88 protein-coding genes and 1 pseudogene (1 of these 89 only partly in view) are annotated in these 86,555 nt (G+C 69.1%); 60 read left to right on the top strand and 29 right to left on the bottom strand.

All coding sequences use genetic code 11. The features are described from left to right. Positions 1 to 132 (top strand): annotated as a pseudogene (locus tag BHU06_RS22485) (IS481 family transposase); the annotation flags it as partial. Between the two features lie 10 nt (positions 133 to 142). Here the strand turns inward: BHU06_RS22485 and BHU06_RS08520 are convergent. The 6 genes from BHU06_RS08520 to BHU06_RS08495 all read right to left on the bottom strand — a co-directional run bounded on the left by BHU06_RS08520 (position 143) and on the right by BHU06_RS08495 (position 5,111). Beyond that, positions 143 to 469, bottom strand: a complete 327-nt coding sequence (locus BHU06_RS08520; protein ID WP_070398708.1) for a helix-turn-helix domain-containing protein — start codon at positions 467 to 469, stop codon at positions 143 to 145. Between the two features lie 162 nt (positions 470 to 631). Then, complete coding sequence (locus tag BHU06_RS08515) at positions 632 to 1,186, bottom strand: MarR family winged helix-turn-helix transcriptional regulator (RefSeq protein WP_070398707.1); 555 nt, start codon at positions 1,184 to 1,186, stop codon at positions 632 to 634. A gap of 19 nt (positions 1,187 to 1,205) precedes the next feature. Beyond that, positions 1,206 to 1,625 (bottom strand): thioesterase family protein, encoded by a 420-nt coding sequence (locus BHU06_RS08510; protein WP_070398706.1) that lies wholly within the window; start codon positions 1,623 to 1,625, stop codon positions 1,206 to 1,208. Continuing rightward, positions 1,622 to 2,386: an SDR family NAD(P)-dependent oxidoreductase gene (locus BHU06_RS08505; protein ID WP_070398705.1), complete on the bottom strand. Its 765-nt coding sequence runs from the start codon at positions 2,384 to 2,386 to the stop codon at positions 1,622 to 1,624. The genes BHU06_RS08510 and BHU06_RS08505 overlap by 4 nt, the downstream gene beginning before the upstream one ends. Then, complete coding sequence (locus BHU06_RS08500; RefSeq protein WP_083293118.1) at positions 2,383 to 4,326, bottom strand: feruloyl-CoA synthase; 1,944 nt, start codon at positions 4,324 to 4,326, stop codon at positions 2,383 to 2,385. Before BHU06_RS08500 ends, BHU06_RS08505 begins: the two co-directional genes overlap by 4 nt. Beyond that, positions 4,323 to 5,111 carry a crotonase/enoyl-CoA hydratase family protein gene (locus BHU06_RS08495; RefSeq protein WP_070398704.1) on the bottom strand — a complete coding sequence of 263 codons (789 nt, stop codon included), beginning with the start codon at positions 5,109 to 5,111 and terminating at the stop codon, positions 4,323 to 4,325. Before BHU06_RS08495 ends, BHU06_RS08500 begins: the two co-directional genes overlap by 4 nt. Positions 5,112 to 5,439: 328 nt before the next feature. Here BHU06_RS08495 and BHU06_RS08490 point away from each other — a divergent pair, with 328 nt between their 5' ends. Both BHU06_RS08490 and BHU06_RS08485 read left to right on the top strand, forming a co-directional pair. Beyond that, positions 5,440 to 6,303, top strand: a complete 864-nt coding sequence (locus BHU06_RS08490; protein WP_070398703.1) for an amidohydrolase family protein — start codon at positions 5,440 to 5,442, stop codon at positions 6,301 to 6,303. Beyond that, positions 6,300 to 8,147, top strand: coding sequence for an AMP-binding protein (locus BHU06_RS08485; RefSeq protein ID WP_070398702.1), 1,848 nt, complete (start codon positions 6,300 to 6,302; stop codon positions 8,145 to 8,147). The genes BHU06_RS08490 and BHU06_RS08485 overlap by 4 nt, the downstream gene beginning before the upstream one ends. Positions 8,148 to 8,165: 18 nt before the next feature. Here the strand turns inward: BHU06_RS08485 and BHU06_RS08480 are convergent, their stop codons facing one another. Next, positions 8,166 to 8,756, bottom strand: coding sequence for a 2-hydroxychromene-2-carboxylate isomerase (locus BHU06_RS08480; RefSeq protein WP_070398701.1), 591 nt, complete (start codon positions 8,754 to 8,756; stop codon positions 8,166 to 8,168). Between the two features lie 189 nt (positions 8,757 to 8,945). Here BHU06_RS08480 and BHU06_RS08475 point away from each other — a divergent pair, with 189 nt between their 5' ends. After that, complete coding sequence (locus tag BHU06_RS08475) at positions 8,946 to 9,986, top strand: TRAP transporter substrate-binding protein (protein ID WP_070398700.1); 1,041 nt, start codon at positions 8,946 to 8,948, stop codon at positions 9,984 to 9,986. A gap of 51 nt (positions 9,987 to 10,037) precedes the next feature. Here the strand turns inward: BHU06_RS08475 and BHU06_RS08470 are convergent, their stop codons facing one another. Beyond that, positions 10,038 to 11,159 (bottom strand): 5-methyltetrahydropteroyltriglutamate--homocysteine S-methyltransferase, encoded by a 1,122-nt coding sequence (locus tag BHU06_RS08470; RefSeq protein ID WP_070398699.1) that lies wholly within the window; start codon positions 11,157 to 11,159, stop codon positions 10,038 to 10,040. Between the two features lie 161 nt (positions 11,160 to 11,320). Here BHU06_RS08470 and BHU06_RS08465 point away from each other — a divergent pair, with 161 nt between their 5' ends. The 7 genes from BHU06_RS08465 to BHU06_RS08435 all read left to right on the top strand — a co-directional run bounded on the left by BHU06_RS08465 (position 11,321) and on the right by BHU06_RS08435 (position 18,310). After that, entirely contained in the window at positions 11,321 to 12,412 is a 1,092-nt protein-coding gene (locus tag BHU06_RS08465) for an aromatic ring-hydroxylating dioxygenase subunit alpha (protein WP_070398698.1), read from the top strand. 28 nt (positions 12,413 to 12,440) lie between these two features. Further along, positions 12,441 to 13,181, top strand: coding sequence for a GntR family transcriptional regulator (locus tag BHU06_RS08460; RefSeq protein ID WP_239478333.1), 741 nt, complete (start codon positions 12,441 to 12,443; stop codon positions 13,179 to 13,181). Positions 13,182 to 13,186: 5 nt separating this feature from the next. Further along, positions 13,187 to 14,179, top strand: coding sequence for a PDR/VanB family oxidoreductase (locus BHU06_RS08455; RefSeq protein WP_070398696.1), 993 nt, complete (start codon positions 13,187 to 13,189; stop codon positions 14,177 to 14,179). A 178-nt stretch (positions 14,180 to 14,357) separates the two neighbouring features. Next, the gene (locus BHU06_RS08450) at positions 14,358 to 15,392 is read left to right on the top strand and encodes a TRAP transporter substrate-binding protein (RefSeq protein ID WP_070398695.1); all 1,035 of its coding nucleotides are present in this window, start codon (positions 14,358 to 14,360) and stop codon (positions 15,390 to 15,392) included. A 115-nt stretch (positions 15,393 to 15,507) separates the two neighbouring features. After that, complete coding sequence (locus BHU06_RS08445; RefSeq protein ID WP_070398694.1) at positions 15,508 to 16,026, top strand: TRAP transporter small permease; 519 nt, start codon at positions 15,508 to 15,510, stop codon at positions 16,024 to 16,026. Continuing rightward, positions 16,026 to 17,336 carry a TRAP transporter large permease gene (locus tag BHU06_RS08440; RefSeq protein WP_070398693.1) on the top strand — a complete coding sequence of 437 codons (1,311 nt, stop codon included), beginning with the start codon at positions 16,026 to 16,028 and terminating at the stop codon, positions 17,334 to 17,336. Before BHU06_RS08445 ends, BHU06_RS08440 begins: the two co-directional genes overlap by 1 nt. 11 nt (positions 17,337 to 17,347) lie before the next feature. Beyond that, positions 17,348 to 18,310, top strand: coding sequence for a tripartite tricarboxylate transporter substrate binding protein (locus BHU06_RS08435; RefSeq protein WP_070398758.1), 963 nt, complete (start codon positions 17,348 to 17,350; stop codon positions 18,308 to 18,310). A 3-nt stretch (positions 18,311 to 18,313) separates the two neighbouring features. Here the strand turns inward: BHU06_RS08435 and BHU06_RS08430 are convergent, their stop codons facing one another. The 4 genes from BHU06_RS08430 to BHU06_RS08415 all read right to left on the bottom strand — a co-directional run bounded on the left by BHU06_RS08430 (position 18,314) and on the right by BHU06_RS08415 (position 25,390). Then, the gene (locus BHU06_RS08430) at positions 18,314 to 20,209 is read right to left on the bottom strand and encodes a hypothetical protein (RefSeq protein ID WP_070398692.1); all 1,896 of its coding nucleotides are present in this window, start codon (positions 20,207 to 20,209) and stop codon (positions 18,314 to 18,316) included. Between the two features lie 11 nt (positions 20,210 to 20,220). Further along, a complete protein-coding gene (locus tag BHU06_RS08425) occupies positions 20,221 to 20,694 on the bottom strand; it encodes a CesT family type III secretion system chaperone (protein ID WP_070398691.1) in 474 nt (157 codons plus the stop codon). A 165-nt stretch (positions 20,695 to 20,859) separates the two neighbouring features. Beyond that, positions 20,860 to 23,094 carry an ATP-binding protein gene (locus BHU06_RS08420; protein ID WP_070398690.1) on the bottom strand — a complete coding sequence of 745 codons (2,235 nt, stop codon included), beginning with the start codon at positions 23,092 to 23,094 and terminating at the stop codon, positions 20,860 to 20,862. Positions 23,095 to 23,155: 61 nt separating this feature from the next. Then, positions 23,156 to 25,390: an ATP-binding protein gene (locus BHU06_RS08415; protein WP_083293115.1), complete on the bottom strand. Its 2,235-nt coding sequence runs from the start codon at positions 25,388 to 25,390 to the stop codon at positions 23,156 to 23,158. A 206-nt stretch (positions 25,391 to 25,596) separates the two neighbouring features. Between BHU06_RS08415 and BHU06_RS08410 the strand changes: the two genes are divergently transcribed. From BHU06_RS08410 to BHU06_RS08395, 4 genes are read left to right on the top strand one after another with little or no spacing between them, the layout of a single operon-like run. Continuing rightward, positions 25,597 to 26,229 (top strand): response regulator, encoded by a 633-nt coding sequence (locus BHU06_RS08410; protein ID WP_070398688.1) that lies wholly within the window; start codon positions 25,597 to 25,599, stop codon positions 26,227 to 26,229. A 2-nt stretch (positions 26,230 to 26,231) separates the two neighbouring features. Next, positions 26,232 to 26,852 carry a hypothetical protein gene (locus tag BHU06_RS08405; RefSeq protein WP_070398687.1) on the top strand — a complete coding sequence of 207 codons (621 nt, stop codon included), beginning with the start codon at positions 26,232 to 26,234 and terminating at the stop codon, positions 26,850 to 26,852. After that, positions 26,849 to 27,661, top strand: a complete 813-nt coding sequence (locus BHU06_RS08400) for a hypothetical protein (protein WP_070398686.1) — start codon at positions 26,849 to 26,851, stop codon at positions 27,659 to 27,661. Before BHU06_RS08405 ends, BHU06_RS08400 begins: the two co-directional genes overlap by 4 nt. A gap of 57 nt (positions 27,662 to 27,718) precedes the next feature. Next, positions 27,719 to 28,330 carry a LysE family translocator gene (locus tag BHU06_RS08395; RefSeq protein ID WP_070398685.1) on the top strand — a complete coding sequence of 204 codons (612 nt, stop codon included), beginning with the start codon at positions 27,719 to 27,721 and terminating at the stop codon, positions 28,328 to 28,330. 37 nt (positions 28,331 to 28,367) lie between these two features. Here BHU06_RS08395 and BHU06_RS08390 read toward each other — a convergent pair whose 3' ends face one another. After that, entirely contained in the window at positions 28,368 to 29,126 is a 759-nt protein-coding gene (locus BHU06_RS08390) for a GntR family transcriptional regulator (protein WP_070398684.1), read from the bottom strand. Beyond that, on the bottom strand, positions 29,123 to 30,379 hold the full coding sequence (locus BHU06_RS08385) for an iron-containing alcohol dehydrogenase (protein ID WP_070398683.1): 1,257 nt from the start codon (positions 30,377 to 30,379) through the stop codon (positions 29,123 to 29,125). Before BHU06_RS08385 ends, BHU06_RS08390 begins: the two co-directional genes overlap by 4 nt. Positions 30,380 to 30,449: 70 nt before the next feature. Between BHU06_RS08385 and BHU06_RS08380 the strand changes: the two genes are divergently transcribed. The 8 genes from BHU06_RS08380 (at position 30,450) to BHU06_RS08345 (ending at position 38,977) form a co-directional block, all read left to right on the top strand. Next, complete coding sequence (locus BHU06_RS08380) at positions 30,450 to 31,205, top strand: alpha/beta fold hydrolase (protein WP_070398682.1); 756 nt, start codon at positions 30,450 to 30,452, stop codon at positions 31,203 to 31,205. A 65-nt stretch (positions 31,206 to 31,270) separates the two neighbouring features. Continuing rightward, a complete protein-coding gene (locus BHU06_RS08375) occupies positions 31,271 to 32,083 on the top strand; it encodes a sterol desaturase family protein (RefSeq protein WP_070398681.1) in 813 nt (270 codons plus the stop codon). Between the two features lie 48 nt (positions 32,084 to 32,131). Beyond that, the gene (gene dctP, locus BHU06_RS08370; protein WP_070398680.1) at positions 32,132 to 33,199 is read left to right on the top strand and encodes a TRAP transporter substrate-binding protein DctP; all 1,068 of its coding nucleotides are present in this window, start codon (positions 32,132 to 32,134) and stop codon (positions 33,197 to 33,199) included. An 83-nt stretch (positions 33,200 to 33,282) separates the two neighbouring features. After that, positions 33,283 to 33,789 (top strand): TRAP transporter small permease subunit, encoded by a 507-nt coding sequence (locus tag BHU06_RS08365; RefSeq protein ID WP_083293113.1) that lies wholly within the window; start codon positions 33,283 to 33,285, stop codon positions 33,787 to 33,789. Then, positions 33,786 to 35,108, top strand: a complete 1,323-nt coding sequence (locus BHU06_RS08360; protein ID WP_070398679.1) for a TRAP transporter large permease subunit — start codon at positions 33,786 to 33,788, stop codon at positions 35,106 to 35,108. Before BHU06_RS08365 ends, BHU06_RS08360 begins: the two co-directional genes overlap by 4 nt. A 13-nt stretch (positions 35,109 to 35,121) precedes the next feature. After that, entirely contained in the window at positions 35,122 to 36,444 is a 1,323-nt protein-coding gene (locus tag BHU06_RS08355) for an FAD-dependent oxidoreductase (protein WP_070398678.1), read from the top strand. Positions 36,445 to 36,462: 18 nt separating this feature from the next. Beyond that, positions 36,463 to 38,142, top strand: a complete 1,680-nt coding sequence (locus tag BHU06_RS08350; protein ID WP_070398677.1) for a dihydroxy-acid dehydratase — start codon at positions 36,463 to 36,465, stop codon at positions 38,140 to 38,142. A gap of 16 nt (positions 38,143 to 38,158) precedes the next feature. Further along, complete coding sequence (locus BHU06_RS08345; RefSeq protein ID WP_070398676.1) at positions 38,159 to 38,977, top strand: isocitrate lyase/phosphoenolpyruvate mutase family protein; 819 nt, start codon at positions 38,159 to 38,161, stop codon at positions 38,975 to 38,977. A gap of 36 nt (positions 38,978 to 39,013) precedes the next feature. Here the strand turns inward: BHU06_RS08345 and BHU06_RS08340 are convergent, their stop codons facing one another. Both BHU06_RS08340 and BHU06_RS08335 read right to left on the bottom strand, forming a co-directional pair. Beyond that, a complete protein-coding gene (locus BHU06_RS08340; protein ID WP_070398675.1) occupies positions 39,014 to 39,433 on the bottom strand; it encodes a hypothetical protein in 420 nt (139 codons plus the stop codon). A 99-nt stretch (positions 39,434 to 39,532) separates the two neighbouring features. After that, a complete protein-coding gene (locus tag BHU06_RS08335; RefSeq protein ID WP_070398674.1) occupies positions 39,533 to 40,687 on the bottom strand; it encodes a hypothetical protein in 1,155 nt (384 codons plus the stop codon). Positions 40,688 to 40,810: 123 nt separating this feature from the next. Between BHU06_RS08335 and BHU06_RS08330 the strand changes: the two genes are divergently transcribed. Genes BHU06_RS08330 through BHU06_RS08305 form a run of 6 tightly spaced genes read left to right on the top strand, consistent with a single transcriptional unit; the run spans position 40,811 to position 46,516 of the window. Continuing rightward, positions 40,811 to 42,451, top strand: coding sequence for an acyl-CoA synthetase (locus BHU06_RS08330; protein ID WP_070398673.1), 1,641 nt, complete (start codon positions 40,811 to 40,813; stop codon positions 42,449 to 42,451). 16 nt (positions 42,452 to 42,467) lie between these two features. After that, on the top strand, positions 42,468 to 43,265 hold the full coding sequence (locus BHU06_RS08325; protein WP_070398672.1) for an enoyl-CoA hydratase: 798 nt from the start codon (positions 42,468 to 42,470) through the stop codon (positions 43,263 to 43,265). Between the two features lie 7 nt (positions 43,266 to 43,272). Continuing rightward, complete coding sequence (locus BHU06_RS08320) at positions 43,273 to 44,265, top strand: NADPH:quinone reductase (protein ID WP_070398671.1); 993 nt, start codon at positions 43,273 to 43,275, stop codon at positions 44,263 to 44,265. A gap of 12 nt (positions 44,266 to 44,277) precedes the next feature. Then, a complete protein-coding gene (locus BHU06_RS08315; RefSeq protein WP_070398670.1) occupies positions 44,278 to 44,757 on the top strand; it encodes an SAM-dependent methyltransferase in 480 nt (159 codons plus the stop codon). A 12-nt stretch (positions 44,758 to 44,769) separates the two neighbouring features. Further along, on the top strand, positions 44,770 to 45,231 hold the full coding sequence (locus tag BHU06_RS08310) for a CoA-binding protein (RefSeq protein WP_070398669.1): 462 nt from the start codon (positions 44,770 to 44,772) through the stop codon (positions 45,229 to 45,231). 1 nt (position 45,232) lies between these two features. After that, positions 45,233 to 46,516: an O-acetylhomoserine aminocarboxypropyltransferase/cysteine synthase family protein gene (locus tag BHU06_RS08305; protein ID WP_070398668.1), complete on the top strand. Its 1,284-nt coding sequence runs from the start codon at positions 45,233 to 45,235 to the stop codon at positions 46,514 to 46,516. 183 nt (positions 46,517 to 46,699) lie between these two features. On the opposite strand, the gene BHU06_RS22480 is transcribed toward BHU06_RS08305, so the two are convergent. Both BHU06_RS22480 and BHU06_RS22960 read right to left on the bottom strand, forming a co-directional pair. Then, positions 46,700 to 48,520 (bottom strand): hypothetical protein, encoded by a 1,821-nt coding sequence (locus BHU06_RS22480; protein ID WP_139147007.1) that lies wholly within the window; start codon positions 48,518 to 48,520, stop codon positions 46,700 to 46,702. Positions 48,521 to 49,030: 510 nt separating this feature from the next. Further along, positions 49,031 to 49,861: an ACT domain-containing protein gene (locus BHU06_RS22960; protein ID WP_139147006.1), complete on the bottom strand. Its 831-nt coding sequence runs from the start codon at positions 49,859 to 49,861 to the stop codon at positions 49,031 to 49,033. A 308-nt stretch (positions 49,862 to 50,169) separates the two neighbouring features. Here BHU06_RS22960 and BHU06_RS08290 point away from each other — a divergent pair, with 308 nt between their 5' ends. Further along, positions 50,170 to 50,763 (top strand): hypothetical protein, encoded by a 594-nt coding sequence (locus tag BHU06_RS08290; RefSeq protein ID WP_070398667.1) that lies wholly within the window; start codon positions 50,170 to 50,172, stop codon positions 50,761 to 50,763. Between the two features lie 50 nt (positions 50,764 to 50,813). On the opposite strand, the gene BHU06_RS08285 is transcribed toward BHU06_RS08290, so the two are convergent. Next, entirely contained in the window at positions 50,814 to 51,182 is a 369-nt protein-coding gene (locus BHU06_RS08285) for a VOC family protein (RefSeq protein WP_070398666.1), read from the bottom strand. A gap of 52 nt (positions 51,183 to 51,234) precedes the next feature. Between BHU06_RS08285 and BHU06_RS08280 the strand changes: the two genes are divergently transcribed. Continuing rightward, positions 51,235 to 52,449 (top strand): multidrug effflux MFS transporter, encoded by a 1,215-nt coding sequence (locus tag BHU06_RS08280; RefSeq protein ID WP_070398755.1) that lies wholly within the window; start codon positions 51,235 to 51,237, stop codon positions 52,447 to 52,449. Here the strand turns inward: BHU06_RS08280 and BHU06_RS08275 are convergent. Then, positions 52,439 to 54,649: a TonB-dependent receptor gene (locus BHU06_RS08275; RefSeq protein ID WP_083293112.1), complete on the bottom strand. Its 2,211-nt coding sequence runs from the start codon at positions 54,647 to 54,649 to the stop codon at positions 52,439 to 52,441. The genes BHU06_RS08280 and BHU06_RS08275 overlap by 11 nt on opposite strands. A 265-nt stretch (positions 54,650 to 54,914) precedes the next feature. Here BHU06_RS08275 and BHU06_RS08270 point away from each other — a divergent pair, with 265 nt between their 5' ends. The 6 genes from BHU06_RS08270 to BHU06_RS08245 all read left to right on the top strand — a co-directional run bounded on the left by BHU06_RS08270 (position 54,915) and on the right by BHU06_RS08245 (position 62,402). Further along, complete coding sequence (locus BHU06_RS08270) at positions 54,915 to 55,868, top strand: bifunctional helix-turn-helix transcriptional regulator/GNAT family N-acetyltransferase (RefSeq protein WP_070398665.1); 954 nt, start codon at positions 54,915 to 54,917, stop codon at positions 55,866 to 55,868. A gap of 648 nt (positions 55,869 to 56,516) precedes the next feature. Next, positions 56,517 to 57,548: an MBL fold metallo-hydrolase gene (locus BHU06_RS08265; protein ID WP_083293109.1), complete on the top strand. Its 1,032-nt coding sequence runs from the start codon at positions 56,517 to 56,519 to the stop codon at positions 57,546 to 57,548. A gap of 95 nt (positions 57,549 to 57,643) precedes the next feature. Beyond that, positions 57,644 to 59,092 carry a TolC family protein gene (locus tag BHU06_RS08260; protein ID WP_254668137.1) on the top strand — a complete coding sequence of 483 codons (1,449 nt, stop codon included), beginning with the start codon at positions 57,644 to 57,646 and terminating at the stop codon, positions 59,090 to 59,092. A gap of 1 nt (position 59,093) precedes the next feature. Further along, positions 59,094 to 60,071, top strand: coding sequence for an HlyD family secretion protein (locus BHU06_RS08255; RefSeq protein WP_070398663.1), 978 nt, complete (start codon positions 59,094 to 59,096; stop codon positions 60,069 to 60,071). A 16-nt stretch (positions 60,072 to 60,087) separates the two neighbouring features. Then, positions 60,088 to 61,272: an ABC transporter permease gene (locus BHU06_RS08250; protein WP_070398662.1), complete on the top strand. Its 1,185-nt coding sequence runs from the start codon at positions 60,088 to 60,090 to the stop codon at positions 61,270 to 61,272. Next, positions 61,269 to 62,402 carry an ABC transporter permease gene (locus BHU06_RS08245; RefSeq protein WP_070398661.1) on the top strand — a complete coding sequence of 378 codons (1,134 nt, stop codon included), beginning with the start codon at positions 61,269 to 61,271 and terminating at the stop codon, positions 62,400 to 62,402. The genes BHU06_RS08250 and BHU06_RS08245 overlap by 4 nt, the downstream gene beginning before the upstream one ends. Positions 62,403 to 62,406: 4 nt before the next feature. Here BHU06_RS08245 and BHU06_RS08240 read toward each other — a convergent pair whose 3' ends face one another. From BHU06_RS08240 to BHU06_RS08215, 6 genes are all read right to left on the bottom strand, one after another. Further along, the gene (locus BHU06_RS08240; RefSeq protein WP_070398660.1) at positions 62,407 to 62,928 is read right to left on the bottom strand and encodes a GNAT family N-acetyltransferase; all 522 of its coding nucleotides are present in this window, start codon (positions 62,926 to 62,928) and stop codon (positions 62,407 to 62,409) included. 123 nt (positions 62,929 to 63,051) lie between these two features. Further along, positions 63,052 to 64,644 (bottom strand): amidohydrolase, encoded by a 1,593-nt coding sequence (locus tag BHU06_RS08235; protein WP_070398659.1) that lies wholly within the window; start codon positions 64,642 to 64,644, stop codon positions 63,052 to 63,054. Next, positions 64,637 to 65,362, bottom strand: a complete 726-nt coding sequence (locus tag BHU06_RS08230) for an ABC transporter ATP-binding protein (RefSeq protein WP_070398658.1) — start codon at positions 65,360 to 65,362, stop codon at positions 64,637 to 64,639. The genes BHU06_RS08235 and BHU06_RS08230 overlap by 8 nt, the downstream gene beginning before the upstream one ends. Next, positions 65,356 to 67,116 carry an ATP-binding cassette domain-containing protein gene (locus tag BHU06_RS08225; protein ID WP_070398657.1) on the bottom strand — a complete coding sequence of 587 codons (1,761 nt, stop codon included), beginning with the start codon at positions 67,114 to 67,116 and terminating at the stop codon, positions 65,356 to 65,358. The genes BHU06_RS08230 and BHU06_RS08225 overlap by 7 nt, the downstream gene beginning before the upstream one ends. After that, a complete protein-coding gene (locus BHU06_RS08220) occupies positions 67,106 to 68,149 on the bottom strand; it encodes a branched-chain amino acid ABC transporter permease (protein ID WP_083293104.1) in 1,044 nt (347 codons plus the stop codon). The genes BHU06_RS08225 and BHU06_RS08220 overlap by 11 nt, the downstream gene beginning before the upstream one ends. A gap of 3 nt (positions 68,150 to 68,152) precedes the next feature. Next, positions 68,153 to 69,343: an ABC transporter substrate-binding protein gene (locus BHU06_RS08215; RefSeq protein WP_070398656.1), complete on the bottom strand. Its 1,191-nt coding sequence runs from the start codon at positions 69,341 to 69,343 to the stop codon at positions 68,153 to 68,155. 178 nt (positions 69,344 to 69,521) lie between these two features. Between BHU06_RS08215 and BHU06_RS08210 the strand changes: the two genes are divergently transcribed. From BHU06_RS08210 to BHU06_RS08200, 3 genes are read left to right on the top strand one after another with little or no spacing between them, the layout of a single operon-like run. Beyond that, on the top strand, positions 69,522 to 70,010 hold the full coding sequence (locus BHU06_RS08210; protein ID WP_070398655.1) for a flavin reductase family protein: 489 nt from the start codon (positions 69,522 to 69,524) through the stop codon (positions 70,008 to 70,010). Further along, positions 70,007 to 71,212 (top strand): hypothetical protein, encoded by a 1,206-nt coding sequence (locus BHU06_RS08205; RefSeq protein WP_083293099.1) that lies wholly within the window; start codon positions 70,007 to 70,009, stop codon positions 71,210 to 71,212. Before BHU06_RS08210 ends, BHU06_RS08205 begins: the two co-directional genes overlap by 4 nt. A 24-nt stretch (positions 71,213 to 71,236) precedes the next feature. After that, positions 71,237 to 71,965, top strand: a complete 729-nt coding sequence (locus BHU06_RS08200) for a Crp/Fnr family transcriptional regulator (RefSeq protein ID WP_083293097.1) — start codon at positions 71,237 to 71,239, stop codon at positions 71,963 to 71,965. Between the two features lie 32 nt (positions 71,966 to 71,997). Here the strand turns inward: BHU06_RS08200 and BHU06_RS08195 are convergent, their stop codons facing one another. The 3 genes from BHU06_RS08195 to BHU06_RS08185 all read right to left on the bottom strand — a co-directional run bounded on the left by BHU06_RS08195 (position 71,998) and on the right by BHU06_RS08185 (position 73,530). Beyond that, a complete protein-coding gene (locus BHU06_RS08195) occupies positions 71,998 to 72,402 on the bottom strand; it encodes a DUF4440 domain-containing protein (RefSeq protein ID WP_070398652.1) in 405 nt (134 codons plus the stop codon). 94 nt (positions 72,403 to 72,496) lie between these two features. Then, complete coding sequence (locus BHU06_RS08190) at positions 72,497 to 72,889, bottom strand: nuclear transport factor 2 family protein (RefSeq protein ID WP_070398651.1); 393 nt, start codon at positions 72,887 to 72,889, stop codon at positions 72,497 to 72,499. A 92-nt stretch (positions 72,890 to 72,981) separates the two neighbouring features. Next, the gene (locus BHU06_RS08185) at positions 72,982 to 73,530 is read right to left on the bottom strand and encodes a cytochrome b (RefSeq protein WP_070398650.1); all 549 of its coding nucleotides are present in this window, start codon (positions 73,528 to 73,530) and stop codon (positions 72,982 to 72,984) included. 366 nt (positions 73,531 to 73,896) lie between these two features. On the opposite strand from BHU06_RS08185, the gene BHU06_RS08180 reads away from it, so the two are divergent. The 20 genes from BHU06_RS08180 to BHU06_RS22440 form a co-directional block, all read left to right on the top strand. After that, the gene (locus BHU06_RS08180; protein WP_070398649.1) at positions 73,897 to 75,147 is read left to right on the top strand and encodes a site-specific integrase; all 1,251 of its coding nucleotides are present in this window, start codon (positions 73,897 to 73,899) and stop codon (positions 75,145 to 75,147) included. Positions 75,148 to 75,903: 756 nt separating this feature from the next. Continuing rightward, positions 75,904 to 76,467: an HNH endonuclease gene (locus BHU06_RS22070; protein ID WP_139147003.1), complete on the top strand. Its 564-nt coding sequence runs from the start codon at positions 75,904 to 75,906 to the stop codon at positions 76,465 to 76,467. After that, entirely contained in the window at positions 76,460 to 77,125 is a 666-nt protein-coding gene (locus BHU06_RS22465; RefSeq protein WP_139147002.1) for a hypothetical protein, read from the top strand. Before BHU06_RS22070 ends, BHU06_RS22465 begins: the two co-directional genes overlap by 8 nt. 2 nt (positions 77,126 to 77,127) lie before the next feature. Beyond that, the gene (locus BHU06_RS08175) at positions 77,128 to 77,409 is read left to right on the top strand and encodes a hypothetical protein (RefSeq protein ID WP_070398648.1); all 282 of its coding nucleotides are present in this window, start codon (positions 77,128 to 77,130) and stop codon (positions 77,407 to 77,409) included. Between the two features lie 158 nt (positions 77,410 to 77,567). Then, positions 77,568 to 77,870, top strand: a complete 303-nt coding sequence (locus tag BHU06_RS22460) for a hypothetical protein (RefSeq protein WP_139147001.1) — start codon at positions 77,568 to 77,570, stop codon at positions 77,868 to 77,870. Positions 77,871 to 77,975: 105 nt separating this feature from the next. Further along, positions 77,976 to 78,551: a hypothetical protein gene (locus tag BHU06_RS22455; protein ID WP_139147000.1), complete on the top strand. Its 576-nt coding sequence runs from the start codon at positions 77,976 to 77,978 to the stop codon at positions 78,549 to 78,551. 145 nt (positions 78,552 to 78,696) lie between these two features. Further along, positions 78,697 to 78,897, top strand: a complete 201-nt coding sequence (locus tag BHU06_RS22065; protein ID WP_083293091.1) for an AlpA family transcriptional regulator — start codon at positions 78,697 to 78,699, stop codon at positions 78,895 to 78,897. Positions 78,898 to 78,949: 52 nt separating this feature from the next. Continuing rightward, entirely contained in the window at positions 78,950 to 79,267 is a 318-nt protein-coding gene (locus BHU06_RS08165; protein ID WP_070398751.1) for a helix-turn-helix domain-containing protein, read from the top strand. Further along, complete coding sequence (locus BHU06_RS22060) at positions 79,264 to 79,857, top strand: hypothetical protein (protein WP_083293087.1); 594 nt, start codon at positions 79,264 to 79,266, stop codon at positions 79,855 to 79,857. Before BHU06_RS08165 ends, BHU06_RS22060 begins: the two co-directional genes overlap by 4 nt. Before the next feature lie 8 nt (positions 79,858 to 79,865). Further along, positions 79,866 to 79,994, top strand: a complete 129-nt coding sequence (locus BHU06_RS23100; protein ID WP_302622817.1) for a hypothetical protein — start codon at positions 79,866 to 79,868, stop codon at positions 79,992 to 79,994. Next, on the top strand, positions 79,991 to 80,440 hold the full coding sequence (locus tag BHU06_RS08160; protein WP_070398646.1) for a hypothetical protein: 450 nt from the start codon (positions 79,991 to 79,993) through the stop codon (positions 80,438 to 80,440). The genes BHU06_RS23100 and BHU06_RS08160 overlap by 4 nt, the downstream gene beginning before the upstream one ends. A 405-nt stretch (positions 80,441 to 80,845) precedes the next feature. Next, the gene (locus BHU06_RS22450; protein WP_139146999.1) at positions 80,846 to 81,235 is read left to right on the top strand and encodes a hypothetical protein; all 390 of its coding nucleotides are present in this window, start codon (positions 80,846 to 80,848) and stop codon (positions 81,233 to 81,235) included. Then, positions 81,232 to 81,519 carry a hypothetical protein gene (locus BHU06_RS08155; protein WP_139146998.1) on the top strand — a complete coding sequence of 96 codons (288 nt, stop codon included), beginning with the start codon at positions 81,232 to 81,234 and terminating at the stop codon, positions 81,517 to 81,519. Before BHU06_RS22450 ends, BHU06_RS08155 begins: the two co-directional genes overlap by 4 nt. A gap of 10 nt (positions 81,520 to 81,529) precedes the next feature. Further along, on the top strand, positions 81,530 to 81,796 hold the full coding sequence (locus BHU06_RS08150) for a hypothetical protein (RefSeq protein ID WP_070398644.1): 267 nt from the start codon (positions 81,530 to 81,532) through the stop codon (positions 81,794 to 81,796). A gap of 36 nt (positions 81,797 to 81,832) precedes the next feature. Further along, positions 81,833 to 82,795 (top strand): hypothetical protein, encoded by a 963-nt coding sequence (locus tag BHU06_RS08145; RefSeq protein ID WP_070398643.1) that lies wholly within the window; start codon positions 81,833 to 81,835, stop codon positions 82,793 to 82,795. Positions 82,796 to 82,797: 2 nt separating this feature from the next. Further along, entirely contained in the window at positions 82,798 to 84,879 is a 2,082-nt protein-coding gene (locus tag BHU06_RS08140; RefSeq protein ID WP_070398642.1) for a hypothetical protein, read from the top strand. Between the two features lie 21 nt (positions 84,880 to 84,900). Next, complete coding sequence (locus BHU06_RS08135; protein WP_070398641.1) at positions 84,901 to 85,317, top strand: DUF5681 domain-containing protein; 417 nt, start codon at positions 84,901 to 84,903, stop codon at positions 85,315 to 85,317. A 251-nt stretch (positions 85,318 to 85,568) separates the two neighbouring features. Beyond that, positions 85,569 to 85,814 carry a hypothetical protein gene (locus tag BHU06_RS08130; protein WP_139146997.1) on the top strand — a complete coding sequence of 82 codons (246 nt, stop codon included), beginning with the start codon at positions 85,569 to 85,571 and terminating at the stop codon, positions 85,812 to 85,814. A gap of 116 nt (positions 85,815 to 85,930) precedes the next feature. Then, positions 85,931 to 86,551 carry a hypothetical protein gene (locus tag BHU06_RS22445; RefSeq protein ID WP_139146996.1) on the top strand — a complete coding sequence of 207 codons (621 nt, stop codon included), beginning with the start codon at positions 85,931 to 85,933 and terminating at the stop codon, positions 86,549 to 86,551. After that, positions 86,548 to 86,555, top strand: the start of a protein-coding gene (locus BHU06_RS22440) for a hypothetical protein (RefSeq protein ID WP_139146995.1). It continues 352 nt past the right edge of the window; the window shows 8 of its 360 coding nt (coding positions 1–8); it begins with the start codon at positions 86,548 to 86,550; its stop codon lies beyond the right edge, outside the window. Before BHU06_RS22445 ends, BHU06_RS22440 begins: the two co-directional genes overlap by 4 nt.

Here is an 86,555-nt window from a genome sequence, read left to right as displayed (position 1 = left end):
GCCCAGCGCCACGCCGCCCTGCAGCCCTTCATTGACCACTACAACTGGCTGCGGCCACACTCCGCTCTGCACCATCAGCCGCCCATGACCCGCATCCCGGGCATGAACAACCTCCTGAGACTCAACACCTAGGCGCGATCGTCTACCGGCCGGCGGCGCGGGTGGGCGCGCGGGCGGCGGCGCGCTGCTGCCAGCGGCTGGCGAAGCCGCGCATCTCGGCCAGCCGGCGCGCCAGGTCGGCGCCCTGCGGGGTGAGCCGGTAGCCGCTGCCGTTGTGGTCGATCAGGCGCGCGGCGCGCAGCTCCTTGATGCGGGTATTGAGTGTGTTGGGGGTGATGCCGCCCACGCTGTCCTGCAACAGGCGGAAGGTCTGCGGGTGGCCGTCGGACAGGGCCCAGAGCACGCGCATGGCGTAACGCGATTCCAGCAACTCGAACAGCTGGGTCACGGCTTCCTGGTCCTTGCTCATCGGCGGTCTCCTGGCGCGGCCTGGACTGGGCTCTTCGCGCGTGTGTCTCGGATGACCACTATAGGCAGCAAGCCGCCCGCTACCAAGTTGCTAGCTGTGTGCGGTGCAGCAATGTCGCGCCGCCGTCACCCGGGTTTGCCCCGATGGGCGCGGCGCGGGGCTTCAGATGGCGTCGTCGCCCAGGCCCTGCGCGGGGCCGCGCCGGTACACCTTGCGCAGCAGGCCGATGAGGGTCTGCACCTCGTCGGGCGTGAGCGCGCCGGTGGCTTCCGTTTCGAGTTCGGTGGCCGTCGCCTGGGCCTGGCGGTGCAGCTTCTGGCCGGCGGGCGTGAGGTGCAGGCCCTGGGCCCGGCGGTCGCTGGGGTGGGGTTTGCGCACCACCAGGCCGCGCGCGTGCAGGGCCTTGACCATGCCCACCAGGTTGGGCGGCAGGATGTCCAGCGCGGCGCAGATCTGGCGCGAGGTGACGCCCGGGTTGTGTGCGATCACGGTGAGCACCGAAAAATCCACCGGCCGCAGGCCATAGGGCGCCATGCGGCGCAGGAACACCGCGATGACGGTGAGGGCCGCGCGCCGCGCGTTGTAGCCCACCAGGGTTTCCAGGAAGTGGGTGTCGGGCAGGCCGTCGCCCGCGCCGCTGGCGTCATCGCCCGGCGGGCTGCCCTTGCGCGCGCCGCGGGGGCGGCGCATGGCGTTGGCGATGGAGGCGTCGCTCATGCGGGGCTGGATCAGGGGCTCAGTGGCACAAGGCCTTGATGTCCTCGGGCACGGGGATGGCGCGGATGCGCGAGGCGTCGGCCGGGTCGCGCTCGCAGAAGGCGCGCACTTCGGTGCCTTCGCACAGCAGGGTGTCGCCGCGCATCACGCGGTGCTGGTGCTTGAACACCTTGGCGCCCCATTCGATGACGCTGGTGTGCACCTGCAGGCGCTCGCCGTAGGTGGCGGGCTTCATGAACTTGGTGTGGATCTCCAGCAGCGGCGTGCCGATGATGCCGCGCGTCTTGACCAGTTCGCGCCAGGGCTGCACGCCGCACTTGACGAAGAAGTTCAGCGAGGACGCGTCCATCCACTTGCTGAAATTAGGGAAAAAAACGATGCCGGCGGGGTCGCAGTCGCCGAACATGACTTCCACTTCATAGATCTGGGTTTTGCTCATCGGGGGGCCATGCGAAGCGCGCCGTCGAGACGGATCACTTCGCCATTCAGGTGCGTATTGGTGACGATGTGCGCGGCCAGGGCGGCGAATTCCTCGGGCTTGCCCAGGCGCGGCGGGAAGGGGATGCTCGCCGCCAGCGAGGCCTGCACCGCGTCGGGCAGCTGGCGCATCAGCGGCGTGGAGAACAACCCGGGCGCGATGGTACACACGCGGATGCCGTGCTGCGCGAGGTCGCGCGCCATGGGCAGCGTCATGCCGACCAGGCCCCCCTTGGAGGCGCTGTAGGCCTGCTGGCCCACCTGGCCGTCGAAGGCGGCCACGCTGGCGGTGAACAGCATCACGCCGCGCTCGCCGTCCTCCAGCGCATCGAGCTTCGCGCAGGCGGCAGCGAACAGGCGGCTGGCGTTGTAGGTGCCGATGAGGTTGACCTGGATCACCTTGGCGAAGTCGTCCAGCGGCGCGGCGCTGCCGTCCTTCTGCACCACGCGCTTGGCGGTGCCGATGCCGGCGATGTTCATGAGCAAACGCGCCGGGCCGTGCGCGGCGGCGGCCGCGTCCAGCGCCGCCTGCACGCTGGCGGTGTCGGTCACGTCGCACTTCACCGCGATGCCACCGATGTCCTGGGCCACGCGCTGCGCGCCTTCCAGGTTGACGTCGAGCACGGCCACCTTGGCGCCCAGGCGGGCGAGCTCGCGCGCGGTGGCTTCGCCCAGGCCCGAGCCGCCGCCGGTCACGAGCGCGGCCTGTCCTTCGATGTTCATGCGTGTCTCCTCTGTTCGGTGGTGGGAAGCAGGGTGTTGGCCGCCGCGCCCGCGTGCAGGGCGGCGACGAGTTCGGCGCGGTGCTTGAGCACGGCGCGCTGGTTGATGGAGCCCTTGTCGGTGACCTCGCCCTTGTCGATGCTGGGCGGCTCGGCCAGCAGGATCAGGCGCGCCACGCGCGTGGCGCTGCCGGTGGCCGAGGCCGCCAGGTCATTGAGCACCTGCTGGAAGTGCCCGAGTACCTTGGGGTGGGCCAGCACCTCGGCCAGTGGGGCCTCGGGCCCCAGGCCCGCCAGGCCGCGCACCGCGCCGGTGGGGAACAGCATGGCGCCCACTTCGCGCTCGTTCAGGCCGGTGATGACCGCGTCCTGCACGAAGGGCGCGCCGGCCGCGATGATCTTCGCGCGCAGCGGGCCCACGCTGACGAAGGTGCCGGTGGCGAGCTTGAAATCCTCGGCGATGCGGCCGTCGAAGCGCAGGCCCAGGTTCGGCCGCGCGGGATCGATCCAGGCCACCGCGTCGCCGGTGCAGAAGAAGCCTTCCTCGTCGAAGGCCTCGGCCGTGGCCTCGGGGCTGCGCCAGTAGCCGGGCGTGATGTTGGGGCCGCGGTAGCGCACCTCGGTCTTGTCGCCGCTGGGCACCAGCTTGAGCTGCAGCCCGGCCGCGGGCAGGCCCAGGTCGCCCGAGCGCACCTCGGGCCGCGTGATGTACAGACCGAAAGGGCCGGACTCGGTCATGCCCAGGCCGGTGCCCATCACCACGCGCTCGCCGATGGCCTGCTCCTGCACGCTGTGCAGCGTGTCCCACACGGGCTGCGCGAGCGCGGCGCCGGCGTAGAAGAACAGGCGCACGCGGCTCAGCAGGTTCGTGCGCAGCACCTCGTCGGTCTTCATCGCGTTGGCGATGGCCTCGAAGCCGGTGGGCACGTTGAAGTAGACGGTGGGCGCGATCTCGCGCAGGTTGCGCAGGGTCTCGCCGATCAGCGCGGGCGTGGGCTTGCCGTCGTCGATGTAGAGCGTGCCGCCGTGCATGAGCGTTAGGCCCACGTTGTGGTTGCCGCCGAAGGTGTGGTTCCAGGGCAGCCAGTCCACCAGCACCGGGGGCGTGTGCGGGTCGGCCAGCACGGGCATGCTCTGCGCCATCTGCTGCTGGTTGGCGCACCACATGCGCTGGGTGTTGATGACGGCCTTGGGCAGCTTGGTGGAGCCCGAGGTGAAGAGGAACTTGGCGATGGTGTCGGGGCCGGTGGCGAGCATGGCCGCGTCCACGGCCGGCGTGGGGGCGGTGGCGCGCAGCGCGGCGAAACTGGTGGTGGCGCGGCCGGGCACGCTGCCGCTGGCGGTGACGATCTCAACGTCCTCGCCGAGGGTGGCGAGCAGGGCGCGCTCATAGCGCGGCGCGTCGGCGGCGAACACCAGGCCGGGCGTGAGCGTGTTCACCAGGTGGCGCAGCTTGTCGTAGTCCTGGCTCACCAGCGAGTACGCGGGCGAGGCCGGCGCCCAGGGGATGCCCGCGTACAGGCAGCCCAGCGCGATCTGCGCATGCTCCAGGTCGTTCTCGCTCACGATGAGCACGGGGCGCTCGGCGCTCAGGCCGCGGTCGAGCAGGGCCTGGCCGATGCAGCGCGCGGCGTCCAGGGCCTCGGCGTAGCTGAGCCGGACCCAGTCGCCGGTGCTGCCGTCGGCGTTCTTCGCGCGGCGCGCCATGAAGGTGCGATCGGGCGCGGCGCTGGCCCAGTGCACCAGGCGGTCGGTCAGGCGGTGGGGAAAGGCGTGCAGCGGCTGGCGGGCCTGGAGGTAGGCGGTGCCGTCGGCCGTGTGGCGCAGTTCGGCTTCGGTGATGCCGAAGTCCAGCGCCCGGTAGCGGGGCGCGGCGCCGTCGCAAGCCTGCGCGCTGCGCGCTGCGGTGCGAGCGCCTTCGGGCGGCCGGGCGGCGCTCATTGCTTCTTGACCTTCGGGCCGCGGCCTTCCAGGAACTCGCGCACGCGGGCCTTGGCCTCGGGCGCGTCCTGCACGATGGCGGAGATCAGGGCCTCGGTGAAGAAGCCGTGGTCGGCCGTCTGGTCGGCGATGCGCGGCAGCGCCTGCATCAGCGCGTAGTTGGTGAGCGGCGCGTTGCTGGCGATGCGCGTGGCCAGCTCCAGCGCTTTCTCCAGGGCCGTGCCCTGCGGCACCAGGTACTGCGCCAGGCCGGCGCGCTCGCCTTCCTCGGCGTTGAGCACGCGGCCGGTGAACATCATGTCGGCCATGCGCGCGGTGCCGATCAGGCGCGGGATGCGCACCGAGCCGCCGCCGCCGACGAAGATGCCGCGTGAGCCTTCGGGCAGCGCGAAGAAGCTGGAGGTGTCGGCCACGCGAAGGTGGCAGGCGCTGGCCAGTTCCAGGCCGCCGCCCACCACGGCGCCGTGCAGCGCGGCCACCACGGGCACGGGGCCGCGCTCCACCTGGTCGAGCGCGTGGTGCCACATGCGCGAGTGGTGCAGGCCGGCGGCGGCGTCGCGCTCGCTCAGCTCGGACAGGTCCAGGCCGGCGCAGAAGTGTTCGCCGTTGCCATGGATGACGGCGGCGCGCACGCTGTGCGGCATGCCCTGGAAGACGTCGCGGATGGCGAGCACCAGGCCGTCGTTGAGCGCGTTGCGCTTGCCGGGACGGTTGAGGGTGATGAGGGCGATCTGCTGCTGGTCTCCGCGCAGTTCGATCGTCAGGTCGTTGGTCTGGATGGGCATGAAAAGGGGGCGCTTCGGCTTCTTGTGAGGGTGTCGGATTATTGTTATAAACGATAACCAAATTCAACCGGTTCCCTCTGAAAAGGGATGCGGGTTTACCCTGATTTTGGTGAGCAGACGGGATGCCTGCTGTGGTTCGTCGGCGGTCTTGGCTGGCAAGCCAAGGGCTTGGGCTGTGCCGCCGGGGGCTTCGATGCGCAGCCCTTCGCGCAGCGAGGACCACCGCATTGAAGCCGCCAGGGCCAGGGGCACAGCCCTGACACCGCCGACCACCGGACGTGAAATCGCAACGCCAAGCAGCCAAGCAGCAACGACAAAAGAGACGCCAATGGACCACCAGAACCTCATCGCCATCGACATCCACACCCACGCCGAAGTGAGCTGCTGGAACCCCTTCGACAACTACGGCGAGGAATACGACCGCGCGGCCGACAAGTACTTCGGCAGCAACCGCCGCCCCAGCATCGCCGAGACCATCGCCTACTACCGCGAACGAAAGATCGGCCTGGTGATGTTTACCGTGGACAGCGAATCGAAGCTGGGCCGCCGCCGCATCCCCAACGAAGAGATCGCCCAGGCCGCGCGCGAGAACAGCGACATGATGGTGGCCTTCGCCAGCATCGACCCGCACAAGGGCAAGATGGGCGCGCGCGAGGCCGAGCGCCTCATCAAGGAAGAAGGCGTCAAGGGCTTCAAGTTCCACCCCACGGTGCAGGGCTACCACCCCTACGACAGGATGGCCTGGCCCATCTACGAGGTGATCAACGCCCACAAGCTGCCGGCCATCTTCCACACCGGGCACAGCGGCATCGGCAGCGGCATGCGCTGCGGCGGCGGCCTGCGGCTGGAGTACAGCAACCCCATGCACCTGGACGACGTCGCCATCGACTTCCCCGACATGCAGATCGTGATGGCCCACCCCAGCTTCCCCTGGCAGGACGAGGCCCTGTCCGTGGCCACGCACAAGCCCAACGTCTGGATCGACCTGAGCGGCTGGAGCCCCAAGTACTTCCCCAAGCAGCTGGTGCAGTACGCCAACACCCTGCTCAAGGACCGCGTGCTCTTCGGCAGCGACTACCCGCTGATCACGCCCGAGCGCTGGATGAAGGACTTCGAGGCCGCCGGCTTCAAGCCCGAGGTCATGCCCGGCATCCTGAAGGGCAACGCCGTGCGCCTGCTGGGGCTGGCATGAAGGCCTTCACCTCGCTCGCCGACATCGAGGCGCTGGAGCGCCGCCCGCAGGCCGAGGTGGCGCCGCTGCGCACGCCCTATGGGCTGATCCGCGCCGCCGCCGAGCGCTTCCCCGAGCGCGAGGCCTTCACCTTCCTGCCCGACGCCGACCTGGCGCGCGCGCCGCGCCGCGTGAGCTACCGCGAGCTGCTGGCCATGGTGCACCGCGCGGCCAATGCGTTTCGCGCATTGGGCGTGGGCCCCGAGGACAGCGTGGCCCTGCTTGCGCCCAACACGCCCGAGGCGCACGCCGTGCTGTGGGGCGCGCAGCTGGCGGGCCGCGTGTGCCCCATCAATACGCTGCTGCAGCCGGACCACATCGCCTCGCTCATGCAGGCCGCGAACGCCAAGGCGCTGGTGGCCCTGGGGCCCAACGCCGAGCTCGCGGTCTGGCCCACGGCGCTGAAGGCGCAGGCGCTGCACCCCTGCGCGCTGGTGCCGATCGCGGTCGACGAGGCCGTGCCCGGCCTGGCCTCGCTGCAGGCGCTGATGGCCGCGCAGCCCGACACGCTCAGCTTCGAGCCCGACCTGAACCCGGACCGGGTGGTCGCGCTGTTCCACACCGGCGGCACCACCGGCGCGCCCAAGCTGGCGCAGCACACCGCCGGCAACGAAGCGCACACCGCCTGGTTCGCGCACGCCTTCTACGGCTGCGACGAACACAGCGTCGAGGTGAACGGCTTCCCGCTGTTCCATGTGGCCGGCGCCTTCGTCTACGGCCTGGCGCTGCTGGCCATCGGCGCGCGCCAGGTGCTGCCCACGCTCAGCGGCATGCGCAACGCCGGCTTCGTGCAACGCTACTGGCGCTTCTGCGAACGCGAGGGCGTGACGCACCTGGCCTGCGTGCCCACGGTGCTGGCCAGCCTGCTGGGCGTGCCCGTCGACGCTGACATCTCGCGCGTGCGCGCGGCCTACACGGGTGGCTCGCCGCTGCCCAGCGAGCTCGCGCAGCGTTTCGAGGCCACCACCGGCATCGCGGTGCGCAACATCCTGGGCATGACGGAGTGCGCGGGACTGGTCAGCATCGAGCCCCTGCTGGCGCCGCGGACGGCCGGCTCGGCGGGCTGGCGCCTGCCCTTCACCGAGGTGCACGCCGTGCCCTGGCGCGACGGCGAGGCCCGGCTGGACGAGCGCTGCGCGCCCGGCGAAACCGGCGTGGTGGTGCTGCGCGGGCCGCACATGAGCCCGGGCTACCTCGACGCGACGCGCAACGCCGGCCTGTTTCAGCACGGCTGGATCGTCTCGGGCGACCTCGGCCACCTCGACGCCGAGGGCCGCGTGCACCTCACCGGCCGCGCCAAGGACGTGATCATCCGCGGCTCGCACAACATCGACCCCGGTCTGGTGGAAGACGCCTTCCTCACCCACCCGGCCGTGGCGCAGTGCGCCGTGGTGGCCGAGCCCGACGCCTACGCGGGCGAGGTGCCCGCGGCCTTCGTGGTCTTGCGCGAGGGCGCCAGTGCCGACGCCGAGACCCTGCTGCGCGAGGTGGCGCCGCGGGTGTACGAGCGCCCCGCCGTGCCCAAGCGGGTGGTGGTCGTGCAGACGCTGCCGCTCACCGCCATCGGCAAGGTGTTCAAGCCCGCGCTGCGGCTGCGGGCGATCGAGCTCAAGCTGGCCGATCTGGCGCGCGAGCTGGCGCCCGACCGGGTGGTGGCGGTGAGCGCGGTGGACGAGGGCGGGCGCCAGCGCGCCACGGTGCGCTTCGCCGGCGCGGCCGACGAGGCGCTCGCCGATGGCTTGCGGGCCGCGCTGGCGGCGATCGCGGTGCCGACGGCGGTGGAGTTCAGCGGGGCGGAGGGCTGAGCCGCCCCACCAGCCGCCTCACCAGCCGCCGCGCTCCAGCCAGCGCTCCAACTGCTCCAGCTTGTCCACGCCCCAGAAGGGTTCACCGTCCACCACCACCGTGGGCGAGCCGAACACGCCTTGCGCCAGCGAGGCATCGACCTCGGCGCGCAGCAGCGCGGCCGCTTCCTCGCCGGCGGCCGCGCGCGCCAGGGCCTCGCCCAGCACGGGCGCCAGCGCGTCGGGCGTGGACAGGTCCAGTCCCTGGCCCCAGTAGGCGCCGTAGACCGCGTGCACCACCTCGCTGGCGCGTTCGGGCGCGTGGCGATTGGTCCAGGCCAGGGCGCGAGCGCAGGCCAGGGGGTTCATCACCGCGTCGCGCGGCTGGCGCTTCAGGGGCACGCCGCGCTCGCGCGCGTAGCGGCGCACGTCGCGCTCCACGTAGTCGCCCTTGAGCGGCGTGTCCATCAGGGGCTTCAAGCCCATCACCTTCATCACCGCCACACCCAGCAGCATGGGGTGCCAGGCGACCGTGCGGCCATGCCGGGCGGCGATGGCCTCCAGCCGCAGCGAGGCGAAGTAGCCGTAGGGGGAGATGAAGTCGAGGTGGCAGTGCAGGGGGGTGGGCATGGGGGCGGGAGGCGGCATCGAGGCAATGGTTTCATACCATAACGGCATATCAGCCAGTCCCGAAACCGGCTTGTGCAGCCCCACCGGCGCCTGCACAGTGGTGGCCTTGTGTCTGACGTGGCACATGCCTTCGGCGCGCCCTTGGTGGGCGCCGCCCGTCGTGTCTTTTCATTCAGCCAGGTTCTTCCCATGACCCTTCTCCGTCGCCGCAGCGCGATCGTGGCCGCCGCCGCATTGGGCGCCACCTCGATCGCCGGCAAGGCCTTCGCCCAGCAGACCGTGACCCTGCGCCTGCACCAGTTCCTACCCCCGCAGGCCACCATTCCGGCCCGCGCCATCGTGCCCTGGGCCAAGAAGCTCGAGGCCGAATCGGGTGGCCGCATCAAGGTGCAGCTGTTCCACTCAATGTCCATGGGCGGCTCGCCGCCGCAGCTGTTCGACCAGGCGCGCGACGGCGTCGCCGACATCGTCTGGACCGTGCTCGGCTACACCCCGGGCCGCTTCAACAAGGCCGAGGTGTTCGAGCTGCCCTTCATGAGTGGCAAGGCCGAGCCGGCCTCGCGCGCCTTCCACGAGTACGTGCAGAAGCACGCCGCCGACGAGTTCCGCCAGGTGCACCTGCTGGCCGCGCACACGCACGGCCCGGGCCTGTTCCACAGCAAGTCGGCCATCACCGGCCTGGACAGCCTGCGTGGCCTGAAGGTGCGCGGCGGCTCGCGCATCATCAACAACATGCTCACCAAGCTGGGCGCCGCCCCGGTGGGCATGCCGGTGCCGGCCGTGACGGAGGCGCTGTCGAAGTCGGTGATCGACGCCACCACCATTCCCTGGGAGGTGACGCCCTCGCTGAAGATCGCCGAGCTGGTGAAGCACCACACCTCGTTCTCGGGCCCCACGGGGCTGTTCACCCAGACCTTCGCGCTGGTGATGAACCGCGGCAGCTACCAGAAGCTGCCGGCCGATCTGAAGGCCATCATCGACAAGCACTCGGGCGTCGAGACGGCGGCCCTGTTCGGCCGCGCCATGGACGACGGTGACCAGGACGGCCTGGCGGTGGCGCAGAAGGCCGGCAACAGCATCGTCACCCTGGACGCCGCCGAAACCCAGCGTTGGAAAACCACCGCCGCCGCGGTGGAGGCCGACTGGGTGAAGGAGATGCAGGGCAAGAAGCTCGATGGCGCCCAGCTGGTCGCCGAGGCGCGCGCGCTGATCGCCAAGCACAGCAAGTAGGCGGGCCAGCCCCGCGCGAACACAGGGCGGCCGCGGGCCGCCCTGTGTGTTTCAGCCCCAGACCTCGCGCGCCGTCTCCACCACCAGCGCCAGCTTCTTGCGCTGGTCTTCCACGGCGATGTTGTTGCCGTGCACCGTGCTGGAGAAGCCGCACTGCGGCGACAGGCAGAGCTGCTCCAGCGGGGCATATTTCGCGGCTTCGGCGATGCGGCGCTTCAACTCGTCTTTGCTTTCCAGCTGGCCGAACTTGGTGGTCACCAGGCCCAGCACCACGGTCTTGCCGGGCTTGAGGTAGCGCAGCGGGCGGAAGTCGCCCGAGCGGTCGTCGTCGTACTCCATGAAGTAGGCGTCGAGGTTCATCTCGGTGAGCAGGGCCTCGGCCACGGGCTCGTAGTTGCCGGCGGCCGCGTGCGTGCTCTTGAAGTTGCCGCGGCACAGGTGCATGGCCAGGGTCATGCCCTTGGGCTTCTTCGCCACCACCTTGTTGATGAAGGCGGCGTAGCGGTGCGGCAGCTCGTTCGGGTCATCGCCGCGCTGTCGCGCGGCCTCGCGCATCTTCTCGTCGCACAGGTAGGCCATGTTGGTGTCGTCCATCTGCACGTAGGTGCAGCCGGCGTCGGCCAGGCTTTGCAGCTCGTCCGCGTAGGCCTGGGCCACGTCGTCGTAGAACACCGGGTCCAGCTCGGGGTAGGCGTCCTTGCTGATGCCGGCGCGCCCGCCGCGAAAGTGCAGCATGGTGGGGGAGGGGATGGTCACCTTGGGCATGAGGCCCGGCAGGCCCAGGGCCTTGACCTGCGCCTGCAGGTACTGGAAGTCGGCGAGCTGGATGTTCTTGGCGTGGCGCACCTTGTCGATCACGCGGATCACCGGCGGCGCCAGTTCCTCGCTGCCGTCGGGCTTGCGGATGGTGACGGGGATGTCGGTCTTCACGCCGCCCAGCTGCTCCAGGAAGTCGATGTGGAAGTAGGTGCGGCGGAACTCGCCGTCGGTGATGGACTGCAGGCCCACGTCGGCCTGGAACTTCACGATCTCGGTGATCGCGCGGTCTTCCACCGCGCGCAGCTGGGCCGCCGTGATCTCGCCCTTGGCCTTCTGTTCGCGCGCCTGCAGCAGGTAGGCCGGACGCAGAAAGCTGCCGACGTGGTCGGCGCGGAAGGGGGGATTCAGGCTCATGGGGTCTCCTCGGGGTTGCGGAAATGGACGGCGCCGACGGTAGCCCAAGCCCCGGTGGTCGGCAATATCGGTGTTTTCAATGGATACATAAAAGCGAAAATCAGATCTCTTTAGAAGGATTTTATGGAAAAAACGGCAATTCATGTATACATTGCGTATCCATGAATACCGATCCAGCCCATTTCCCGCTCAACGCCTGGTACGCGGCCGCCTACGACGTGGAGGTGGGACGGGCCCTGTTCCCCCGCACCGTCTGCCAACAGAAACTGGTGCTCTACCGCCAGACCGATGGCCGCGTGGCCGCCCTGGAGGACGCCTGCTGGCACCGGCTGCTGCCGCTGTCCATGGGCCGGCTGGAGGGCGACGAGGTGGTCTGCGGCTACCACGGCCTGGTGTTCAACGCCGAGGGGCGCTGCACCCACATGCCCAGCCAGGAAACCCTCAACCCCTCGGCCTGCGTGCGCCGCTTCCCGGTGGCGGAGCGGCACCGCTTCATCTGGGTCTGGCCGGGCGATCCGGCGCTGGCCGACGAATCGCTGATCCCCGACCTGCACTGGAACCACGACCCGGCCTGGGCGGGCGACGGCAAGATGATCCGCGTGAAGTGCGACTACCGCCTGGTCATCGACAACCTGATGGACCTGACGCACGAAACCTTCGTGCACGGCAGCAGCATCGGCAACCGCGCCGTGGCCGAGGCGCCCTTCGTGGCCACGCACGGCGATCGCACTGCCACCGTCACGCGCTGGATGGAGAACATCGAGGCGCCGCCGTTCTGGGCCGGGCAGCTGCGGCAGGCGCGCGGCCACCAAGGCCCGGTGGACCGCTGGCAGATCATCCGCTTCGAGGCGCCGTGCACCGTGGCCATCGACGTGGGCGTGGCGCCCACCGGCACCGGCGCGCCGCAGGGGGACCGCAGCCAGGGCGTCAACGGCATGGTGCTCAACACCATCACGCCCGAGACCGGCAACAGCTGCCTCTACTTCTGGGCCTTCGCGCGCAACTACTGCCTCGACGAGCAGCGCCTGACGCACCAGCTGCGCGAGGGCGTGGCCGGCATCTTCCGCGAGGACGAACTGGTGCTCGAAGCGCAGCAGAAGGCGATCGAGGAGCACCCCGACCACAAGTTCTACAACCTCAACATCGACGCCGGCGCCATGTGGGCGCGGCGCCTGATCGACAAGATGGTGGACGCCGAGCGCGGCACGCCCGGCGCGGGCTCCAGCGTCATTCCCATCCGCCGCGCGGGCTGATCCCATGGCCACCAGCACCTCCAACCCCATGCCCGACACCGCGCCCGAAAGCGCGCAGGTGCGCACGCTGCTGCAGCTGCGCGAACTCATCCTCTCGGGCGAGCTGCCCGGCGGCTCGCGCATCGCCGAGCTCGCCATCGTCGAGCGCCTGGGCGTGTCGCGCACGCCGGTGCGCGCCGCGCTGCTGCGCCTGGAGCAGGAGGGCCTGCTGCGCGCGCTGCCCGGCGGTGGCCACGTGGTGCAGACCTTCACCGAGCGCGACATCGCCGACGCGATCGAACTGCGCGGCACGCTCGAAGGCCTGCTGGCGCGCCTGGCGGCCGAGCGTGGCGCACCGGCCGCCGTGCTGACCGAGGCGCGCGGCGTGCTGGAGCGCATCGACGCCGTGCTGGCCGCGCCGGCGCTGGACGCCGAGGCCTTCTCCGAGTACGTGGCGCTCAACAGCCGCCTGCACGAGCTGCTGGCCGAAATGGCCGACAGCCCCACGGTGGAGCGCCAGCTGGAGCGCGTGTGCGCGCTGCCGTTTGCCTCGCCCTCGGGCTTCGTGCTGGCCGAGGCCGGCTCGCCAGCGGCGCGCGACATGCTGGTGGTGGCGCAGGACCAGCACCGCCAGGTGCTGGACGCCATCGAGCGCCGCGAGGGGGCGCGCGCCGAGGCCATTCTGCGCGAGCACTCGCGCCTGGCCCAGCGCAACCTGCGCGCCGTGCTCGCGGGCCTCAGCAACAGCCCGACCCACGCGCCCGCGCTCAAACTCATCCGCCGCCGCTGACCCTCATGAAAAGCAACCCGATCTGGCAGACCGCGCGCGTGGCCGCGCTGCGCGACCTCACCCCCAGCGTGCGCGAGTTCGTGCTGCAGCCGCTCGACGGCGAGGCCATCGCCTGGCCGCCCGGCGCGCACCTGCAGGTGCGCCTGCGCGTGGCCGGGCGCGAGCAGACCCGCTCGTACTCGCTGGTGGGCCAGCCGGTCGACACGCCCGGCGGCTATCGCATCGCGGTCAAGCGGCTGGACGACGGGCGGGGCGGCTCGCGGGCGATGTGGTCGCTGGCCGAGGGCGACGCGCTGAGCCTGAGCGCGCCGCAGAACCACTTCCCGCTGGACCTCGACGCGCCGGCCAGCCTGCTGGTGGCGGGTGGCATCGGCATCACGCCCATGGTGGCCATGGCCCAGGCCCTGGCGCGACGCGGCCGCGCGGTGCGCCTGCTGTACGCCGCGCGCCACGCTGGCGAACTGGCTTACGCCGAGCGCCTGCGCGACATCCTGGGCGACCAACTGGTGACGGCGGTGTCGGGGCAGGGGCAGCGGCTGGACCTGGCGGGCGAGCTGGCGGCCCTGCCGCCTGGCGCGCCGTGCTACGTCTGCGGCCCCAGCGGCCTGCTGGCGTCGCTGCGTTCGCTCTGGGCCGAGGCGGGACGCCCCGCGAGCGGCCTGCGCTTCGAAACCTTCGGCAGCGGCGGCCAGCGGCCCAGCCAGGCCTTCTCGCTGGCCGTGCCCCGCCATGGGGCATCGCTCACCGTGTCGGCCGACGAGTCCCTGCTCGACGCCCTGGAGGCCGCCGGCATCGAGGTGATGAGCGACTGCCGGCGCGGCGAATGCGGCCTGTGCGCGATGGACGTGCTGGCCGTGGACGGCGAGATCGACCACCGCGACGTCTTCCTCAGCGAGCACGAGAAGCAGGGCAACCGGCGGATCTGCGCCTGTGTCTCGCGCGTGGTCGGGCGCATCACCCTGGACAGCGCCTGGCGCCCCGACGCGGCGCCCCACTGATAAACCCTGAGAGGGTTCCTACTGGTTTCATAACATAACGGCATAGCTGAAAGTCCTTCACCGGACTGGCTGCTGTGCCAAGCCGCATGCACAGTGTGGGTGTTCAGTTCCCCCCATCGCCCGTGCCAATGAGCACCCCCATCTGAGAGGGCCGGGCGCAACCCGAACGGAGACAAGGATGAAACCGATGAAGCGACGCGCCGCGCTGGCGCTGCTGGGTGCCTCGGCCACGCTGGCGCTGCCCGCCCTGGCGCAGCAGACGGTCACGCTGCGCCTGCACCAGATGCTGCCGCCGCAGGCCACCATTCCGGCGCGCGCCCTCACGCCCTGGGCGCAGAAGGTGGAAGCCGAGTCGGGCGGACGCATCAAGGTCCAGCTGTTCCACGCCATGCAGCTCGGCGGCGCGCCGCCGCAGCTCTACGACCAGGCCAAGGACGGCGTGGTCGACCTGACCTGGACGGTGCTGGGCTACACGCCCGGGCGCTTTCCCAAGACCGAGGTGTTCGAGCTGCCCTTCATGAGCGGCAGCGCGGAATCGTCCTCGCGGGCGCTGCAGGAGTACGTCGAGAAGTTCGCGCCCGAGGAGTTCAAGGACGTCAAGCTCATCGCCGTCCACACGCATGGCCCGGGCCTGTTCCACACCAAGACGCCCGTCACCGGCCTGGAGAGCCTGCGTGGCATGAAGATCCGCGGCGGCTCGCGCATCATCAACAACATGCTCACCAAGCTGGGCGCCACGCCCGTGGGCATGCCGGTGCCGGCGGTGACGGAGGCGCTGTCCAAGGGCGTGATCGACGGCACCACCATTCCCTGGGAGGTGACGCCCTCGCTGAAGGTGACCGAGCTGGTGAAGAACCACACCACCTTCGCTGGCAAGGAGGGCCTGTACACCCAGACCTTCGCCTTCTCCATGAACAAGGCCGCCTACGACAAGCTGCCCGCCGACCTGAAGGCCGTGATCGACAAGAACTCGGGCATCGAGACCGCCGCCATGTTCGGCCGCGCGATGGACGAGGGCGACAAGGCCGGCCGCGACATCGCCGTCAAGGCCGGCAACAACATCGTCGCGCTGGACGTGCAGGAGACGCAGCGCTGGCGGCGCACCGCCGCCTCGGTGGAGACCGACTGGGTCAATGAAATGAAGGGCAAGAACATCGACGGCGCCAAGCTGGCCGCGGAGGCCAGGGCGCTGATCGCCAAGTACAGCAAGTGATCCATCCCTTTGGGATCAACGGCCGTCCTCGCCAGAGGGCGGCCTTTTTGTTGAGGGGGCGTGCGGCCGATGTTGGACAATCGCGCCTCTCAGTCTTTCGTAGAAAGCCATTCGCATGATTGCATTCGTCTACCGGCTGTCCCAATGGGCGGCCATCATCGGCGGCTTGGCGCTGGTCGCGCTGACGCTGATGATCGTGGCCAGCGTGAGCGGCCGCGCCATGCTCGGGCTCGGCCTGGGCCCCGTTCCCGGCGACTTCGAACTCGTTGAAGTCGGCACCGCCATCGCGGTGTTCTTTTTCCTGCCCTGGACCTACCTCAAGGGCGGCCACGCCACGGTGGACCTGCTGTACATGCACCTGCCCGCCTGGGCCCAGAAGGCCATCGTGCTGGTGTGCGACCTCGTGATGCTGGTCGTGTGGTTCGTGCTCACCTGGAAGCTCTACGAAGGCATGATCGAAAAGAAGGACTACTTCGAGACCACCTTCATCCTGCAAATGCCGATCTGGTGGGCCTACGCGGCCTGCCTGGTGGGCGCGCTGGTTGGCTGCCTGGCCTACCTCGCCAAGACGGCGACCATGCTCGGCCTGGGCAAAGAGCCCGAAGGCTGGACCACCGAAGCGGGAGCGCATTGATGTCTGGCGTCGAACTCGCGGCCTGGTCCTTCCCGATCCTGCTGCTGCTCATCTTCGTGCGTGTGCCCATCGGGCTGGCGATGCTGGTCTGCGGCATGGCGGGGGCCTGGATGATCTACGGCACCGCTGATCCCATCCTGAACCAGCTCAAGCAGCTGACCTACAGCACCTTCTCCAACTACAACCTGTCGGTGATCCCGCTGTTCCTGCTGATGGGGCAGTTCGCGGCGCTGGGGGGCCTGTCGCAGGCTCTGTTCAAGGCGGCCGAGGCCTGGATCGGCCACCGCAAGGGCGGCGTGGCGATGGCCGCCGTCGGCGCCTGCGCCGGCTTCGGCGCCATCTGCGGCTCCTCGTTGGCGACCGCGGCCACCATGGGCCAGGTGGCGCTGCCCGAGCTCAAGCGCGCGGGCTACGCCGGCGGCATTTCCACCGCCACGCTGGCGGCGGGTGGCACGCTGGGCATTCTGATCCCGCCTTCGGTGGTGCTGGTGATCTACGCCATCCTGACCGAGCAGAACATCGCCAAGCTGTTCCTGGCCGCCTTCGTGCCCGGCGTGCTGGCCGCCATCGGCTATGTCATCGTCATTGCCATCTACGCGCGCCTCAAGCCCGAGGAAGTGGGCTCCATGGCGCCGGTGCCCATGGCCCAGCGCTGGAAGGCCACCGTGAAGGTCTGGCCCGTGCTCACCATCTTCCTGGTGGTGGTCGGCGGTATCTACCTGGGTTACTTCACGCCCACCGAGGGGGCGGCCGTGGGCGCCTTTGGCACCGGCCTCGCGGCCTGGGCGGCGGGCGGGCTGAACCGCAAGACGCTGGTCGCGGCGGTCCTGGGCACGGCCGTGGCCACCGGCATGATCTTCATGATCGTGCTCGGCGCGGGGGTCTACAACACCTTCCTGGCCCTGTCGCAACTGCCGCAGGAGGCCGCCTCGCTGGTGTCGGGCTCGGGCCTCAGTCCCATGGTGGTGCTGGTCGCGATCCTGGTCATCTACGTGATCCTGGGCTGCTTCATGGATTCCCTGTCCATGATCCTGCTGACCATTCCGGTGTTCTTCCCCGTGGTGACGGCGCTGGACTTCGGCATGCCGCCGGAGCACTTCGCCATCTGGTTCGGCATCCTGGTGCTGATCGTGGTGGAGGTGGGCCTGATCACGCCGCCGGTGGGCATGAACCTCTTCGTCATCAACAGCATGGCCAAGGACGTGCCCATTCTGGCGACCTACAAGGGCGTGTTGCCCTTCGTGCTCAGCGATTTCATCCGCACGGCGATCCTGGTGGCGTTCCCGGTGATCGTCACCTTCGTCCTGTAGTGGTGGCGGGCATGCGTCGCCGCCGCTTGATGGCCCTGGCCGCTGCGGCGCTGCCGCTGGCGGCCGTCAGGGCGCAGTCGTTTCCGTCGAAGAACCTGCGCCTGGTCGTGCCCTTCGCGGCCGGCGGCGTGGGGGACCTGACGGCGCGCATCGTCGCCGGGCGGCTGGCCGAGGGCCTGGGCCGTTCCGTGGTGATCGAGAACCGCCCCGGCGCCGGCGGCGTGGTGGCCGCGGAGACGGTGGCGCGCGCGGAGCCCGACGGCCACACGCTGTTCCTCATGTCCAACGGCACGGCGGTCACCGCCGGCCTGTTCAAGTCGCTGCCTTTCGACACCGTCAAGGACTTCGCGCCGGTCTCCACGCTGGGCTTTTTCGACATCGCCGTCGTGGCCCATCCCGACGCGCCGTTCAAGGGCCTGCCCGAGCTGCTGGCCTACGCGAAGGCGAACCCCGGCAAGCTCAACATCGGCAGCATCAACATCGGCAGCACGCAGCACCTGGCGGCCGAGCTGTTCAAGAGCAGCGCCGGCATCGACGCGCAGACCGTGCCGTTCAACGGCACGCCCAACCTCATCGGCGCCCTGCGCGGGCGGCAGGTGGACGTGGGCGTGGAAATCCTCGCGCCGGTGCTCGCGCAGATCCGCGGCGGCGCGCTCAAGGCCCTGGCCGTGGCGGGCGAGAAGCGCTCGCCCGTGCTGCCCGAGGTGCCCACCGCGGTGGAGTCGGGCGTGGCGGGTTTCGTGGCCTCGTCGTGGAACGCCATCGCCGCGCCGGCGAAGACGCCACGCCCCGTCATCGAACGGCTGCAGCGCGAGATCGCCGCGGCCGTGGCCGACGCCGAGGTGCAGAAGAAGCTGCGCGAGCTCAACATCGACCCGCGCTCGTCCACGCCCGAGCAGGCGGCGGCGCTGCTGGTGAACGACATCAAGCGCTGGAGCGCGGTGATCGAGCGCGCGGGCATTCCGAAGCAGTGAGGGCTACTCGTTGGACGGTGCGACGCCCTCGATGAGCCCGTCGATCACCGTCACCGAGCAGGGTGGGTGCGCAGAGGCCTGCGCCGCCACGCTCTGGTCGGCGGTCCCGCCATCGACCACGACGTCGACGAGCGCGGGTGAGGCCCCGTCGTCGGGTGGTGGGGGCCGGTACCCTGGCGGCGGCGGGCCGTCGCTGTCCTCGGTGCCGTCGTCGCTCGCCGATGGCGCGCCGCGCTCGCGGGGGTCCGACGGGCGGCCCATCCATGCCACGGCGGCGTAGAGCAGGTTCAGCAGCAGCTCCGTTGCAGGAATCAGCCCGGCCCGCAGCGAGAAGGCCGCGATGAGGATCCAGCCGGCCCAGCTGGAGTAGAGCTGGGTGTCCTCGGGAACCCCGGCCCCGGCCTGCGTGCCATTGGTGAAGCCCATGTCGCCTGTGTGGGCCCAGGCATCGCTGCCGTTGAGCGGTGCGCCGAAGGGCACCGCTGCCGCGGTGTCCGTGAAGGGCATGGTGCTGGCGAACAGGGTGTACAGGTAGAACATCGAGTACGCCTGGGCGAGCATCGCGAGCATGTTGCCCACCACCTCGCCGGTGGTGCGCAAGCGGATCGCCGCTGGCGAGCGGTTGATGAGCCTGTGCGCTGTCTTGCCCGCGCCTTCGAAGACGATGGCGCCGGTCTTTTCCCGGGCGATCTGATTGCGGCCTTCCGTGGTTTCCAAGAGCGCGCTGCGCCGCTGGTACTTCCGGTGCACCCGCTGCAGCCGCTCGATCGCGGGATCGAGCAGGGGCAGCACCTGGGCCTCGAAGCCCGCCAGCCGCAGGCGCTTTTCTGCCGGGCTCAGGGGACTCTCCAGAATGCTCGCCTCGATGGCGCTGCGGATGTTGACCAGCTCGAACAGCGAGGGCGTGACCGCCAGGCACTTCTTCAGCGCCACGGCTTGTTCCTGCTTCCAGGTCTGGTGCAGGCCCGGCTTGTCGGCGCCGTGCTGGATCCCGGCATTGCCCAGCATGTGCAGGCTCATGGTGGAGATGCCGGCGAGCTGGCCCATGGCGGCCGACGCCAGGAAGTCCGACAGCGCGAACAGCCCGGCCTTCTGGGCAAGGGTGGCGGGCAGTTGCTCGATCCACGCGCGCAGGTGCGGCGCCAGGCTGCCCGAGAACAGGTACACGATCGAATAGCTGAAGAAGGCCAGGTGGAAGTGGCCGTTGCGCAGCCAGCTCCCCAGCAGGGGGTGTTCGCGGAAATCGAAGCACAGTGGCGTGCCCTTGTCCTGCTCGGCCTGGGCCCGGGCGATCACGCCATCCACCAGCTCTTGCAGGGCGGCGGCGATTTCCTGGGTCTGTTCCGCATCGCCCCGCGCCGAGGCCACGTACCACATGCCCAGCAGGGTGACGTAGTTGTCGAAGGCCGCCTTGTCCGGGGCCTGCGGGCCGCCGTAGTTGGCGCCGGGGCCGAAGGCCACGGTCTTGGCCACCGTGGCGTGCAGGAAGGAGGCGATCAGATCGAACCCCGCCGCACCCACGAGGAAAAAAAGGCGCGGATCGCTCTGGGACAGCGAGGGCAGGAAGCCCCACAGCGAGGCCCAGGCCTTGGCCAGCATGAAGGACACGCTGAACCCCAGGCTGCCGGCGCCACAGACGGCCCTGACCTTGTCTCCGGTGGGGACCACCGCCGCGCTGGCGGGGGCGGGCACGGCGGCCACCTGCTCCAGGGCGGTGCTCAGCAGGTGGTGGATGTACGCCTGCGGGTCCTGGCGCCATTGGCGTGTGCGTTTGCGGCTCAGCCCGGTGTAGGCCGCGAAATCCGCGGGTGTCAGGGGGCGTTTGTTGGGGTTGTTGATGGTTCGCTGGTTGTGCTCGGGGCTGAACTTGTGGGGCTTGGCGCTCGTCTTTGGGTGCATGCGGCGCTCCGTCAGGCCAGCGTGGTGCGGGGCCCGTGGGCGCCATCGCGGGGTGCCTGGCCGGCGCTGACCCCCTCCCAGACGAACATGCCCGCCAGCAGGGTGGCTCGCCATTGCTTCACCTGCGCCGCCATGCCGCGCAAGGCCTGGGCCAGCCAAGGGCCGGTCATGTCCTCGCGCAGCGGCACTCCGAGCATCAGCACCACCGCGTCGCTGCCCTCGTCGTAGCCGAAGCGAACGCCAGGCTGGTGCCAGGTGAGCAGTTGAAGGGCCAGCAGCTGCCGGTAGACCTGTGCGGGATCCTCGGCCGTGATGCGGCCAAGTTCCGCGAGCACCAGCATCGAGGCACTGGATTCGTGGTGCGTCACTTCCAGGCTGATGCCATCGATCTCGACGGTCTCCTCCTGGCCCATGCGCTCGGTGTTGTCCAGGCGCAGCTCCCGGCTGGCGTGGCGGCACAGGTCGTCAAAAAAAACGGCGGTCACAAAGGGACTCCTCTTCATCGGGGTTGCACGCGGTTCGCGTGTGGCCCTGTGTCGGGAGCGCACCCATATGGTTCCGAAGGCCGTCGGCCCTATGGCCGATGGTCATCACAATGTCATTGATCTGAAGGCCGCCTCTCTGCGGCTGGCGTGCCAGGCGCGCCGCCGCTAGCCCGCCGCGCGCAGGAACCGCTGCAAGGCCTCGGCGCTCACCGGCTTGTGCAGCAGCGTGAAGCCATGGCGGTTCGCCTGCTCGATGCGCTCGGCCGACATGTCGCCCGTGACCATGCAGACGGGCAGGGGGCCGAGGTGCCGCGCGCGCAGCCCCAGCAGCAGCTCCAGCCCGTCCATGGAGGGGTCGAGCATGTAGTCGCAGATCACCGTGTCGATGCGCATCGGCTGCGCCTCGCACAGGCGCAGGGCCTCGCTGGCGTTGGCCGCGCTGAGCACCTGGTGGCCCCACGACGTGAGCAGGTGCGTGGTGGCGAGCAGCACCTGTTCGTCGTCGTCGATCAGCAGGATGTGCCGGCCGGTGCCCGCGGGCGGCGGATCGTCGGGGGCCGGCGCCTGCTCCTGCCGCTGGGGGTCGCATTGCGACAGCCGCACGGAGAACATCGAGCCCTTGCCGGGCATCGAGCGCACGTCGAGCCGCGCGCCCAGTTGGGCGGCCGCGCGCCGCACGATGGACAGGCCCAGGCCTTCGGAGCGGCCATCGCGCGTGGGCGCGGTGTCGACGCGGAAGAACTCCTGGAAGATGGCATCGATTTTTTCGGGCGGGATGCCGATGCCCGTGTCCCATACCTGCACCTCGACGCTGGCGCCGCGCCGGCGCGCGCCCAGCACGATGCGCCCCTGCTGCGTGTAGCGCACGGCGTTGGACACCAGGTTGGTCAGGACGCGGCGCAGCACCGTGGGATCGGCCAGCACCCAGGCGCGGCTGGGCACCGCGTGCAGGCTCAGTCCCTTGCGCGCCGCCATGGCCGCGAATTCCGACACCATGTCGTCGAACGGCGCCTGCAGCGGCGTGGGGCGCGGCTGGAGCGGCTTCTGCCCGGTGCCGTGCAGGGAGGCGCCGAGCAGCATGTTGAGCAGCTCCATCAGGCTGTCCAGCGAGGCGCGCATGCGCTGCACGATGGGCACGAAGGGTTTGCTGGACAAGGGCGAGGGCGCGTGGCTCAGGCTGCGGATGGTGGTGAGGAACAGGCCGAGCGCGTGGATGGGCTGGCGCAGGTCGTGACTGGCCGAGGCCAGGAAGACGGACTTGCCACGATCGGCCGCCTCCGCGCGTTCGGTCTGCCAGCGCAGGTCGACGAGCAGGCGGTCGATGCGGCGCTGGGCCTGGTAGCGGTAGCTCATGTCCTGGATCAACACGGCCTGGCAAGGACTGTCCCCGTCCATGAAGGTGATGGCCTGGATCTGCATGGGGGGCTTGTCGTGCGCGCCCGGGAGCAGGGACAGGCTCAGGTCGATGGGCTGGCCGCCGCCCGCCCAGGCCTCAGGCGGAACGCCCAGCCGGTCCAGCACCTGCGCCAGCGACAGGCCGACCAGCTGCTGCCGTTCGAGGCCGGTGTGGCGGCTGGCGATCGGGTTGGCGTCCGTGATGACGCCCTGGTCGCACAGCAGGATGCCTTCGATGCCGGCCTCGAACAGGGCGTTGAGCCGCTCCAGCGTCTGGCGCAGGGCCTGCATGCCCCGGTGGCGCAGCGTGACGTCGCGGGTGAGCGTGGCCATGCGGTTCATCTGCCCGGGCCCGCCTGGTATTGGCCACAGCAGCACATCCATGACGCGGTCCTCGCCTTCGCCGCTGACCAGGGGGCGTTCGTAGCGCACGGGCCGCAGGGTGCGAAACGCCTTGGCCCGAAACGGCGCGGTCATGGCGTGGTTCTCTTCCCCCATCACGGTGAGCACCGAGCGGCCCTCGGCCTGGTCCGGCGTGGTGCTGTAGAAGCGCGCGAACGACACGTTGGTGAAGAGCATGGTCTCGCCCTCGGTCACCATGGACATCAGTTCCTGCAGCTGGTCCAGGGTATGCCGAAGGTGCCGCAGCGTCAGCGCGCGGCGGCCGCGCCGTTCCTCGACGTCCGACAGGTCGACGACGGTGCACAACCAGTCGCCGTTGCCCATGGGCGCCAGGTCGGCGTGCAGCAGGCGCGCGCCATGGCCGTGGGCGGCGGGTTCAAGGCGCAGGCGCCCGTGGAACGGCTCGCCACGCCGCAGCGGTTCGGACAGCTCGCCGCCAGCGTCGAAGGCCCGCCGCCATTCGGCCTCGCCCTGCCCATCGGCGCCCAGCAGCCCCTGCAGGGCCGCATTGGGCGTGAACCGCCAGGGGCTGGGCCGCAGTACGGCGGCCAGGCCCCCTATCTGTTCGATCCAATCGGGTGAAACCGTCGCACCGTGGTTCATGGGATGGAGCCCGCTCGGCATCGCTGTCGGTGCCCGTCGGCGCAGCGTGCGATGCTCGCGTTCATCCCTGTTCCAGCACTTGTCGCAGTAGATCGTGTTGCACGGGCTTGTGCAGCAGCGATAACCCCAAGGCCCGGATGTTCTGGGCCACGGGCACCGAGGTGTCGGCCGTGAAAACGTGCACGGGCACCGGCCGCACCAGACAGGCGCGAACGGTGCCGATGAACTGCGCCGCGTCGACCTGCCCGCCCAGGTGGTAGTCCGAGAGCACCAGGTCGATTTCCTCCGCGTGGGTAATGGCCAGCATGACCGCCTGGTCCTGGTCGGCCGCGCACCAGACCTGGTGGCCCCAGGCCTGCAACAGCTGCTGCATGGCCTGCAGCACCATGGCGTCGTCGTCGATGACCAGCACCCGCCTCGGGGCGCTGCTGGCCCTTCGTTTCGCGGCGGGCGAGGGCGGCGGCGCCAGCGGGGCCGCGGCGGGCGTGCCGCGGGGCACGGTGATGGAGAACATGGAGCCGCGCCCGGGCGCCGAGCGCACGTTCAGCCGGGCATCGAGCAACTTGGCCGAACGCTTCACGATCGACAGCCCCAGGCCGAGGCCGCGCAGGCCGCTGTCGCTCGCGCTGGCCGGGCTGACCTGGTAGAACTCGCCGAAGATGGCGTCGAGCTGGTCGGCCGCGATGCCGATGCCGCTGTCCCAGACCTGCAGCTCCACGCACGCGCCGCGGGGCCGCGCGCCCACCAGGACCCGGCCCTGCCGGGTGTAGCGGATGGCGTTGGAGACCAGGTTGTCCACGATGCGGCGCAGCACCACCGGGTCGGTGAACACCCAGGCGCGGGTGGGCACCACGTCCAGGCGCAGGCCTTTGCTGCTGGCGGCATCGCCGAGATCGGCCGCCAGCTCGCCGAACAGGGGGGCGAGGGGCACCGCGATCGGGTGCACCACCACCGCGTTGGCGTCCAGGCGCGAGACGTCGAGCAGCGAGTTGAGCAGGCGGCCCAGCGCGTCCAGCGAAGCGCCCATGCGCCGCGTCACTTGCTCCAGCGCGGGCAGCGGCAGGTACCGCGACTGGACGAGGGTTTCCAGGCTGGTGAGGAACAGGCCGAGCGCGTGGATGGGCTGGCGCAGGTCGTGGCTGGCCGCGGAGAGGAAAAGCGACTTGGCGCGGTCGGCCGCTTCGGCCCGGTCCCTCTGGGCGCTCAGGTGGTTGATGAGCTCGTGGATGCGCGCCTGCGCTTCGCGCCGGTCGCGCACGTCGCGAACGATGGCCATGCGCATGCGCTGGCCCTTGCGCTGCACGGTGCGCCCGATCAGCTCGACCGCGATGCGTGTGCCGTGCCGGTCGACCAGGTGGCATTCCTGGGCTTCGTGCGAGGCCGCGTCGGCGTGGGCCAGGCAGGCCGCCTGGTCTTCGGTGGCGATCAGGTCCAGGAAACGCCGCTCGCGCAGCGCTTCGGCCGTGGTGGAGAGCAGGCGGCAGGCGGCGGGGTTGGCATCGACGATGCGCTCGTCCATGTGCACGACGATGGCGTCGCTGCTCGCGATGACGAAGCGGCGCAGGCGCTCCTCGGAGGCGGTCAGCGCGGCCATGGTGGCGTGGTAGGCCGTGGTTTCCAGGGAGTCGAGCAGGTGGCCGCTGGGGCGGCCCTGGCTGTCGATGAGGGTGCGCAGCGTGCCCTCCAGCACGCGCAGCTGCCCCTGGTCGTCGTGCGCGCGCCAGATGAAAGGCCGCGCGCCGCCGGCCGGCTGGATGGCCTGGATCTCCTGGCGCAGGTGCGCGAACAGCGCCGGGCCGAACAGACCGAGCGCCGCCTGGCCCACCGGGTTCTGCTGGTACGGGACCAGCAGCCGCAGCAGGCTGCCGGCCGCGAAGGCGCAGCGCAATTCGGGACTGGTGTCGAGCTGAATCACCAGCAGCGGCAGGCTGTCGACCATCTCCTGCAGCTGCAGCAGGGCGTGGCCGGTGGTGTCGTGGGCCGCCTGCAGGTCGCTGATGTCGGCGAGCTGGCAGAGGTGGGACAGGCGCGCCGCCTGCCAATGGCCTTGGCAGCGCACATGCACGGGCTGGCCGTGGGCGTCGTCGAGCAGGCGCAGGCTCAAGGCGAAGGGCCGCGTCTGGCGCAGGGCCGCGAGCAGGGCGGCGCGGGCGGCGGGTGCGACGATGGACCAGTCCGACCAGTGGCCCGGCAGGCGCGCCTCCAGCGCCCGGCTGGCGGCGCTCAATGCCGTGGGGGTGCCGCCGAACGGCACGGTGAACCGGGCCCCGGGCGGATCAGGGGCCTGGACGTTCATTGACCACGCATCCACGACAGTGCCAATCGGCGTTGAAGTTTGATGGGATTCTGACCACGCAACCCCGCTTTGGGAAGCTGGCCCGGCGGCGCCGGCACCGGGGTGGGGCGCCGCCCAGGCATGCCTATGCGCCGGTGGGGATTGGCTCCGGCGCCCAAGCGCACTAGCATCGCCGCACCGGCCGGGAGCCGCGTCAGGAGCGGTCCATGAGCGATGCGTCGAGCCTGTGGGTGGAGTTGGTCAAGGTGTCGCCCAGCCTGCTGATGGCCCTGGTGGTCATCGTGCTGCTCATCGCCAACGCCGACGCCATCGCGCGCCTGCTGAAGAAGGCGTCCAAGGTCAGCGCGCTGGGCATCGAAATCGAGGCCTCGGCGGCGTCCCTGGACAAGGCGGTCGAGCTGCGCGGCCTGGACAACGTGGTGAGCCACCGGGCGCGCATGGCCGTGCTGCGCCGCCTCTCGGCCAATGCGGCCCTGCTGCGCGGCGCGCGCGTGCTGTGGGTGGACGACCAGCCGCCCAACAACCGCAACGAGCGGGCGCTGCTCGAGACGCTGGAGTTGCGCATCGACCTCGCCACCACCAGCGCCGCCGCCGAGCAGTTCCTGCGCAACCACCACTACCTGCTCATGCTCACCGACGTCCGGCGCGAAGGGCGCCCCGACGAGGGCATCCGCTTCGTGCAGGGCCTGCCGGCGAAGGGCTTGCTGCTGCCCGCCATCGGCTATGTCGGTACGGACCAGGGTGGCCTGGCGCGGCCCGCGTTCTTCTTCGGCATGACGAACCGCCCCGACGAGCTGATGCAGCTGGTGTGCGACGTGGCCCAGCGAGAAGGGGTCTGAGCGTGTTCGTGCAGCGCTGCATCAAAGGGATCTGGGGGGGGCCGGGCGGGCTGGCCGGCGAGAACGACGCCGATGCCGATCGCATCACGCAGGGCGGCGAGGGCATTCGCAGCAACTGGTGGCGCAACCGGGGGCAGCCCGCGCCCGAGCAGGTGGAGGGGCGGCTGCGCGCGCACGAACTGCACGACCACATTCACCGGTACGCCAGCGCAGGGCACCTCACGCCCTTCATCTCGCTCACCGCGGGCAGCGTCGAGCGCGACCGCGTGGCGAGCATCAACCGGCTGCTCACGGCCGAGGAAGTCGCCCTGCGCTTCGCCACCGACTGGGGCCGGCGCCCGGGGTACCTGTTCCACTGCTGGGTGCTGGTCGGCCTGAACCCGGCGGTGGAGGTCCAGGCCGTCGCCGAAGAGGTGCGTGAGCTGCACACCTACACGCGGTGGTCCGACTTCCAGCTCGAAGGCGAGATCACCGCCAAGCTGCTGGTGCCCTCGCACCAGATCGAGCGCTGGGCGTACTGGGACATTTCCATTGACCCCGCGGCGCCGCTGAGGCAACACACCAACCCGCGTTACCGGCCCCCCGAGCGCGTGTCCAACCTGCGCGAGGCCCTGGCCCGATGACGCTGCTGGAAGCCATCACCCGGTACGCGCCACCGGACGAAACGGACGAGCTGCGCTCCACGCTGCAGGCCCGGCTGCGGTACCTCCTCGCACGGGCCGAGGGCCTGCACGAGGCGGGGCGTGCGCCGGATATGGCGATTGCCACGCTCTGGCTCGACGCCTGCGAAACGGCCAGCTTCCTGGGCGACGACAGGGCCGCGCGCCGGGCCTTGCGCGGCGCCGCGCGCGCGCTCACGCTGGCCGGCAATCCGTTTGGCGAGACCTTGCGCGCCGCCTTTCTCGGCCGCTCGCCGCCGCGGTTCGTGGCGTCGGAGGGCGTGGACGAGGTCGCGCCAGTACAGGGTGCCGAACGGGCCTGGGCCGTCTTCAACAGCGCGCAACGCCAGCCATGGAACGACGAGGCCCAGGCGGCGCAGCGGAGCGGCTTCACCGGTGCCGAACGGTTCGGGCGCCTGGGCTGGACCCAGGACGAACTGCTGTCGGTGCTCACCGAGGGCCGCGAGCAGCGCCGGGCCTTCTTCGCCACCCACCTGCTGGCGCAGTTCCACGCCTTGCGCGCGGCCCAGCGCAACACCGACCTCTGGAGGCGCCAGCTGGCGCCCGTGGCCCTGTTCGACATGGAACTGGCCGTGCTGATCCGCCATGGCCTGGCCGAGCGCTGGGGCGAGGTGAGCACCCCTTGGACGGCGCAGACCGTGGAGGACCCCGAGCGGCGCGACTTCATGCGGGCCTATCTCGACAGCGTGTCCCGCCTGATCGAACCCGAACCGGGCGGCGAGCTGCCGATCCGGGTGGAGCAGCCGGTCTGAGCCCGGCGCGCGGCGGTGGCCATTGACGCCCGGCGGCCTCGCGGCGAGCATCGCCCCATGTCGCTCGATACCTGGCTCATCTACTTGGCCGCCGCCATCGGCCTGTCGCTGTCGCCCGGCCCCAACGGCCTGCTCGCGCTCACGCACGGCGCCCTGCACGGGCGCCGGCTCACGCTCTACACCATCGCGGGCGGGGCGCTGGGCTTCGTGCTGGTCATCGCGCTGTCCATGTTCGGCATCGGCGCGCTGCTCAAGACCTCGCTGGTCTGGCTCACGGTCTTGAAGTGGGTGGGCGGCGCCTACCTGGTGTGGCTGGGCATCCAGGTGTGGCGCTCGCCGCCGCTGGGCGAGGGCATGGCGCAGGCGGCGGCGCCGCGCAGCGGGGCCTCGCTGTTCCGCCAGGGGCTGCTGTCGGCGGTGAGCAATCCCAAGGCCGTGCTGTTCTTCGCGGCCTTCCTGCCGCAGTTCATCGACCCGGCGCGTGGCCTCTTCACGCAGTTCGTGCTGATGGCGGGCACCTTCGCGCTGGTGGAGATCCTCACCGAGCTGTTCATCGCCAGCGCCGCGAACCGCATCCGCCCCTGGCTGCAGCGCACGGGCAAGGCCTTCAACCGGGCCTGCGGCGGCGTGTTCGTGGCCATCGGCCTGGCCTTGCCGCTGCGCGGCTGAGGGCCCGTCCTGGCCCAGCCGGCGCGCGGCGGGGCCTTCAGAAGTCCGTGTTCACCGTGGAGCGGGTGAAGGCCTCGTTGTGGTCGATGAGCTCGTCCAGGGCCTTCGCGGCCAGGGTCTCGTCGCCGTCGGCGATGGCCTGCGAGATGCGGGCGTGCAGCACGGCGATGGGCTGCGTGTCGTCGGCCTGGCGGTGGTGCATGAACCAAAAGCGCCGCGACAGGCCATGCATGAGGCCCATGGCGCCGCTGGCGAATTCGTTGCGCGCGGCGCGCAGCGACAGGTCGTTGAAGGCCTTGTCGGCGCGCATGAAGCGCGTCTGGTCCTTGGCCTTGGCGGCGGCGTTGAACTCCTTGGCCAGTTCGGCGAACTGCTGGCGCTCCTGGTCCGTGGCGCGGCGCGCGGCGCAGCGCGCCACCAGGCGCTCGACCTCCCGGCGCGTTTCGAGCAGCCGCAGCTGGCGCTTGATGTCCAGCGCCGACACCAGCACGCCGCGCTGCGGCAGGATCTGCACCAGGTGTTCGCGGGCCAGGCGCTGCAGCGCCTCGCGCACCGGCGTGCGCCCGATGCCCAGGCGGGCCGACAGCTCGGCCTCGCTGAGCGCGGTGCCGGGCAACAGTTCGAGCTGGACGATCAGCGCCTCGATGCGCTCATAGGCCTGCGTGGTGAGGCTGCGGGGCCGGGCCGCGGGCGCTGACGCGTCGGCCGGCGGGGCGGCCTTGCCGCTGGCCTTCTTCGCGGTGGCCCGCGGGGTGCTGGGGGTCCCTGGTGTCTTTTTCGCCGTCGCTTTGCTCATGGGCGCGATTCTCCGGAAAGTTCTCCGTGGTAGGCATGGTGCACGATGCGGGCGTAGGCCTCGTTGGCCGGCCCCCCTGGCCAGGCCTTGGTCAGCCGCGTCACCGCCAGGCCGTCCGACACCAGCTGGGCCAGTTGTGCCGGCCCGACGCCGAAACTTATCAGATCGCCGGCCAGGCCCAGCCGGCGCACCAGCGCGCGCGTGAGCACCGGCGCCTGCCGGGCCAGGGCCAGCGGGTCATCGCCCGTGGCGCCCGCCAGGCGCGCGATCTCGGCGAGTTCGTCGCGCCGCGTGTCGACCAGCGCGTCCATCACGTAGGGCAGCATCACCGCGTTGGTGCTGCCGTGGCTGGCGTGCGTCAGTCCGGCCAGCGCATAGGCCAGACCGTGCACCGCGTTCAGGCCCGCGGTGGCGTAGGACATGGCCGCGTACAGGCTGGCGCGGGCCATGGCGTTGCGGGCGGCGCGGTCGTGCGGTCGCTCGAAGGCCGTGGCCAGGTGGGTGAAGGTCAGCGCCGTGGCCTGGCGCGCGAATTGAACGGTCAGTTCGTTGCGGCCGCTGTAGCCGGGGTCGGGGTCCTCGCCGTTGTCGAAGCGCGCCGCGTCCAGGGTCAGCCAGGACTCGATGGCGTGCGTCAGGGCGTCCAGGCCCGCGTCGGCCGTGACGCGTGGCGGGCAGGTCCAGGTCAGCTCCGGGTCGATCAGCGCGACCGCGGGCCGCAGCGCGTTGGCCATCAGCGCCACCTTGGTGGCGCTGCCCGGCTGCACCAGGATGGCGCCGGGCGTGATCTCCGAGCCGGTGCCGGCCGTGGTGGGCACGGCCACCAGCGGCAGCGGCGCCGCCGGCCAGTTCGCGCGGTCCATCAGCTCGGCCACGGGCCGGCCGCTGGGCAGGGCGACGCTGAGCGCCTTGGCCAGGTCGATGTTGCTGCCGCCGCCCCAGGCGATCAGGTGGTCGGGCCGCGCGCCCTGTTCGCGCACCCAGGCGCTGGCGCGGTCGGCCAGGGTGGTGGATGGGTCGGGCTCGCCGCCGTCGAACACGCGCACCGCGATGCCCTGCGCGCGCAGCGCCGCCAGCACCTCGGCCAGGGCGGGGCTGTTCTGCTGGAACCAGGCGTCGGTGACGACGAGGGCCTCGTGCCAGCCCAGGCTTTTGCAGAGCGGTGCGAGGCGGTGGCGGGCGCCGTCGGCGCAGATGACGCGGGGCGGCGTGTACAGGGCGACGGGCTGGTCGGAGAGGGGCTGCTGGGACATCAGGGTCAAAACGGATAGGCGTTGCGGAAGGTCTGTGAAACTATTGAAACACGATTGATATGTTACTTGTATGGCAAATCCTTCCATCGACCGATCGGCACAAACCCTCGAATGCAGGCTGGTGGGGCAGGGCGCTCCCCTGCTGCTGCTGCACGGCATCCAGGGCACGTCAGAGGCCTGGGCACCCGTGCTGCCCGCGCTGCTGGCGCGCCGCTGCGTGCTGCCCAACCTGCCCGGGCGTGGGCTGTCGCCGCGCTGGCGCGCGGACCAGGCCTTGTCGCACGCGCGCTACTACCACCTGGACCACTACGCCGACCTGGTGCACGCGCTGGTGACCGACCTGGCGCAGCGCACCGGCTCGCCGGTGGCCCTGGCCGGCTGGAGCATGGGCGTGAGCGTCATCCTGAACCTGCTGGCGCGCCATGGCGATGCCGCGCTGGAGCGCCTGGTGCTCGTGTCGGGCACCGCCTGCGCCACGCCGGGCGCGGTGTGGTTCCGCGGCGAGACGCCCGAGGCCCTGGAGCGTGAGGCCCGCGAGCGCGCCGAGCGCCTGCAGCTGAAGGCCGTGGCCGATGCCGACGCGGTGGCCGCCAGCTGGGCCTCGGTGCGCGGCGCCGACCTGCGCGCGGCGGCGCGTGGCATCCGACGCCCGACCCTGGTGGTGCACGGCGACCGCGACGGCGACTGCCCGTTCGAGCACGGCCGCTGGCTGGCCGATCACGTGCCCGGCGCGGCCTGGCTGCCCTTGCCAGGGGTGGGGCACTCGGTCATGGCCCAGGCGGGCGAGGCCCTAGGGTCTTCCATGAGTGCCTTCCTCGGTTCTTGACATGCGTATGATCGACTTCTACTATCCGACTAGTATGTTAGTTGGATTGCACAGGAGACGAGACCATGATGACTGAAAAGCAGCGCCGGTTCCGAGAGAAGTACAAGGGCGGCATCAGCCCCTTCTACAACGGCATCGTCCACACCAGCGTGATGTTCGCCGCTGGCATCGCGGCGCTCTGGTATTGCGCGCAGCGGCTCGACAACCCGACCTGGGAATGGCTGCTGGTGCTGCCCGTGTTCCTGGCGGGCAACTTCATCGAGTGGTTCATGCACAAGTACGTGATGCACCGCCGCATCGACGTCTTCGCGCTGCGCGCCATCTATGAGCGCCACACGCGCGAGCACCACCAGTACTTCACCGACAACGACATCACCATCGACACGACGCGCGAGTTCCGCATCGTGTTCTTTCCCTGGCGCGTGCTCATCGTGCTGGGCGTCTTCGGCACCGGCCTGGGTTGGATCGCGGCGCAGGTCTTCAACCCCAACGCGGGCTACATCCTGTTCATGACCATGGTCTGCCACTACCTGGTCTACGAGGTGTTCCACCTGTGCTGCCATGTGCACGAGAACTGGTTCGTGCGGAACATGCCCTTCATCAACACCATCCGCCGCCACCACACCGCGCACCACAACCAGGGGATCATGATGCACAAGAACATGAACCTCAGCTTTCCCATCTTCGACTGGATCATGGGAACCAGCGACCTGGACCGCGGCCTGATCGGCACGCTGTTCAATGGCTACGACGAGCGCTACATCAAGCCCGAGTTGAAGCCCATCGTCGCGCGCTTTCGCAACAACGAAACGCAGGAGCAGCGCGTCACGCTCGACGGCCCCGAGCTGACCGCCGAGGAAAAGCAGGCCCTGGCCTGAACACACGGGCCACCGCCTGAACACATACCCATACGCAGGAGACAACAGATGAAGCGACGTCAACTCATCGGCACCGGCCTGGCCGGCGCCGGCCTGCTGGCCAGCGCCAGCGCCAATGCCCAATCCGGCCCCACCTACAACTGGAAGATGGCCACCGGCTGGGCGGGCGGTCCCCTGATGGACATCGGCGCCAAGGCCTTCGCCGAGCGCATGAACCAGCTCTCGGGCGGGCGCTTCAAGATCCAGACCTTCCCGGGCGGCGGTCTGGGCAATGCGCTGAAGGTGCCCGAGACGGTGAAGAACGGCCTGGCCGAATGCGGCCACACCTGGATCGGCTACGACTGGGGCAAGGACGTCACCACCGCGCTGTTCGGCGGCTATGCCGGCAGCTTCGACGCCGAGCGCATGCTGCACTGGCTCTACGAGGGCGGCGGCGTGGAGCTGCAGCGTGAGTTCCGCGAAGGCGCCGACGGCGTCATCTCCTTCCCGCTGTTCATGCGCACCGCCGAGGTCTTCGTGCACTCGCGCAAGCCGGTGAAGACGCTGGAAGACCTCAAGGGCCTGAAGCTGCGCACCGCCGGCGCCTGGTTGGAAATGTCCAAGGAGCTGGGCGCGGCGCCGGTGACCACGGCCGGCGGCGACATCTTCCCCATGCTGGAGCGCGGCGCGATCGACGCGGTGGAGTGGGGCACGCCGTGGGAGAACGTCTCCTCGGGCTTCTACAAGGTGGCGCGCTACCTGAGCTACCCGGGCGTTCACCAGCCTTGCGCGCCGTTCGAGCTGGTGCTCAACAAAGGCGTGTGGGACAAGATGCCCGAGGCCGACCGCAAGCTGGTCGAGGTGGTGGCCAAACTGGTCACCTTCGAGAGCTGGGCCCGCATCGGCGCGGAAGACGCGAAGGCCTTCGAGTTCTACAAGAAGAACGGCGTCACCCTGATCGAGCTGGACGACGAGGTGCAGTTCGCCACGCGCAAGATCGGCCTGGACTGGGCCGACAGGACCGCCAAGGAAGGCAAATCCAAGTGGTTCGCCAAGGTGCACGAAAGCCAGAAGGCCTTCGACGCCGCCTGGCGCGACGCGGACGACTGGCGCAAGGTGAAAGTCAAGCGCACCTGATGCGAATGGGCGGCGCGCACCGCTCCCGGTGCGCGTCCGCGAACGGCGGCCCCACGCCGCCGCCTCTTTGATTGGGGTTTTCCTTGAATCGACTGATTGACCTCGCCGAGCGCTGGGTCGTGGGCGTTGGCGTGCTCGCGGCCTTGTTGCTGGTGCCCCTGGTGCTGGCCACCACCTGGGAGGTGGTGTCGCGCTACGCGCTGCACGCCCCCACCATCTGGGCCTACGAGATCGGCTACACGCTGACCGGTGCCCACTTCCTGCTGGCCCTGGCCTACACCCTGCGCCAGGGCGAGCACATCCGCATCGACGTGCTCAGCGTGTTCCTGTCGGACCGCGCGCGCCGCCGGATCGACACCGTGGTCTACGCGCTGCTGCTGCCCATCCTGGTCTGGGTGTCGTGGACGCTGTGGAACTACATGGCCGAGGGCTTCGCTCGCGGCGAGACCTCGGGCCAGTCGGCCCTGAACCTGCCGGTGTGGCCCTTCCGCGCGGTGTTCACGCTGGCGTTCGCCACACTGGCGCTGCAGGTGCTGTGCGAACTGCTCAAGTCCTTCGTCCGCCGCGAACCGGAGGCGCAAGGCTCATGATGGAATACCTGCCCTTCTTCATGCTGCCCGTCACCTTCGGGCTGATGTTCCTCGGCGTGCAGGTCGCCTTCGCGATGCTGCTCACCGCCACGATGTTCGGCCTGATCACCTTCGGCCCGGCGGTGGCGCACCAGTTCGTCGAGAAGATCGACGACCTCGCCTCCAACTTCGTCTTCGCCGCCATTCCGCTGTTCGTCTTCATGGGCGCTGTGCTGGAGAAGTCGGGCATCGCCGACCGGCTGTTCGAGGCCATCCACATCTGGACGCGCCGCCTGCCGGGCGGCCTGGCCATCGCCACGGTGCTGATGTGCATCGTGTTCGCCGCCTCCAGCGGGGTGATCGGCGCGACCGAGTCGGTGGTGGGGCTGCTGACCATCCCCATCATGCTGCGCTACGGCTACGACAAGCGCCTGATCAGCGGGGTCATCTGCGCCGGCGGCTCGCTGGGCACCATCATCCCGCCCTCGGTGGTGGTGGTGGTCATGGGCCCGCTGGCCGACGTCTCCGTGGGCGACCTCATGTACGGCATGGTGTTTCCCGGCCTGCTGATGGCCGGCCTGTACCTGGTCTACATCCTGGTGCTGTGCGTCGTGAAGCCCGAGCACGGCCCGCGCATCCCGCGCGAGCCGGGCGAGCCGGGCTTCGCCGAGAAGCTGGGCATCACGCTGCGCAACCTGGTGCCGCCGCTGCTGATGATCGTGGCGGTGCTGGGCTCCATCCTGGGCGGCCTGGCCTCGCCAACCGAGGCCGCGGCCATCGGCTGCGTGTGCGCGGTGCTGCTGACCATGCTCTACCGCCGCTTCACCTGGGCCGGCCTGTACGACTCGCTGCTGAAAACCGTGCGCGTCACCGCCATGATCATGGCGGTGCTGCTGGGCGGCACGCTGTTCACCGGCGTGTTCGTCGGCGGCGGTGGCATCAGCCTGGCCAGCACGGTGATCGAGCAGTTCCAGCTCGGCCCCTGGGGCCTGGTCTTCCTGCTGCTGCTGATCCTGTTCATCGCCGGCTTCTTCCTGGACTGGATCTCGATCGTGCTGATCTTCCTGCCGATCTTCACGCCGCTGGTGACCGCCGCGGGCTTCGACCCGGTGTGGTTCTGCATCCTGTTCCTGATCATGATCCAGACCAGCTACCTCACGCCGCCGCTGGCGCCCGCGATCTTCTACCTGCGCGCCGTGGCGCCGCCCGAGATCACCATGCGCCACATGTACGCGGGCATGGTGCCTTTCATCCTGCTGCAGGTCGTGGTGCTGGCGGTGACGATGGTCTGGCCCCAGATGGTGACCTGGCTGCCCGGCTGGGCCATGCAACTGCGCTGAAGGAGAAACGACCATGGACCAACGACCTGTCGAGCGTGTGCGCACCGACGTGCTGGTCATCGGCGGCGGCGCCACCGGCGTGGCCGCGGCCTGCACGGCGGCGCGCGCCGGCCTGTCGGTGCTGCTGGTGGAGCGCTACGGCTTCTGCGGCGGCGGGGCGGTGGCGGGCCTGTCCGGCACCATCTGCGGCCTGTACGAGGCCAGCGACACGCCGGTGACGCCGCGCCAGCTGGTGCACGGTTTCGTCGACGACTTCATCGCGCAGATGGCGTCGCGCGGCGGGCTCACCGAGCCCATGCTCTACGGCAAGACCTTCACGCGCGTGCATGAGCCGCTGGCCTGGCGCGAAAGCGCCGACGCCCTGCTGGCCCAGGCCGGCGTGCGCGTGCTGTACCACGCGCTGGCCACCGGCGTGCACCGCGACGGCGACCTGGTGGGCGGCGCGAACATCTGGACCAAGTCGGGCCTGCTCGACGTGCGCGCGCCCATCACCATCGACGCCAGCGGCGACGCCGATCTGCTGGCCATGGCGGGTTTTCGCACCTGGTGCGGGGCCGACGGCGTGGTGCAGAACCCGACCATGATCTTTCGCCTGCAGGGCGTGGACACGGCGCGCTTCATCGCCGAATACGGGCACGACACCATCATGCCGGTGGCGGTGAGCGAGCGCATCCTGGCCGCGCAGAAGGGTGGCCTGGACCTGCCGCGCGCCAAGATCTGGCTTTTCACCACCACGCGACCCGGTGAGCTGCTGTGCAACTGCACCCGCGTGCGCGGCGCCGACGGCCGCGAGCTCAACGCCGCCATCGCGCGCGACTTGAGCGAGGCCGAACCCCAGGGCCGCGCGCAGGTGCGCGCCTACGAGCGCTTCTTCCGTGAGAACCTGGCCGGCTGCGAGAACGCCTGGGTCAACGACACCGGCGTGCAGGTGGGCGTGCGCCAGACGCGCCAGGGCGCGGGCACCGCGGTGCTGCGCAACAGCGACGTGGTGGCCGGCAGCAAGTTCGCCGACGGCGTGGCGCGCTCGCCCTGGCCGATCGAACTGCACGCCGGCAGCAAGCCGCGCGTGGAATGGCTGCTGGGCGACTTCTACGAAGTGCCCTACGGCTGCTTCGTGCCCGAGGTGGGCGAGGGCCTGCTGTTCGGCGGGCGCTGCCTGTCGGCCGAGCACGAGGCCGTGGCCTCGGCGCGCGTCACGGCGCAGTGTTTCTCCTACGGGCAGGCGCTCGGCGTGGCGGCCACGCTGGCCGTGCGCGGACGGCGCCAGCCCCGGGCCATCGACGGGCGCGAGGTGCGCGCCGAACTCAACCGCCATGGCGCGCGGCTGGACGACTGAACCCTTTCCAGGACACCAATGACCTATCGCAGCAACTTCGAACGCGGCTCCACCCGCTGGGCCGTGCGCATGGCGCAATGGACGGCCATGGGCATTCCCGAGAGCGACTTCGACAAACCGAAGATCGCCGTGGTCAACACCTCCAGCGGCCTGTCGGTGTGCTTCTCGCACCTGGACCGCATCTCGAAGATCGTGCAGGACGCCATCCGCGCCGCCGGCGGGCTGCCGTTCGAGATCCGCACCGCCGCGCCCTCGGACTTCATCACCAGCGCGGGGCGCCAGGGCCGCTACCTCATGCCCACGCGCGACCTCATCGTCAACGACATCGAGGTGCAGGTCGAGGGCGCGGAACTCGACGGCATGCTGCTGCTGTCCAGCTGCGACAAGACCACGCCGGCCCACCTGATGGCCGCCGGCCGCCTGGACGTGCCCAGCCTGGTGCTGGCCTGCGGCTACCAGCTGGGCCGCCAGTGCGGCGAGCACCACGTCGACATCGAAGAGGTCTACAAGGCCGTGGGCACGGTGAAGGCGGGCCAGCTCTCGCTCGACGGCCTGCACGACATGTGCCGCGCCGCCATCGACGGCCCGGGCGTGTGCGCCGGCCTGGCCACGGCCAACTCCATGCACTGCCTGGCCGAGGCCCTGGGCCTGGCGCTGCCGGGCAATGCGCCGATCCGCGCCGACGGCCCGCGCCTGCACGCCCTGGCCGCCGAGGCCGGCGCGCGCATCGTCGAGCTGGTGCGCGAAGGCCTGCGGCCGCGCCAGATCCTCACGCCCGCCGCGCTGCGCAACGCCGTGCGCACCGCGGTGGCCATGGGCTGCTCGGTGAACGTGATGCGCCACCTCATCGCCATCGCCACCGAGGCCGAATGCCCCGTCGACGTCATCGCCGAGTTCGAGGCCTGCGCCGACACCGTGCCCATGCTCACGCAGATCCGCCCCAACGGCCCCGACCGCATCGAGGACCTGGACGCGGCTGGCGGCGTGCGCGCGGTGATGCAGCGCATGGGCCCGCTGGTGGACGGCGGCGCCCTGAGCGTGTCCGGGCGCACGGTGGGCGAGGTGCTGGCCGAGCCGCTGACCATCGACGAGCAGGTCATCCGCACGCTGGACGAACCCTTCGCGCGCGAGCCTGGCCTGATGGTGATCCGCGGCTCGCTCGCGCCCGACGGCGCGCTGGTCAAGCTGGCCGCCGTGCCCGCCGGCATCCGCCGCTTCGTGGGCACCGCCAAGGTCTTCGAGGACGAGTCCCTGGCCATCGACGGCCTGCGCACCGGCGCCGTGCAGCCGGGGCAGGTGATCGTGCTGCGCATGCTGGGGCCGCGCGGCGGCCCGGGCACGGTGTTCGCGGCCAGCTTCATGGCGGCCCTGGTGGGCGCCGGGCGCGGCGCCGACGTGGCCGTAGTCACCGACGGCGAGCTCTCCGGCCTCAACAGCGGCATCACCATCGGCCAGGTCATGCCCGAGGCCGCCGAGGGCGGCCCGCTGGCCGCCGTGCGCGACGGCGACACGGTCGAGATCGACCTGAACGCGCGCCGCATCGAGCTGTCCGTGCCGGCCGAGGAGATCGCCGCGCGCCTGCGCGACTTCAAGCCGCCGGTGCCGCAGGGCCGCTTCGGCTGGCTGCACCTGTACGGGCAGCTGGTACAACCGCTGTCCAAGGGCGCGGTGCTGGGCGAGCGCGCGCCGCTGAAGTGACACGAAAGGGGACACGATGACCTCCATGGCCGAACGCGCCGAGCGCTTCGTCGAGCTGCACCGCCAGGGCTGCTTCATCGTGCCCAACCCCTGGGACCGCGGCTCGGCCGTGCTGCTGGCGGGGCAGGGCTTCCAGGCCCTGGCCAGCAGCAGCGCCGGCCACGCCTTTGCCCTGGGCCTGCCCGATGGTGGCCTGGGCCGCGATCGCACCATCGCCCATTTGCGCGACCTGGCCCAGGCCACGGCGCTGCCCCTCACGGCCGACCTGGAGAACGGCTTCGGCGACCAGCCGCAGGACTGCGCGGACACCATCCGCCTGGCCGCCGAGGCCGGCGTGGTGGGCGGCTCCATCGAAGACGCCACCGGCCGCGCCGACGACCCGATCTACCCCTTCGACGCCGCCGTGGCGCGCGTGCGCGCGGCGGTGCGGGCGGCGCGGGCGCTGCCCCATCCCTTCGTGCTCACCGCGCGGGCCGAGAACCTGCTGTGGGGCCGGCCCGACCTGGACGACACCATCCGCCGCCTGCAGGCCTTCGCCGAGGCCGGTGCCGACGTGCTCTACGCCCCCGGCCTGAAGACCGCCGAGCAGGTGGAGCGCGTGGTGCGCGCGGTGGCGCCGCGCCCGGTGAACGTGGTGATGGGCCTGGCCGGCGGCGCGCTCACCCGCGCCGAGCTGGAGCGCCTGGGCGTGCGCCGCATCAGCGTGGGCTCCTCGCTGGCGCGCGCGGCCTATGCGGCGCTGCTCAAGGCCAGCGAAGAAATGAACGGGCCGGGCAGCTTCGGCTACGCGGCGGGCCTGCCCGGGCTGGGCGCCTTCAACCAGATGTTCCGCTAGGGCGGCGCGCCCGGGCCGGGCGCGGCGGGCCGTGTCTCAGGCCCGCAGAAGCCGGGCGGCCTGCGTGTGCGTCCAGGCCTCGAACAGGGTCCAGGCGCCGGCGCCGATGAACAGCACCCCCACCAGCACCAGCAGCAGCGGCAGCCCCACCAGCACCAGCAGCGCGCCGAACACATAGGCCATGGTGGTGGGCATGCCGTAGATGGCGCGCGTCTGGTCGTTGCGCATGGCCAGGGCGCGGAAGCTGCCGTTCTTCATGCGCCCGGCCAGGGTCACGCGCTCGCCGTCCTGCACGTCGGGCATGTTCATGAGCTTGATTTCTGCGGGTTGCCCGTCCACGCGAAAAGCGATCACCTGCTTGGTGTGCACGTTGCCGCCGTTCTTGCCGATGTGGCCCGAGGTTTCCGAGGAGTGGCGGATGCCGCTGACGGTGCCGGACAGGGTGATGAGGGACATGGTCGCGAAGCCTGGGTGGATGGACTGGACGCGACGATAGGCAGGCGCGCGCCGCGCGGCACCTCCCAAATGGGAGGTGCGCAGCGCGCGGCGCCGGGATCAGCCCGGACCGAAGGGGCGCGGCAGGTCGCGGCGAATGCACTCGACCAGCGCGGCCTGGCGGTGCGTGCCCGTCTTGCCGAACACCGCCTTGAGGCGCGTGCGCGCCGTGCCGTAGGTGATGCACAGGGCCTCGGCCGCCTCGCGCAGGCTCAGGCCTTCGCACAGCGCATGGGCCAGGCGGGCCTCGGCCGGCGTGAGGTGGTACAGGCCCTGCAGCACCTCGGTGGGCGGGCCACCGCGCGGGGCGCCCGCCGGTCCCAGCGACACCAGCACGCAGCGCCGCGGGCTGTGCCAGGACGAGAGCGGCAGCGTCCAGCCCGAGGCGCGCAAGGCCAGCGGCAGGCGGCTGCCGCCGCGCGCCAGGGTCAGCGTGTCGGGCACCGAGGCCGCGCGCAGCGAGCCCGCCGCGTGCGCCCTGAGCCAGGCGGTGAAGCGCGGGCGTTGGCCGGGCTGCAAGGGCTCCACGCCGCCATGGCGCAGCTGCAGGCCGTCGCGGCGCGCCAGCCAGTCCAGTGCGGCCCGGTTGCCGTGCAGCAGCCGGCCGTCGTCGTCCAGCAGGAGCAGGGCGTCGCCCAGGCCGTCGAGCATCGCGGCCAGGCCGTCCCGCGTGGCGCGCAGGGCGTCGAGGTGCTGGCGCACGCGCAGCGCCCGCACGAAATGCACGCTGAGCTGCTCGAACAGGCGAACCTCGGCGGCGTTGAAGCGCGGCAGGTCGGGCGCGCGCAGCAGCGTCACGTTGGCGATGGCGCGGCGGTCGCTGGTGAGCGTGTTGCCAATGCTGTGGTGAAAGCCCTGCGGCACCATCCACTCGTGGTAGTAGCTGGAGCGAAAGAGCGCGCCGCGCTGGCGGGTGAAGGCGTCCAGGCGCTCGTTGGTGCGCACCATGCCCTGGCGGTGCAGGGCGGTGGAGTGCACGTTCCAGGGGTTGTCGGGCGCGAAGTAGAAGCGGTTGAAGTGGCTCACCCAGTAGGGCGATACGCCGGCCAGGTGGGCCTCGCCGATCTCGCGCGTGGCGAAGTCGAGCACGTAGAAGGTCTCGGCCTCGGTGCGAAACGCGGTCTTGAGCCGGCCCAGCACCGAGGGCCAGTGCGTGGCGTCCAGCGCGGCGTCGTAGATGGCCTCGGTCAGGGCGTGGGTGGCGGGCGCGTCCATGAGCGCAGGCTTGTAGCACCCGCGGCCCTGGCGCACAAGGTGTCGGCGCGGCGACATTCGCCCCGCGCCCCATCGGGTAAGCCCCGCTGGTCACCCCCTGTCCGCGCTGCCTACGATGCCGCCATGAGCATCTACGACCAGCACCTGGACCGCACCCCGGCCAACTTCGTGGCCCTCTCGCCCGTGAGCTTCGTCGAGCGAACGGCCGAGGTCTTTGGCGACATGCCCGCCGTGGTGCACGGCGCGCGGCGCCTCAACTGGGCCCAGGTGCGCGAGCGCGCCGCCCGGCTGGCCGCGGCGCTGCGCGCCCTGGGCATCGGCAAGGGCGACACCGTCAGCACCCTGCTGCCCAACACGCCCGAGATGGTGGAGGCGCACTACGCCATTCCCGCGCTGGGCGCCGTCATCAACACCCTCAACACGCGCCTGGACGCCGCCCTGCTGGCCTGGCAGATGAACCACTGCGAGGCCAAGGTGCTGATCACCGACCGCGAGTTCGCGCCGGTGGTGGCCCAGGCCCTGGCCGCCCTGGGCCGGGGCATCGTGGTCATCGACGTCTGCGACAGCGAGTACAGCGGCCCTGGCGAGCGCCTGGGCGCGCACGAGTACGAGGCCCTGCTGGCCGCGCACGCGCCGCTGCCGCGCCTGGACGGCCCCGCCGACGAGTGGGACGCCATCGCCGTGAGCTACACCAGCGGCACCACCGGCGACCCCAAGGGCGTGGTCACGCACCACCGGGGCGCCTACCTCAACGCCGTCAGCAACGTGGTCACCTGGACCATGCCGCAGTTTCCGCGCTACCTGTGGACCCTGCCCATGTTCCATTGCAACGGCTGGTGCTTCCCCTGGACGGTGGCGCTGCAGGCCGGCGTGCACGTGTGCCTGCGCCGCGTGGAGCCGCTCGCCATCCTGGCCGCCATGCGCGAGCACGGCGTGGACCACTACTGCGCCGCGCCCATCGTGCACAACGCCGTGCTCTCCGCCGTGGGCGCCGACCCGGCGCTCAAGCACGGCATCGGCGCCGTGCGCGGCATGGTGGCGGGCGCCGCGCCGCCGGCCGCCATGATCGAAGGCATGGCGCGCCTGGGCTTCCAGATCACCCACGTCTACGGCCTAACCGAGGTCTACGGCCCGGCCTCGGTGGCCGTGGCGCGGCCCGGCTGGGCCAGCGCCGAGCTCGGCGAGCAGGTGCGCCTGAACGGCCGCCAGGGCGTGCGCTACCCGCTGCAGGAAGGCATGACCGTGATGGCGCCCGAGACCATGCAAGAGGTGCCCGCCGACGGCCAGACCATGGGCGAGATCATGTTCCGCGGCAACATCGTCATGAAGGGCTACCTGAAGAACCCCGCGTCCACCGCCAAGGCCTTCGAGGGCGGCTGGTTCCACACCGGCGACCTGGCCGTGCTGGAGCCCGACCGCTACGTGAAGATCAAGGACCGCAGCAAGGACGTGATCATCAGCGGCGGCGAGAACATCAGCTCCATCGAGGTGGAGGACGCGCTCTACCGCCACCCCGCCGTGATGGCCTGCGCCGTGGTGGCCAAGCCCGACCCGAAATGGGGGGAATCGCCGCTGGCCTTCGTGGAGCTGCGCCCCGGCGCGCAGACTACGGAAGCCGAACTCATCGCCCACTGCCGCACGCTGCTGGCCGGCTACAAGGTGCCCAAGGCCGTGCGCTTCGAGGCCATCCCCAAGACCAGCACCGGCAAGATCCAGAAGTTCGAACTGCGCGAGCGCGCCAAGAGTTCGAGCGCCATCGAATGACCGAGCGAGACAGACCATGAACGACCGGCTTGACCCCTCCATCGCCCACGAACCCCTGCGCTACGAGCGCGACCCGCGCGGCGTGGTCACGCTCACGCTGAACCGCCCGCAGTCCTTCAACGCCCTGAGCGAGGGCATGCTGGCCGCGCTGCAGGCCGCCGTGGACCGCGTGGCCGCCGACGAGGGCGCGCGCGTGGTGGTCATCGCCGCCGAGGGCAAGGCCTTCTGCGCCGGGCACGACCTGAAAGAGATGCGCGCCGAGCCCTCGCTGGACTACTACAACCGCCTGTTCGCCCAGTGCGGCCGCTTCATGATGGCCGTGCAGCAACTGCCCGTGCCCGTCATCGCGCAGGTGCAGGGCATCGCCACGGCGGCGGGCTGCCAGCTGGTGGCCATGTGCGACCTGGCCGTGGCCGTGCGCGAGGCGCGCTTCGCCGTCAGCGGCATCAACGTGGGCCTGTTCTGCAGCACGCCCAGCGTGGCGCTGAGCCGCAACCTGGGCCGCAAGGCCGCCTTCGAGATGCTGGTGACGGGCGACTTCATCGGCGCCGACGAAGCCAAAGCCAAGGGCCTCATCAACCGCGTGGTGGACGCGGCCGACCTGCAGGCCGAAGTGGCGAAGCTGGTGGACAGCATCCTGGCCAAGCCGCGGATGGCCATCGCCGCCGGCAAGGGCCTGTTCTACCGCCAGCTGGAAACCGGCATCGCCGCCGCCTACGACGACGCGGCCCGCACCATGGCCTGCAACATGATGGACCCGAGCGCGCTGGAAGGCGTGCAGGCCTTCATCGACAAGCGCAAGCCCCACTGGTGAGCGGCCCATGAAAGCCGCCTTCTACGAAGCCGTGGGCCCGGCCCACGAGGTGCTGCAACTCGCCGACATCCCCGAGCCCCAGCCCGCCCCCGGCGAGGTGCGCGTGCGGGTGGCCTGGTCGGGCGTGAACCCGTCCGACGTGAAGTCCCGCGCCGGCCTGCGCAGCAAGGCGCTGCCGTTCCCGCGCGTCGTGCCGCACAGCGACGGCAGCGGCGTCATCGACGCGGTGGGCGAGGGCGTGAGCCGCGCGCGCCTCGGCGAACGCGTGTGGCTGTGGAACGCCGCCTGGGGCCGCGCGCACGGCACCGCCTGCGAGGCCCTGTGCCTGCCGCAGCAGCAGGCCGTGCGCCTGCCCGACGCCGCCAGCGGCGAGGTCGGCGCCTGCCTGGGCATTCCCGCGCTCACCGCGCTGCACGCGGTGCTGATGGACGGCGGCGTGGCCGGCAAGACCGTGCTGGTGGCCGGTGGCGCGGGCGCCGTGGGCCACGGCGCGGTGCAGCTGGCCAGCCAGCTCGGCGCGGCGCGGGTCATCGCCACCGTGAGTTCGGACGAGAAGGCGCGCATCGCGCGCGAGGCCGGTGCCGACGAGGCGGTGAACTACAAGACCGAGCCCCTGGTGCAGCGGGTGGCCGAGCTCACGCAAGGGCAGGGCGTGGACCGCATCATCGAAACCGACATGGCCGCCAACGCCGCCGCCAACCTCGACATGCTCAAGTCCGGCGGCGAGGTGGTGGCCTACGGCAGCGGCGCCTCGCCCCTGGCCATTCCCTTCTACCCACTGATCGTGAAGAACCTGCAGCTCAAGTTCTTCATGGTCTACCACCTGAGCGAGGCCGACCGCGCGCGCGCCACCGGCACGCTCAACCGCCTGCTGGAACGCGGCGCGCTGCGCTTCCCCATCGCCGAACGCCTGCCGCTGGAGCGCATCGCCGACGCGCACCAGCTGGTGGAAAGCGGCCGCGCCGTGGGCAACGTGGTGCTGCGCGTGGGCGCGGCCTGAGGCACCCGAACGATGAACACAGCACCGAACCCCGCTTACCACTACACCCCCATCGGCCAGGTGCGCGGCGGCCGCGCCGAGGCCACCAAGGACGGCTGGGGCCCGAACCGCTCGCGCATCGAGCTCAGCGACCCGCGCCTGGGCCCCGACAGCCTGCTCGGCCTGGACCAGGTCTCGCACATCGAGGTGGTCTTCCACTTTCACGTGGACGAACAGGAGCCCGTTGAAACCGGCGCCCGCCACCCGCGCAACCGCGCCGACTGGCCGCGCGTGGGCATCTTCGCGCAGCGCGCGCGCATGCGGCCCAACCGCATCGGCCTGTGCATCTGCCGCGTGCTGGGCGTCAGCGGCACCACCATCGAAGTGGAGGGCCTGGACGCCGTGGACGGCACGCCCGTGCTCGACATCAAACCCGTGTGGAGCGCCACGCTGCCGCGCGGCGAGTTGCGCGAACCCGCCTGGGCCCAGGCCCTGATGGCGAACTACTGGTGACACCCCCCAGCCATGCAAGACGACATCCCCACCCTGAGGCGCATCCTCAAGGACTGCCGCACCATCGCCGTGGTCGGCCTCTCGGCCGAATGGCACCGGCCCAGCTACTTCGCGGCCAAGTACATGCAGCAACACGGCTACCGCATCGTGCCGGTGAACCCCAAGTACCCCGAGATACTGGGCGAGCCCAGCTACGCCCGCCTGGAGGACATTCCCTTCCCCGTGGACATGGTCGACGTGTTCCGCAAGGAGCAAGACATTCCGCCCATTGCCCAGAGCGCCGCCGCCATCGGCGCCAAATGCCTGTGGCAGCAGCTGGGCCTCAAGAGCGAAGCCGCCGACCGCATCGCCACCGAGGCCGGCCTGGACAGCGTGTGGGACCGCTGCGTGAAGATCGAACACGCCCGCCTGTTCGGCGGCCTGAACTGGGCCGGCGTGAACACCCAGGTGATTTCGGCCAGGCGCCCGGTGTGACATGGCCGACCGACAGTTCCACCCCGAGACCCTGGCCATCCACGCCGGCCAGATCCCCGACAGCAGCACCGGCTCGCGCGCGCTGCCCATCTACCAGACCACCAGCTTCGTCTTCGACAGCGCCGAGCACGCCGCCAGCCTGTTCAACCTGCAGACCTTCGGCAACGTCTACTCGCGCCTGAGCAACCCCACCGTGTGCGCGCTGGAAGAGCGCGTGGCCGCGCTGGAAGGCGCGCGCGCCGCCGTGGCCTGCGCCAGCGGCATGGCCGCCGAGACCCTGGCCCTGACCACCCTGCTGCAAAGCGGCGACCACGTGGTGGCCGCCGGCGCCCTGTACGGCGGCAGCGTGACCATGCTGGCCGTGAGCCTGCGCAAGTTCGGCATCGAAACCAGCTTTGTGGACGCCACCGACCCGGACGCCTTTGCCGCCGCCATGCGGCCCAACACCCGCGCCGTGTACGCCGAGACCCTGGGCAACCCCAGCATGGTGGTGCTGGACATCGCCGCCATCGCCGACGTGGCCCACGCGCACGGCGTGCCCCTGATCGTGGACAACACCGTGCCCAGCCCCTTTCTGTGCAACCCGGTGAAGCTGGGCGCGGACATCGTCATCCACAGCGCGACCAAGTACCTGGCGGGCCACGGCACCACCCTGGGCGGCGTGGTGGTGGAGGGCGGCAAATTCCCCTGGGACAACGGCAAATTCCCCGGCATGACCGAGCCATCGCCCGGCTACCACGGCGTGAAGTTCTACGAAACCTTTGGCGACTTTGGCTTCAGCATGCGCTGCCGCATGGAAGGCCTGCGCGTCTACGGCGCCTCACTGGCGCCCACCAGCGCGTGGCAGATATTGCAGGGCGTGGAAACCCTGCCGCTGCGCATGGAACGCCACTGCGCGAACGCGCTGGCCCTGGCCAAGTTTTTGAAAGACGACCCGCGCGTGAGCTGGGTGAACTACCCCGGCCTGGAAGACCACCCGCAGCACGCGCTGATGAAGCGCCAGATGCGCGGCGCTTCAGGCCTGCTGGCCTTTGGCGTGAAGGGCGGAATGGAGGCGGGCGTGCGCTTCATCGAAAGCGCGCAGTTCATGAGCCACCTGGTGAACATTGGGGATACGCGCACGCTGATTTCGCACCCGGCGAGCACGACGCATCGTCAATTGGATGAGGCTCAGCAGATTGCTGCGGGGGTGCTGCCGGACATGATTCGGATATCGGTCGGGCTGGAGCACATTGAGGACATTCTTTGGGATGTGGGGCAGGGGTTGGGGAGGGCGGTGGGGTGAGACTGTCGAATCAGCAATGATATTTGGCCTCGCCTCAATGGGTTGAAAGAAGGCAAGCCATGCATCGATTTTCTGCATCGCAGGGAGTCTCTCGTTGCGCTGCTTCGTTTCAGTTAGCTATGGTCCGAATTGGCCTCTATAGATGCTCGATCGGTCTTAATGGTAGTCAAAAAATCCTTCAAATTAGTGGATGCTTGGCCTGCGCTGCATGCCCCAAGATTCGTTTTGAAAATCGTGAAGCGTGTCGAGATCGTCACAGAGAAAGGCGCAATTTTCAACATTGAATTTTGAAATTCCGGCAAGGGTCGATGTGAACTTCGCTTGGCGGATTTTGACCAGTTCAAACACATCATCGAGAGTGCCTGCTCGATATTCTCCGCATGACATTCTCATGACATCAAAGATGATTTGATCGAAATAGTCATGTGCATTTTCCACTAAAGTGTGGATATAGCTCGGCCGTTTTCCAGAGTGCACTAACATGTTGCGCGTTCTGTAAATTCGACGAATTTGCCACTCTACTTTCATAAGGTGTGTGTCGAGTGCCGCTCTCAAGGAAGCTGGGGAGCCTAGTAATTCGCTCAGTTGATAGGCGCGATAGCGAAGTAAGTGAAAGTCCTTTAATTCTGTATATAGCTCTGATCGCAGCTCGCTATTGGTGTCGACGGCCAGGAGTGCCATTGCCCTATAGATGGTATTTGCACCTTCTATGCCAGGGACTTTGTTCAGCAGGCGTTTTGCGTACCATGGCTTCCATGAGATTAGATCATGTGTGAAACGCTGAACAATGCGCTGTATATAGGCTTGCATCAGAAATGGCGTCATTTGATTCAGTATATTTACAATCTTTGCTCCGTGGGCAGTGGACGGGATGAGCGTTTCCAGTGCTGTCCAAAGCGTTACCAATTGATTGTCTACAATGTCGCTGGAAACGCAGATTCCGTGTAAATCTGCAACCCGATCGAATCGGGTTTTGCTGGCGCCTTTGATCGCTAAATTTCTGATTAGTCGATTTAATTCCTTCGACGCTTTGTCGGTTTTAAAGTCATAGGGTTTGTCCATTGCTCCTTTGGTTAGAGTTGCAACAACAGGCTTGGGTAGGCAGCATTGTTTGATGAGGGTCGTATTTTTCCATGTAATTTTGCGCTGGTGATGAAAGAGGGTGTACAGGTCGCTCAATCTGTCGAGAACACGCGCCGCTTTTTCTTGAGCGGAATAGACATCCAGCGCGGACACCGATTCCACTTTTACGTAGCATTCGTCGATGCTGCGAGTAAACTCTGGCGTTTCAGCTTGCAGTGCAGCCATTTCTGCAGGAAGTTCCTCGACAATGCTCACACCAAACGCTTCAGAAGATTCTTCCACCGTTTTTATTAGGTCGCTAACCACAAAATATACGTCGCATTCATGAGAAAATGGATAAAGCGTGCTCAAAAACTCGTCTATTTGATCCGCTTTGGTGATGGGGGCGCCCCCCGGTGCAAAGAAAAAAGCACTTGTTTTGCCTTGAAGACTCTTTTTGCTGACGCCCATATTGATTAGCGTTGTAACCATGGTTCGCGCAATAGTGTCAATCTTTTTCTTTTTGATGGCTTTGACGTTTGTCGAGAGTTGATCAAAGCACGCGTGCAGATAGCGATGCGCTCCTAGTGTGTCGCTAAGTGCGCTTAGTCGGCGCTTTCGTTCCGAAAGTTTAGCTTCATCGTCTGGCCTAACGTATCTCTCGATAGGGAGATCGAGGAGTGCTTTGGCAACAGGGTCATGCTGGACGCTCCATATCAATTCCTCGAGTACTGGCTTCAAGTTGGCAGCATCAATCAGATCGTCTTCAATGTTTTTTATTATTGTTAGTGCCTCTTGGCATAAGTATGGCGCATTGAGAGACATTGGCTTATGGGTGTCGAGAGTGAAATCCCATACCAATTCGTCCAGCCGTTGTGCGAAGAACAGCAGTCCATCGAGGTCCGGCGTAATTGTCCATCTTGAGAGGTTTTTGAATTTCATACTGTCTTATCCTGATATCACGGCTTGTTGTTCTTGGCGATTAAATTGAGGTACGCCCTGGCTCTTACAGGCACGACCGCCTCAACTGGTAGGCCATGTGAAAGTCCAGCGCATTAGCCCCGACGCCGCCATCTTGACGACCTCGGCGTTTCCGCCCTTGGCCTGCAGCAAATCAACGAGGTCGAACCTCGCCTTGCTCTGCAGAGCCCCAAGAACACCCAGACCTTGAAAAAGCCAGGTGCCAGCCGCGAAGCCAATTCGGGCTGGACGTTCTGATCGTCCGTGAGGTCGTGGTTATGGGACGTGGTCACGCAAGCTCCTCCCTGAAACTAAATCTGAAATGGCGTCGATCGCGCCTCGCGCGGCAGACTAGCCCCAGCCTCCCCCTTAGGGCTTGAGGGATTTCCATGAGGATTGGGAAAGAAGTGGTCGCACTTGTGTGCCATCCCACGCCGGGCCGGCGTGCGTGACGCACCCGGGCAACAGGCGGCGAGGCGCCTCGGCCCCGCGTTAGCCGGACCGGGATAGCTCGTCCAGCGCCCGCAGCGCGTCGTCCAGCCTGTCCCTGGGCACGAACAGGTGGTCGTGGTGAAAGGCCGAGACCACGTTGCAGGCGATGCCTTGCGACGCAAGCGCCGCGCTGATGCGGGCCAGGAAGCCCACGGCGTCCAGGGCCGAGTGGATGGTCAGCGTCACCATCCTCGATTCGAACTGGAACGCCAGGCCCAGCGCCTGCGCCTGCCGCAGCGGGACGATGGCCGTCAGGCCTTCGGGTTCATGGAAGCTGCCGACCGGGCTGAGCGCTTCGGGGAGCCGGCCGTTGGAGAAGCAGCAGAAAACGAACACCTCGGGGTGGACCGAGGGGGCCATCTGCTTCAGCAGGGTGGGGAGGTGGTGTTCGGCGGGCATGTGACCCGCATCCAGCAGGCGCAAGGTCTGCTCGTCCGGCTGGCCTTGGTAGAACACCGCCAGTGCCTGGGCGAAGCAGGGCTCCTGTGGCGCCACCGCCGCAAACAGCGTCAGACACGACCGGAGCTTCATCGCGTCCACCTCGCCCAGCATCGCCACCGCGCTGCGATCGGGGTGGCCGAGCAGGGCGTTGACGCAGTCCACCAGGCGGGGGCCCAGCACAGGGTGGGCCAGGTAGTCGGCGGCTTCCTGGCGGTCGCGGATGCCGTACTCGCGCGCCCTCTGGCTTCGGCCCAGCTCGCGCAGCTGCGGCAGCACGTACCAGATCCAGTGCGTGCGCTTCTGGCCCGCCTTCAGTTCGGTCAGGGCCTGCGGGTAGTCGCGGGCCTGGGCGTGCAGGAAGCGGTCGAGGGGCGAGGGCGGGGCGGTCATGGCGGCGCGGGGGGTGGCGGGCTTGTCTCCCTCAAGCGTGCACGAAATTACCGCCCTCGCGGTATTTCCGGTCGGCCTGGGCGCTGATGCAATCGCTCGCGCTGTTTTTCCTGGGCCGCCCCGTCGCCGCCCACCAACGGCCCTTGAAGCCATCGCCCGGTGACAGGCCCTCAGCCCCGCGCTGACGCCTCGCCCCACGCGCCCCCTTTCCACCTTGTCTTCCTTCCCAGCGGCTGCCCGGCGAGGCCAGCCACCGGGAGGCTTCGTCCCGTCCTGCCTCGCCGCCCGAGAACCAAGAAAGTCTTTTCATGAAGTTGTCCCATGCCCTGTTGACCACCGCCTTCAGCTTGTCGCTCGCCGCCTGTGGCGGTGGGGGCGGCGATGCCCCGGCGCCCGCCTCCGCCGACCAAGCCAAGGTGTCGCTGGCGGAGTTCGAAGGCGTCTGGAAACGCGACGCCGCCCACGACGTTTGCGTGCCCGACTTCGTCTACAACCAGGACTACGCCGCCCGCGTGCGCGACGTCACGCTGACGAAGACAGGCAGCAACGAGCTGGAAATCGCCTACGCGGTGCAGGTCTACAGCGACGACGCCTGCACGGTCAAACAAGGCCTGGTGAGGGAACGCTTCACCGTGAGCCTGGTGCCGGTGACCCGGGCCGGCCGGGACAACGTGGTCAAAGGCATTCCCCGCTTTGTCGGGGCCGTGGCCAGCGCCGATGGCGGGGCGGGCATCACCCTCACCGCGCTGCCCGACGGTCGCATGACCGGTTTGACCAACGTGAAAACCATCGGCGACGTGCAAGGCGGCCGGCTCCAGTTCTCCGTGGCCGAGCCGGGCCAACCGGTGGACGCCGACGGCTACCCGAACGACTTCAACGCCAACGACTACTTCGTTCGCTGAGCGCTTGACATCCCGCGCGCTCCGTCCCCCCGGGCGCGCGGGCGCGTCCCTCAATCCGTGCTCTGGCCGATGCGCCACAACACCCCGCAGGGATCGAACAATACGAAGTCCCGCATGCCCCAAGGCTGTTCCTCCACGGCGCCGATGCGCACGCCGTAGCGCTCGGCCACGCCGCGTTCCACCAGGCGCTGGCGCCAGGCGTCCACGTCTTTCACCAGCAGGTGCAGCATCAGGTTCTCGGCGAAGGCCTGTTCGTAGAAGTTCTGCAGCAGGAAGCGCGCGCTGCCGTGGTGCAGGTAGGCCATCTGTTCGTTGTGCCAGTTCAGGCGGAAACCCACGTCCTGGTAGAAGCGTTGGGAGAGTTCGAAGTCCTTGGCGGGCACGAAGGGCTTCATTTCGATGACGTCGAAGTCGGGCATGGATGGGCTCGGCGGGTCAGGGGGCATGGGCCTCGCGGCGAAAATCGCCGCGATGCAATCTTCCTCCTATTACCGAATGGCCCTGATCCTGGGCCTGCTGTCGGCCATCGGCCCCTTCGCCATCGACATGTACCTGCCCGCGCTGCCGGCCATCGGCAGCGCCCTGGGCGCCGAGGTGGGCGCCGTGCAGTTCAGCCTGACGGCTTTCTTTCTGTCGCTGGGCGTGGGGCAGCTCTTGTACGGGCCGGTGTCCGACATGGTGGGGCGCAAGCCGCCGCTGTATTTCGGCCTGGGCCTGTTCGTGGTGGCCAGCGTGGGCTGCGCGCTGGCGTCCGACATCCAGACCCTGGTGGCTTTCCGCTTCCTGCAGGGCCTGGGCGCGGCGGCCGGCATGGCCATTCCGCGCGCCGTGGTGCGCGACCTGCACACCGGCACCGAGGCCGCGCGCCTGATGTCGCTGCTGATGCTGGTGTTCAGCGTGTCGCCCATCCTGGCGCCGCTGGCCGGCAGCGGGGTGATCGCGCTGGCCGGCTGGCGCGGCGTGTTCTGGGCGGTGGCGCTGGCGGCCGTGGCCGGGCTGGCGCTGGTGGGGGCCACGCTGCGCGAGACGCGCCCGCCCGAGCAGCGGGTGGAAAGCAGCGTCGGCGGCGCGCTGCGCGCCTACCGTCTGCTGCTGGGCGACTGGCACTACCTCGGGCTGGTGGGCATCGGCAGTTGCGCGCTGGCGGGCTTCTTCGTGTTCCTGGCGGGCTCGCCTTTCGTGCTGATCAACCACTACGGGCTCACGCCCACGCAGTACAGCCTGGCGTTTTCGTTCAATGCGGTGGCTTTCATCGGGGCCTCGCAGTTCACGGCCACGCTGGGGCGGCGCTTCGGCCTGGCGCCCATGGTGAAGGTGGCGGCCACGGCCTCGGGTTCCACCATCGCGTTGCTGCTGGCCTATTACCTGTTCGGCGGTGACGCTCTGTGGGTGCTGATCGCGCTGAACTTCATCGCCAGCGCGTTCATGGGCCTGGTGATTCCCACGGTGTCGGTGCTGGCGCTGGAAGAGCACGGCCCCATCGCGGGCACGGCCTCGGCGCTGATGGGCACGCTGCAGATGCTGGTGGGCGCTCTGGCCATGGCGGTGGTGGGCCTGTTCGCCAACGGCCAGCCGCTGCCCATGGTGGTGGGCATGGCGCTGGGTTCGTTCAGCAGCGTGGCCCTGACCTGGCTGACCCTGGCGCGATCGACAGGGGGCTCGCGCTCCCATGCCCTCAGAACGTGATGTTCGCGGACAGCCAGAAGGTGCGGCCCGGCAGCGTGGTGCCGCTCACCGAGGCGCCGCCCTGGAAGTACCCGTTCACCCAGGTCGGCGTGCCGTTGAGGTTGACCAGGCGGTACTGACGGAAGTCCTTGTCGAACAGGTTGTAGATGTTGGCGTTGAGCGTCACGTTCTTCGACAGCTTGTAGGCGCCGCCCAGGTGGAAGAGGGCGTGGGCCTTGATGTCGCCCACGGCCTGGTAGATGGCCAGGTTGTTGCCGGTGAGGCGGGCCGGGTCGCCGCTGAAGCGCGGGCTCTTGCCGCGGTACTCGCCGCGCAGCCACAGGCTCCACTTGTCGCTCGGGTCCCAGCTCAGCTGGGCGTTGGCCACGTGCCGGGCGGTGTTGGCCAGCTGGCCGTTTTTCACGCCGTCCTCGACCACCTCGCTGCCGGTCCAGGTGTAGCCCAGCTTCAGGCCCCAGCCCTTGGCGATCTGGACGCGGCTGCTCAGCTCCAGGCCGTAGGTGGTGGCCTCGTCCACGTTGATGGCGTAGGTGGCGTTGGGGTTGGCCGAGCAGCTCGACACCCAGTTGACCGTGCAGTCGCCGCCGCCGCTGATCTTGTCCTTGACCTTGTTGTGGAACAGGGTGACGGCGCTGCTCAGGCCGGCCTGGCTGTCGAACAGCGCCGAGATTTCCGTGCTGGTGCTGGTTTCGGGCTTGAGGTTCGGGTTGCCGATGTTGATGGTGGCGCCCTGGCCGCTGACGCCGCTCACGCCGTCGATGAGCTGGTTCAGGCGCGGCGCGCGGAAGCCCTTGCTGACGCCGCCCTTGAGGGTCCAGTGCCGGGTGGCGTCCCACACCAGGTAGGCGCGCGGGCTCACCTGGCCACCGAAGGCGCTGTGGTTGTCGTAGCGGGCGCCGAGCGTGGCGGTCAGTGCCTGGCTGAGTTTCCATTCGTCCTCGGCGAACACGGCCCACATGGTCTGGTCGTGCTTCTCGGGCAGCAGGCCGTCGGTGAGCTGGGCGTCCCACCACTGGCCGCCCACGGTCAGCACGTGCGCGTCGCCCACCGGGGCCACGAGCTTGCTGTCGAGCACCAGGTTGGTGGTCTTGAGTTCGCGCGGCGTGCCGCGGCGCGGGTCGCCGGCGGGCACGGCCCCGCCGGGGATGGTGCGGCCGATGGTCTCGGTCTCGGTGTGCATCAGGCTGGACTCGAGCAGGCCCACGCCCAGGCGTGCGGTGTGGCCCACGGCCACCTGGTCGCGGTTGAAGCGCAGGGCGTCCTGGTAGCCGGGCGGGTTGTTGCCGAGCAGGTTGGTGGTGGCGTCGCGCGTGCCCAGGCGGCCGTCGCTGTTGTCGTACCAGGTGCGGCCCTGTTCCACGTCGAGCCAGAGCTCGTGCTGGCGGTTGGGCGTGAGCGTCAGGCGCGCGCCCACGTTGTGCTGGCGGCTCTCGGCGGGCGCGGGGTTGCGCGCCGAGGCGGGCTGGGCGGCGCCGGGGGCGAGCACGAAGTCCGAGGCCTCGCGGCGGTAGAGGTTGCCGCGCACGGCCAGGCCCAGCAGGTCCTGCACCAGGGGGCCGCTGGTGTACAGGTTGTAGCGCTGCTGCACGCCCCAGTCGCTGTCCTGCGGGATGCCGGTCTCCAGCGTGAGCTGGCCGCCCCATTGCTTGGCCACTTTGCGCGTGATGATGTTGATCACGCCGCCCATGGCGTCGGAGCCGTAGAGCGTGGACATGGGGCCGCGGATGATCTCGATGCGCTCGATGGCGGCCACCGGCGGGATCAGGCTGGTGTGCGCGGCGCCGAAGCCGTTGGGCGTGACGTCGCCCGCCACGTTCTGGCGGCGGCCGTCGATGAGGATCAGGGTGTACTCGCTGGGCATGCCGCGGATGCTGATGTCCAGGCCGCCGGTCTTGCCCGTGCCGCCGAGCACGTCGATGCCTTCAACGCCGGCCAGGGCTTCCGCCAGGTCGCGGTATTGGCGCGTTTCCAGTTCCTGGCGCGTGACGACCGAAATCGAGGCGGGTGCCTGCTTGAGTTCCTGCTCGAAGCCCGAGGCGGAGACCACGACCTCGCTGAGCGAGACCTCGGCGGTCTGGGCGTGGGCGTGGCCCAGGCCCAGCAACAGCAGGCCGCAGGCGAGGGCGGTGGCCTGCAGGGGGAACCGGCCAGCCGGCGGGGTGCGCCGCTGCGCGGGCGGCGGGGTCAGGTGTCGAGACATCAGCTTCCTCTGTGGGATGTGTTGGGTTGGCGGACTGGCTGGCTACTGCTGCAACCCGACCCACACGCGGCGCACCGGGCGCGGCTGACGGGAGAACGGTGAACTTGGCTGGCTGGTTACGGATTATTGCAAATAAAAATGATTCTTCTTAACTTGTTCTTAAGTTTTGATCGGGAAACGGGTGATTTCCTGTCACCAGTGCCTTCGGGCGATGAGCGTCGCAGGGTCTGGTTTTGTATTGCCATTGGCAAGTAAAAACTTGACAATGGCAAGTATGTCGACGCCCCAAGCCCTCAGCCCCGTGCCCCCCGCCGCCGTCAAGGCGGTGCGCCGCTTCAACCGCTTCTACACCCGCCGCGCGGGCGTGCTCTCGCCCTACCTGGGGGGCGATCTGTCGCTGACCGAGGTGCGCGTGCTCTACGAACTGGCGCACCAGCCGGGCCTGGTGGCCACCGAGCTGGCGCGAGAGCTGGGCATGGACGGTGGCTACCTCAGCCGCATCCTCAAGCGCTTCGAGCAGTCGGGCTGGCTCAGCCGCGCGCCCAGCCCGAAGGACGCGCGCCAGAGCCTGCTCACGCTCACCGACGCCGGGCACGAGGCCTTCGCGCCGATGCAGCAGAAGTCGCGCGAGGAGGCCGCGGCGCTGCTGGCCCCGCTGGCGCCGGCCGAGCAGCAGGCGGTGGTGGACGCGATGGCGCGCATCGAGCGGCTGCTGAGCCCCACGGCCGCGGCGCGCACGCGCGCGGCCGTGCTGCGCGACCCGCGACCCGGCGACATGGGCTGGGTGGTGCAGCAGCACGGCGAGGTCTACGCGCGTGAGTACGGTTGGAACATGGCCTTCGAGGCCCTGGTGGCCGACATCGTGGCCAAGTACGTGCGCGAGTTTCAGCCCGACTGGGAGCGCTGCTGGATCGCCGAACTCGACGGCGAGCGCGTGGGCTCGGCCTTCGTGGTGCGCAAGTCGGCCAGCACGGCGCAGCTGCGCATGCTGCTGCTGACGCCGGCCGCGCGCGGCCTGGGCCTGGGCGCGCGCCTGACCGACGAATGCCTGGCCTTCGCGCGGCACAAGGGTTACCGCAAGATGGTGCTGTGGACCAACAGCTGCCTCACGGCGGCGCGCGAGATCTACGCCAAGCGCGGGTTCAAGCGGGTGAAGTCGGCGCCGTACGAGGGCTTCGGGCAGTCGCTGGTGGGCGAGACCTGGGAGCTGAAGCTCTGAGGCGGTCCGGGGGTGTCAGGACCGGGCGCAGGGCCGTGGCGGCTTCGATGCGGCGCCCCTCGCTGCGCGAGGGGTCCCTTGCGATGCTCGGGCCAGCGGCGCGCGGCGGAACTCGCTGCGTGGGCTTCGCCCACTGCGCTCAGACAGCCGCCGCGAGTCAGTTGACGAAGCGCGCTGCGCGCGCCACCGCCGGCCCTGCGCTTCTCAGCACCGCATAGGCGCCGCCACGGCCCTGCGCCCGGCCCTGACGTGCAGCACCTGAGCCGGCCAACCAACGAAAGAACCTCGCTTCTCGCGCCAGTCCTGTCTGCAGGCCGAGGGTTCGGGCAACGGCGGGGTGGGCGCCTATGCGCAGGCGAGGAGCGCAGGGTGGGCGGCCCGCGCGCGCAGCGCGCTTCGTCAACTGACTCGCGGCGGCTGTTTGAGCGCAGTGGGCGCAGCCCACGCAGCGAGTTCCGCCGCGGGGCCGCTCACCCGAGCACCGCAGCGGACCCCTCGCGCAGCGAGGGGCTGCGCATTGAAGCCCACCCCGCCGTTGCCCGAACCCTCGGCCTGCCCGCCCATCGCGCCAGAAGCCCCAGAAGCCCCAGAAGCCCTGAAACGTCCGCTCGGCATTTGGGGTCGTCGCTGCTACATTCGAATTTACTTATGAATAAGACGGCCGCCCCCCACCCCCGTTCCCGTGTGCAAGCCACCAGCCACCCCATCGGCTGGCCCCGGCTGAAGCGCCGGGCGCGCGCCGCCCTGGGGGCACTGGCGGGCGCCTGGGCCCTGTCCGGCGCGCTGGCGCAAACGCCCGCGCCCCAGCCCCTGCCGGTCCAGCAGGTGGCGCCCGGCACCTGGCTGGCCCAGGGCGAGGCGGCCCTGGGCTCGCCGGCCAACCGCAACTTCATCTCCAACGCCGCCTTCGTCGTCACGCCCGAGGGCGTGGTGGTGATCGACGCGCTGGGCTCGCCCGCGCTGGCCGACGGCCTGCTGGCCGCCATCGCGCGCATCACCCCGCTGCCGGTGCGCTACGTCATCGTCACGCACTACCACGCCGACCACATCTACGGCCTGCAGCGCTTCAAGGCGGCGGGCGCCCGCATCGTGGCCGGCACGCAGGGGCGCGAGTACCTGGCCTCGGACACCGCCCGGCTGCGCCTGCAGGCCAGCCGCGAAGAGCTGGCGCCCTGGATCGACGAGGCCACGCAGCTGGTGCCCGCCGACCGCTGGCTCGACGGGCCGACCGTCATCGAACTGGGCGGCGAGCGCTTGCGCGTGCAGCCGGTGGGCCCCGCGCACACGCCGGAAGACCTGGTCGTGCTGCACGAACGCACGGGCGTGCTGTTCACCGGCGACCTGGTCTTCCAGGGGCGCATCCCTTTCGTGGGACAGGCCGACAGCAGCAGCTGGATCCGTTCGCTGGACCAACTGCTGGCCCTGGAGCCCCGGCTGCTGGTGCCGGGCCACGGCGCCATCTCCTCGCAGCCGGCGGCCGACCTGCGCCTCACGCGCGACTACCTGGTGCACTTGCGCCAGGCCATGGGCGAGGCGGCGGCCAACCTGGAGCCCTTTGAGGACGCCTACGCGCGCACCGACTGGTCGCGCTTCGAATCGCTGCCGCTGTTCCAGGCGGCCAACCGCATCAACGCCTACAACACCTACCTGCTGATGGAGCGCGAGGGCATGGGGCGCTGAGGCCCGGCGCGCGCGCCGCCGCCTAGAATCGGTCGCCTCATTTCCTGGCCGCGCTCGAGCGGCGGCCGCAGACACCGGGGTTGCTCGATATGCGTTTGATCCTGACCGCATGGGGCCGCAGGGGCTGGCGCGCCGGCTCGCGCGGCCTGTGGCTGGCCGCGCTCGCGGCCGCGGCCTCGGCGCAAGCGCCCGCGCCGTCGCCAGGTCCGGCGGCCACGCCCATCGCTTTCACCGCCGCCTGGGACCAGCTGCTGCGGCGCTCCGACAAGCTGGCGGCGGCCCGCGCCGCCACCGACAGCGAGGACCTGCGCGCCAGCGGCCTCGCGGGGCTGGGCGGGCCGGTGGTCAGTCTGTCGGGCGCCGCCTACGCCTACAACGCCAACCTGGACGTCAACCTCGACCCGGTGAACCAGCGCATCGCGCAGCTGGAGCAGCGCCTGCCGATCCCGCTGCAGAACCTGCCGATTCCGGTACCGGTGCCGCAATTCCCCTCGCGCTACACCTACAACCGGCACGACAGCGGCACCACCGCCGCCATCGGCGCGGTCTGGCCGATCTACGCCGGCGGCATGGCCGACGCGGTGCGCGGCATGCAGGAGGCGCGCGCCAGCGAGTCGCGCGCCGACGCCGACAAGACCACCCACGAGCTCGCCACGCTGCTGGTGCAGCGCTACTTCGGCGCCCAGCTCGCCGCCCGCGCCGCCAGCCTGCGCGAGGCGGCGCTGCAGACCATCGCCCTGCACGACGCCTCGGCGCAGAAGATGCTCGACGCGGGCGTCATCGCGCGGGTGGACCGGCTGCAGGCGCGCAGCGCGCTCGAAGAGGCGCGGCGCAACGCCATGAAGGCGCGCGACGACGCCGAACTGGCCGCCACCGCGCTCACGCGCACCATCAAGAGCGACACCCCGGTGGTGCCCAGCAACCCGCTGTTCGTGCTGTCGGCCCCCATCGAGCCGCTGCCGCATTTCCTGTCGGCCGCGCTGCAGCGCCACCCCGGCCTGGCCAAGGTGGCGGCCAAGAAGAGCGAGGCCGAGCGCCTGCACGCCGCTGGCGAGGCCTCGCGCAAGCCCCAGGTCTTCGCCTTCGGCCAGCGCGAGCTCAAGAGCGGCAACGCCGACTGGGTGGCCGGCATCGGCGTGCGCTACACGCTGTGGGATTCGGTGGACCGCCACAAGCTGTCGGCGGCCACGCTGCAGCAGATCGAACAGGCCGAGCGCACCGACGCCCAGGCCCGGGCCGACATCTCGCTGCTGGTCGAGCGCAACTGGCTGGCGGTGGAGCAGGCGCGGCGCCAGTTCATGGCCATGGCCCCGGGCGCCGAGCTGGCCGACGAGGTGCTGCGCCTGCGCGAGGCCGGTCTGCGCGAAGGCACCAGCACCATGCTCGACCTGATCGACGCGCGCACCAACGTCACCAAGGTGGCGACCGAGCGCGCCCAGGCGGCCAACGACTACGTCAATGCCCTGGCCGCGCTGCTGGAAGCCTGCGGCCTGTCCGAGGAATTCGCGGGCTACATGGCGCGCGCCGACATCCGTCTGGAATGACATGAGCCCCCAACAGAAACGCCTGTCCGCTGCCGCCGCCGGCGCGGCGCTGATCGCCTTGCTGGCCTACGGTTTCTGGCGCGCCTCGACGCCGCCGCCGGACTACTTCCAGGGCCAGATGGAGGCCCGCGAGACCGACATCGCGCCCAAGATCGCCGGGCGCATCGCCGAGGTGCTGGTGATCGAGGGCGACCGTGTCGCGGTGGGCACGCCGCTGATGCGCATGGACAGCCCCGAGGTGGAGGCCAAGCTGGCCCAGGCCACCGCCGCGCAGCAGGCCGCCCAGGCGGTGTCGGAGAAGGCCGAGCGCGGTGCGCGCAAGGAAGAGGTGGAAATGGCGCGCCTGAACTGGCAGCGCGCCCAGGCCGCCGCCGACCTGGCCCAGAGCTCTTTCCGCCGCGTGGAGAACCTGGCGCGCGAAGGCCTGGTGGCGGCGCAGAAGCGCGACGAGGCCGAGGCCAACTACAAGGCCTCGCGCGATCAGGCCATGGCCGCGCGCGCGCAGTACGACATGGCGCGCGCCGGTGCGCGGCCCGAGGACAAGGCGGCCGCCGCCGCGCAGGCGCGCCAGGTGGCGGGCCTGGTGGCCGAGGTGGAGGCGGCCCGCGCGGAGACTGCCTTGCAGAGCCCGGTGGCCGGCGAGGTGGCCAAGGTGCTGGCGCGTCCCGGCGAGCTCTCGCCCCAGGGTGTGGCCGTGGTCACCGTGGTCGACCTGAACGACCAGTGGGTGGTGCTCAACGTGCGCGAGGACCGGCTCTCGCGTTTTCCCATCGGCGCCGAATTCGAGGCCACGCTGCCGGCCTTGCCCGGCCTGAGCGCGCGCTTCAAGGTCTTCTACAGCGCGGCGCTGCCCGACTTCGCCACCTGGCGCGCCACGCGCGCGGGCCAGGGTTTCGACGCGCGCACCTTCGAAGTCCGGGCCCGCCCGCTGCAGCCCATCGAGGGCGCGCGGCCCGGCATGAGCGTGCTGGTGCGCTAGGCAAGCCGCCCAGGCCATGCGCTTCGCCCGGGCCTTCACGCAGGCGTGGTCGCGCGAATGGGCGCGCCTGCGCGCCAGCCCCTGGGACCTGGCCATGCTCAGCTGGGTGCCGCTGGCGGGCGTGGCGCTGCTGTGGTGGCTGTTCTCGGCCGGGCTGCCCACCCAGCTGCCGATCGGCGTGGTCGACCAGGACCACAGCGCCATGTCGCGCCAGCTGGTGCGCTTCCTCGACGCCACGCCGGGCCTGCGCGTGGCGCGGCAGCTGCCCGATCCGCACGCCGCGGGCGGCGCGCTCACCCGGGGCGAGCTGCACGCCGTGGTGCTTATCCCCAGCGGCTTCTCGCGCGAGGTCAAGCTGGGCCGCGCGGCCCAGCTCACGCTGCTGCACAACGCGCAGCTCGGCACGCACTCGGGCCTGATCCAGCGCGACGTGCGCACGGTGGTGGGCACCTTGTCGGCCGGCGTGGAGATGGCGGCGCGCCAGAAGCGCGGCGAGCCGGCGCGCGGCGTGCGCGTGGCCATGGAGCCGATCAAGGCCGACATGGTCACGCTGTTCAACCCCTCGCTGAACTACGAGCAGTTCCTCGCCGCCGCGCTCATTCCCGCGCTGCTGCACATCCTGGCCATGACCGCCGGCGCCTGGGCCGTGGGACGGGAGCTGCGCGACGGCACGGTCTGGTCCTGGCTCGGCGTGGCGCCGTCGCCCGCGGCCACGGCCGGCGCCTTGCTGGGCAAGCTGGCGCCGGCCTGGCTGCTGCTGCTGGGCGTGGCCAGCGCGGGCCTGCTCTGGTTGACCGGGGGGCGCGGCTGGCACCCGGCCGGGCACCTGTCCTGGGTCTGGCTGGCGCTGGCGGCCCTGCTGGCGCTGTCCATCGGCCTGGGCGCGCTGGTGGCGTCGGCCACCGCCTCGCTGCGCACGGCCCTGTCGGCCACCGGGCTGATCACGGCGCCGGCCTTCGCCTTCAGCGGCGTGGGCTTTCCGCTGCAGTCCATGCCGGCCGGCGCGCGCGCCTGGGCCGAGGCGCTGCCCTACACCCACTACATCCGCCTGCAGATGGAGCAGCTGCAGATGGGCGCGCCCGTGTCGCTCAGCGCGCCCACGCTGGCGGTGTTCGGGCTCGCCACGGCGGCCTTGCTGGCCGGCTGCGTCTGGCCGCTGATGGGCGGCAGCCGCTACCCGCACCGATGGGGGGGCCGATGAGCGCGTCGGGTGCCTGGCGCGAGCTGGCGGGCCACTGGCTCGCCACCCTGCGCGCGCTCTCGCGCGACGCGGGCATCCTGTTGATCCTGGTGGGCGCGCCGGTGCTCTACGGCTTCTTCTATCCCTGGCCCTACGCGCACCAGGCCGTCACGCGCGTGCCGGTGGCGGTGGTCGACCTGGACCGCAGCGGCCTGTCGCGCCAGATCACCCGCTTCGCGTCGGCCAACCCGCGCATCGACGTGCGCTGGGTTGGCGGCAACGAGGAGGACGCGCGCCAGGCCCTGTGGCGCGGCGAGATCGAGGGCTACGCCGTGCTGCCGCGCGAGCTCAAGCGCAGCGTGGTGCGCGGCACGCCGGCCGTGGTCGGGGTGCACGCCAACGGCGCCTACGCGCTGCTCAACAAGGCCGTGCTCTACGGCTTCGCCGAGGCCGTGGGCACGGTGTCGGCCGGGGTGGAGATCCGCAAGCTGGAGGCGCGCGGCCAGCCCGCGCTGCAGGCCCAGGCCAGCCGCAGCCCGGTCAACCTGCAGATGGTGCCGCTGTTCAACCCCACCGAAGGCTATGGCGACTACGTGGTGCCCGCCGTGGCGCTGCTGATCCTGCAGCAGACCCTGCTGATGGGCGCGGCCATGCTGGCCGGCACCCTGGCCGAGGCGGGCCGCCTGCGCGCGGGCGCGGCGGCCTGGGCGGGCCGGGCGCTGGCGCTGTGCGGCGTGGGCTGGCTCAGCGGGCTGTTCTACTTCGGCTGGGTCTTCTTCATCGAGGATTTCCCGCGCGGCGCCAACCCCGGCGGCGCGCTGGTGCTGCTGCTGGCCTACATCCCCACCGTGTGCCTGAGCGGCCTGGCGCTGGGGCGTTGGTTCGGCGACCGCGAGCGCGCGCTGCAGGTGCTGCTGTTCACGGCGCTGCCCATGGCCTTCCTCTCCGGCTTTTCGTGGCCGGTGGAGGCCATGCCCACGGCGCTGCAGTGGCTGCGCTGGCTGATCCCCAGCACGGCGGGCATCCAGGCTTCGCTGCGGCTGAACCAGATGGGCGCCTCGCTGGGCGATGTGATGCCACTGATCCTGTGGCTGGTGGCGCTGGGTCTGTTGGCCGCGCTGGCGCTGGGCGTGCGCCGGGGACGGCACTGAGGCCTCAGAGCGGCGCGACCATGTACGCCGCCGCCTCGCCGTAGCTGAGCAGGTGGCGCTGCTGTTGCGGGTCCGTCACGGCCCGTCGCGTGAAGCCGTGGCGCGCCCAGTAGGCTTGCGAGCCCTGCACCGAGACCAGCGCGGCCTGGCGCACGCCGCGCGCGCGGGCGCGCTGGAAGAGGGCGCCGAGCAGCGCGCCCGCCGCGCCACGCCCGCTCCACTCGGGCGCCACCGACACGTCGTGCAGGTAGAGCACGGGCTGGTGCGCGCGCGGCGGCAGGAAGTCGCCGTCGAAGGGCGTGACCTTGCCGGGGTCCGACCAGTAGGCCGCCGCATAGGCGCGCAGCGCGCGCGTGCGCTCGCAGGCGATGCCCAGCGACTGCTGGTGGTCGCTGGCCAGCCGCCGCGCGTAGACCTCGGCGCTTTCGAGGAAGTCCTCGCCAAAGCAGCGGGCCTGCAGGTCCAGCAGGTCGTTCAGGTCGTCGGGGAGAAGGGAGCGGATGGTCCAGGCAGGCGCGGCGGGCATGAAGCAAGGCGTGGCGCGAAGGCCGGTGGGCGCAGGGGCCCCCAAAAAAACGAAAGGGCCCGAAGGCCCGGCGCGCATTTTATCGGGCGCGGCTTGGCCCCCGGCTGGGGGCCGGCGGGCGCTTCAAGCGGTCCACACCGTGCGGCCTCCCAGCAGATGGCGCAGGACCCGCGTGCGCCGCACGGCGGCGGTGTCGGCCTGAAAGGGGTCCGTGTCCACCAGGATGAGGTCCGCGTCGGCGCCCACGTTCAGGTGGCCGATGCGGTCCCACAGGCCCATCGCCCGCGCGGCGTTTTCCGTGTGGCTGCGCAGCGCTTCGGCCGCGTCCAGGCGTTCGCTGGCGCCCAGCACCGCGCCCGAGGGCGTGCGCCGCTCGCGCGCGTCGGCCATGGAGGCGAAGGGCGAGAAGTCGCCGGCGGGGGCGTCCGAACTGCCCACCAGCCGCACGCCGCGCTCGATCAGGCTGCGGGCGGGGTAGAGGCGCTGGGCGCGCTCGGGCCCGAGCGCGGCCGCGAAGCCATCGCCCATGCGGCCGATGAAGCTGGGCTGGGTCGCCACCGCGGCGCCGGTGGCCGCGAGCCGGTCCAGCGCGCCGTCGGACAGCAGGCCGAGGTGTTCGACGCGGTGTGGCCGGCCATCGGCCAGCGGCGCGGCCGCGCGCAGCGCGTCCAGCGCCTCGTCCACGCCGTGGTCGCCGATGGCGTGGATCGCCACCTGCCAGCCCGCCGCCGCGGCGGCCGACACGCCGTGGCGCAAGGCCGCCGGGCTGCCCATGAGCAGGCCCTTGCGCTGCGCGCAGGCGCAGTAGGGCTGGTGCAGCGCCGCGGTCTGGCTGCCCAGGGTGCCGTCGCTGAAGCACTTGAGCGTGGCGGCGCGCCAGCGCGGGTCGAGCGAGGGCCGCAGGCCGCGCAGCGCGGCCTCGGTGGCGCCGATGGCGAACATGAAGCCCATGCGCAAGGGAAAGCCGCCCTGGTCGCGCACGCGGCACCACAGGTCCCACTCGGCCTCGAAGCCCGCCGTGAAGCCGACGGCCGCCTCCACCACGGTGCCCACGCCGAGCGACAGCGCGTGCCGCGCCACGGCGTGCAGGGCGCTGGCCAGTTCGTCGGCGGCGGGGCGCGGCAGCAGCGGGTACAGGGGCACCGCGGCGGCCTCGCGCAGGATGCCGTTGGGCACGCCGCCCTCGCGCTCGAGCAGGCCACCGGGCGGGTCGGGGCTGTCCTCGCGGTAGCCGGCGCGGCGCAGGGCCTCGGTGTTGGCCACGGCCGCGTGCCCGCACACCCGCCGCAGCACCACCGGCCGGTCCGCCACGGCGCGGTCGATCTCGGCGCGCGTGGGCAGGCGCCGCTCGGCGAGCCGGGCCTCCGACAGGCCGTGGCCCACCAGCCAGTCGCCGTCCCCGCGCGCGCGCTCGCGCAGCGCGTCCAGCAGCTCGGGGATGGAGGCGGGGGCCTGCGGCCCCGACAGCTGCCAGACCAGCCGGTCCATCGCCATCCACCACAGGTGGGCGTGCGCGTCGATGAAGCTGGGCAGCGCGGTGGCGCCGCCCGCGTCGATGACCTCGTCCGCCGGGGGCAGAGCCTCGCCGGCCTGGCCCAGCCAGCGCACGCGGCCGCCTTCCATCAGCAGCGCCGTGGCGCGCGCGCCCGACGCGTCCGGGTAGAGGCGGGCGTTGCGCAGCAGCACGCGCCCGGTGGGGATGCGCGCCTCAGGCATGGGTGGCCCCGCTGCCGAGGTAGCTGTCGATCACGCGCGGATCGCGCGCCAGCTCGCTGGAGGGGCCGTCGAGCACCACGTCGCCCATTTCGAGCACATAGGCCCGGCCGCTGAAGCGCAGCGCCAGGCGCGCGTTCTGCTCGACCAGCAGCACGGCCAGGCCCTGGCTCGCGCGCAGGGCATCGAGGGCCTGCAGGATCTGCAGCGTGATGCGCGGCGCCAGGCCGGTGGACGGCTCGTCGAGCAGCAGCAGCCGGGGGCGCGACATCAGCGCACGGCCGATCGCCAGCATCTGCTGCTCGCCGCCCGACAGCGTCTGCGCCATTTGCGACTGGCGCTCCCGCAGCACGGGAAACAGGCCGAACACGAAGTCCACGTCGGCCTTGAGCGCGCTGCGGGCCTGGTGCCGGCGCAGGTAGGCGCCCAGGCGCAGGTTGTCGATCACCGACAGGCCGCCGAACAGCTCGCGCCGCTCGGGCACCAGGGCCATGCCGGCGCGCAGGCGCTGCGCCGTGCCAGGCCCCAGGGCGCGGCCGTTCCAGCTCAGCGCGCCCGAGGCCTGCGCATTGAGGCCCATGAGCGCGTTGAGCAGGGTGGTCTTGCCCGCGCCATTGGGGCCGATGACGGCCACGGCTTCGCCGGCGTCCACGCGCAGCGACAGGTTCTGGATCACCTCGGAGCGGCCATAACCCGCCTTCAGTCCCTCGACGTTCAACATGCCTCGTCTCCCATGCCCAGGTAGGCCTCGATCACGCGCGGGTCGCGCCGCACCGCCGCCGGCGCGGCGTCGGCGATCAGGCGCCCGCGGTCCAGCACCACCACGCGGGTGGCCAGGGCCATCACGATGTCCATGTCGTGCTCCACCAGCACGATGGTGCAGCCCTGCGCGTGCAAGGCGCGGATGAGCACCACCAGGCGCTCGCGGTCGGCGCGGCGCAGGCCGGCGGCCGGCTCGTCCAGCAGCAGCACCTCGGGGTCGGCCATGAGCGCACGCGCCACCTCCACCAGGCGGCGTTCCCCGAGCGATAGGGTCTCCACCAGGCGCTGCGCGTGCGCCTCCAGGCCCACGCGCGCCAGGCAGTCGCGGGCCGAGGCGGCCACGCGGGCCTCGTCTGTCGCGTCGCGCCCGAACACGGCCGCCAGCACGCCGCTGCGGGTGCGCCGGAACGCGCCGAGCATCACGTTGTCGAGCACCGTGCGGTCTTCGAGCAGGCGCGTGTGCTGGAAGCTGCGCGCCAGGCCGCCGGCCGCGCGCGCCTGGGCCAGGGGCTCGCCGCGCAGGCGCACGCGCCCGGCGTGCCGCGCATTGACGCCGCTGATGACGTCGAAGCAGGTGGACTTGCCCGCGCCGTTGGGACCGATGAGGCCCAGCACCTCGCCGCGGTGCAGCCGGAAGCTCACGTCGCTGAGCGCCTTCACGCCGCCGAAGGCCACGCCCACCGCCTCGACCTCGAGCAAGGGCTCGCCGGCCTCGCCGGGCGCGGCGCCGGCCCGCGAGGGCAGGGCCACGCCGCCCGGCCGCGTCGCGCGCGTCGCGAGCGCGCGGTCCACCCGGGTCCAGAGGCCTTCGGGAAAGAACAGCATCACGGCGATGATCAGCACGCCGTAGAACAGCGGCTCCAGGCTGCTGGCCGTGGACGACACGGCGGGCAGCACCGCCTGCAGCACCCAGTTCAGCCCCTCGACGATGCCGGTGCCCGCGAGCGCGCCCATGGCACTGAGCTCGCCGCCCACCACGGCGATCATCAGGCCCTTGATGGAGCCCGACAGGTCGAACGGCGAGGGGCTGATGAAGCCCAGGTAGTGCGCGTACAGGCCGCCGGCCCAGCCCGCCACCATGGCCGACACCACGAAGGTCCACAGGCGCACGCCGCTGACCGAGATGCCGAAGCTCTCGGCCATGACCTCCTGCTGGCGCACCGCGCCGAGCGCGCGGCCGGTGCGCGAGCGCTGCACGCGCAGGATGGCGAAGACCACCAGCAGCGCGCAGCCCCAGCTCAGCAGGGCCATGGGGCGGGGCGCGCTCAGCGACTGGCCGAACAGCGTGAAGGGCGCGATGCCCGCCAGGCCCGAGGCGCCGCCGGTCCAGTCGGCCGCCGCGCGGAAGCACACGGCCAGCGCGATGCCCCAGGCCAGCGTGGTCAGGGCCAGGAAGTGGCCGCGCAGGCTGCTGGTGGCACTGCCGATGAGCCAGGCCGCCGCGCCCGACACGCCCAGGCCCGCGATCAGGCCCGCGGCCGGGTGCAGGCCGGTGCGCGCCACCAGCAGGGCGCTGGCGTAGGCGCCCAGGCCCATGAAGGCGGCGTGCCCGAGCGAGACCTGGCCGCTGAGCGCCAGGATCACCAGCGACAGGCCGAGCAGGGCGTAGATGCCCATGGTGGCGAGCACGGAGGCGTGGAACTCCGCGCCCGCGACCGACACCAGCGCGACCAGTGCCGCGACCACAAGAAGTCCGCGCGCCTCAATGCCCATGAACGACTCCCCGGCGCTTGTGGCGTGCGGTCTGCAGCAGCAGGATGGGAATGATGAGCAGGAACACCAGGGCATCGCGGTAGGCGCTGCTCAGGTAGGAGAACACCGACTCGAAGCCGCCGATCAGCACGCCGCCGACGATGGCGCCGGGGTAGCTCACCAGGCCGCCGAGCGTGGCGCCCACGAAGCCCTTGAGCCCGATGAGGAAGCCCATCTCGTAGTGCACCCCGACCACGGGGGCGATCAGCACCCCGGCCACGGCGGCCAGGCCCGCGCCCAGGCCGAAGGCGCGGCGGCCGGCGCTCGCGACCTCGATGCCGCACAGGTCGGCGCCCGTGCGGTTGACCGCGCAGGCGCGCAGCGCCGTGCCCGCCAGGGTGTGGTTGAAGCCCAGGTAGAGCGCCACCACCAGCAGCACCGTGAGGCCCAGCACCAGCAGCGACTGGTGGCTGATCACCACCGCGCCGATGGCGAGGCTGCCGTCGAGCAGGGGCGCCACCGAGTGGGCCTGCGGACCCCAGAGCTGCAAGGCCAGGCCTTGCAGGATGAGGTGCATGCCCAGGGTTACGATGATGTAGACCAGCACGCTCGCGCGCGCAATGGGCTCGATCGCCAGGCGGTGGAACATGGGGCCGAGCGCCGACACCATGAGCACGGCGGCGGCGGCGTTGAGCGCCGCGGGCGCCCGCAGCGCCGCCAGGGCCAGCGGCAGCGCGAACGCGAGGGCCGCGGTGGCCAGCGCGCCCAGGCAGGGCCGTGCGATGGCCCAGGCCCCCTGGCGGCGGGCCGCCAGGGCGCTGAGCGCGCCCCACAGCAGCGCGCCCGCGCCGAGCAGGTAGCTGGTGCCCGGCAGCAGGCCTTGCTCCAGGCTCACCAGCGTCATGGCCGCGAGCATGGCGAAGTCGCCGTGGGCGATGTTGATGACGCGCGTCACCAGGTAAATGAGCACGATTCCCAGGCCGAGCAGCGCGTACACGGCGCCGCTCGTGAGCCCGTCGATGCCGAGGAACAGCAGGGTGTCCAGCGATGCCACCGCTCAGTCCCCCAGCAGCTTGAAGCGCCCGTTGTCGACGCGCAGCATGACCAGGCCGACATCGTCGAGGCCCAGGTGGTCGTCCTTGGACAGGTTGAAGATGCCGTTGGCGCCGGCGTGGCCGCGGATGCGCTCCATCTGGTCGCGCGCGGCGGTGCGCAGCGCGGGCAGCGGCGCGCCCGCGGGCACCGCCTTGGTGGCGGCCGACAGGGCGCTGAGCGCGAGGTGGGCCGCGTCCCAGCCCTGGCCCGCGAACAGGTCGGCCGTTTCGCCGGGGAATTTGCGCGCGTAGGCTTCGACGAAGCGTTGCAGCGGCTGCTTGAGCGGGTGGCTCGCCGGCAGCTGCTCATGCACCTGCAGGGCGCCGCTGACCACGTAGGCGCCGTCCAGCGAGCCCTTGGCCATGGCCAGGAAGCCGGCGTTGGCCGCGCCCGCGCTGTGGAACACGGGCCGGTCCACGCCCACACGCAGCAAGGCCTGGTGCGCCAGCACGCTGGACGGCGGGATGGCGTGCAGGTAGACCGCGTCGGCGCCGGCCTGGCGGATGCGCAGCGCCTGCGGCGTGAAGTTGGTGTCGGCGCGGGAGAAGCGCTCGCTGGCCACGATCTGCAGGCCGTACTCGGGGGCGAGCTTGCGCAACTCGTTCCAGCCGGCTTCGCCATAGGCGTCCTCGAGCCCGAAGTAGGCGATGCGCTTGGCGCCGCTTTTCTTCAGGCGCTCGAGCGTGAAGGCGATCTGCATGCGGTCGGTCATCGGCGTCTTGAAGGTCCAGTGGCGCTCGGCCACGGGCTCCACCACGGTGGCGGCCGAGGCCATGGAGATGTTGAGCACACCGGCCGCCTTGACGGTGTCCAGCACGGCCATCGAGGCGGGCGTGGTGGTGCAGCAGATGACCACCGCGGCGCCATCCTCGCTGGCCAGCTTGCGCACCGCGTTGACGGCGCGCGTGGGGTCGGAGCCATCGTCCAGGTAGACGAAGCGCGGCTGGAACGGCAGGTCGCCGCGCGAGCGCGCCATCTCCTCGACCAGCTCAATCGCCTTCTTCTCGGGCAGGCCCAGCGCGGCGGCCGGCCCGCTGGCCGATGCCACCACGCCGATCACCAGCGTCGGTTTGCCAGGGGCCTGTGCCCAGGTCGTGGCGTGGGTTGCCGCCAGCAGCAGGGTCGCCGCCAGCAGCCGTTTGATGGGCTTCATGTGAGTGCTCCTCGTTGTGGATGCCGCGACGGTACGCAGCGCGCGCGCTCCTCGCGGTATCGGCCGATACAAGCGCGCTAGGGGAATGCCCTGGCGTGCAGGTATCGACCGATACAGACGCTGCGCGCCGGGCTCGCGAGACTGCGGCCCACCATCAATCACAACGGAGGTCCCCAGGATGGACAGCACTCTCGACAGCCGCCGGTTTCGCGCCGCGATGGCTTGTCTTCCCACCGGCGTCACCGTGGTGGCCTGCGGCACGGCCGAGGCGCCCGCGGCCATGACGGCCAACTCGGTCACCTCGGTGAGCCTGGAGCCGCCGCTGCTGCTCGTGTGCGTGCGCAACGAAAGCCGCTGGCTTTCGCCGCTGCGGCGCCACGGCCGCTTCTCGGTCAACGTGCTCAAGGCCGGCCACCAGGCCGTGTCCCAGTACTACGCCGGCCGCGGCGACGCCGGCTGCGAGGCCCCCTGGGCCCTGGAGCAGGGCGTGCCCGTGCTCGACAACGCCGGCGCCGCCCTGGTCTGCGAGGTCGTGGCGCAGCACGCCGCGGGCGACCACACCATCGTCGTCGGACAGGTGAACGCCCTGCGCCACGGCGATCTCGACGCGCGCGCGCTGGTCTACCTGCGGGGCCAGTACCACGAACTCGGAGGGGCCGCCGCATGAGCCGCACCGCAACAGCTTCACCCGCCCCGGCGATCGAGGAACTGGTGGCGCGGGCGCGTGGCCTGGCGCCGCTGCTGCGCGACTGCGCGCCGCGGCACGAGGCCGAGCGCCGCGTGTCCGACGAGGCGATGGCCGCGATGCGCGGCATCGGCCTGTTCCGCATCGTGCAGCCCGCGGCCTGCGGCGGCTGGGACATGCACCCGCGCGCGCTGTTCGAATGCGCGCGCGAAGTGGCCCGCGCCGACACGGCGGCCGGCTGGATCCTCTGTCTGGCGGGCGTGCACCCCTGGCTGCTCGGTATGTTCGAGCCGCGCTTTCAGGACGAGGTGTTCGCCGGCGGCCGCGACGCGGTGGTGCCCGTGCTCAGCGGCGGGGTGGGGCGCGACGTGCAGGTGCGCCTCGAAGGGGATGCGCTGCGCCTGTCGGGCCGCTGGCTGTACGCCTCGGGCGTGGACGTGGCCGACTGGCTGTGCGTGATGGTGGCGGTGCCGCGGGACGGCGGCCCGCCCGAGCAGCGGCTCGCGGCGGTGCCGCGCAGCGCCTTCACGGTCGACGACACCAGCTGGCAGGTGGCCAGCATGCGCGGCACCGGCAGCAAGGACGTGAGCCTGAGCGACTGCCTCGTGCCGCTGTACCGCACCCTCTCCTGGGCCGACGCGCAGCGCGGCGTGTACCCGGGCGAGGCCCGCAACCACGGCCCCATGTACCGCATGCCGCTCAACGCGGTGTTCGCGTTGTGCACCGCGGCGGGCGTGGTGGGCGGCGCCTTCGGCCTGCTCGACGCCGTCATCGCGCTGGGCCGCAAGCGCATCGCCAACGCCACCTCGACCGCGCAGTCGGAGGACCGCCACAACCAGATCGAACTGGGCCAGGGCGCGGCGCAGATCCACATGGCGCACCGCCTGATCGTCTCCGACATCGACGAGATGCACGCCCAGGCCGAGCGCGGCGAGCCCTTTGGCCAGGAACAGCGCGCCCGCTACCGGGCCGACGCCGCGCTGGCCTCGCGCATGGCGGTGGCGGCGGCCGGCCGGCTGGTGGCCACCTGCGGCGGGGCCATCCTGCCGCAGGGGCCGGTGGAGCGCTTCTTTCGCGACATCCACGGCATGGCCTCCCACTTCCTGCTGCAGGCCGAGGTGGGTGGCGAGCTCTACGGCAAGACGCTCTATGGCCTGGAACTGCCGCCGACCACGCGCCTGTGAGCGTGGCATTGAAGGATCGCGGCCATGAAGCTAGATTCCCCCGCCATGAGCGAACGCCGACAAGAAACCTGGGGCCTGTCCCCCGAGGACGTGGAGCTGTGGCTGCGGCACGACTACCTGGCCGACCGCCTGCGCATCCGCAAGGGCAACCTGCTGTATGGACAGGGGGAGGTGTCGCCGCACTTCTTCCTGATCCTCTCGGGCGAGGTGCGCATCTCCTGCTTCGAGGAAGACGGGCAGGAGATCACCATCGAGGTCATGGGCCCCAACGGCCTGTGCGGGGACGCCCCGGCGTTCGACGGGCTGCCGCGCTTCTCCACCGCGGTGGCCCTGCGCGACGCCGAGGTGCTGCGCTTCGACGCGCGGCGCCTGCGCGAGGCCTTCGCTTCCCATCCCGAGCTGGCCCTGTCCCTGCTGCGCATCGTGAGCATCAAGCAGCGCGTGCTGGCCATCCGGCTCGAATACGCCTTCTCGCTGCCCCCCGAGGCGCGCGTGCTGCACCTGCTGCGTCGCGTGGCCGGCATCTTCGGCACCACCACCGCGCAGGGGCGGGAGATGACCGTGCACCTCACGCATGAGCAGGTGGGGCGAATGACCGGCACCTCGCGCGTGACCGTCACGCGCGTGATCAACCGCCTGCGCCAGCGCGGCCAACTGGCGATGAACGGGTCGCGCTTCGTGGTTCTCAACGAAGGTGACCCGCCGGGCGAAGGCTGGCCCGAGACGCGGGCCGAGGCCTCCAACACACGCTGAGGGCGCGCGCCCGGCGCGCCCTCAGCGCGGACTCAGGCCTGGGCCTCGGGTCCGTTGTCGTTGTCCATGTCGAGCATGGCGCGCCATTGCCCGTCGACCTTCTTCCACACCACCACGTACTTGCCGACGAAGCTCACCGGCCCTTCGTCCTTGACCATGCTGATGCGGTAGAGGCCGATGTCGTAGGCCATGTCACCGGCGTCCGACACGTGCAGCGTGGGCGTGTACTCGGCCACGAAGTCCTTGCGCTGCAGGTAGCCGCCCCAGACCTCCTGCAGCTTGGCCCGGCCCGTGGCCAGCGGCCGGCCGGGCGGCATGTAGGTGGCGTCGTCGGCGTAGATGGACAGGATGGCCTGCAGGTCGCGTTCGCGGATGGCCTTCATCCACTCCTGGTAGCGCTGGGTGATCGCCGCGACGGCGTCGGGGTGCTTGCTCATGAAATCTCCATGTGATCCGTGCAACCGCTTGTGCACGGGGCCATGGTGCGCACGGCGGCCCGCCGTGTCTGTATAGGCCGATACCGAGCGCGGCTCAGAGGCCGAGCCGGCGCATGCGATCGGCCATGTCGGACCAGACCTCCTTGGAGGCGATGAGGCCGTTGTCGATGTCGAAGCGGTCGATGTAGCGCACGCCATCGAAGGCCTGGCCATTGGCGAACACGCCGCTGACCGTGCCTTGGGCGAAGACCACGGTGCGGCCCTGGTGGTTCTGCGCCAGCTCCATCGCGCCATAGGTGTAGGCCACGCGCTGGTAGCGCGGACCGCTCAGGGCGAGGAAATCGGCCACGCGCTGGAAGCGGGTGGGGCCGGGAAAGACCAACTGGACGTCGGGCGTGAGGCAGCGCTGGGCCGCGTCGGCGTCACCGTCGTTGACGGCGCGGATGAAGCGCTCGATCAGTTCGCGGGCGTGTTCTAGGGGTGTCATGGCGAAGGCCCAAGTGAAGGAAACCCCATTCTTGGGCCGCGGCGCGGGTCGCGGCTGTATCGGGTGATACCGGCGCGGCCGGGGGCGTGGCGCTACCGCCTTTGCGGCCACATTCGAATCAGCGTGTTGTCCCGCGTGATGAAGTGGTGGAACAGCGCCGCAAAGGCATGCGCGCCCACCAGGAAATAGCCCAGCGTGCCGAGTGCTTCGTGGACCTCTTTCAACTGCTTGCCAAGGTCCTTGTTTTCCGCCAAGAGCGCTGGCAGCTGGATGCCGAAGAACGGGATCGGTTTTCCCGAGGCGCTGAGCGTCAGCCAGCCGAGCAGGGGCATGGCCACCAGAAAGACGTACAGCGTGACGTGCATGGCGCTCGCCAGCCATTGCTGCCAGCGGGGCATCGGTGGCACGACGGCCGGGGTCTTGCCCAGGATGCGGTTGAACAGGCGCGGGGCCATGAGGGCCAACACCGCCAGGCCGAGCATGAAATGCCCGTCCTTCAAGGCTTCGCGCGGTGCGCTTCCCTTGGCGAAGAGGTCGGTCAGGTTGATGCAGGCATAGACGCCGATCAAGACGAGCACCGTCAACCAGTGGAGGGTCATGGAAACGGTGCCGTAGCGGCTCGACGTGTTTTTCCAGTTCATTTCGAGAGTCCTTGGTCCGCGGGAGCACGCAGTGTTCAATCCCAGGATTTACGCTGCCTTAAGTCCAAGCCTGTGCCGCCTTGGAGGCGGGCGCCCTGAGCGAGGCCTCGAGTGCCGAAACAAAAAAGCCCCGCAACACGAGGGTTGACGGGGCTTTCAGGGCTCTGGGTGAAGCGACCTGGGTCGTTCTGAGCGTGATGGTTGGCGGAGAGGGCGTCCGCCAAGTATAGGTCTTGAGACATCTCACAAAGTCTCAAACGACTGTCGATCCCCTCTATGTGCGTAGTGGGCTATTGACCCGCGTGACCTCACGACGTATCGTGCAATCTCATTGCTGATGGTACGTTTTTTGGTGCACAGACTGCTATGCCAAAGAAGGCGAAGGAACTCGGCGCGCTGGAAGTGAAGCGGCTCACGGAGCCAGGGCTTCACTTCGTCGGTGGGATTGCTGGTTTGGGATTACAAGTGAGCCCCTCCGGCGCCAAGAGTTGGGTGCTACGGGCCGTCATTGGCAACAAGCGCCGCAAGATGGGGCTGGGTGGGTTTCCCGACGTGCCGCTGGCCAGGGCGCGGCTGCTGGCCATCGAAGCCCGGGACCAGATCCGCAACGGCGTGGACCCCATCGACCAGAAGAAGGCCCGCCGTCGTGACCTGGCAGCCAGCCGAGCCATGGATGTGACTTTCAGGAGCTGCGCCGAGGACTACATAGCCGCCCACCGTGGTTCTTGGAAGAACGAGAAGCACGAGGCGCAGTGGTCCAGCACACTGGAGAACTACGCTTACCCGGTGATCGGGGATCTGTGGGTGCGAGACGTGACCCTTGAGCACGTGCTGCGCATTCTCAAGCCGATCTGGCACACGAAGACCGAGACGGCCAGCCGCCTGAGAGGGCGGATTGAGACGGTGCTTGATTCGGCCACCACCATGGGCCTGCGCACGGGATTGAACCCTGCCAGGTGGAAAGGCAACCTCTCGACGTTGCTGCCTGCCGCCAAGAAGATCGCCAAGAGCACGCACTTCAAGGCGGTGCCCGTGCCTGAGCTGCCGGCCTTCTTCCAGCGTCTGCAAGGCCAAGACGGTGTCTCTGCCCGGGCACTTGAGTTCCTGATCCTGACCAACGTCCGATCGCACAACGTGCGCCACGCGAGCTGGTCGGAGATCGACCTGAAGACCAAGACCTGGCTCATTCCTGGCGAGGACGCCGAAGGCTCGAAGCAGCGGATGAAGGCCGGGGTGAGCCACCGGGTTCCCTTGTCGCCGGCTGCGCTCCAGCTGCTGGAGAAAGTGGGCAAGACGGCCGGGACGGATCTGATCTTCCCTTCGCCACGAAAGCTGGCGCCGCTGTCCGACATGGCCTTGAGCAAGCTCATGAAAGACATGGAGGCCAACGGGGTGCCGCATGGTTTCCGCTCGACGTTTCGAGACTGGACGGTGGAGCGCACGAGCTTTCCGCGTGAAATCACCGAGCGGGCAATGGCTCACGCCGTGGGCGACAAGACTGAAGCCGCCTACCTGCGGTCCGACGTGTTCGAGAAGCGCCGTCGCCTCATGGACATGTGGGCGACGTACTGCACGACGAAACCCCAGAAGGAGGGGAAGGTGGTTGCGATCCGCTAAGCCCTGCGGCGGCCTATGCAGGGCGACAAGTCGGGGCTGGCAAGTGGTGGAGCACGAGCCAGCCCCTGACCACAACGCACGATGGAGGTGCGACATGGCTACTAAGGATGATACGGTTCAAAGCGAGGGCGAATGCTTCGATCGTGCGCATGAAGCGGCAAACAAGCTGCATGCTCTCCTGATGCACACCTATGGGGAATCGGGCACACATCTGCGCTCATTGTCGGGCGATCTCCAAGACCACTATATGTGGGCATGCTCAGACTTGGCCTCTGAAATTGTCTCTGCGCTAGACGGCTTGCTGACGTGCTGGGCGCGGTCTGATTCGAGCAAGGCAGTGGAGGTGCAGCATGGCTGATGCAGTTTTTGGCAGGCGGGAAGAAGCATCCTGGATGCTGCCCGGCGATATCCACGTTTCGCGCTGGATCTATGGCACGCGTGGATGCGCTTGGGCCTATCGAGTGGTTGGGACGTGGGACCAATTGTCTGATCTGGGCATCTGCAATGGTGTCGAGCTACCTGCAGCGCCCAAACGAACGCGCTGCTCGTTCGGCACGAAGCACCTTGCTGAGCGAGATTGGTCGATTCGAGCCGTGAAGGGCCGGCGTTGGGAGTTGTCGCTATGGCAAAGCGATGGGATGCAGGAACAAAGCATTGAGCGTGCGATTGCCCAGCATCTCGCAGACAGCGCCCCAACTCGCGGCCACCTCCGCCTCGTCTGGTCCGCCCCACAATGAGCCCCCAAGAAGGCACGTCATGAGCACTAGCGCGCTTCTTCACCGGCCAATCTACGGCGGCGTGTTCGGACGTGGCAAGTACGCACTCGCCACGCTGCCGACGGTGGATCGCGGGCTGCATGCGTTGCAGTACCTGGTGATCGAACCTGGCCCTGGCGTGGTGCTGAGCGTGGCCGACGACAAGGTGGTGGCGCTTTCCGCTGCTCGCCGGTTGCTGGAGGCCACTGCGCAGCTTTCAAGGGCGGAGGGGCAGGCGAGGGCGGCAGGCGGCGCACAGCAGGATCTGTGGCCAGCGGAGGCGTTCGAGCAGCCGCCAGTTCGAGCACCCGCAGCGCGGCCGGTTTCCCGTCGAAGGACTGACGTTTTCAACCGCTGCGGCGGGCGCTGTCACTACTGCTCCACACCGCTGACGCTGGACGGATCTTGGCACGTTGAGCATGCGCTACCCCGGGCGCTGGGCGGGCTGGACGAGATCAGCAACCTGTTTGCTTCATGCCCGTCTTGCAATCTGGCCAAGAGTGACAGGACGGCACTTGAGTTCGTGGCCGCAAACGCAATGGGGAAAGGAGACGATCATGATTGAGTCGAATCAGCCATCAGTTTCTAGTCGCAGAGGAAAACCGAAGGGTCGGTTCTACGACCCGCCTGCGACTGTCCGTGAAGTGGCTGGCCTTTCGCGCAAGGAGGTAGGCAACACCACGGTGTTCGTCGGCACAGCAGAAGCGATAGCCGCTGCCGGCATCCTTCCCTTACACCTCTTGCCAGGCCAGCCGGGACAACCGACCAACTCGGTGTCCCTGCGACCGAGGGGCGTTCGGACGTCGAATTACGTTCATGAAGAGCCGGGCTTCATGAAGGTCTTTCGCCTGCCCGATGGAAGACTAAGGGTCGTGCTCAACGTCAGTGCGGAGGAGTTGGCGCGACGAGAGGCTGAGAAGACCGCGCGATTGCATCACGCCGAAGTGGTCGGCAATGCGCTACTCGATGAACTGCCATCGTCGCTCGCTTCCTTCTGTCGCGATGCGATCCGTGTGAGCGGCGGCATATGGGCAGTGGAGCGATGGTTCAATGATTCCGAGTGGCTTGCACGCGGCCAGGTGACCGAAGCATCCAGAAAGCAAGTGCTTGATGCGCTGAAGGTCTTCGAGCTTGTCAACATCGAGAAGCGTCTCGCTACTTCCGATTTGAGTGCAGCGCGGAAGCTGATCTTGGCCGCCAAGCACCGCGCCCAGGAGATGTGACCATGTTCCAGTGCCAGAACATCTTCCCGCGCGCCGACATGAACGGCGACTACGTCTACACGATCAGCGATCTGTGGTTGCAGATCAAGACTGTCTTCCATATGCCGGCGAAGTTGCTCGTCGAGGTCCTTGCCACTTTCCCCGGCGTAGCGCAGTTCCTTGAGCTGACTTGTTGGTCCGGCGAGAGCTTGATAGCGGGTGCGTTCTCCTTGGTTGCTTGGGCCGTCGTGCTCATAGTCATTAGTACCGCGCTGGTCATCACTGGGAACTCACTGGAGAAGTAAACGGCAAGCCCCGCGCCGAATCTTGCGGGGCAAAGGCGGGTAGCTGGTTGATGCGATCGACCGGCTACCCTGACATGAGCGATGGAGGTTCACATGGCTGAAATGAACGACGTGGGCACCTCGCAGGCCAAGCTACAGCTGCACATCTAGGAGGCGAAATGGCAAAACCAAACGCACAGGAGCCGTGGGACCTCGACCGCCTGCAGGTCGGATGCATTCTCAACGTCGGCGCCACAAGGAACATCGCAGTCGATCCTCAGTTCACCCGGTTTGTCGCCGACATGAAATCAGCGCACAGCATGGCGCGAATGCTGGTGGTGCAGAACTGCCTGGCAGTTGAAAGGTCGGAAACGGAAGTAGATCCGATGAAGAAGGCTTGCGCGGAAGTTCGTCAATCCATGGCGGAAATAGAAGCCTGGGTCGTTGTCGAGCGGGCTCGCAATGTCAGTCGACGCCCGTAGCAGCATTGATCGCCATTTGCCCCAGCTAGGCCCGCGAACCGAAGAGCGGGAAACCTTCACCCGCCTGCTGGGGCTCCCGATGAAGGGCACCGAGAAGGGGTGCGCGTGAAGACGATCAAACTGCCGGCGGGTATGCAGTTCGTGCCGTTCGAAGATCTGGCGCATTACATCGCTGAAGCCATTTGGCGCGATCAAGACGATGAGGTCGGGATCGGCTACGGAGGCGCTCGTCTCAACTTGGAGCAAGAGCTTCCAAGGGCGGTTCGAGATGGAGTCCTCAAGGTTCGCGATCCCCTGACCCTCGGACCTCATCCGTTTCCAGTTGGGAATGCGCTCAACCGGGCACTTGTCTCCGTTGATGACCTTCAGGCGTTCGTGGCGGACAGGGGCTTGCAAGTGGAAGTCCACGCGATCTCGGATGCAGGACCGCTCACGCCAAGCGCCACCAGCTCGTCTCTGGCAATGAAACGCAAGGCATTGGTGTTGGCCGTCAAGTCGGACTGGCCAACCGTCGAAGCCGACCTGCGTGAAGCGTCTAGGAATGGACTCAAGGAGGTTGCTCATGGCGGCAATGGATGGTCTCTAGATCTGGCGAGGGGCTGGGCCAAAGCTAAGGGGAAGCTGAGGATGGTTGCAGAAAAGTCCCGTCCTGCTTCCCCTTTTGATGGGCTTGGAGGCTGACCCCGACAGTCGTGGTTCTGTCGTGGATTGGTCGGGATATGTCGAAATTTTGAGGATTGCTCCATACCGCAGTCACAAGACAACGCGGGATTAGCCGAAACCTCACGTCCTCATTCGCGAGGGGCCGGCGCAAGCGGAGCGCAATGTGGACACGACCCACGCCCGGTCATACCGACCAAAGCAAGCCGCCGAACTGCTCGGCATCGGCCCCGCCACCCTCTGGCGGTGGATCAAGGAGCGCAAGGACTTCCCTCAGCCCAAGCGCCTGAGCCCGCGCTGCACCGTTCTCGACGGTGCTGAGCTGATCGCCTGGCGTGACGCTCAAGGAAAGGAGGCTGCGCAATGATGGCCGCCATCCTGTACATGTGGACCCGCTACCGAGCGCGGAGGACCACCAAATGAACGAGGCCCCCGCACCGACCAAAGTAACAGGGGCCTCAGAAGAACCTCGACGCGATTCTAAGGCGCGTAGCACCTCCGGTGAAGCGCAGCGCGAGCGAATCGTCGATGCGTTGAGGTCAGGCCCCAAGACCTCGTACGACCTCCGCCGGCTTGGCTGCTACCAGGCGCCGGCTCGGATCAAGGAGCTGCGCGACCGGTTCGGTTTCGACATCCGAACCGAGCGCGTGACGCTCTACGACCGCGACGGCTACATGCACCGTGGCGCCGCCCGCTATCACCTTGAGGCTGAGCCAGCAGGCACGGCATTGACGTGAACGGGCGCAACAAGAGTCGCAAGGGCGGCTCTGGGCGCGATGCAGGCGGTTTTGTGGCCCTGCCATGGGCGGTCCTCGATTCGCCTGCCTACGCGGCTCTGAGTGTCCACGCCAAGGCACTTCTCCTGGAGGTGGCGCGGCAATACGTCCGAGACAACAACGGGCGATTGCTGCTGTCGCGGGCCTACATGGAGAAGCGCGGCTGGAAGTCGTCGGACATGTTGACCAAGGCGAAGCGCGAGCTTCTCGACGGTGGCTTTGTTCATGAGACCGTCAAAGGCCATCGCCCCAACAAGGCGAGCTGGTATGCGGTCACGTGGCAAAGCCTGGATCGACATCCCGGCTATGACGAGGGCGCCGTGGAGACGTTCGTGCGCAGCGCGTACGGCCGAAACCGGGCTCTCAAAAACGCAAGCCTTAGACCGCCCCACGGTACAGGAGGCCCATCCATTGCACCGCCCCACGGTACAGGGGAGCCCTCGCCTGTACCGCCCCACGGTCCTATCAAGGCCGATTTCGCCCCTTTCTCTGTACCGCCCCACGGACACCATCTAGAGATGCCATCTCCATGTCTTCAACCAACCCACTGAGGCCCGACATGACCGAGCTACGAACCACCATCGCCGACGACATCAACCTCCATGAGCCATCGGCTGCTCCTTGGCGTGAGAAGCCATCAACGGGCGTGCTGGAGGCCATGGAAACCCTGTTTGGGAGTGCGGCATGACTGAATCGATTCCCAGCCTCGAAATCACCACGCTGCCCAACGGCAATCTTCGCCTCGAAGACAAGAGCTTCGGCGAAGGGGCGATCGTCGATGTCCACCCGTGCCAGGTGCGCCTGATGGCCGAGCGGCTGGGCTTGGTGGCGACGAGCGATGTTCAGGCCGCGCGCCACATCGCAGCGCTGTCGCGGCGGCTCAAGGTGCTGCACGAACGCATTGACAGGTTGAGTGACTACCTGGTCAACCACAGCGACCACAGCCACGCGGATCTGTCGTGGGAGTTGACCTACTGCACGGCGACGCTCGACATCGCAGACGAGTTCGTGGCCGACCTTCACGACGCGCCGTCGGACCGTAATCCGATCACGCCTAAGTCACCCGAAATCGGTGGTGTTGAAGAGCCCCAAAAGCGGGTGGTTTCGACAGGGCCGAAGGGCGAACTTCTGTGAGGTCGGGCATGAGCGAAAAGCAAGACCTTCGAGAGTTCGCCCACGCCTTTGCTCGCCTGCTGGCCGGCGACACCTCCATGCTCAAGTGCACCAAATGTGGACAGCCCGGCGACTGTGGGTGCTGGGTTCGCTGCTCTTGCGGATGGTCGGCTGAGGCTGGAAAGCCATGCACCAACCCCGAAACCGCTAGGTGCAGCACCAAGGTGCGGTTCGGGTTCTACAACCGCAAGACGCGGCGCTATGAGGCCAAGAGTGGGGGCTGAGATGTCCGCGAGTGCCCCCACCAACGCGCACGAGGTGCTCTGGGACCAGTTCCCGGCCCCACCCGAGGAGTTCTCGGAACAAGCGCGCCGGTGCGCGCGCGAGAGGCTTTCCGATTCTTTGAGCGCGAACCCAATCGCAGTCATGTTCGCTGCCTCGCTGCGAAGTGCGCCAACCCTGAAGAGAGGACGAGGGCGCCCACGCAAGAAGGATGCGTCGTTCTTCGCTGACGTGCTGCGCGGCCATCTCGGCGTCGTTGCTTGGCATCAGCAAACGTACGGGGCACCGGCCCGGTCAGATTCGGCTCTCTACAAGGCGTTCCGATGGCACGTCGCCGAGACCGTTGAAGCCGACGGAGTGGCGGCCCTGGCCGCACGTGACGCAGCGCTCGGCCCGCGTCTGAAGACGGTTCTAAACACGCTGGCCGAAGCGCGCGCCTTCTTCAAGAAGCATCCCGAAAAACACCCATTTACCGGGACAGACAAAACGGCTCACAGCGAGTCCAATCACTACACGCAAGAGAGCGAAACATGAGCATTCAGATCTTCAGCCAATGGAGCAATCAACCAAGAACGGCAGCGCCGATGACAGACGAGGAGCGGCATGCGGCGTTCACCGAGTTCGCGATCCGTCAGGCTCAAACCGTCATGCCCTGGCTGCTGCCCTTGCTGAACCAGGCCAACGCGACGCTATGGGTGGCTCCCCGATTCTTCTCGTTCAGATTGCCAAACAACCCGGACCAATGGTTTGAGGTGCCGCAGATCGAGCCATATATCGCCATGGTCCCCTGGGCTGAACCTCACGAGACCCCCCAGTAAGGGAGAAAGCATGTTCAAAGGACTTCTCGACTTCGCCGCCACGCCTGAGGGCCAAGGATTGCTCGGTGCTGCTGCTGCCGGCATGGCAGGGGCAAAGCGCGGTGCACCATGGAACACGGCCGGGCGAGGACTGCTCGGCGGGCTGGCGAGCTACAGCAGCGCCCTCGACCGGCAATCTCAGGAAGAGGAGCGCGGCTTGCTGGCGCGAGATCGCGACCAGAGCCATGCCCTGCGTCAGATCCAGATGGATCAGGCCTTGGCTCAGTTGACGCGCTAGAAGGAGCAGGACCAGTGGCGCGCAGGCCTGCCCAACGTGCTGCAGCAGGCGAAGCCTCAGACCTACCCGATGGTGGACGCGTTGGGCGACGGAACAGGGGTCGGGTTCGCATCAACGGCAGGAAACCCCGATGCCCTGAAGCAGTACGCCATGCTGCCGAACTCGCCGTTTGCAGATGAGATCCTGAAACAGCAGCTTCTGCCCAAGCAGCAGGAGGCTTTCACCCTGAGCCCGGGCCAAGTGCGTGTAGGCGCGAATGGCCAGATCCTCGCGCAACTTCCGCAGAAAGCCGACAAGACCAGTGTCGAGCAGATGCTGGACGCAGCCGGCATCACCGATCCCCAGGTCCGACAGGCCTACGTCACGCAGGCCCTGCAGAAGAGCGTCACCCACGCCCCGGCGCCGAGCGCCATCGTGAACATGAAGCAGGAGACAGAGGAGCACAAGAAGGTTGGTGCGTTCTTCGGTGAGGAATACGGCAATGTGCTCAAGGCCGGCGCGTCGGCGCAGAGCAAGCTCAATCGGTACAACCGACTTGGTGAGCTTCTGGCCGATGTCGATACCGGCAAGTTCACCGGGGCGGGCCTGGAAGTGGCGAAGGCCGCTCGGTCACTCGGCTTCAACGTCAGCGACAAGGTGGGCAACCTGGAGGCTGCACAGGCTTTGTCCGGCGAGATCGCCCTTGAGCTGCGCAACCCGTCCGGTGGTGCTGGAATGCCCGGTGCCATGTCTGATGCCGATCGCCAGTTCCTGCAGAACATGGTTCCCGGCCTGCAGACCACGCCCCAAGGTCGCACGCTCATGCTCGACACGGCAAAGCGCCTGGCTCAACGCGACATCGACGTGGCGCGTCTGGCGAGGGAGTACCGCCGCCGCAATGGCCAGATTGACGAGGGCTTCTATGAAGAGCTGGCTCGGTTCTCCGAGGCGAACCCGCTGTTCTCCCAGAAGAACCAGGCCGGTGGTGGCGCTGGAATGAAGATCCGCCGAGTGAGGTAAGCATGGCTGTCTACGAAATCACCGCGCCTGACGGCGCCGTCTTTGAGGTTGAAGCGCCCGACGATGCGACTGAAGAGCAGGTCATGACCTTTGCTCAGCAGCAGATGGCCGGCACGCAAATGGGTCAGTACCAGGAAGGCCGAGCCGAGGGCAACCCGGTCATTCGTGGACTGTCCAACGTGATCCAGGGCCCGACCTTCGGCTTTGGGGACGAGTTGGTGGGCGCAATTGGCGGCGCCTACAAGACGCTGACTCAGCCGGACCTCACGCTCTCAGATCTCGTGACGGGAAAACAGCGCAAGTCGTTCTCCGAGAACTACCGCGACACGCGCGACTACATGCGCGGTGTGCAGGACAAGTATCAGGAGGACTTCCCGATCGGCTCGATCGCCACGCAGTTCATGACCGCCGCTCCGACGCTGGCAGTGAACCCGCTTGGTGCTGGTGCGAACCGCACCATTGCGGCGGTGTCGCCGAAGGCTGCGGCGTGGCTCAACCCGGCGACGAAGTTGACCGGCCCTGTCGCAAATGCCACCCGAGCGGCTGTCTCTGGTGCCGGTTACGGCGCCGTCAGCGGAGCCGGGGAGTCCCGCGCCGAGGATCTGTCGGGGATAGCCGGTGATGCGGGCATGGGTGCGGCAAAAGGCGCGCTGATCTCCGGTGTGATGCAGCCGGTGCAGTCGATCCTGGGCGCAGCAGGCCGCAACGTGACCCAGAGGGTTTCGGACAGCTCTGCCGGCAACTACGCCCAGCAGAAGGTCGCCCAGGCCCTAGCACGCGACGCCAAGGGCTCGATCTACTCTTCTGGTGCGGTGAACCCATCTGGCCAGGTGAGCGCCCGTTTCGGCAAGCTCGGCCCTGAGGCAACGGTGGCCGATGCCGGTGGCGAGAACACGCGCCAGCTCCTGGACACCCTGGCCACCCTGCCGGGAAAGACCAAGGACCGCGCCGCAACCATGATCCGGGACCGTCAAGCGGGCCGGGCAGGACGCCTGGTGTCTGCCGCAGACGATGCTCTCGGCACGCGGGGTGCTGGGTTCACCCAGACCATCGAAGCACTCGACTCGGCCCGCCGACAGGCTGCAGCACCGTACTACCGCGAGCTGGAAGGCCTGGCCACTCAGGTGGACGACGACGTGTTGAAGCTGCTCGGCCGAACGATGGGCATCCATGGCGAGGCGCAAAAGCTCTACCGCCTGCAGACCGGTGAGGACGTGGTCCTAGGCACGCTGAAGAAGGGCGATCAAGTCCCGTTCGCCGTGCTCGACACCCTGAAGCAGTCGCTGTACGACGCCGCGGAGTCGGCGAAGCGCCAGGGCAACAACAAGATGGCCCGAGCGATCGACGACGTTCGAGTGCAGCTCACCGGCAAGCTCGATGCCGTGGCGCCGAAGGTCGATGGCCAGTCGGTCTACAAGCTGGCGCGCGACGCCTACGCCGGGCCGTCACAGTTGATCGACGCCGCCGAGATGGGCCGCACGGCCATGCGTGCCGATGCCTTCGATGTGGCCTCCAACCTCAAGGGCATGAGCCAGTCCGAAATCGAGGCCTTCCGGGTGGGTGCCTTGCAGGCACTGCGGGAGAAGTCCGGCACGCAGTCGGGTCAGACTTCGCTGCTGAAGATGTGGATGGAGCCCAGCACCCGTGATCGGCTCAAGGCGATCTTCGGCAAGGACTACCGCACCTTCTCGGCCGAGGTGGCAAAGGAAGCGCGCCTGAAGGGCCTGGAGACCGTGGGGCGTGGGTCGCAGACCGCTTCCCGCATGTACGGGGCCGGGGATCTGGATGTCGGGCCCATCCTGGACACCGCGAACCTCGCCACCAGCGCAGCCCGGGGAAGCCCCACGGGGATGTTGGCGGGTGCCTCCAACCTGTGGAACCGCGTGCGGACCCCTGAGTCGGTGCGGGACGCCATGGGCCGCATCCTTCTCTCCCAAGGACAAGAGGGCGCGAGCAACCTGAACGCCATGGGTGGCCTGCTTGGGCGGATCAACGCGGAGAGCGCGGCAATGGCTGAGCGCTCGGGAGCGTTCTACGGCCTGCTTGGCAGTCAGGCGCCCATTGGTGGGCTGCTGGGGCCCTGAAAACAGCAAGGAGAGAACAGTTTGTCGGGACACAAGTGGAAGCCTGGCCAGAGCGGCAATCCGAGCGGACGACCGAAAGGGAAAGGGCCGTTTGCCGAGGTGCGCGAATCAATCGCAGGACATGTGCCGGCCATGATCGCCAAGCTCGCTCAGCAGGCGAAAGAGGGCGATGTGGCTGCGGCGCGTCTGCTCCTCGAACGTGTCTATCCAGCGATGAAGCCGGTAGAGGCACCTCAGCCCATTGAGATGCCCCAGGGCACGCTGACCGAACGGGGTAAAGCCGTGCTTGAGGCGATTGGAGCGGGTGAGCTTGCACCGTCACAAGGCGCGGCTCTGGTGGCTGCAATCGGCGCGCTGGCGCGTGTGGTGGAAGTGGATGAACTGGCCCGTCGGATCGAGGCCTTGGAAGCGAAGGAGAACCAGAATGCAAAGTCTTGATAGGCGTCTCTCGTACCTGGAAGCATCCAGGTCAATGGAGCGTCGGCTTGAACGGATGACGGATGCCGAGCTAGACGAGCGAATTGCTGTGCTGCTGGCCCAATGGCAGCAGACAACCGGGCGAATGCCTGCGGTGGGAAGCGCGGCGTCGAGCAGTGGCCGAATCAACCCCAGCTCGGAGGAGCAACATGCCAAGCCTTGAAGCCCGTGTCCGCCAACTGGAAGAGCGGGCCCCCCGTGACGACGGTGACATGCTGATCATCATCCGTGCCTTGGTGGGCGTGGACGACTCAAAGCTGGGTGCTGATCGTGCGGTGCGCTATGACCCGATCGGGTTGAAGTCCATGCGTGAGGACCGCCAATGGCATCGCAGGGCTGGTGAGACTGTTGAAGCGTTGACTGCGCGCGTGAAGGCGGAACTGCAGGCCGAGGGGCACAAGGTGTACATGGTGCGGGAGATGTACGAGGGCGATCGCATGCACGTTGCGTCAACGTGAGTGGGCGATGGCGTCGCTTGTGACGTTTGTCACTGATCCTCTGGGCGGGGGATCGCCGCTGTACTGAGATCGGGCTAGTTCGATAGCATGGCTTCACCGAGTAGGGGGAGCGAGCCATGTTTAAAAGGGTACTTGGGGCGCTGACGTGCTGCGGAGCGTTGGTCACGCTGGCGGGGCCTGCTCAAGCTGGCACCATCATGGCGGCAGAGTTTGCCGGCCAGCCGCTGATTTACCAGGACGAGGGCCGCGTCAGTGGCTGCGGCGTGCGAATCTTTGGACTCACCAAGTACACCTCACCTAGTGATGTCGTCCGCACGATCGACTCCTCAATGTCGTTCTACGCCTCTGGAATGAGCCTCCTTAAAGCCGGAGTGGGGACTACAACTGGCGAGGCAATCACGACACAGCAGCTGAGTCTCAAGCCGGTGCGGATCTCAAACTTCTGGATGCGCCGGGCGGGTGACAACCCACCGGCTCCATTGAATGGGAAGGTGCATCGAAGTCCAGAACAACCCAACTTCCTTCTGTACGCAATCCCGATGGCGTCCTTCGCCGACCTGAGCGAAGTGGTGTATGGCCAGGTGGAGCTTCAGATCGGTGTCCGTCCTGAAAAGAGCGGTGTTGACTGGGTGCTCAGCGGGAAGGTCGTGATGAGCGATGAAGACATTCACCGCTTCGGTGATTGCATCGGCACAATTCTCAAGAACGTGAACCACCAACAGGAAGCGCCTCGATGACCAG

This window comes from Hydrogenophaga sp. PML113 (assembly GCF_001777155.1).
GTDB lineage: Bacteria > Pseudomonadota > Gammaproteobacteria > Burkholderiales > Burkholderiaceae_C > Hydrogenophaga > Hydrogenophaga borbori.
This window is presented reverse-complemented; position numbering and strand designations above follow the sequence as displayed.

Bases quoted from the DNA above. Each gene is read 5' to 3' on its own strand.
- BHU06_RS08270 (WP_070398665.1), top strand. From the start codon at position 54,915: ATGGCAAGTATGTCGACGCCCCAAGCCCTCAGCCCCGTGCCCCCCGCC.
- BHU06_RS08510 (WP_070398706.1), bottom strand. From the start codon at position 1,625: ATGAGCAAAACCCAGATCTATGAAGTGGAAGTCATGTTCGGCGACTGC.
- BHU06_RS08285 (WP_070398666.1), bottom strand. From the start codon at position 51,182: ATGCCCGACTTCGACGTCATCGAAATGAAGCCCTTCGTGCCCGCCAAG.
- BHU06_RS08355 (WP_070398678.1), top strand. From the start codon at position 35,122: ATGGACCAACGACCTGTCGAGCGTGTGCGCACCGACGTGCTGGTCATC.
- BHU06_RS08290 (WP_070398667.1), top strand. From the start codon at position 50,170: ATGAAGTTGTCCCATGCCCTGTTGACCACCGCCTTCAGCTTGTCGCTC.
- BHU06_RS08505 (WP_070398705.1), bottom strand. From the start codon at position 2,386: ATGAACATCGAAGGACAGGCCGCGCTCGTGACCGGCGGCGGCTCGGGC.
- BHU06_RS08265 (WP_083293109.1), top strand. From the start codon at position 56,517: ATGAATAAGACGGCCGCCCCCCACCCCCGTTCCCGTGTGCAAGCCACC.
- BHU06_RS08205 (WP_083293099.1), top strand. From the start codon at position 70,007: ATGAGCCGCACCGCAACAGCTTCACCCGCCCCGGCGATCGAGGAACTG.
- BHU06_RS08200 (WP_083293097.1), top strand. From the start codon at position 71,237: ATGAAGCTAGATTCCCCCGCCATGAGCGAACGCCGACAAGAAACCTGG.
- BHU06_RS08440 (WP_070398693.1), top strand. From the start codon at position 16,026: ATGTCTGGCGTCGAACTCGCGGCCTGGTCCTTCCCGATCCTGCTGCTG.
- BHU06_RS22070 (WP_139147003.1), top strand. From the start codon at position 75,904: ATGAGCACTAGCGCGCTTCTTCACCGGCCAATCTACGGCGGCGTGTTC.
- BHU06_RS08305 (WP_070398668.1), top strand. From the start codon at position 45,233: ATGGCCGACCGACAGTTCCACCCCGAGACCCTGGCCATCCACGCCGGC.
- BHU06_RS08215 (WP_070398656.1), bottom strand. From the start codon at position 69,343: ATGAAGCCCATCAAACGGCTGCTGGCGGCGACCCTGCTGCTGGCGGCA.
- BHU06_RS08320 (WP_070398671.1), top strand. From the start codon at position 43,273: ATGAAAGCCGCCTTCTACGAAGCCGTGGGCCCGGCCCACGAGGTGCTG.
- BHU06_RS08325 (WP_070398672.1), top strand. From the start codon at position 42,468: ATGAACGACCGGCTTGACCCCTCCATCGCCCACGAACCCCTGCGCTAC.
- BHU06_RS08275 (WP_083293112.1), bottom strand. From the start codon at position 54,649: ATGTCTCGACACCTGACCCCGCCGCCCGCGCAGCGGCGCACCCCGCCG.
- BHU06_RS08165 (WP_070398751.1), top strand. From the start codon at position 78,950: ATGAACGAGGCCCCCGCACCGACCAAAGTAACAGGGGCCTCAGAAGAA.
- BHU06_RS08245 (WP_070398661.1), top strand. From the start codon at position 61,269: ATGAGCGCGTCGGGTGCCTGGCGCGAGCTGGCGGGCCACTGGCTCGCC.
- BHU06_RS08360 (WP_070398679.1), top strand. From the start codon at position 33,786: ATGATGGAATACCTGCCCTTCTTCATGCTGCCCGTCACCTTCGGGCTG.
- BHU06_RS08190 (WP_070398651.1), bottom strand. From the start codon at position 72,889: ATGACACCCCTAGAACACGCCCGCGAACTGATCGAGCGCTTCATCCGC.
- BHU06_RS22960 (WP_139147006.1), bottom strand. From the start codon at position 49,861: ATGACCGCCCCGCCCTCGCCCCTCGACCGCTTCCTGCACGCCCAGGCC.
- BHU06_RS08515 (WP_070398707.1), bottom strand. From the start codon at position 1,186: ATGAGCGACGCCTCCATCGCCAACGCCATGCGCCGCCCCCGCGGCGCG.
- BHU06_RS08475 (WP_070398700.1), top strand. From the start codon at position 8,946: ATGACCCTTCTCCGTCGCCGCAGCGCGATCGTGGCCGCCGCCGCATTG.
- BHU06_RS08400 (WP_070398686.1), top strand. From the start codon at position 26,849: ATGACGCTGCTGGAAGCCATCACCCGGTACGCGCCACCGGACGAAACG.
- BHU06_RS08495 (WP_070398704.1), bottom strand. From the start codon at position 5,111: ATGCCCATCCAGACCAACGACCTGACGATCGAACTGCGCGGAGACCAG.
- BHU06_RS08345 (WP_070398676.1), top strand. From the start codon at position 38,159: ATGACCTCCATGGCCGAACGCGCCGAGCGCTTCGTCGAGCTGCACCGC.
- BHU06_RS08390 (WP_070398684.1), bottom strand. From the start codon at position 29,126: ATGAGCAAAGCGACGGCGAAAAAGACACCAGGGACCCCCAGCACCCCG.
- BHU06_RS08160 (WP_070398646.1), top strand. From the start codon at position 79,991: ATGACTGAATCGATTCCCAGCCTCGAAATCACCACGCTGCCCAACGGC.
- BHU06_RS08460 (WP_239478333.1), top strand. From the start codon at position 12,441: ATGCCCGACACCGCGCCCGAAAGCGCGCAGGTGCGCACGCTGCTGCAG.
- BHU06_RS08465 (WP_070398698.1), top strand. From the start codon at position 11,321: ATGAATACCGATCCAGCCCATTTCCCGCTCAACGCCTGGTACGCGGCC.
- BHU06_RS08310 (WP_070398669.1), top strand. From the start codon at position 44,770: ATGCAAGACGACATCCCCACCCTGAGGCGCATCCTCAAGGACTGCCGC.
- BHU06_RS08455 (WP_070398696.1), top strand. From the start codon at position 13,187: ATGAAAAGCAACCCGATCTGGCAGACCGCGCGCGTGGCCGCGCTGCGC.
- BHU06_RS08210 (WP_070398655.1), top strand. From the start codon at position 69,522: ATGGACAGCACTCTCGACAGCCGCCGGTTTCGCGCCGCGATGGCTTGT.
- BHU06_RS08385 (WP_070398683.1), bottom strand. From the start codon at position 30,379: ATGTCCCAGCAGCCCCTCTCCGACCAGCCCGTCGCCCTGTACACGCCG.
- BHU06_RS22460 (WP_139147001.1), top strand. From the start codon at position 77,568: ATGGCAAAACCAAACGCACAGGAGCCGTGGGACCTCGACCGCCTGCAG.
- BHU06_RS08480 (WP_070398701.1), bottom strand. From the start codon at position 8,756: ATGCCCACCCCCCTGCACTGCCACCTCGACTTCATCTCCCCCTACGGC.
- BHU06_RS08140 (WP_070398642.1), top strand. From the start codon at position 82,798: ATGGCTGTCTACGAAATCACCGCGCCTGACGGCGCCGTCTTTGAGGTT.
- BHU06_RS22480 (WP_139147007.1), bottom strand. From the start codon at position 48,520: ATGAAATTCAAAAACCTCTCAAGATGGACAATTACGCCGGACCTCGAT.
- BHU06_RS08490 (WP_070398703.1), top strand. From the start codon at position 5,440: ATGGACCACCAGAACCTCATCGCCATCGACATCCACACCCACGCCGAA.
- BHU06_RS23100 (WP_302622817.1), top strand. From the start codon at position 79,866: ATGACCGAGCTACGAACCACCATCGCCGACGACATCAACCTCCATGAG.
- BHU06_RS08150 (WP_070398644.1), top strand. From the start codon at position 81,530: ATGTTCAAAGGACTTCTCGACTTCGCCGCCACGCCTGAGGGCCAAGGA.
- BHU06_RS08380 (WP_070398682.1), top strand. From the start codon at position 30,450: ATGGCAAATCCTTCCATCGACCGATCGGCACAAACCCTCGAATGCAGG.
- BHU06_RS08445 (WP_070398694.1), top strand. From the start codon at position 15,508: ATGATTGCATTCGTCTACCGGCTGTCCCAATGGGCGGCCATCATCGGC.
- BHU06_RS08235 (WP_070398659.1), bottom strand. From the start codon at position 64,644: ATGCCTGAGGCGCGCATCCCCACCGGGCGCGTGCTGCTGCGCAACGCC.
- BHU06_RS08240 (WP_070398660.1), bottom strand. From the start codon at position 62,928: ATGCCCGCCGCGCCTGCCTGGACCATCCGCTCCCTTCTCCCCGACGAC.
- BHU06_RS08195 (WP_070398652.1), bottom strand. From the start codon at position 72,402: ATGAGCAAGCACCCCGACGCCGTCGCGGCGATCACCCAGCGCTACCAG.
- BHU06_RS08130 (WP_139146997.1), top strand. From the start codon at position 85,569: ATGCTGATCATCATCCGTGCCTTGGTGGGCGTGGACGACTCAAAGCTG.
- BHU06_RS08280 (WP_070398755.1), top strand. From the start codon at position 51,235: ATGCAATCTTCCTCCTATTACCGAATGGCCCTGATCCTGGGCCTGCTG.
- BHU06_RS08415 (WP_083293115.1), bottom strand. From the start codon at position 25,390: ATGAACGTCCAGGCCCCTGATCCGCCCGGGGCCCGGTTCACCGTGCCG.
- BHU06_RS08350 (WP_070398677.1), top strand. From the start codon at position 36,463: ATGACCTATCGCAGCAACTTCGAACGCGGCTCCACCCGCTGGGCCGTG.
- BHU06_RS08485 (WP_070398702.1), top strand. From the start codon at position 6,300: ATGAAGGCCTTCACCTCGCTCGCCGACATCGAGGCGCTGGAGCGCCGC.
- BHU06_RS08335 (WP_070398674.1), bottom strand. From the start codon at position 40,687: ATGGACGCGCCCGCCACCCACGCCCTGACCGAGGCCATCTACGACGCC.
- BHU06_RS08435 (WP_070398758.1), top strand. From the start codon at position 17,348: ATGCGTCGCCGCCGCTTGATGGCCCTGGCCGCTGCGGCGCTGCCGCTG.
- BHU06_RS08410 (WP_070398688.1), top strand. From the start codon at position 25,597: ATGAGCGATGCGTCGAGCCTGTGGGTGGAGTTGGTCAAGGTGTCGCCC.
- BHU06_RS08375 (WP_070398681.1), top strand. From the start codon at position 31,271: ATGATGACTGAAAAGCAGCGCCGGTTCCGAGAGAAGTACAAGGGCGGC.
- BHU06_RS08230 (WP_070398658.1), bottom strand. From the start codon at position 65,362: ATGTTGAACGTCGAGGGACTGAAGGCGGGTTATGGCCGCTCCGAGGTG.
- BHU06_RS22445 (WP_139146996.1), top strand. From the start codon at position 85,931: ATGTTTAAAAGGGTACTTGGGGCGCTGACGTGCTGCGGAGCGTTGGTC.
- BHU06_RS08430 (WP_070398692.1), bottom strand. From the start codon at position 20,209: ATGCACCCAAAGACGAGCGCCAAGCCCCACAAGTTCAGCCCCGAGCAC.
- BHU06_RS08185 (WP_070398650.1), bottom strand. From the start codon at position 73,530: ATGAACTGGAAAAACACGTCGAGCCGCTACGGCACCGTTTCCATGACC.
- BHU06_RS08340 (WP_070398675.1), bottom strand. From the start codon at position 39,433: ATGTCCCTCATCACCCTGTCCGGCACCGTCAGCGGCATCCGCCACTCC.
- BHU06_RS08450 (WP_070398695.1), top strand. From the start codon at position 14,358: ATGAAACCGATGAAGCGACGCGCCGCGCTGGCGCTGCTGGGTGCCTCG.
- BHU06_RS08225 (WP_070398657.1), bottom strand. From the start codon at position 67,116: ATGGGCATTGAGGCGCGCGGACTTCTTGTGGTCGCGGCACTGGTCGCG.
- BHU06_RS08395 (WP_070398685.1), top strand. From the start codon at position 27,719: ATGTCGCTCGATACCTGGCTCATCTACTTGGCCGCCGCCATCGGCCTG.
- BHU06_RS08520 (WP_070398708.1), bottom strand. From the start codon at position 469: ATGAGCAAGGACCAGGAAGCCGTGACCCAGCTGTTCGAGTTGCTGGAA.
- BHU06_RS08250 (WP_070398662.1), top strand. From the start codon at position 60,088: ATGCGCTTCGCCCGGGCCTTCACGCAGGCGTGGTCGCGCGAATGGGCG.
- BHU06_RS22465 (WP_139147002.1), top strand. From the start codon at position 76,460: ATGATTGAGTCGAATCAGCCATCAGTTTCTAGTCGCAGAGGAAAACCG.
- BHU06_RS08470 (WP_070398699.1), bottom strand. From the start codon at position 11,159: ATGAGCCTGAATCCCCCCTTCCGCGCCGACCACGTCGGCAGCTTTCTG.
- BHU06_RS08315 (WP_070398670.1), top strand. From the start codon at position 44,278: ATGAACACAGCACCGAACCCCGCTTACCACTACACCCCCATCGGCCAG.
- BHU06_RS08180 (WP_070398649.1), top strand. From the start codon at position 73,897: ATGCCAAAGAAGGCGAAGGAACTCGGCGCGCTGGAAGTGAAGCGGCTC.
- BHU06_RS08500 (WP_083293118.1), bottom strand. From the start codon at position 4,326: ATGAGCGCCGCCCGGCCGCCCGAAGGCGCTCGCACCGCAGCGCGCAGC.
- BHU06_RS22450 (WP_139146999.1), top strand. From the start codon at position 80,846: ATGTTCGCTGCCTCGCTGCGAAGTGCGCCAACCCTGAAGAGAGGACGA.
- BHU06_RS08155 (WP_139146998.1), top strand. From the start codon at position 81,232: ATGAGCATTCAGATCTTCAGCCAATGGAGCAATCAACCAAGAACGGCA.
- dctP (WP_070398680.1), top strand. From the start codon at position 32,132: ATGAAGCGACGTCAACTCATCGGCACCGGCCTGGCCGGCGCCGGCCTG.
- BHU06_RS08420 (WP_070398690.1), bottom strand. From the start codon at position 23,094: ATGAACCACGGTGCGACGGTTTCACCCGATTGGATCGAACAGATAGGG.
- BHU06_RS08175 (WP_070398648.1), top strand. From the start codon at position 77,128: ATGTTCCAGTGCCAGAACATCTTCCCGCGCGCCGACATGAACGGCGAC.
- BHU06_RS08255 (WP_070398663.1), top strand. From the start codon at position 59,094: ATGAGCCCCCAACAGAAACGCCTGTCCGCTGCCGCCGCCGGCGCGGCG.
- BHU06_RS08330 (WP_070398673.1), top strand. From the start codon at position 40,811: ATGAGCATCTACGACCAGCACCTGGACCGCACCCCGGCCAACTTCGTG.